Below are 111,688 nucleotides of genomic sequence, written 5' to 3'. Positions count from 1 at the left end.
GTCGACCACGGCGCCGCGGCGGCGCGCGGAGAACAGCCGGGCGTCCTCGCCGGACATGCCGATCGCATAGGGCCCGTGCTCGTTGATGAGGCCGACGAGCTCACGGCCCACCTGCCCCACGAGCACCATCCGCACGATCTGCATGGTCTCCTCGTCGGTCACGCGCAGACCGGCGCGGAAGGCGCTCTCGACGCCGACGCGCTCGAGCATCGAGTTGATCTGGGGGCCGCCGCCGTGGACGACGACCACGTGGATGCCGGCGTGGCGCATGAAGACCATGTCGGCCGCGAAGGCACGGCGCAGCTCGTCGTCGATCATGGCGTTGCCGCCGTACTTGACGACGACGATCTTGCCCATGAAGCGCTGCATCCAGGGCAGGGCCTCGATGAGGATCTCGGACTTCGCGCGTGCGTCCGCCTGCGCTGGCGTGAGGTCCCCCAGAGGGTTCTTGGAGTCCGCGAGCGGCGCGGCGGGGCCTGCGGTGCCGGCGCCGGTGGGAGCGGGGGGCGTCTCGGTCATGAGGAGTAGGCGCTGTTCTCTTCGACGTAGTCGTGGGTGAGGTCGTTGGTCCAGATGTCGGCATCGGCCTCCCCCGCTCCGAGGTCCACCTCGACGAGGGTCTCGCGCGGGGTCATGTCCACCAGGGAGCGGTCCTCGTGGGCGCCGCCCTCGCGGCACACCTGCACGCCGTTGACGTGCACGGACATTGCATCGGGGTCGAACGGCGCGACCTCCTCGGGCACGCAGCCCGCGGCCGAGACGATCCGCCCCCAGTTCGGGTCGTTGCCGAAGACCGCGGCCTTCACGAGGTTCGAGCGGGCGATCTCGCGGGCGACGGCGAGCGCGGCGTGCTCGCTGGTGGCGCCGGTGACGACCACGTGCACGTCGTGGCTCGCCCCCTCGGCGTCGGCGACGAGCATGCGGGCGAGGGCGGCCGACGCCTCCCGCAGGGACTCGGCGAGCTCGGCGGCGCCGACCTCGATGCCGCTCGCACCCGAGGCCAGCAGGATCACGGTGTCGTTCGTGGACATGCAGGCGTCCGAGTCGACCCGGTCGAAGGTGGTGCGGGTGGCCTCGCGCAGGGCGGAGTCGGCGACGTCGGCGGTCACGACCGCGTCCGTGGTGAGGACCACGAGCATCGTCGCGAGCTGCGGGGCGAGCATCCCCGCGCCCTTTGCCATGCCGCCGATGCGGGCGCCCGAGGGCGTCGTGACCTCGACGGTCTTCGGGACCGTGTCCGTGGTCATGATCGCGCGCGAGGCATCGGCCCCGGCGTCGGCCCCCGGGTCCAGGGCGTCGCGGGCGCTCATCGCGCCCCCGAGGACCGCGTCCATCGGCAGGCGCTCGCCGATCAGACCCGTCGAGCAGACCAGGACGTCCTGGGCGGAGATCTCGAGGAGCGCCCCGACGTGCTCCGCGGTGCGGTGGGTGTCGGCGAATCCCTCGGGGCCCGTGCAGGCGTTGGCGCCGCCCGAGTTCAGGATCACCGCGCGGGCACGGCCGTCGGCCACGGCCTGACGGGACCACTGGACGGGCGCGGCCTGGACGCGGTTGGAGGTGAAGACGGCGGCCGCGACGTCGAGCGGCCCCTCGTTGAGGACGAGGGCGAGATCGGCGGCGGCGGATTTCTTGATGCCGGCGGCGATCCCGGCGGCGAGGAATCCTTCGGGGAAGGTGACGGACATGGTGTGTCTCCCGTGGTGCATGAGAGGCGGACGATGACGGGGCGCCGAGTGGCGCGGGCGCTCAGGGCGCGAGGGCGGTGCGCGGCAGGCCCAGGGTCTCCGGGAGGTCGAGGGCGATGTTCATGGACTGCACGGCGGCGCCGGCGGTGCCCTTGACGAGGTTGTCGATCGCGGAGATCACCGTGACCTGCCCGCTTCGTCGGTCCACGGTCGCGCCGATGCGCACGGTGTTCGCCCCGACCACCTGCTGGGTGCTGGGGACGGCCCCGCCGGGGAGGACGTGCACGAACGGCTCGTCCGCGAAGTCCGCGCCGAGAGCGTCCAGGAGCGCCTGCTCGGTGACGCCGTCGCCCGCGGGCGCGGTCACGACGGCCAAGATGCCGCGCGTCATGGGCACGAGCACCGGGGTGAAGGTGAGGCGCGCGTCGGCGGTGCCGGAGGCGCGGCGCAGGTTCTGGAGGATCTCGGGGATGTGCCGGTGCGTGCCGCCGACGCCGTAGGCCGCGGCGCCGCCCGCGGCCTCCGCGAACAGCAGGTGCTGCTTGGGGCTGCGGCCCGCACCCGAGTAGCCGACCGGGAGGACGGCGCTCAGCGCGCGATGGTCGACGAGGCCCGCGCGCACGAGCGGCGCGAGGGCGAAGGTCACCGCGGTCGCGTTGCAGCCGGGGACGGCGATCTCGCGGGCGGTGCGCAGCAGGTCGCGCTGGCGGGAGGCGCCGTCGGCCGATCCCCCGGCGACCAGGGGCAGCTCGGGCATGCCGTAGGTCCAGGTCCCCGAGTGCTCGCCCGCGTAGTAGTCGGCCCAGTCCTGGGCGCTCTCGAGCCGGTGGTCCGCGCCGAGATCGACGACGAGCACCTCGGGATCGCTCGCGCGCAGCCGGGCGGCGATCTGCCCCGACTGGCCGTGCGGCAGGGCCAGCACGACCGCGTCGTGACCCGAGAGGTTCTCGACGGTGGTGTCGACGAGCTCGAGATCCTCGTCCAGATGCACATGGGGCGCGACCTCGCTGAGGTGCTTGCCGACGCTCGAGTGCGCGGTCACGGTGGTGACGTCGATCCGCGGATGGTCGGCGAGGATCCGCAGGGTCTCGCCGCCCGCGTATCCGGAGGCGCCGACGACCGCAGCGCGCAGGCGCGCAGGGGCGTGCGAGGGGTGCGGTGCGGGCGCGTCGGGGAGTCCGGAGGGCGTCATGCGCAGAACTATACAGGAGGATGCATAGTCACGCACATCTGGGCGAGGTCGAGGCGGCGTCGAGGTGGGGACGGGCGCGACACGACGTCACCGGAATCCCCGGAGCACTCGGAGCCCCCGACACGAGAAGCGGAGCGCGACCACGTGGTCGCGCTCCGCCTCCGTTCACCGCTCAGGGGAGTCCACCGAGCTGCCTCACCCTGTGCTCACGCCCTGAGCACGCCGCCCACGGCGCTCGCGACCGCCTGGACGCAGCGCTCGCGCGCCGCACCGATCTCCTTGGCCGACAGCGTGCCCTCCTGAGAGCGCAGGCGCACCGCGAAGGCGAGCGACTTCCTGCCCTCGCCGACCTGGTCGCCCGTGTACACGTCGAAGAGGTGCACGCTCTCGAGGACGTCGCCGATGCCGGCGATGATCGCGGCCTCCACGGCGCTCGCGGGAACGGAGTCCTCGACGACGAACGCGAAGTCCTCCTTCGCGAGCGGGTAGGTCGAGACCGGCTCCGCGGCCACCACCGCGGGGGCCGCCGCGATGACCTGCTCGAGGTCGAGCTCGAGCGCGCAGGTGCGCGCGGGCAGGTCGAAGGCCTTCACGACCTTCGGGTGCAGCTCGCCCGCGTACCCGACCACGGCGCCGTCGTCCGTGCGCAGCTCGGCGCAGCGGCCCGGATGGAAGGGCGCGTGCTCGCGGCCGCGCACCTCGAGCCGGGCGCCGACGGCCGCGGCCGCACGGTGGGCGAGGTCGATCGCATCGGCCCAGTCCCAGGGCCTGCCGCTCCCCCACCACGAGTCCGACCCGCTCGCCCCGCCGAGGATCGCGGCGAGGTGGCGCGCCTGCACGGGCATGGCGTCCCGCACGGCCTCGAGCTGCGCGTCCGTCGGGCGCTGCGCGGCCGGCAGCGGCGCGATCGGGCCCGATCCCGCCCGGGAGACGGCGTCGACCTCGAAGAGGGCGAGCGACTCCTGGCCGCGCCCCAGGTTCCGCCGTGCCACGGGAAGCAGGGTCTGCAGCAGCTCGGTGCGCAGCAGCGGCTCGTCGTCGGCCAGGGGGTTCAGCAGACGCACCGCGTCGCGGCGCGGGTCATCGGCCCCGTAGCCGAGCTCGTCGAACACGCTCTCCGGCACGAACGGGAAGGAGAGGGCCTCGGCGAGACCGACCTCGGCGAGCGCACGGGCCGCGAAGCGGCGGCTCTTCTGCGCGCGGGTGAGGCCTGCTCCGCCGGGCGCCTGAGGCAGCACCGAGGGGATCTGCTCGTACCCGAGCAGACGCGCGATCTCCTCGATGAGGTCCTCGCGGATCCTGAGGTCGGGGCGCCAGCTGGGCGGGGTGACGAGGAAGCTCGGCCCGCCGTCCGCCGCCCCCTCGGCGGAGCCGTCGCCCACCGGGCCGTCCTCGACCGTGCAGCCGATCTTCTCGAGCGCCTCGCGGACCTGCGCGCTCGTGTACTCGACGCCCACGAGCCGCGTGGGCGCGCCGACCTCGAGGACGATCGGGGCCGGCCGCTGCGCGGACTCCGCGCCGACGTCGGTGCGAGCGGCGGAGACCGTCCCGCCGCCGTGCTCGGCGAGCAGCTGCGCGGCCCGGGTGACGGCGATCGCGGGCAGCTGCGGATCCACGCCGCGCTCGAAGCGCTTGGATGCCTCGCTGGGCAGGCGGTGGCGGCGCGCGGAGCGTGCCACCGAGACCGGGTCGAAGCTCGCGGCCTCGAGGACGACGTCCGTGGTCGCGGCCGAGACCTCGGTCGAGGCCCCGCCCATGACGCCCGCGATGCCGATCGCGCGGTCGCCCGCGCCCGCATCGGCGATCACGAGGTCCTCGGGATCCAGCGCGCGGGGCTTGTCGTCCAGGGTCGCGAGCTCCTCCCCCGCGTGCGCGCGGCGCACCGTGACGGGTGCGACGAGCTCGGCCGCGTCGTAGGCGTGCAGGGGCTGGCCGAGATCGAGCATCACGTAGTTCGTGACGTCCACGATGAGCGAGATCGGGCGCATGCCCGCGAGCACCAGGCGCTGCTGCATCCAGCGCGGCGCGTGCGCCGTCGGGTCGATGCCCGTGACCTCCTGCGCGACGAAGCGGGTGCAGCCGGGACGGCCGTCGATCGGGGTCTCGTCGGCCAGGCGCACCTCGACGCCGGGCCCGTCGGCTGCGGGGACCTCGACCTCGAGGGCGGGATCGGTGAAGGCCTCGCCGGTGGCGTGGGCGTACTCGCGGGCGACGCCGCGCATCGAGAAGGCATAGCCGCGGTCGGGCGTCACGTTGATCTCGACGACCTCCTCGCCGAGGCCAAGCAGTGCGATCGCGTCGTCCCCGGGCTCGCCGGTGAGGCCGCGGGCGTGGCCGCGGCCCAGCACGATGATGCCGTCCTCGCCGTCGGGATCCGGGCCGAGGCCCAGCTCGTCGCCCGAGCAGATCATGCCGTCGGAGACGTGGCCGTAGGTCTTGCGGGCGGCGATCTCGAACGGCCCGGGCAGCACGGTGCCCGGCAGGGAGACGACCACCAGGTCGCCCTCGACGAAGTTGTGGGCGCCGCAGATGATGCCGCGGCTCGGGCGCTCCTCCCCGGGCTGCGGATCCTTCGGGTCGTCCTGCGCCTCGTTGTGCTCGGGGCCGACGTCGACACGGCACCAGTTGATGGTCTTGCCGTTCTTCTGGGGCTCCTTGACCAGGTCCAGGACGCGGCCGACGACGAGCGGGCCGGTGACCTGGGCGCCGAAGATCGCCTCCTCCTCGAGGCCGACGCGCGAGAGGTCGGTCGCGACCTGCAGGGCGCTCGTGCCCTCGGGGAGGTTCACGTGCTGGGCGAGCCAGGTGAGCGGAATGCGGGGCATCTCAGATCTCCGTCCCGTAGTGCTGGGAGAAGCGGACGTCGCCCTCCACGATGTCTCGCATGTCCGCGCCGTTGCGCAGCATGAGGATGCGCTCGATGCCGAGGCCGAAGGCGAAGCCCTGGTACTCCTCGGGATCCACTCCCGCGGAGCGCAGCACGTTCGGGTGGACCATGCCGCACCCGCCCATCTCGATCCAGCCGGTGCCGCCGCACACGCGGCACGCCGGGTCGGCGTCGTGATCGAGCCCCAGCCGCGCCTCGCAGCTGAAGCAGCGGAAGTCCATCTCCGCGCTGGGCTCGGTGAAGGGGAAGTGGTTCGGGCGCAGGCGGGTGATCGGGCGCCCGCCGAAGATCGCCGCGGCGAAGGCGTCGAGCGTGCCGACGAGGTTCGCCATGGTCAGGTCCCTGTCGATCGCGAGCCCCTCGACCTGGTTGAACATCGGCGAGTGGGTCGCGTCGAACTCGTCGGCCCGGTACACGGTGCCCGGGCACGCGATGTACAGCGGGGCGCCGCGCTCGAGCATGGCGCGGATCTGCACCGGGGAGGTCTGCGTGCGCAGCAGCAGGCCCGAGTCCTCGGGCGCGACGTACAGGGTGTCCTGGAGCGAGCGCGAGGGGTGGTCCGGGTCGGCGTTCAGGGCATCGAAGTTGAACCAGCCGGTCTCGATCTCCGGGCCCTCCGCGATCTCCCAGCCGATGCCGACGAAGAAGTCCTCGATCCGGTCCTGGAGGGTGCGCATGGGGTGGCGGGAGCCGCGCGGACGACGGTCCACGGGCACCGTGACGTCGACCGTCTCGCGCGCGAGCGCGGCCTCCTCCTCGGCCTCGGCGAGCTCGGTCTGTCGGGCCGCGAGCGCCTGCTGGACCCGCCCCTTCGACTGCCCGACGAGCTTGCCGGCGAAGGCCTTCTGGTCCTTGGGCAGGCCCCGGATCGAGGCGTTCGCGCGCGAGAGCACGCTCGCGTCGCCGACGTGGTCGATGCGGACCTGCTTGAGCTCGGCGGTGCCGCCCGCCGACGCGATCGCGGCGAGCGCGGCGTCGACGGCGGCGCCGATCGTCGGCTCGTCGATCGTGACGGCCGCGGAGTCGGGGCTGGGAGGTGTCTCGGACACGGGTATCGCTTTCGTCCGGTGGGCTGATGTGCGGATGGCGCGCCGCGGGGGATCGCCCGTCGGCCCCGCCGCACCGCGGACCATTCTAGGAGGGCGGCGCGCACCGCGCCGACCCGCCCGCCGGAGGCTCGCCGGGCGGGCCCGGCCGATAGGCTGGCCGGGAACCACCACCAGCGGAAGGAGCCCCACCATGCCCACGACCGTCAAGGGCGTCATCGCTCGCCATCCGAACGAGCCGGCGGAGCTCACCGACATCGAAATCCCCGACCCCGGGGTGCACGACGTCGTGGTCGACGTGGAGGCCTGCGGGGTCTGCCACACCGATCTCGCCTACCGCGACGGCGCGATCACGGATGACTTCCCGTTCCTGCTCGGCCATGAGGCCGCCGGGCGCGTCGCGGCGATCGGCGACGAGGTCACGCACGTGGCCGTCGGCGACTTCGTCGTCCTGAACTGGCGCGCGGTGTGCGGCGACTGCCGGGCCTGCCGCAAGGGCCGGCCGCAGTACTGCTTCGCGACCCACAACGCCTCGCAGAGGATGACGCTGAGGGACGGCACCGAGCTCGAGGCCGCGCTCGGCATCGGCGCCTTCACCGAGAAGACCCTCGTCCACGAGAAGCAGTGCACGAAGGTCTCCGAGGAGGCGCGGCCGGAGGTCGCGGGCCTGCTCGGATGCGGCGTGATGGCCGGGCTCGGCGCAGCCCTCAACACCGGCGACGTGCAGCGCGGCGAGACCGTGGCCGTCATCGGTCTGGGCGGCGTGGGCAGCGCCGCGATCGCCGGCGCCGTGCTCGCGGGGGCGACCACCGTGATCGGCCTCGACATCGTCGACGAGAAGCTGCAGGCCGCGTCGGACCTCGGCGCGACCCACACCATCAACACCAAGGACCTCGACCGGGACCAGATCGTGGAGAGGGTCCAGGATCTCACCGGCGGATTCGGCGCCGACGTGGTGATCGACGCCGTGGGCATCCCCTCGACCTACGAGACCGCGTTCTACGCGCGGGACCTCGCCGGCCGCGTCGTGCTCGTGGGCGTGCCCCATCCCGATGCGGAGCTCGCGATCCCGCTGGCCGACGTGTTCAGCCGCGGCGGCTCCCTGAAGTCCGCGTGGTACGGCGACTGCCTGCCCGAGCGCGACTTCCCCTACCTCACGGACCTCTACCTGCAGGGTCGCCTTCCGCTCGAGCGGTTCGTCACCGGCACCACCGACCTGGGCGGCGTCGAGGACGCACTGAACTCGCTGCATCGCGGCGACGTGCTGCGCACCGTGGTGGTGAACCGATGACGGCGCGGCTGGACCACACGACGACGTCGGGCACCTTCACCCTGGACGGCGAGACCTTCGACGTCGACAACAACGTGTGGGTCCTCGGAGACGAGGAGCAGTGCGTCGTCTTCGATGCCCCGCACGACGTCGAGGCGATCCGGGCGCTCGTCGGCGATCGCGAGTGCGTGGGCATCCTGCTGACCCACGCGCACGACGATCACGTGCGCTTCGCTCCCGAGCTGGCGACGGCGCTCGAGGCGCCCGTGCTGCTGAACCCGGCGGACGCCGAGGTCTGGAGGCTCACCCACGGCGACCTGCCCTGGGACGGGGACGTGGCCGACGGCGACGAGTTCACCGTCGCCGGTGCAGACATCGAGGCGATCTCCACCCCGGGCCACTCCCCCGGCTCCGTCTGCTACCGCGTCCCGGCGCTGGACTGCGTGCTGACCGGCGACACGCTCTTCCAGGGCGGCCCCGGCGCGACCGGCCGCTCCTTCAGCGACCGGCCCACGATCGAGGACTCGATCCGCGAGCGCCTGTTCACGCTGCCCCCGGAGACCATCGTGCACACGGGCCACGGCCCGGACACCACGATCGGCGCCGAGATCGAGGCCGCGCGGGGCGACTGGCTGTGAGATGACCGCATGGGCGACGAGGAGCGCATCGATGCGCGACATCGCGGCGAGCGGCGCGGCATGAGGGGCCGCCTGCTCGCCCCGCTCCTCGTCCGCCGTGCGCGGGCCTACGCGCGCGACTGCGTGGGATACCTCGTGCTGCCCGCAGCGATGCTCCCGATCGGGATTCCGCTCGCGACGCACATCGGGGACGCCGGCACCGCACGCGCCGTCGCCCTCGTCTCGAGCGCGATCCCGCCCGTGCTCGCGGCGCTCTGGGCGGCTCGCGCCGAGTCCGGCCCGCGAGCATCGACGTGGGGCAAGCGGCGCGAGGGACTGCGAGTCGAGATGCTGCCGGGTCGGCCCGAGGGTGCGAGATCCGGCGGAGCGGGCCCTGACAAGTCACGCGTTCCCTTCTCCCGCGCGTGCGTCCGGAATCTCGTGAAGATCGCGATCCCCTGGCAGCTGGGCCATGTGGTCGCCGTCGGCGCGGTCTACGGGGACTTCGACACCGGCGCCGCGGGGACGATGGTCGCCACGGTCCTGCTCTACGGCGTGGTCATCGTGCTCGTGGGCACCGTGATGCTCGGGTCCGGATGTGAGATCCACGACCGGATCGCTGCGACGCGGGTGGTCGGCGACCGCGGGTGAGGGGCAGATCGCGGAGCGGCGGCCCGTCTCGCACGGTTCCTCCCCAGCGTGCGTTCTCCACATACCGCGTCCTGCGGCGTCGGATGTCGGTGCGTCCTCGTAGAGTCGAAGAACAGCATCGGACAACGGCATCGGCTCCCGCCGACTGTCCGCCCGGTGGCCCAGATGACCAGCGATGACGCGGGCGGGAGGTGGCGCCGATGACGCACACGGCCACGCCCCTGCCGCAGCACGCGTCCCGTGCGGCGCACGCGCTCGCCCTCCTGGAATCCGCCGCGGGCCTCGTCGAGCGCGCCGAGGGGATCCTCTCTGCGCTCGACGCCGATCCGTCGGAGGCCGAAGGCCCGTTCACCGGTGATGTCTCCGCTTCCACCGGGACGTCGACCATCTCCCTCCCGGGCGCGCTGCTCGACGTGGTCGCGGTCAGCGAGCGGCTGCGCTCGCGCACCGATGCGGTGCAGATGCGCGCCTCCGTCGCGTTCCGCCATGCCCGCATCGCACAGCAGAGGAACGACGGCATCCCGCACGAGGCGATCGGCAAGGGGCTCTCGCACGAGCTCGCACTCTCCCGGCACGCCTCGCCTGCGCGCAAGGGCAACCAGCTCGCCCTGGACCGGGTGATCGTGGAGACGCTCCCGCGGACCATGGGGCTGCTCGCGCGAGGCGAGATCTCGCGCTGGTCGGCCGACGAGGTCGCCAAGGCCGTCCTCTGCCTCGACGACGAGGACCGTGCACGGGTCGACGCCTCCGTGGCCGAGCACCTGCCGGAGGTCTCCCCGCGCCGCGCGGGCGGGATGGCCAGGGCCCGCGCCGACGAGATCGACCAGCAGGCCGCGCTCGCCCGCAACGAGCGCGAGGTCGGTGAGCGGCACGTCTCGATCCGGCCTGTGTCCGACGCGGTGGTGCGCGTGAGCGCGCTTCTCCCGCTCGTCGAGGGCGTAGCCGTGTACAAGGCGCTCGACGACGCCGCCTCCAGCGCGCGGGCCTCCGGCGTCGAGGGCACGAGGGGCCAGCACATGGCCGATGCGCTCTTCCGACGGACCACGGGACTCGAGCGACCCGAGGACGTCGACGTGGAGATCCAGCTGCTGATAACCGACGAGTCGCTGCTCGCCGGCGGCGAGGACACCGCGTGGGTCGAAGGGCATCCCATGCCCGCGGCGATCGCCCGCCGGCTCGCGCTCGCGGCGCCGCAGGGGCCGGGAGACGAGAAGGATCCGGAGCCGCCCGACCAGCAGCTCCGCGCCGACCCGGCACGCTTCATCCGCCGCCTGTACACCGATCCTGTGTCAGGGCGTCTGCGGGACGCCGATGCGAGCCGACGGCGATTCACCGGCAACGAACGGCGTTTCGTGGAGATGGCCGATCAGCACTGCCGCACACCGTTCTGCGACGCCCGTGCCCGTCACATCGACCACGTCGTGCGATACGCCGACGGCGGTGAGACCGTCGTCGCGAACGGCGTCGCGCGCTGCGAAGGGTGCAACTACCTCATGGCGCTGCCCGGCTGGAGCGGAACGCTCGAGGACGCCGAGCAGTGCGGTTCAGGACCTCCGAACGCGCCGCCGGCCCGGGCACCGTCCCGCACCTACGAGATCACGACCCCGATGGGACGCAGCTATTCGAGCGCCGCTCCCCCGTTGCGCTGCGCCCTGCGCGGGGAAGGCGTCTCCCACAGGGGCGTCGACCAGTCTCGGGACGTCGACCCGCACCGAACCCCGCCCGCGGACGTGTTCATGCTCCCTGCCTTCGCTCCGGACGAGTTCCCGGTCGACGAGCAGGAGGGTGATGTCGAGCGGATGATCGGGCTGGATCCGATCAGCAGCGCGCGACTCGTCGAGTTCGCGGACCACATCGCCGGCACGGTCCACCCCTTCGAGGAGCACGGCGCCGTGGCGTAGTCGGGCGCTCAGCGTCGCCGCAGGGTCTCGAAGAGGCAGACGGTCGCAGCGATCGCGACGTTGAGGGACTCCGCGTCGCCCGCGAGCGGGATCCGCACGGCGAGGTCGGCCGTATCGAGCATCTCCTGCGGCAGACCGTGGGCCTCGTTGCCCATGATCCATGCCCCGCGCGTGGGGAGCTCCGTGGTGAAGAGGTCGTGATCGGCGTACCCGCTGGTCGCCAGCACGGAGATGCCCGCATCGTGCAGAGCGGGTGAGAGGTCCTCCGGGGCGATCCCGGCGACCACGGGCAGATGGAAGAGGCTGCCGGTCGCCGAGCGGACGACCTTCGGGGAGTACAGGTCCACGGTGCCGGTCGTGGCGAGCACCGCGCGCGCGCCCGAGGCGTCGGCCGCACGGATCAGGGTGCCCGCGTTCCCGGGGTCCTGGACGCCGTGGAGGACCAGCGCCGTGAGTGGCCCGTCGGGGAGGGTATCGAGCACCGCGTGGAGCGACGCCGAGGGGAGGTCGGCGACGGCGAGCACGCCCTGCGGGGCGGCCATGGATGCGGCGGCGCCGTCCTCCTCGCCGCGGGTCATCGCCCGCAGGATCGAAGGGTCGACGTCGCGGGGGCGGATCGCGTGCGCGTCCGCGAGCTCCAGGATGTCGGGATGCGCCGTGGCCCCGTCGGCGGTGACGTACAGCTCCCGCACGAGCGGGGCGGAATGCTGGAGGAGCGAGCGGACGGCCTGCGGGCCCTCGACGCGGAACCGCCCCTGCTTACGACGAGCAGAACGCCCGGACAGCGCGGCGATCCTCTTCACCCGATCTGATCTCGGGGAGGTGATCGCCCAGCTGTCCGGGCGTTCCGTGGTGCTCATCGTGCGAGCTGGCTGTCGAGGGTCAGGCCGCGGGGGCGTTGACGTCCTTCGGCAGGGCGCTCTTGGCGGTCTGCACGAGCGCGGCGAAGGCCGGCGCGTCGTTCACCGCGAGCTCGGCGAGCATGCGACGGTCGACCTCGACACCCGCGAGGCCGAGGCCCTGGATGAGGCGGTTGTAGGTCATGCCGTTCGCGCGCGCCGCAGCGTTGATGCGCTGGATCCACAGACGACGGAAGTCGCTCTTGCGGACCTTGCGGTCGCGGTAGTTGTAGGTCTGCGAGTGGAGCACCTGCTCCTTCGCCTTGCGGTACAGACGCGAGCGCTGCCCGCGGTAGCCGCTGGCCTGCTCGAGGATCTCCCGACGCTTCTTCTGGGCGTTGACCGCCCGCTTCACGCGTGCCACGTGATTCTCCTTCGCTGGTGTTCGAGTTCGATGGTGCGGGAACTCAGGAATCCCGCGAGGGGGCTCAGCGGCCCAGAAGCTTCTTCACGCGCTTGGCGTCGGACTTCGCGACGTTCGTGTCGCTGCCCAGACGGCGCTTGCGGGTGGAGCTCTTGTGCTCGAGCAGGTGGCGAGCGTTCGCCTTCTCGCGCATGAGCTTGCCGGAGCCGGTCACCCGGACGCGCTTCTTGGTGCCCGAGTGGGTCTTGTTCTTCGGCATCAGCCTGTTCTCCTTCTGAATGGGATCGTGGGCCCGCACGCGGGGTGCGGGCGAGCGATCAGGACTGGGGGTCCGGCGCGGAGTCCGGAGTGGCCGGCGCGGCGTCGGCGTCCGACGTCGTGGCAGCGGCCGAGGTGGCATCGGCGGCCGAGGTGTCGGCAGGAGCGGAGTTCGCGGCGGCGTTCTCCTTGTCCTTGGCCTTCTCGGCGTCGGTGCGGCGCTTGCGCGCCTCCGCACGGGCCTGGGTCTTCTTCTTCACCGGGCCGAGCACCATCACCATGGTGCGACCGTCCTGGCGAGGATGCGACTCGACGAAGCCGAAGTCGGCGACGTCCTCCGCCATCCGTCCCAGCAGCTGGATGCCGCGCTCGGGACGAGCCTGCTCGCGGCCGCGGAAGCGCACCATGACCTTGACCTTGTCACCGCCGGCGAGGAACTTCTCCACGTTGCGACGCTTGGTCTCGTAGTCGTGGGTATCGATCTTCAGACCCATACGAATCTCCTTCTGGAGCGTATTGGTCTGGTTCTTGCGGGACTCGCGTGCCTTCATGTTGGCTTCGTACTTGTACTTGCCATAGTCCATGAGACGGCACACGGGCGGATTCGCGCCCGGGGCGACCTCGACGAGATCGAGGTCGGCCTCCGCGGCGAGCCGCAGGGCGTCCTCGACACGCACGGTGCCGACCTGTTCGCCATTGGGTCCGACCAGCAGGACCTTCGGGACCCTGATCTGGCCATTGATGCGCTGTTCGCTGATGGGTGTCTCCTCACCTCGGTGTCCGACGACATGACGAAGGCCCCCACACGGATGTGGAGGCCTCGAGTGCACGCGCCGCACGGGCGCGCTGCCGACGCGGACGTCAGGCTGCGACACGACCCCGACGACTGCACGCCGCGAGGTGGGAGAGGCTCCACTTGCAAAGGGGAACGTCATGTTCCGGTCCCCTATGCTACCAGCAGGACGACGCCGCGCCCCGTGACATGCGTCGCCCCTCCCCTCGACCTCGTGAAGGACCCTGTGAACGACATGCCCGACCTCGGCACCCCCGCCAGCCCCGCCGACGACGCGGACTCCCCCGGCACCGCCGGCTCCCCCGAGGTTCCGCAGTCCTTCCGGCTCGAGGAGGCGCGCAGCCCCTCCGATCAGGGCGCGCACGACCACTCGGGGCACAGCCACCAGGACGCCGAGATCGGGATCGCGTCCGACGCCGCGCGCGACATCGCGGACGTCGCCGCCGTCGAGATCATCTCGAGCGCGGCAGTGCACCTGATGAGCGCGGCCGCCGTGAAGATCGGGCTCGCCGAGGACGAGACCACGGGCCACTACCAGGATCTCGACGAGGCGCGGAAGCTCATCGCATCCCTCGCCGGGCTCGTCACGGCCGCCTCCCCCGAGATCGGCAACGAGCATGCGCGCTCTCTGCGCGACGGCCTGCGCACCCTGCAGCTCGCCTTCGCGGAGGCCCTGCCGTTCCCCGACGAGCCGGGGCGGGCACCGGGCGAGAAGTGGACCGGCCGCGTCAGCTGATCCGTCAGCGGCGGGACGACCGACACGATCGTCCGGGCGTCGGGCCGGGCGCGCTCACCGTCCCAGCGTGAGCTTGAGCGAGCTCACGCGGTCCGCGACGAGCATCGAGGCGCCGAGGCGCTCGCCGAGCGCCCCGACGACCCTCTGCACGTCGGCCCCGTCGAGGCCCGGACGCAGGCGCACCAGCAGATCCACCTCGGCGCGCTCCCCGGGGCGCGGGTCGAGCGCGAGCACCTCGGTCAGGGTGCCGGCGATGCGCGCGAGCTCGGCGGCGACCTCGGGGTCCTCGTGCGGGGGCACCCAGTCCCGTCCCTGTGCGAGCGCCCACAGCACGGAGCGCTGCAGAAGCACCGGCCCGCACGCGTCGGCCGCGGGGTCCGCACCTGCCGCAGCCGGGCCCCCCGCCCCGCCGTCCGGCCCCTCGACCGCCTGCGCGGCGGGATTGAGCACGAGCTGGGTGATGCCCTCCTGCACGGCCGCCTGGGCGGCCTGCGCAGTGGGCGTGGGGACGGGCCGGGCGCGCTGCTGCCAACGCTGCAGCTGGGTGACCGAGGTGAACACGGGGAGGACACGGGAGCCGTCGGGCGCGGTGATGGAGACCATCGCCATGTCCGCCCCATTGTCGCCGGTCAGACCGTGGGCCGTCGTGCCCTCCTCGGTGGCGACGGCCATGATCGGCACGAGCACCCGGCTGCCGGCGAGCGCGGCGACAAGGTGCCGACGGGAGGGGTCTTGCCCTGCGGTGAGCGCATCGAGCGCCTCGGCGACGGGGCGCGGGGTGGTGCCGTCGTCCTCGGGGAAGGGGCTCGTGCTGTAGTCACGGCCCGCCCAGCTGGTGCCCGCGGTGTCGGTGAAGCGCGACTTCTCGCGGAAGTGGGCCGGCAGGGTGCGCCCGCCCACGGTGCTCTCCGGGTCGGGCACCTCTCCCGCGGGCGTCATGGGCGTCCCGCCACCTCGAGTGCCTCGGGCAGGGTGAACGCGCCGGCGTAGAGTGCCTTGCCGACGATCGCGCCCTCGACGCCCTCGGGCACGAGGGTCCGCAGTGCCGCGAGGTCGTCGAGCGAGGAGATGCCGCCGGAGGCCACGACCTGCGCGTCGGTGCTCTCGCACACGCGGCGCAGCAGGTCCACGTTGGGGCCGCTCATCATGCCGTCCTTCGTCACGTCGGTGATGACGTAGCGGGCGCAGCCGGCGGCGTCGAGGCGCTCGATCGCCTCCCAGAGGTCACCGCCCTCCTTGGTCCAGCCGCGCGCGGCGAGCGTCGAGCCGCGCACGTCGAGGCCCACGGCGATGCGGTCGCCGTGCTCGGCGATGACCTCGGCCGTCCACTCCGGGTTCTCGAGGGCGGCGGTGCCGAGGTTCACGCGGCGGCAGCCGGTCGCGAGCGCGGCCGTGAGGCTCGCGTCGTCGCGGATGCCGCCGGAGAGCTCGACCTGCAGATCGACGGCCGCGACGACCTCGGCGAGCAGGTTCGCGTTGCTGCCGCGCCCGAAGGCGGCGTCGAGGTCCACGAGATGCAGCCAGCTCGCCCCGCCCTCCTCGAAGGCGCGCGCCGCCTCGAGCGGCGAGCCGTAGCTGGTCTCGGTGCCGGCCTCGCCCTGGACGAGGCGCACGGCCTGGCCGTCCTGGACGTCGACGGCGGGCAGGAGTTCGAGAGCGGGGCTGGTCATGGGGTCCTCCGGGAGCGGACGGTGGGAGAGGTGAGAGGAAGGGCCGGCGGGAGCGCGGGTCAGGTCTGGATGCGCCAGATGCAGACGGCGACGCAGACGAGACCGAGCACGAGGAGCAGGATCCGCAGCCACCAGGGCTTGCCGGAGCGGTGGAAGGACCACGCCCCGCCGAGCAGCATCCCGCCGGCGAAGAGCATGACGAAGGCGAGGATCATGAGGCGGCCCCCGCATCGGCGTCCGCTTCGGCGTCGGCCGCACCCGCGTCGGCTTCGGCCGCGGCCGCCGGCCTCGTCGAGAGGCGCGGCAGTCCCGCGAGCCAGTTGCGCAGCAGACGCGTCCCGGCCCCGCCCGACTTCTCCGGGTGGAACTGGGTGGCGGTCAGCGCACCGTTCTCGACGGCGGCGACGAAGCGGTCGCCGCCGTGATCGGACCAGGTCACCAGCGGGTCGGGCAGGGGCGGCTGCGACTCGAACTCCCAGGCGCGGGCGGCGTAGGAGTGGACGAAGTAGAAGCGCTCGTCCTCGATGCCCGCGAACAGTCGACTGCCCTGGGGGGCCTCGACGGTGTTCCAGCCCATGTGCGGGACGACGTCGGCCTCGAGGCGGGTGATCTCGCCGGGCCACTGATCGAGGCCCGCCGCGCGCTCTCCGTGCTCGGTGCCGGCCGCGAACATGACCTGCAGGCCCACGCAGATGCCGAGCACCGGGAGCCCGCCGGCCAGACGCCGCTCGATGATGCGGTCGCCGCCCACGGCGCGGATCTGCGCGGCGGTCGCCGCGAAGGCTCCGACGCCGGGGACGACGAGTCCGTCGGCCCCGAGCGCCCTGTCGCGATCAGCGGTGAGCTCGACGTCCGCGCCGGCGGCCTCGAGGGCGCGCACGGCGGAGCGGACGTTCCCGCTGCCGTGGTCCAGGACGACCACGCGCGGCGCAGGGGCGTCGCTCTGCGGGGTGAGGCTGTTCTCGCTCCCGCTCATCGACCCTTGCGCCCCTTCGCGATCCAGGCGAGCGCCTCGTCACGGGTGAGGACGGCGGGGTCGTAGCCCTCGCCGAGGGTGGCGACGTCGGCCGAGCCGAGCATGAGCTGCTCGACGACCTCGTCCATCGCCCCCATGACGATCGCGGGCGAGACGTCGTCCCCGCGCTCCCCCGCCTTGTAGCGGGTCGCGGTCATGCGGTCGCCTTTGCGCCAGAACAGGACGACGCCGTTGCGCTGCAGGGCGGTCGAGGTGACGGCGGCGAGCTCGTGGGCGGCGTCCTCCTGGAGGGCGCCGACGGCGATGGCGCCCATGCCGGTGTCGTGGACGCGGGCGCCGGCGGGGATGTCGGCGCCGTCGGTGCGGGCCTCGCGGCCCAGGCGGATCGCGCCGGCGAGAGCCTTCGCGGAGGCGACGGAGGTGGCGACCACGGCGATCGCGGGCTCCTCGTCGTCCCCGCCGACGATGATGTCCTCGACGGTGAAGGGGGCGGACTCCTCCGCGGCGTCCTCGGCCTCGCCGCCGAGGTCGAGACCCTGGGTGAGGCGGGCGAACTCGGCGTCGATGTCGTCGTCGCCGCCGGAGGGGCGGGGCGGTTCTGCGGTGCTCACAGTGCTCCCTTCGTGGAGGGGATGTCGGCGACGCGCGGATCGGGGGCGCACGCGGCGCGCAGGGCCCGGGCGAGGGCCTTGAACTGGGCTTCGACGATGTGGTGCGGGTCCCGACCGGCGAGGACGCGCATGTGCAGGCAGATGGCCGCGTGGAAGGACAGCGACTCCAGGACGTGCCGGGTGAGCGACCCCGTGAAGTGCCCGCCGATGAGGTGCAGGGCCTGCGCCTCGCTCTCGCCGGTGTGCACGCAGTAGGGGCGGCCGGAGACGTCGACCACCGCGTGGGCGAGCGCCTCGTCCAGCGGGATGGTGGCCTCGCCGAAGCGGGTGATGCCGCGCTTGTCGCCGAGGGCCTCGCGCAGGCACTGGCCGAGCACGATCGCGGTGTCCTCCACCGTGTGGTGGACGTCGATGTCGGTGTCGCCGCTCGCGCGCACGGTGAGGTCGAAGCGCGCGTGGGTGCCCAGCGCCGTGAGCATGTGGTCGTAGAACGGCACGCTGGTGGAGACGTCCACCTGGCCCGTGCCGTCGAGGTCGAGGGAGACCTCGACGCTGGACTCGCGGGTGGTGCGCGAGATGCTCGCGGTGCGGTGCGCGCGGGGCTCGTCGGGAGTCTGTGTCATCGGGGGTCGGCCTCCTCGAGGGCGGTGCGGAAAGCGGCGTTGTCCTGGGGCGCGCCGACCGAGACCCGCATCCAGGGCTCGGGCCCGACCTCGCGGATGAGCACGCCGCGCTCGAGCAGAGCCTCCCACACGTCGTGGCGGCTCGCGGCCCGGTGCAGGAGCGGCTCGAAGTACACGAAGTTCGCGTCGGACGGGGCGACGACGTGACCGCGCTCGACGAGGTGGTCGAAGAGGGCGTCGCGCTCGGCGCGCAGCCGCTCGACCTGGCCCAGCAGCTCCTCGCGGTGCGCGAGGGCGGTGCGGGCGACGGCCTGGGTGACGGCCGAGAGGTGGTAGGGCAGGCGCACCACGCGCACGGCGTCGACGATCCGCGGATCCGCGACCAGATAGCCCAGACGGCCGCCGGCGAGCGCGAAGGCCTTGGACATGGTGCGCGTGACCACGAGATTCGGGAACTCGCCGAGCAGCTCGAGCGCGCTGGGCACGCCGTCGCGTCGGAACTCGCCGTAGGCCTCGTCGACGACGAGCATCCCCGAGCTGGGCAGCAGCGCCTCGGCGGCGGCGCGCACGACCTCCGGGTCGAGCGCCGTCCCCGTCGGGTTGTTCGGGCTGGTGAGGACGACGATGTGCGGACGGTGCGCGGAGATCGCCTCGCGCACGTCGTCCGCGCCGAGCGCGAAGTCCGGGGCGGGGCCGCGGTCGGCGACGACCCAGCGGGTGAAGGTGTCGCGCGCGTACTCGGGATACATCGAGTAGTGCGGGGCGAAGCCGAGGGCCGTGCGGCCGGGCCCGCCGAAGGCGAGCATCAGCTGGTGCATGACCTCGTTCGAGCCGTTCGCCGCCCAGACCTCCTCGACCGCGGGCGCGGGGATCCCGGACTCCGCGGCGAGGTACTCGGCGAGGTCTGCGCGCAGCGCCGTGAACTCGCGGTCGGGATAGCGGTTCAGGCCGGCCGACGCCTCCTGCACCGCGCGCCCCAGATCCGCGGCGAGCGCGGCGGAGGGGCCGAAGGGGCTCTCGTTGACGTTCAGCAGGTGCGGCACGTCGATCTGCGGGGCCCCGTACGGCTCGACGCCCGCGAGGTCCTCGCGGCGCGGCGGGATACCCGGGCGCACGGCCGGATCCGCGGGATCGGCGCCGGGCGCGGCGGGGTCGGGTCGGCTCGAGGTGGGCATGCCCCCATCGTAGAGGTCCGGACCTGGTGGGATCCGCGCCGCCCGGTGCGCGGAACCGGCCGTCGTCGGGCGTGGTCCGGCGCTCCGCTGCCGGGCGCTCCCGGACCGCGCTCACGTGCGTCCCGCCACGCTCCCAGCGCCCGACCACCCGCGGGTCGGTACCCTGGCGCGGTGCTTCGCTTCCTCGGTGCCCTGATCGGCGACGTCCTCGCCGTGGTCCTCTTCGTCGCGATCGGCCTGCTCCAGCACGGCTACGACATCTCGACGCAGAATCTCGTGCTGGTGGGCTGGCCCTTCGCGGCCGCCCTCCTCGTCGGCCATCTGGCCGCGCAGACCTGGCGCGCACCCTTCCGCATCTGGCCGCAGGGCGTGTTCGTGTGGGCGATCACGATCGTCGGCGCCATGGCGGTGCGCACCCTCATGCAGGCCGGCACCGAGGTGTCCTTCGTGATCGTCACCTCGATCGTCCTGGGCGTGCTCATGCTCGGCTGGCGCGCGGTCGCGACCTTCCTCACCCGCGGCGAGCGCAGGGTCGTCGAGGTCGTCGACGAGGCCGATCTCGAGACGGCGACCGGGTCCGCGGGCACCACCGGGCCCGAGGTCGAGAAGTCCCCCGAGGGCGGGACCGCCGCCGGAAAGGCCGACAACTCCTGAGGAACCGGGGTGAGCCCTGCCGGAAGCACTCCCCCGTCGGCGACCCCGACCCTCACTCGCCGAGCGCGAACCTCACGTCCACTGCGGTGCCGTGGGCCGGCAGGCCCTCGGAACGGGCGAGCGTGGTCGCCGCCTCCCGTGACGCGGCGAGCGCGTGCTCGTCGTACTCGACGACGTGGATGCCGCGCAGGAACGACTGCACGCCCAGTCCCCCGGCGAAGCGCGAGGTGCCGCCCGTGGGGAGCACGTGGTTGGAGCCGGCCGCGTAGTCGCCCAGGCTCACGGGGCTGAAGGGGCCGACGAACACCGCACCGGCGTTGGTGACGCGCGCAGCGACGCCGTCCGCGTCGGCCGTCTGGATCTCGAGGTGCTCCGCACCGTAGGCGTCGACGACCGCGAGTCCCTGCTCGATGTCGTCCACGAGGATCGCGCCGCTCTGGCGTCCGCGCAGCGCCTCCGTGATCCGCTCGTGGTGCTCGGCCGCGGGGACCTGGGCGTCCAGCTCCTCCTCGACGCGGCCGACGAGGGCCTCGTCGTCCGTGACCAGCACGGCGGCGGCCATCGGGTCGTGCTCGGCCTGGGAGATGAGGTCGGCGGCGACCAGGCGGGGCTCCGCGGCGGCGTCGGCGAGGATCGCGATCTCCGTCGGTCCGGCCTCCGCGTCGATCCCGACGATGCCGCGCACCAGGCGCTTCGCCGCGGCGACGTAGACGTTCCCGGGGCCGGTCACGAGGTCCACGCCCTCGAGCGCGCGGCCGTCGCCGAGGTCGTCGGCGCCGTGGGCGAGCAGGGCGATCGCCTGCGCGCCGCCCACGGCCAGCACCTCCTCGATGCCCAGCAGGGCGCAGGCAGCGAGGATCGTGGGGTGCGGCAGACCGCCGAACTCCTTCTGCGGCGGGGAGGCGAGCACGATCGTGCCGACGCCCGCGGTCTGCGCGGGCACGGCGTTCATCACCACGGAGCTGGGCAGCACGGCGCGGCCGCCGGGGACGTAGAGGCCCACGCGGCGCACGGGCACCCAGCGCTGGGTGACGCGTCCGCCGGGGATCACCTCGACGCTGTCGGGCTCGCGCACCTGGGCGGCGTCGACGGCGCGGACCCGTGCGATCGCGGTCTCCAGGGCCGAGCGCACCGACGGGTCGAGCTCGGCGAGCGCCCTCGCGATCTCCTCGGGCGGGACGCGCAGGTGCTCGGGGCGCACCCCGTCGAAGCGCTCGGAGGCCTCGAGGACGGCGGCCGCGCCGCGCGTCGCGACGTCCTCGATCACCGGGGCGACGGCCTCGGCCGCGGCGGCGACGTCGACCTCGGGACGGGGCAGGGAGGCGGCGAGCTCGGCGGGGCCGGGACGGGTCCCGCGCAGGTCGGTCACGGAGAGGAAGGACATGAGGGAAGTCTAGGAGGCCGCCCGCGGACCGGCCCCCTCGGCCCGACGCCTGGGACGCGCCGGGGGAGCCCTCGCGGTCGCGTCGCGGACAGGCTCGCGCGGCCCGGTCTTCCTGAGGACGCCGCGCGCGCCCTCGGATAGTCTTGACGTCGAGACATCACCACGACCCGAGGGAGCCCCACCGACCATGTCGCGGATCATCTACACCCACACCGACGAAGCACCGATGCTCGCCACCGTGTCGTTCCTGCCGATCCTGGAGGCGTTCTCGCGCACTGCCGGGATCGACGTGGAGACCCGGGACATCTCGCTCGCGGGCCGCATCGTCGCGGCCTTCTCCGATCTCCTGCCCGAGGACCAGCGCGAGGCCGATGCGCTCGCGGAGCTCGGCGAGCTCGCGAAGACGCCCGAGGCGAACATCATCAAGCTGCCGAACATCTCGGCCTCGGTCCCGCAGCTCAAGGCCGCGATCGCCGAGCTGCAGGCCGCCGGGATCGACCTTCCCGACTACCCCGAGTCCCCCTCGACCGACGCGGAGAAGGACGTGCGCGCCCGCTACGACGCCGTCAAGGGCTCGGCCGTGAACCCCGTGCTGCGCGAGGGCAACTCCGACCGCCGCGCACCCCAGGCGGTGAAGAACTTCGCGAAGAAGCACCCGCACCGCATGGGCGAATGGTCCGCCGACTCGAGGACCACCGTGGCGACCATGGACGCCGACGACTTCCGGGCCAACGAGCAGTCCGTGGTCCTGGAGAAGGACGACGAGCTCTCGATCGTCCACGTCGCCGCCGACGGCGCCGAGACCGTGCTGAAGCCCTCGATCCCCGTGCTCGAGGGCGAGGTCGTGGACTCGACCGTCATGAGCGCCCGCGCGCTGGACGCCTTCCTCGCGGCACAGGTCCAAGCGGCGAAGGAGCAGGGCGTCCTGTTCTCCGTGCACCTCAAGGCCACGATGATGAAGGTCTCCGACCCGATCCTCTTCGGCCACGCCGTGCGAGCCTTCTTCCCCGCCCTCTTCTCGGCCTACGGCGAGCAGCTCGCCGCGGCGGGCCTGTCCCCGAACAACGGCCTGGGCGGGATCCTCGCCGGGGCCGACGCCCTGGATCCCGAGGTCGCCGCGGGCGTGCGCGAAGAGATCACCAAGGGCCTCGCCGAGGGTCCGGCGATCGCCATGGTGAACTCCCACAAGGGCATCAGCAACCTGCACGTGCCCAGCGACGTCATCATCGACGCCTCGATGCCCGCGATGATCCGCACCTCCGGCCACATGTGGAACAAGGACGATGCGGAGCAGGACTCCCTGGCCGTCATCCCCGACTCCTCCTACGCGGGCGTCTACGCGGCGACCATCGAGGACTGCAAGGCGAACGGCGCCTTCGACCCGACCACCATGGGCACCGTCCCGAACGTCGGCCTGATGGCGCAGAAGGCCGAGGAGTACGGCAGCCACGACAAGACCTTCGAGATCGAGGCCGACGGCCGCGTCGAGGTGCGCGACTCCTCGGGCGCGGCGCTGATGGCCCAGCAGGTCGAGGCCGGCGACATCTTCCGCGCCTGCCAGGCCAAGGACGCCCCGATCCGCGACTGGGTGCAGCTCGCCGTGCGCCGCTCGCGCGAGTCCGGGATGCCCGCCGTGTTCTGGCTGGACGAGTCCCGCGCCCACGACCGCAACCTCATCGCCAAGGTCGAGGCCTACCTCGCCGAGGAGGACACCGAGGGCCTGGACATCCGGATCCTCTCCCCGATCGAGGCGACGAAGCACACCCTGGAGCGCGTGCGCCGCGGCGAGGACACGATCTCCGTGACCGGCAACGTGCTGCGCGACTACCTCACCGACCTCTTCCCGATCATGGAGCTGGGCACGAGCGCCAAGATGCTCTCGGTGGTCCCGCTGATGAACGGCGGCGGGCTGTTCGAGACGGGTGCGGGCGGCTCCGCCCCCAAGCACGTGCAGCAGCTGATCGAGGAGGACTACCTGCGCTGGGATTCCCTCGGGGAGTTCCTGGCCCTCGCCGAGTCCCTGCGTCACCTCGCGCGCACCGAGGACAACGAGCGCGCCCGCGTGATCGCCGACGCCCTGGACCGGGCGACGGAGACGCTGCTGAACAACGGCAAGTCCCCGCAGCGCAAGCTGGGAACGATCGACAACCGCGGCAGCCACTTCTACCTCGCCCTGTACTGGGCGCAGGAGCTGGCCGCGCAGACCGACGACGCGGAGCTCGCCTCCGCCTTCGCCCCCATCGCCCAGGAGTTCGCGGGCAAGGCGGAGGTCATCGACGGCGAGCTGCTCGCCGTGCAGGGCGAGCCGGCCGACATCGGCGGCTACTACCGGCCCGATGAGGCGAAGGCCGCGAGCGTCATGCGGCCCTCGACCACACTGAACGCGATCGTCGAGGAGATCAGCTCCGCGCTGTGACGCGCTGACGCGCTGAGGGCCGACCGCACCTCACGAGGGCGGTCGACCAGCGGAAGGGCCCGGATGCTTCGGCATCCGGGCCCTTCGTCGTCGGACCGCGGGGTCGTCGGACCGCGAGTGCCCGGCGCGCGCTCAGGCGCGGGACGTGCGCCCGAGCCGCTTCCAGAGGAGCGCCCACTGGCGAGGCGCGAGGTCCCGGGGACGGTCCCGGCGCGCGACGCCGGCCGCCCGCAGCGCATCGTCGATCCGACGTCGGCCCGACGCCCCGCGTGGGGGCAGAGTCCTCGGCAGGATCCGCTCGAGGGTTCCTCCCCCGCCCGCGAAGACACGGCGTGCGAAGCGTTCGTAGTCGGGGCGATCCCGGAGCGGGAGGAGGGGGCGCTCACGACGCTCGAGCACCAGGATCCCGCCGTCGACCGAGGGCACGGGGCGGAAGGCGCGTGCGGGCACGCGGCCCTCGAGCCTCGCGTGGATCCAGGGCGCGGCCTGCACGGTCATCAGGGTGGATCCGCCCACTCCGGCGCGCTTGCGGGCCACTTCCCACTGCGTGAGCAGGACGGCGCGATGCCAGGCGTGCTCCCGCAGCAGGCGCCGCAGGATGGGTGTGGTCAGGTGGAAGGGGATGTTGCCGACGATCGTCGTCGCATCGAGCGGATGGGCGAGCGCATCGCCGGAGATCACGCGGACACGGGGCAGGCCGCGGCGCAGTGCCCGGGCGCGGTGCTCGTCGATCTCGAGGGCCGTGAGCGGCACGCCCCGTGCGGCGAGCGTTCGGGTGAGGGCGCCGTCGCCGGCGCCGAGCTCGAGCACGCTCGTGCCGTCCCGGGGGACGAGGTCGGCGATCTGCTCGAGAGTGGGCCGGTGGACGAGGAAGTTCTGTCCGAGCTCATGGCGTCCGCCATGGAGGGAGCGTGGCATGGGTGGTCTCCGTGCTGTCGGGTCGGAGCACCCGGCATCTCACCCGTGCCGGCGGCAGGGGGAGGCGAGGTTCGCGCGTCCGGGTGCGAGGGCTCTCGACGGGACGGCGCGCATCATGCGACGGCGCGCCGTCAGGCGCGGCGGTCGCGGAAGGTGAGTGCGCGGTCCGCGAGGACCGCACGGAGAAGGGTTCCCATGAGTCGGACGCTATCGAGGGGACGGCGACGGCGTCGAACGAATTCTCCTCGCGCTCCGCCCGCGCCGAAAGGCCGCGGGAGCGGGGCGGGCCGCTCAGCCCAGGATCTGACGCACGAGGGCGAGGAGCGCGATCACGACGATGGTGCCGCGCAGCACCCATTCGGGAAGGCGCTTGGTGAGGTGGGAGCCGAAGTAGCCGCCGAGCAGGGCGCCGACCGCGATCGCGACCACGCCCTCCCACCGCACGTCGGCGCCGAAGGCGAAGTGGGCCACGAGGTAGACGAGCGCCGCCATCACGTTGACGAGCAGGCTGAACAGGTTCTTCACTGCGTTGACGCTCTTCATCGAGCGGCCGGTGAAGGCGCCGAGCAGGCCGAGGTAGAGGATGCCCTGCGCGGCCGTGAAGTAGCCCCCGTACATCGAGGCGGCGCCCATGGAGACCATGAGGCCCGGCGAGCGGTAGGCGGCCGCGCTGCTGCCGGCGTCCGGGTCCCCCTGGCCGCTCCCCCGCCGCGGGATCCAGGTGGCCAGGCGCTTCTGGAAGACCACGAGCAGCAGCGCGACCACGATGAGGATGGGGACGACGACCCTGAGCGCTCCGGGCGGTGAGACCAGCAGCAGGCAGGACCCGATGGTCGCGGTCACGACCACGATGGCGGCGAGCGGGCGCACGTCGCGCCATTCGGCGGAGATCTCGCGCCGGTAGCCGAAGAACGAGCCGACGGTCGAGAACACCATGCCCATGGTGTTCGTGCGCACGGCGGTGCCGGGGTCGAGGCCGAGAGCCAGCAGCACGGGGAGCGTGAGCAGCGATCCGCTGCCCACCGCGGAGTTGATCGCGCCCGCGAGGGCACCCATCACGAGCAGCACCACGAGCGACTGCGGATCCACGCGCCCTCTCCTCCCTCGCCGCCCCTCGTGCCCGAGGGGCGCATGCGTCGGACCGCTCGGCGGATGCGGCCCGACCTGCAACCCTAGACCCGGACGCGGGGCTGCTCGGCTGCGGCCTCACTCCTCGGAACGGGCCGCGCCCGGACAGGCCGCGAACCCCTCGAGCGCACGCGAGGCCCCGGGCATGCCGCCCGGGGCCTCGCACGCGACGTCGATCGTCCGACGCCGATCCGTGTCAGCCGAGTCCGTGTCAGCCGAGCGCCGCCACGGCGGCGTCGTAGTCGGGCTCCTCGGAGATCTCCGGGACCAGCTGGCTGTGCAGCACGGTGCCGTCGGCGTCGATCACCACGACCGCGCGGGCGAGGAGGCCCTGCAGGGGGCCGTCGGTCTGCGTGACCCCGAAGTCCTCCCCGAAGCTCGACCGGAAGGCGGAGCCGGTGACCACGTTCGTGAGCCCTTCCGCGCCGCAGAAGCGGGCCTGCGCGAAGGGGAGGTCCTTCGAGGCGCACACGACGACCGTGTTCTCCAGGCCGCTCGCGATCTCGTTGAAGCGGCGCACGCTCATCGCACAGGTGCCGGTGTCCAGGGACGGGAAGATGTTCAGCACGATCCGTCGGCCGGAGAAGTCGCCCGTGGCGACGGCACCGAGGTCCTGCCCGACGAGCTCGAACGCGGGGGCGGCGGAGCCGACGACGGGGAGCTCGCCGACGGTGGTGACGGGTGTGCCCTTGAAGGCGGTGGTGGCCATGTCATGCATCCTTCTGCTCGATGTGCGCTGGTCCTTCCATTGTGCCCCGTCGGCCCCGACTCATCCCTGCGAGGCGAAGGTCTCCCGCAGGCGCGCGGTCTGCTCGGCGACGTCGAAGTCGGCGGCGGGCCACTGCGGGTCGATCTCGCCCAGAGCCTGCAGCAGAAGCTGCTGCACGGCGATCCGGGCGTACCACTTGCGGTCCGCGGGCACCACGACCCATGGTGCGTGCGGGGTCGAGGTCGCGCTGAGAGCCTTCGAGTAGGCGTCCATGTAGGCGCTCCAGTACCCGCGCTCGTCGATGTCCCCGGGGTTGAACTTCCAGTGCTTGTCCGGGCGCTCGAGGCGCTCCATCAGCCGCTCGCCCTGCTCGGCGTACGAGAGGTGGAGCATGACCTTCACGATCGTGACCCCGGAGTCGGTGATCTCCTTCTCGAAGGCGTTGATCGCGGCGTAGCGCCGCTCGATCTCCTCGGCGTCGGCCCATCCGTGGACCCGATGGATGAGCACGTCCTCGTAGTGCGAACGGTCGAAGACGCCGATCTGGCCGGCCGCGGGCACGTGCGGGCGGATCCTCCACAGGAAGTCGTGCTGCTTCTCCTCCTCGGTGGGCGCCTTGAACGCGGTGATCGAGATGCCTTGCGGATCCACGGCGCCGACGACGTGCCGCATGATCCCGCCTTTGCCGGAGGTGTCCATGCCCTGGACGACCAGCAGCACGCTGCGTCCCCCGGATGCCGCCCCGTGGTGGGCTGCGAAGAGTCGCTCCTGCAGATCAGCAAGGGAGTCGTCGCAGGCCAGGAGGTGCTTCTCGCCCTTCTTCTTGCCGCCGTCGAAGCCCGGGGTCGCGTGCGGGTCGAACTCGTGGACGTCGCCCGCCCACCCCGGCGGGACCGTGAAGCCGCTCGGGACGTCGTCCGGCAGGGAGCCGGGTGAGAGGACGACGGGTCGGAGATCGCGCGAGGACTTCGACGCTGCGGCCTTCGCGGGCTCGGGGGACTTGGAGGTCTTCGACGTGGTGGACGCCTTGGGGGTCTTGGAGGGCTTCGTCGCCTTGGACGTCTTGGAGGACTTCGACGTCTTGGAGGTCTTCGCGGGCTCGCGGCTCGTCGTGGCCGTCGCCCCCGACGTCGCCGACTTCGCCGGCTTCGCCGACTTCGCGCTCCCGCCCTGCTTCGTGCTCTTCTTCGGACGGGGGCTCTGCTGCTTCTTCGCCTGTGCCATGCACGGAGCGTATCCGGATCCGCAGGGCGCGGGTCGCAGGTCGGACCGGACCCGAGGGGTTCCCCGAGGGCACCCTCAGCTCTAGCGTGGGGCACACGACGTATCCGTCCGGTCCGCCGAGGAACGAGGAGAGTCCCATGCACGACGCCCCGAACCAGCCAGTCCGGCCCGCGGTCTGGCCCGCCGCCGAAGGCACCGCCCCGGATCAGGAGGAGCTGCTCCGTCTGCACGGCTGGTGGCGCGCGGCGAACTACCTCTCCGTCGGTCAGATCTATCTGATGGACAATCCTCTGCTGCGCACGCCGCTCACGCGCGAGCACGTGAAGCCGCGCCTGCTCGGCCACTGGGGCACGACCCCCGGGCTCACGTTCCTGTACGCGCACATGAACCGGGCGATCCGCCAGCGCGATCTCGACGCGATGTACGTGACCGGTCCCGGTCACGGCGGGCCCGGCGTGGTCGCCGCCGGATACCTCGAGCACACGTACACGGAGACCTACCCCTCGGTCACCGAGGACGAGGCCGGCATGCGCCGCCTGTTCACCCAGTTCTCGTTCCCCGGTGGGATCCCGTCCCATGCGGCGCCGGAGACCCCGGGCTCGATCCACGAGGGCGGCGAGCTCGGCTACTCGCTCTCCCACGCCTACGGCGCCGTCCTCGACAACCCGGGGCTCCTCGCGTTCACCGTGGTCGGCGACGGGGAGGCCGAGACCGGACCGCTGGCCACGTCGTGGCACAGCAACAAGTTCACCCATCCCCTCACCGACGGCGTGGTGCTTCCCGTGCTCCACCTCAACGGGTACAAGATCGCGAACCCCACGGTGCTGGCGCGCATCGGCGACGACGAGCTCGCCGACCTCATGCGCGGGTACGGCCACGAGCCGCTGTTCTTCACCGGCGGCTTCGACGACGAGGACCCGCTCACGGCGCACAGGCGCTTCGCCGAGGTGCTCGACACGGCCCTGGACCGCATCGCGGAGATCAAGGCGAAGGCGGCCGAGGACGACGCCGCCGGACGGGAGCCCGAGCGGCCCACCTGGCCGATGATCGTCTTCCGCACGCCGAAGGGATGGACCGGGCCCGCGGAGATCGACGGCAAGAAGTCCGAGGGGTCGTGGCGGGCCCATCAGGTGCCGCTGGCCAACGCCCGCGACACCGACGAGCATCTCGCGGTCCTGGACTCGTGGCTGCGCTCCTACCGGCCCGAGGAGCTGTTCGACGACGAGGGGCGGCTGCGTGAGGAGTACGCGGAGACCGCTCCCGCCGGGCTCCGGCGGATGTCGGCGAACCCGGTGACCAACGGCGGCTCCGTGCTGCGGGCGCTGCGTCTGCCCGACTTCCGCGAGCATGCGGTCGACGTCCCGCGCCCCGGGGCCACGACCTCGGAGGCCACGCGCGTGCTGGGCGACTGGCTGAGGGACGTGATCGAGGCCAACCCCGACAACTTCCGCATCTTCGGACCCGACGAGACCGCGTCCAACCGTCTGCAGTCCGTCTACGAGGCCACGGACAAGCAGTGGAACGCTCAGTTCGTGCCGGACGACGACGAGGAGCACCTGGCGCCGCGCGGCCGCGTCATGGAGGTGCTCAGCGAGCACCAGTGCCAGGGCTGGCTCGAGGGCTACCTCCTCACCGGCAGGCACGGGCTGTTCAACTCCTACGAGGCCTTCATCCACATCGTCGACTCGATGGTGAACCAGCACGCGAAGTGGCTGAAGGTGACGAACGAGCTCGAGTGGCGTCGGCCGCTGGCCTCGCTCAACTACCTGCTGAGCTCCCACGTGTGGCGCCAGGATCACAACGGCTTCTCCCATCAGGACCCGGGATTCATCGACCACATGGTCAACAAGAAGGCCGAGATCGTGCGGGTCTACCTGCCGCCGGACGCCAACACGCTGCTGTCCACCTACGACCACTGCCTCCGCTCGCGCCAGTACGTGAACGTGGTCGTCGCGGGCAAGCAGCCGGGACCGCAGTGGCTGAGCATGGACGAGGCGATCGTCCACTGCACGCGCGGCCTGGGCATCTGGGAATGGGCAGGGACCGAGGTCGAGGGCGAGGAGCCCGACGTCGTGCTCGCCTGCGCCGGGGACATCCCGACGATCGAGGTGCTCGCGGCGGCGAAGATCCTCCGCGAGCAGATCCCCGACCTGCGCGTGCGGGTGGTCAACGTGGTGGACCTGATGCGCCTGCAGCACGAGTCGGAGCACCCGCACGGTCTCTCGGAGAAGGAGTTCGACGGGATCTTCGGCGAGTCGTCCCCCGTCGTCTTCGCCTACCACGGCTACCCGTGGCTGATACACCGTCTCGCCTACCGCCACGATCGCGCCTCACGGATCCACGCGCGCGGCTACAAGGATGAGGGCACGACCACGACGCCCTTCGACATGCTCATGCGCAACGACATGGACCGCTACCACCTGGTGATCGACACGATCGATCGCGTCGACGGCCTGGGGACCCGCTTCGCCGGTCTGCGCCAGCGGATGGTCGACTCCCGCATCCGCGCACGCGAGTACGCGTACACCCACGGCACGGACCAGCCCGAGGTCGCGGCGTGGCAGTGGGACGACAACGCCGACGAGTCCGAGCCGTCGAAGGGCACGGTCACGGCCGACACCGGCGGCGACAACGGCTGAGATCGCCGGTTCGCGTCCGGGGTCTGCCGGGCGGACGGAGGGCATCCGGCGCGCGGTGCGGGTGCGGGGCGCGCGAACACGCCCCGGGACCTCCGGCGCCCCGCGGCACGAGTGACCTGCCGGCGAATTCTCGGTGACGGATATGGCGCAGATCACAACGATCGGTACGGTCGAAGAACGCTCCCCGAGCGCGACGCCGTCGACCGGTTCGGTGCGACGTCGTTCGACATCCGCACGAGCGGACCGCACAGAAGGAGAACAGCATGACGTTCCAGGGCAGCATCACGGATCTCCAGACCGCCGAGGTCCTCGACTCCACGGGCGAGAAGGTGGGCAAGGTCGGGCAGGTGTATCTGACCAAGGACTCGCAGGACCCCTCGTGGGTCACCGTCAACATCGGTCTGTTCGGCTCGCGCGAGACGTTCATCCCGCTGGCCGACGCGAAGTACGCCGAGGGCGCCATTACCGTCCCCTACGAGAAGTCGTTCATCAAGGACGCGCCGAACATCGACGAGGACGGCGAGATCTCCCACCAGGAGGAGTCCGAGCTCTACCGCTACTACGGGGTGACCGATCCCGACGCCGCATCCGGCGATGACCGGGGCGGTGAGGATGACGCGCGCGGCCGCGGCACCGCGCAGGACCGCACGGGAACCGCGCAGCAGGACCCGGCCGTGCAGGGGCAGCAGGGCCGGCAGGGGCAGGACGCCGGGGCTCCTGCCGCCGATGATGGGACCGGCGCCGGTGCCGGAGTCGGCGCGGGTGCCGGAGTCGGCGCTGCGGGTCTCTCCGGGCGCGGGACCGAGGCCGACGCAGGGTCCGGGGACCGGGCTCTCGAGGACGAGCAGCGGCGAGCGGCCCAGGACGGAGCGGCGGCGAGCGGGGACTCCGGGACGACCGCGGGCACCGGCGCACCCGGCGCGGCCGACGGCCGGGCGGACGTGGACGGCAAGGAGTCCGTGACTCTCCACGAGGAGCGCCTGAACGTCGGCACCGAGAAGGTCGAGACCGGCCGCGTGCGCCTGCGCAAGTACACGGTCTCCGAGACCCAGCAGGTCGAGGTGCCCGTCGAGCGCGAGGAGGTCGTCGTCGAGCGGGTGCCCGCCGGCGAGGAGACCGGGGGCGAGATCGCCGACGGCGAGACCGAGGCCGAGGTGACCCTCACCGAGGAGCGACCAGTGGTGAACAAGGAGACCGTGGCGACCGAGCAGGTCAACATCGGCACCCGCACGGTGCAGGACACCGAGACGGTGAGCGGCGAGGTGGGCCGCGAGGAGGTCGACATCACCGACGCCGACGGCCGTCCCGTGACGGGCGAGGGCGAGGGCGACCGCGCCTGACCCTCGCCATCGGGCGACAGGACGAGGGCGGGCATCCGCGGTCGCGCAGGCCGCGGATGCCCGCCCTCCGCCGTGCGCGGCCGTCGTCGGCGAGGTGCCGGGGACTCATGGGCCGGACCCCGGGGCCTCGAGTCCGGAGTCTGGAGCATGGACGGGAGAGAGGGCAGAATCGGTGGCAGCAGCCGAGGCAGGAGGAGACATGTCCACGTCGAGCATCCGCAGGATCGTCCGCGTCAGCGGCAGCGTGCAGGGCGTCGGGTTCCGCTGGGCCGCCGCCGACCACGCCGAGGCGCTCGGCGTGAGCGGCACCGTGCGCAACCTGCTGGACGGCACCGTGGAGGCCGACGTCGAGGGCCCCGAGGACGCTGTCCTCCAGATGCTCGAGTGGCTCGAGGAGGGCCCGACGAGCGCTCGGGTGAGCGGGACCGAGGTGCGCGAGGAGCGGCCGCGAGGGACGTCGGGCTTCCGCATCGCGGGCTGAGCGCGACCGCGCGGGGTGAGCACCGCCGCGCGGCGCGATCACACGTGCGTCGGGGTCGTGCGCAGGTAGCGGGCGACGACCACGAGGGCGACGGCGAGGAGCACCACGGAGGCGATCATCAGCGCCTCCTGGCCGGCGAGATCGAGGATCCGCCCGCCGATGAGCGCGCCGAGCGCGATCGAGACGTTGAAGACGGCGCTGTTGAGCGCCGTGCCCTCCTCCACGACCTCGCGCCCCTCCGAGCTCACGAACGCCTGGACGGTCACCGAGGCCGCGCCCGCGAACAGGCCCCAGAGCGGCATCACGACGAACGCCGAGGCCGGGGACTTCACGACCAGCAGGAGCACCAGGATCGCGAGGGCGAGCCCCGCGGCGATCACCAGGACCCCGAGGGGCGCGCTGCGCCGCAGGACCGTCCCGACCGCGAAGTTCCCGATCATCCCGGCGACGCCGAACAGCAGCAGCATCCCGCCGATGCTCGTGAGGGGCACACCGGCCCGGGAGTGCAGGAGCGGGCTCACATAGCTGTAGGTGATGAACTGCGCCGTGATCATGAGCGCGGTGAGCACCAGGGCGTGGCGCACCCCGCGGTGGGCCGCCGCGCGGCCCATCATCCGCATCGAGACGGGGGTGCTCGTGCGCACCGGCGCGACCACGGCGGCGATGAGGACCGCCACGAGCAGCGCCGCGCAGCCGACGACCGCGAAGGCCGTGCGCCATCCGAGGTGCGTGCCGATCCACGAGGCCACCGGCACGCCGAGCACGAGTGCCGCACCGGCCCCGCTGAAGGCGATGGTCAGGGCTCGCGGAGCGCGGTGGGGAGGCATCTGGGCGACGGCGACGATCGCGAGGACCGCCCAGTACAGGCCGATCGAGACGCCCGCGAAGAGGCGTGCGAGCAGCAATACCGCGAACGTGGGGGCGATGACGCTCAGCACGCAGGAGACGACCACGCTGGCCAGGGCGAGCACGAGGACGAGCCGGCGGTCGAGCGATCCCGCGATCACCGGCGTGAAGATCGCGACGACGCCCGCGAGGACGCCGGGCACCGTCACCGCGAGACCCGCGACGCCCTCGCTCACGCCGAGGTCGGGCGCCATCACGCTGAGCACGCCGATGGGGAGCTCCTCGATCGTGATGAGGATGAAGATGCCCACTGCGAGAGCGATCGTCGCGGCCCACTGGCGTGCCGACGTCATCGGCCCCTCCTTCTCACGTCGCTGACCTGCGCCTCGGACGTGACGGCGCAGACCTCACCAGCCTACGGCCGTCGCGACGGCGCGCGATGACACGGCCGACGCCCCGTGGTGCCGGTAGTGTGAGCGCGCTACTGCCCATGAGCGAGAGGGACACCCATGGCCGGCGGACTCGCAGCACTCCTGGACGACGTCGCGGCGATGGCGAAGATGGCGGCCGCGAGCGCGGACGACGTCGCCGCGGCCTCCGCGCGCACGAGCGCCAAGGCCGTGGGGGTCGTCGTGGACGACGCCGCCGTCACCCCGCAGTACGTGCGCGGGCTGGAGCCCAGGCGCGAGCTGCCGATCGTCTGGCGCATCGCCCGCGGCTCCCTGGTCAACAAGCTGCTGATCATCCTGCCGATCGCCCTGCTGCTCTCCTGGCTCGCGCCCTGGGCGCTCACGCCGATCCTCATGCTCGGCGGCACGTTCCTGTGCTTCGAGGGCGCCGAGAAGATCTGGGAGCTCGTCCACCCGCACGGGCACGGCGGTGAGAGCGCACACGGGAGCGGATCCGACGATGCTCCCTCCTCCGAGCAGGGCGCCGACGCCGAGGACAAGGTCGTCAAGGGCGCCGTGCGCACGGATCTCATCCTCTCGGCCGAGATCATGGTGATCTCCCTGAACACCGTCGCCGACCAGCCGTTCCTGATGCGCACCGCGGTGCTGATCATCGTCGGTGTCGCCCTGACCGCCCTGGTCTACGGGGCCGTGGGACTGCTCGTGAAGATGGATGATGTGGGCCTGGCGATGGCACGGCGCGACTCCCCGGCCTCGCAGCGCATCGGGCGGGGCCTGGTCACGGCGATGCCGCACGTGATGACGGTGATCAGCTACGTGGGGATGGCCGCGATGCTCTGGGTGGGCGGGCACATCCTGCTCGAGGGCACGCACGAGCTCGGGGCCGCGGTCCCCTACGCCTGGGTGCACCACCTCGAGGAGCTCCTCGCGCAGGTGCCGGGCATCGGCGGCGCGGTCGGCTGGCTCGGCGCGACCCTGTGCTCGATGGTCCTCGGCCTGGTCGTCGGCGCCGTGGTGCTGCTCGTCGTCCAGGCCGTCGCCCGCCTGCGCGGGACACGCGGGCGGGCGGCCTGAGCTCCGACAGGCGTGAGGACCCAGGAGTGAGGACCCCGGCCCGAGGGCACGGGCACGTGAACGCGAGCGGCCCGTGGACCCCTGGGGTCCACGGGCCGCTCCGGTGCCCACGCTCTGTCGCCGTGGAGGCGGTCAGAGCCCCGCGACGGCCTCGGGGATCGGCGTCTCCCCGTCGTTGAACTGCACGAACCTGCCGAAGGTCTCGGGGCGGTCGATGACCGCGGCGATCACCTGCGCCACGTTCGCACGGCTGACCGTGCCGCTCTCTGCGGCCTCGACGTCGATCCGGCCGCTGGGCTCCTCCATGGTGAGGCCGCTCGGGCCGAGGATCGTCCAGTCCAGATCGGTGCCGCGCAGGTGCTCGTCGGCCGCGGCCTTGGACTCCGCGTAGGCGAAGAAGCCGTTGTCGGGATCGACCCCATGGTCCGGGCCGGCGCCGAAGTAGCTGACCATCACGTACCGGCGGGCGCCCGCACGGGCGGCGGCGTCCATCGAGGCGATCGCGCCGTCGCGGTCCACCGCGTACGTGCGCTCGGGATCCCCGCCGCCGGCGCCGGCCGTCCAGACGACGGCGTCGGAATCCGCGATGAGGTCCTTCCAGCCCTCCTCGTCCAGGCGCTGGATGTCGATGACGACGGCTCCCGCTCCGGTCGCCTCGATGTCGGCCACCTGGTCCGGGTTGCGGATGACCGCGCGCACCTCGTGCCCCGCCTCGACGAGCAGCGGCTCGGCGAGCAGCGCGACCTTGCCATGTCCTCCGATGAGTGTGATCTTCATGCGCCCCACACTCGCACCTGGCGGCCGTCGGGGGAAGCCCCGTGCGCTCGTGGCGGAACCCGTGAGCGCCGACGTGCCGCGTGTGACGCTTGCCACGAAGACGGGGACATGGAAGCGTGGGGCGCGCTCGGGACCCGTCCCTCTCGCGCGACCGGCTCGCCGGTCCGCGCACGGGCTCGCGCTCCCTCTCCCGCCCCAGGAGGCCCCGTGGAACCCCTCGCCCGTCGCTCTCTCCTCCGCGCATCCACCGGCGCCGCCGCCGGCGGTGCGGCATTCGCCCTCGGCGCGGGGTCCGCACGGGCCGGGGGCTCCGGAGCCCCCGCCGAAGTGGGCCCGGGCCGCCACGGCACGGGACACGGTCACGGGCACGGGCACGACACCGCTCCGGTGCGCGAGTTCCGGGCCCTGTGGATCGCCGCGGTCGACAACATCGACTGGCCCTCGAGAACAGGGCTGAGCGCGCACGAGCAGAAGCACGAGTACCTCGCCTGGCTCGATCTGGCCCAGGAGCTCGGCATGAACGCGGTCGTCTCCCAGGTGCGCCCCACGGCCGATGCCTTCTGGCCCTCGCCCTTCGAGCCCTGGTCGCAGTGGCTCACGGGCACCCAGGGCGAGGACCCCGGATTTGATCCGCTCGCCTTCCAGATCGACGCCGCCCACAGCCGGGGCCTCGAGTACCACGCCTGGTTCAACCCCTACCGGGTGTCGATGAACAGCGATGACCCCGCCGACCTCGTCGAGGACCATCCCGCGCGCACCCACGAGGACTGGTCCTTCGCCTACGGCGGCAAGCTGTACTACGACCCGGGCGTCCCCGCGGTCCGCGCCTTCGTGCAGGACGCAATGATGGACGCCGTCTCCCGCTACGACGTCGACGGCGTTCACTTCGACGACTACTTCTACCCCTACCCGGTCGAGGGCGAGGAGCTGCCGGACGCCGGGACCTTCGAGCGCCATGGCGACGGCTCCTCCACGATCGAGGACTGGCGGCGGGAGAACGTCGACCTGCTGGTGAGCGAGATGCACGAGAGGATCCGCGGCGAGAAGCCGCACGTGCGCTTCGGCATCAGCCCGTTCGGCATCTGGAGGAACTCCACGAGCGATCCCGCGGGGTCGGACACCGCGGGATCGGAGTCGTACGAGATCATCTCCGCCGACTCCCGGCGCTGGGTCCAGCAGGGCTGGGTCGACTACATCAACCCGCAGATCTACTGGCAGATCGGCCACGAGCTCGCCGACTACGACACCCTGGTGCGCTGGTGGGCGGACCTCGCGGAGGACTCCGACGTCGCGCTGTTCGTGGGCGAGGCGGCCTACAAAGCGGTGGACGGCACCTTCGAGAAGCCCGGCGAGCTCTCCGAGCACGTGGAGCTGGGCCGCGACCTGGGCTCCGTCCAGGGCTATGTCTGGTTCAGCGCGACGAGCATGCGCGATGACGAGACCGGAGCGGTCAAGCAGCTCGTGCGCGAGCGCTTCGCGCACCCGGCCATCGTCCCCGTCATCGAGAGCGTCGAGGGGACGGCGCCCGCCGCGCCCTACCTGCAGTCCGTGCGCGCCTCGCGCAAGGGTGTCACGCTGCGCTTCAGCGGAGAGGCGACCAGCTTCGCGATCTGGCGCCTGCGCTCACCGCACGTGACGAGCCGGGACCTCGCGGATGCACGGAACCTCGTCGCCGTGGTGCGGGCCGACGAGGACGAGAGCGCACAGCAGTACACGCACGCGGGCGCGGACGCACGCGGCTGGTACGCGGTGACGGCGCTCGACCGCACCTGGCGCCAGAGCGGTCCCTCGACGGTGCGGCGCCCGCGGGACTGACGCCCGCGCTGGCCGCGCAGCCCAGGACGGGCGCGTGCGCGATCAGGCCTGCGTCGCGGGCGTGACCGGCGGCTCGGCCGACCACGGGAAGACGATCCACTCGTCGGTGCGCCGCCACACGAAATCGGGGGCGACCACCGAGGCGGACTTCGCGTAGAGGACCGCACTGCGGGCATCCGCGCCCTGCTCGCGCAGGAGCTGGAGCACGAGGGCGAGGGTGCGCCCGGAATCCGCCACGTCGTCGACCACGAGCAGGCGCTTGCCCTGGATCGACTCGGTGTCGAGCATCGGGGCCAGCAGGACGGGATCCGGCAGGGTCTCGTGGACGTCGGTGTAGAACTCGACGTTGATCGCGTCGGCCAGCTTGAGGCCGAGCGCGTAGGAGAGCGAGCCGGCGGGCAGCAGGCCCCCGCGCGCGACTGCGATCACGATCTCGGGATCGAAGCCCGAGTCGGCGATGGTCTGCGCGAGCTCCCGGGACGCGGTCCCGAACAGCTCCCAGTCGAGGACCTCCTTCGTCACGAGATCGGAGGAATCGGCGTGGTAGGCCTGCGACATCTGGGCTCCTGGGACGGATCGAGCGGGGGTGCCCCGATGCTACCGCCCGCGCCGGGAGGGGCGAGCGCGGGGCCCCGCGCGACCGCCACAGAGCCCCACATATCTCAATGTTGTTTTCCGTGGGTTCATGTTCTAGTGTGTGGCTCATTCCCGGAAGCCGGCCCGCGCTCCCGGTGACCCGCCCTCCGACGACGCAGGTGATGTGATGTACGCCCAGGAGCGACAGCGCCAGGTCCTCGACGCGCTCGAGCAGTCCGGCCGCGTGACGGTCTCGGAGCTCGCCGAGCGCTTCGACGTGACCACCGAGACCGTGAGGCGAGACCTCGACGACCTCGAGCGGCGCGGTCTGCTGGCCCGCGTGCACGGCGGCGCGATCGCCCGCCGCACCCGCGACGCGGAGCCCGACCTCGACACGCGTCGGACCACGAACACCCAGGCCAAGCGACGGATCGCCGATGCGGCGCGGGCGCTGCTCCCCACGGATCCCGAGGCGTCCGTGCTGCTGGACGCCGGCACCACGACCCTCGCGCTGGTCCCCCATCTCGCCGAGCGCACCGGGCCCGTGCTCACCCACGCGCTCGACGTCGCGCAGGCGGCGCTCGGCCTCGCCGGCCCGACCGTCCACGTGCTGCCCGGGCGACTGCGCCCCGGCACCGGTGCGGGCGTCGGCGCGGAGACGGTGTCCGCCCTCGCGCGGCTGCGCCCCGAGGTCGCGTTCCTGGGATGCAACGGCTTCGACGGCACGGAGCTGTTCACCCCCGATCCCGAGGAGGGCGCGGTGAAGAGCGCCATCGTCGAGCGCTCGAGCCGGCGCGTGCTGCTGGCCGACTCCTCGAAGGCGCAGGTGCGCCAGCTCGTCGCCTTCGCCCGCACGGGCGACATCGACGCCCTGGTCACCGACGCGCACCTCCCGGAGGCGCTGCGCTCCGAGCTCGAGGACGCCGGCACCGAGGTGGTGGTCGCATGATCCGCACTCTCACCGCGAACCCGTCGCTGGACCGCACGGTCGTCCTCGGCGCTCCGCTCTCCGCGGGCGGCGTGCACCGCATCGTCCGGGAGGCCACGCAGGTCGGGGGCAAGGGCGTGAACGTCGCCCGCGCCCTGCACCTCGCCGGCGCCGAGGTCGAGGCGCTCGTGCCGGTCGGGGCCGAGGACCCCTACCGGGCTCTGCTCGAGGACGCCGATGCGCCGCTGCGCACCTCCCCCGTCGCCGGCGCCGTGCGCACGAATCTCACGGTGCTCTCCCCGCGTGAGAGCACGGCGAGCGAGAGCACGGGGAGCACCACGAGCAGGGGCAGCACCGGCAGCGTCGGCAGCACCGGGTCCGCCGAGCACCCCGACGCGATCGGCGACCCCTCCGGCACGGTGACCACGAAGCTCAACGAGCCGGGCGCGAGCATCTCCCCCGCCGAGCTGGCGGCCCTCGAATCCGCCCTGCTGACGGGGTCGGGCTCCGGCGGCCCCGGCAGCCCCGGCGGTCCGCACGGCCATGGCGCGTCCACGGACGAGCGGTCCCTCGCGCACACGGTGATGCTCTCGGGTTCCCTCGCCCCCGGCTTCCCCGAGGACTGGTACGCGCGGATGGTCCGGGCGCTGCACGAACGCGGGGACTGGGTGGGCGTCGACACCTCCGACGCCCCTCTGCGCGCCCTCGCCGCCGCCTGGGTCGAGGACCCGGTGTGCGCGCCGGATCTGCTCAAGCCCAATGCCTTCGAGCTCGCGCAGCTCACGGGCCTCGATGCCGCCGCCCTCGACGCCCTCGAGCGCGCGGGCACGGATCTGGATTCCGCCGAGCTGGGTCCCGTGGGAGAGGCCGCGCAGGACCTGAGGGCGCAGGGCGTCGCGGAGGTCCTGGTGACCCTCGGCGGTGCGGGTGCCCTGCTCGCGAGCGCTCAGGGCACCTGGTTCTGCCCCGCGGGCCCCACCCGCGTGGTCTCCACGGTGGGCGCGGGCGACTGCGCGACCGCCGGGTTCCTGCTCGCCCGCAGCCGCGGCGAGGACGCCCCCACGGCCCTCGCCCGCGCCGTCGCCTACGGCAGCGCGGCCGTCGCCCTGCCCGGCACCACCATCCCCCGCCCGGACCAGGTCGTCGCCCGGCCCGATGCCGTGCGGGCTCTCTGACCCGCACGACGTCACCGGACATCCGACCCGACGTCACGTCGGCCCAGCGCCGACGACCGATGACCCCCGCCCGGCTGGAGCCGGGCCCTCCGAAGAAGGAGCTGGCCATGTCAGAACCCCTCATGACCGCAGACCTCGTCCGCCTGGACGTCGAGCCGGCGGGAGACAAGTCCGCGGTGATCGGCCAGATGGCCGACCTGATCGCCGCGACCGGACGCTCGGACCGCGACGGGCTCGAAGCCGGGTTGCTGGCCCGCGAGGAGTCCTTCGCCACCGGCATGCCCGGCGGCTTCGCGATCCCCCACTGCCGCACGGAAGCCGTCCACGAGGCCGCTCTCGGCCTGCTGCGGCTCTCCGAGCCGGTCGACTTCGGATCCGCCGACGGGCCGGCCGATCTCGTGATCGGCATCTCGGCGCCCGCCGGGACGGACGACCAGCATCTGCGTCTGCTCGCGCAGCTCTCGCGCGCCCTCGTGCGCCCGGAGTTCCTCGCCTCGCTGCGCGCCGCCACGACGCCCCAGGAGGTGGCCGACCTGGTGATGGGGGTGATCGAGCCCGAGCCCGAAGCCGAGCCCGAACCCGCGCAGTCGTCGTCGGCCGCGGACGTCTCCCCCGCCCCCGCCCCGACGGACAGCACGGCGGCCGACGCACCGACGGACGGCGCCTCCGAGGACGCGCCCGCATCGGCCGAGGACTCCCCCGTGCTGCTCGCGATCACCTCGTGCCCGACCGGTATCGCCCACACCTACATGGCCGCCGAGTCCCTCGAGACGGCCGCCGCCGAGAAGGGCGTGCGCCTGCACGTGGAGACGCAGGGCTCGGGCGGCATCACGCCCTTCACGTCCGAGCAGATCGCGGAGGCCTCCGTGCTCATCGTCGCGGCCGACGTCAACATCTCCGGGCGAGAGCGCTTCGCCGGGATGCCCGTCATCGAGCACCCGGTCAAGCGCGCGATCTCCGACGGCCCCGAGATGGTCGACGAGGCCGTCGCGGCCGCCCGTGATCCCCGCGCGAGGAAGGTCTCCGCCGAGGCCGGTGCCGAGGGCGCGGGCACGGAGGGCTCCGGCGGCTCGGGGAGCACTGGGACGAGCTCCGCCGCCGCGGTCTCCTGGCCCAAGCGGATCCAGGCCGCCGTGATGACGGGCGTGTCGTACATGATCCCGTTCGTCGCCGCGGGCGGCCTGCTCATGGCCCTCGGCTTCCTGCTGGGCGGGTTCGACGTCTCCTACGTCGCGCAGGACGTCGCGACCGGGAACTCGCTGACGAACCTGCCCGGGCACCTGAGCTACGACGGCGCGAGCGGGCAGGAGACGACCTCGCGCGCCGGACTGCTGCTGTACCTGGGCGCCGTCGCCTTCGCGATCGGCAGCGCCGGGATGGGCTTCCTGGTCGCGGCGCTCTCGGGCTTCATCGCCTTCGGCCTCGCCGGACGCCCCGGCATCGCCCCCGGCTTCATCGGCGGGGCGATCTCGGTGACGGTCGGCGCGGGCTTCCTGGGGGGCCTGGTGACGGGGCTGCTGGCGGGGCTCATCGCCATGGGGCTCGCCTCGCTGCGCCCGCCGCGCTGGCTCGCCGGCCTGATGCCCGTCGTGATCATCCCGCTCGTGACCTCGGGGATCGTCGCCGGGGCCATGCTGCTCGTGCTCGGCCGCCCGCTGGCCTGGGTGATGGAGGCCCTGCAGAACGCGCTGACCGGCATGAGCGGCACGTCCGCGATTCTGCTGGGCGTGATCCTCGGGCTGATGATGTGCGTGGACCTGGGCGGCCCCATCAACAAGGCGGCCTACCTGTTCGCGACCGCGGGACTCTCCCAGGGGACCGAGGCGTCCTTCCACATCATGGCCGCGGTGATGGCCGCCGGGATGGTGCCGCCGCTGGCGATGGCGCTGTCCACGGCGGTGCGACGCTCGCTGTACACGCAGGTGGAGCGCGAGAACGGCACGACGGCCTGGCTGCTGGGCGCCTCCTTCATCTCCGAGGGCGCGATCCCCTTTGCGGCCGCCGACCCGCTGCGCGTGATCCCCTCGATGATGGCCGGCGGCGCAGTGACCGGCGCTCTCTCCATGGCGTTCGGAGTGGGCTCGCAGGCTCCCCACGGCGGCATCTTCGTGTTCTTCGCGATCAGCCCGGTGTGGGGGTACGTGCTCGCGATCGTGATCGGCACGCTCCTCGCGGCCGCGCTGGTCACGGTGCTGAAGGAGCAGCACGCGCGACGCGTCCGCCGCGAGGCCGCGACCGCCTGAGGCCGCGGCGCCCACGACCTCCGCTTGCCCGCGTCCGCGCCGGTCTACCCTGCGGGTGTGGACAGCGCGGACGCGCCCCTGCTGGGGCACATGGCCCCCTACGGCGCCCAGCACCTCACGATGCTCGCGGTCATCGCGGTGCTCTGCGTCGTCGCGGCGGTCGTCGTGCGGCGTCGGGCCGACGGCGAGCGCAGCGGAGTCCGTGGTCCGGACCGCACGGCCGACGGCGGGAGCGATCTCGTGGGTGCACCCGTTCTCGAGCGCCGGCTGCGGATCCTCGGCTGGGTGCTGCTGGCCAACTCGCTGCTCTGGACGCTGTGGGGCTTCATGCCGTGGGCGTGGGACATCGACGAGTCCCTGCCGCTGCACCTCTCCGACGTGCTGCGCTTCATCGGGCCGCTGGCCCTGATCACCCGCGCACGGCGCCTCGTGGTCATCACCTACTACTGGGGTCTCACCCTGAACATGCAGTCCGTGCTCACGCCGGACGTCAACTACTTCGTGTGGCCGCCGCTCGAGTTCGCCGAGTACTGGATCGCCCACGGCACGGGCGTGCTGATCCCCGTGATCCTGGTCTGGGGCCTGCGCAAGCGCCCCACCTGGCGAGGATTCGGGTTCGCCTACGCGGCGACGGCGCTGTGGGCACTGATCGCGATGATCGGCAACGCGCTCACCGGCGCGAACTACGGCTACCTGAGCCATGCGCCCGCGGGGCCGAGCCTGCTGGACGTGATGGGCCCCTGGCCCCGGTACCTCCTCGTCGAGGCGCTCGCGGTCGCGGTGGTCTGGGCCCTCCTCACCCTGCCCTGGGTGCTGCTGGACCGTCGGACGGGACGGTCGGCCGAGATCCGGGCCGGCGAGATCCGGGCCGACGGGAGCCGCAGCGACGACGCCCGGGCCGATGATCCGTCCGCCGGGCCGGGCGATCCGCCTCGGATCGATACAGTGCCAGGATGACTTCCCGCCGCCCCTCGCCACTCGGAGGCCGACGTCCCACCAAGGACGATCTCGCGCAGGTCTCCACCACGGACCCTCACGGCGTCGACGACATCCTGCCCGGCCCGGGCGGCCCGTCGCCGCTGCGCATGCTCATCGTCGGCATCAACCCCGGACTCTGGACCGCAGCGGTCAACGCCCCGTTCGCACGCCCCGGGAACAGGTTCTGGCCGTCCCTGCACCGCGCGGGCCTCACCGACCACCAGGTCGACTGCGCCGCCGGACTCACCGAGGAGGACGAGCAGCAGCTGCTCGGCCGGGGCATCGGCCTGACGAACCTCGTCGGCCGCGCCACGGTCCGCGCCGACCAGCTCGCGCGCGAGGAGCTGCACGAGGGCGGGAGACGGCTCGTCGAACGCGTGCGCGAGATGCGACCGCGCTCCGTCGCGATCGCCGGCATCACCGCCTACCGCACTGCCTTCCGCCTCCCCCGGGCGAAGCTCGGGCTCCAGGATCCGGCCGACGTCGAGGACTGGCCCGAGGACTCGCTGCTGTGGGTGGTGCCGCAGCCGAGCGGGCTGAACGCCCACGCGAACATCGACACCCTCGCCCGCGACTGGCGCGAGGTGTGGGACAGCACCCGCTGAGCGTGCGGGGGCGGCCCCTCCGCGCCCACCGCAGTTATGCTGACACCATGTCGAATAACGCGCCCTCGCCCTCCTCCCCTGCACAGTCCGCACCCACCGATCCCGTGCTGAACGCCCTGCGCCTGACCGCCGGCAGCAGCGCTCTGATCGCGATCGTGCAGACCCTGCTGGGCCTGGGCATCCTGGGCAGCGTCGGCGGCGTGTTCCCGCTCCACCAGACGCTCGGCTACGTGCTCTTCCTCGACACCCTGGCCGCCGCGGTCAGCGCCGTGCTGTGGTCGCGCCGCAGCGGCAACAAGGGGCTGATGATGCACGCGATCTCCGTCGCCGTGCTCGCCCTGATCCAGATCGGCATCGCCGAGATGGGCGTGGTCTGGCTGCACGTGGTCGTGGGACTTCTGATCCTCATCGCCGTGATCGCCCTGTTCACCCTGAGCATGCGCAGGGGCGGGGCCCCCCGTTCCGAGCGCCGCGGGACGCCGGCAGCACGCTGACGCCGGGCCGCCGAGCGTACTGTGGATCATGCCCGGTCGGGTGATCGGGCGCGAACGATCCGTACCGACGAGGAGGCCGTGATGCCCGAGGCATGGAGCGAGAAGCGCGAGCGTCAGTACCAGCACGTGAAGGACAGCGTCGAGGAGCAGGGCCGCTCCGAGGAGACCGCGGAGGAGATCGCCGCGCGCACCGTGAACAAGACCCGCGCCCAGGAGGGCGAGGCCGACGAGTCCTCGACGACCTCGACGAAGGACGAGTCCCCCTCCGAGCGCGGCGGGAAGCACTCCCACGAGGGACCGCAGGGACGCACTCGCGACCAGCTCTACGAGGACGCTCGGCGGCAGGACGTCGAGGGCAGGTCCTCGATGACCAAGGACGAGCTCGAGGACGCCGTCGAGGACCGCGACTGACGGACGCGTCCGCCCCCGGAGCCCCGCGCCGCGGACGTCGTCCCGGGGCGCGGGGCGGCGCCGCCCCGCGGCGTCGGCACGCCGTTCCGGAACATCCGGACATCTCAAGATCCCAGCGCACAGCGCCGTGGGCTCGCCGCCGCGCAGTTCGCGGGAACCGGTTGCGGCACCCTGCGCGCCGTGGAAAGGTGGCGGCACCCGCACGGCGCTGAAGCCGTCAGGCTCCGGGCGCCGTCACCGCCGATGCAGGAGGTACACGTGAAGCTTCCCTGGCTCAGGTCCGCACTGGAGAACGAGGGCCCCTACGTCTCCGTCCACCTCGACACCACGCGGCTGGATCCGCAGGCCGTCACCGAGATCGAGGCCCGCTGGGCCCGCATGCGCGACCAGCTCGCCGCGGCCGGGGCCCCGGCTCCACTGCTGGACCGGATCGGCGAGACCCTGCTGACCCCGTCGGCCATCGGTGGACGCCACGGACGCACCGTGATCGCCGCGGGCGACGAGATCGTCGTCGATCGGGTCCTGCCCGTGCCGCCCCTGCACGAGTCCGCGCACTTCGGCGACGAGCCCGAGCTGCTGCCGCTCCTCGAGCTCACGCCCTTCGCCGTCACCCAGCTCCTCATCGAGGTGGACCGCGCCGGCGCCGACCTGCGCCTGCGCGCGCCCGACGCCCCCTCCCTCAGCAAGCACGGCGAGGGCCTGGGCGAGGACGCGAGCGTCGACGGCGGCCACGACGAGCTGCACAAGGCGAGCCTCGGGGGCGGGGCCCAGCACGGCTGGCGCGCGAGCAACATCGAGGCCCGCGTCGAGGATTCCTGGGAGCGCAATGCCGAGGCCGTCGCACGGACCGTCGAGCGCATCGTGCGCGAGCAGCGGCCCGACATGGTGCTGCTGACCGGGGACGTGCGCTCGAGCGCTCTGCTGAAGGCGGAGCTCGGCCAGGAGGCCCTCGAGCGCCTGTACGAGGTGCCCGGCGGCACGCGCGGCAAGAGCCTGGACCGTCCTGCGTTCCGCGAGGAGGTCGTGCGCGTGACGCGAGACTTCATCGCCCGCCACGAGGAGGACCTGCTCGCGCGGTTCCGGGAGGCCAGCGGCCGTGACGGCGCCGCCGCCACCAGCGCCGACGACGTCGCCCAGGTGCTCGATCGCGGTCAGGTCGACGAGCTGCTGCTGGTCTCGGGACGCCCCTGCCCGGACGTCGAGCGCCTGCTGCTCAGCGCCATCCGCACCGACGCGGGCATCAGCGCGCTGCGCGAGGACACCGAGGGCTCCGACGTCCTCGTCGACGGGATCGGCGCGCTGCTGCGCTGGCACGACGAGGCGACGCCCGCCGCGAGCATCGGCAGCATGAGCGGCGATGCGCGGCGCGAGGGAGCGCACGAGTCGAGCCCGAGCTGAGCATCGCGGGCCGGGGCCGCGGGAGCCGCGGGCCCGCGGCTCCCGCGGCGGCTCATTCGGAGGCGGTGAGGTTCCGCTCGAGCGGACTGTAGTGCGCGCGCACGGCCTTCTCGTACGCGGCCGTGTCGCCCGCCTCGAGCGCATCGACGATCGCGTCGTGCGCCTCGATGGTGAGGCGGATGTCCGTGGCGGGAGGCACGTCCAGAAGCGGGAGCGCCGAGGTGTGCACCTGCCAGAACGCATCGCCCAGCTGCATCATCAGCTCGTTGCCGAGCTTCGAGAGCACGGCGGCGTGGAACGCCTGGTCCGCCTCGGCGAAGGAGCGGCCGGCGGCGTGCGCGGCCCGCATCCGCTCGACCTCGGCGCGCGCGGGCGCCAGGTCCTCCTCGTGCCACGCCTCGACGAGGCGCTGCCCGATCGAGAGGTCCAGGGCGATCCGCGCCTGGACGACCTCGCGCAGGGTGCGCAGGTCGTTGCCGTCGTTGAGGCGGGCGCGGAACAGCAGACCGTCCACGAGCGGCGCGAGCGACATCCTCCCCACGAACGTTCCGTGGCCGTGGCGCACCTCCACGATGTCCAGGGACGACAGGGTGCGCATCGCCTCGCGCACCGAGGAGCGCGCGACTCCCAGCTCCTCGACGAGCCGCGCCTCGGTGGGCATCGGATCCCCCGGATGGAGCCCTGAGCGCAGGATCAGATCCTTGATCCGGGCCACCACGTCCCCGCCCGCGTCGTTCCGGCGCATGCGCTCTCCTCCCTCACGAGGACCGCGCGATCGCGGTCCTGCATCCATGATGCGATCCGGGTCACGGTTCGGTAACCCGCTCCGATCCCCTGGCATCGGGGTCTAGAGTACCGCTAGAACATCGGACATCAGACGTCTGATAAAGATTCCGCTCGATGCGCGGGACGCCGGAGGCGAGGACGCAGCCGTCTGCACGCACCCGGAGCCCTGGGCCTCGGACCGATCCGGTCCGGCCGAGCACTCCCACCCGAAGGGACGCACCGATCATGACCACGAAGACCACCCGCCGCAGTCTGCTCAGGAGCACAGGGCTCCTCACCGCCGCCGCAGGCATCGTCGGCGCCGTCGCCGCCTGCGCCCCGCGCGACGGCGGCGACGCCTCCTCCGACGCCGGCGGGGCCGCGGCGACGCAGGCCGAGGGGGACGGCGCCATCTCCGCCGCCATCTCCTACGAGCTCGGCACCAACGGCTACGACCCCATGACCACGAGCGCCGCGCTCACGGTCGCCGTCAACTGGCACACGCTCGAGGGCCTCACCGAGCTCCACCCTGTGACCCGCAAGGTCTACGCGGCCCTCGCCTCCGACATCCCCTCGAGCGACGGCACCAGCGTCGACGTCGCCCTCCGGGACGGCGCGACCTTCCACGACGGCAGCGCGGTGACCCCCGAGGACGTCGTGTTCTCCTTCGAGCGCGTGCTCGACCCCGACAACGCCTCGCTGTACGCGAGCTTCATCGATTTCATCGAGAAGGTCGAGAAGAAGGACGACACCACGGTGACGTTCACCCTCGCCCACCCCGTCGCGATCCTCGCCGAGCGCCTGAGCGTCGTGAAGATCGTGCCGAAGGCCGCGGTCGAGAAGGACCCCAAGGCCTTCGACGCGAAGCCCGTCGGCTCCGGCCCCTACTCCATGACCGACAACGGGGCGGCCTCGAAGAAGGTCGGTTTCGAGCGCTTCGAGAAGTACAACGGCCCCCAGCCCGCGAAGGCCGCGAAGATGACCTGGCAGATCATCCCCGACGCCTCCACGCGCACCAACGCCATGCAGTCCAAGACCGCCCAGGCGATCGACTCCGTGCCCTACCTCTCGATCGACCAGCTCAAGGGCTCGGCGACCGTCGAGTCCCCGCTCGGGTTCGGGCTGCTGTTCGCGATGTTCAACAACAGCGAGGACAACCCCTTCCACGACCTCAAGAACCGGCAGGCCTTCCTGTACGCGGTCGACATGGAGAAGGTCATCGAGGACGGACTGTCCGGCCAGGCCGAGGCGGCCACCTGCTTCGTCCAGAAGGACCACCCGGACTACAAGCAGGCCTCCACGGTCTACTCGCTCGACCTCGACAAGGCGAAGTCCCTCTTCCAGGAGACCGGCCTCACGAGCTTCCGGCTGATGGCGACCGACCACGACTGGGTCAAGCAGTGCACCCCGATCATCCAGCAGTCGCTCGAGGCCGCCGGAGTGAAGGTCGAGTTCACCGAGAAGCAGTCCGCGGACGTCTACAACACGATCGACGGCAAGCCCGGCGCCTACGACGTGGTGATCGCCCCCGGCGATCCCTCCGTGTTCGGCAACGACCCCGATCTGCTGATGCGCTGGTGGTACTTCGCCGACACCTGGACCGACACGCGCATGCACTGGAAGGGCTCCGACGGGTACACCGAGGTCACCGGCCTGCTCAAGGAGGCCATGTCGGAGACCGACGCGGACAAGCAGAAGACACTCTGGCAGCAGACCTTCGACGCCATCTCGGAGGACGTCCCGCTCTACCCGCTCTTCCACCGCAACGCCCCCTCGGCCTGGGACCCGAGCACCCTCGTGGGCTTCGAGCCCACGTCGCTGACCGGCCTGAGCTTCGTCGGGGTCGGCAGCACCCAGTGACGCCCGCCGCGGTGCGCGACATGCTCGCGCACCGCGGCGCCGTCCGTCGGCCCGAGCCCCCACCGCCCCGCACCGCCCGTCCGCCCCGGCCCGCCTGGAGGGATCCGTGTCCTCACTCGTCCGTCTGATCGGCAGGCGACTCGTCTCGCTGCCGCTCATGATCCTCGGCGTCACCCTGCTGGTGTTCGTCGTGATGTCGTTCTCCCCGTCGGACCCGGCGCGCCTCGCGCTCGGCGAGTCCGCCTCACCCGCGGCCCTCGCCCAGTACCGCGAGGCGAACGGTCTGGACGACCCGCTGGTCGTCCGCTACCTGCGGTTCCTCGGCGGCATGCTCCACGGGGATCTCGGCACCACGAGCGGCAACACGCCCGTCACCGACGTGGTCGCCAAGGCCTTCCCCATCACGCTGCAGCTGACCTTCCTGGGCCTCGCCTTCGCGATCGTCCTGGCCGCGATCCTGGGCGTGCTCGCCGCGCTCTTCCGCGACCGGTGGCCCGACCAGCTCATCCGCGTGCTGTCCGTCGCCGCCCTCGCGACCCCGTCGTTCTGGCTCGCGATCCTCCTCATCCAATGGCTCGGCGAGGTCCCGGGCGGCTGGGGCGCCTTCCCCGCCCTGGTCAGCCAGTGGGTCGGTCCGCTCACGGACCCGATGACGTGGTCCCACAACGTCGCGCTCCCCGCGATCGCCCTGGGCGTTCCGGTCGCGGGCTCCCTCACCCGCGTGGTGCGCACGGCGATGGTCGAGGAGCTCGACCGCGACTACGTGCGCACGGCCGTCGGCGCCGGCGTCCCCTACCCGATCGTGGTCGCGCGCAACGTGCTGCGCAACGCGCTCATCACGCCGATCACCGTGCTGGGCCTGCGCGTGGGCTACCTGATGGGCGGTGCGGTGATCATCGAGATCATCTTCAACATCCAGGCGATGGGCCAGCTCATCCTCGACGGCGTGAAGCGCAACGACGTGTTCCTCGTCCAGGGAGTGACGCTCACCGTGGCGATTGCATTCATCGTCGTGAACATCCTCGTGGACCTGCTCTACGTCCTCGTCAACCCCCGGATCAGGAGCATCTGACATGCGCCGACGACTCGGCTCCCGCCTCGCCTCCGTCAGCGGCGCCCGCCCGGGCGCGCTGCGCTCGCTCCCCCTCCCCTCGAAGGTCGCCCTGGCTTTCCTGGTGCTGCTGATCCTGGCCGCCGCACTCGCCTCCGTGATCAGCCCCTTCGACCCGCTCGCGACCGGCTCCCCCGTGCAGCCTCCGAGCGCGGAGCACTGGATGGGCACCGACAGCGTGGGCCGGGACGTGTTCTCGCGACTCCTGCACGGCGCCCGCTCCTCGCTGCTGATCGGCCTGTGCGCCACCGCCGCCGCGCTCGTGGTCGCCGCCGTCCTGGGCTCCTTCGCCGCGACCGCGGCGAAGCTGCCCTCCGAGGTGCTCATGCGCATCCTCGACGTGGTCATGGCATTCCCGGGCATCGCGCTCGCGGCCGTCTTCGTGGCGGTCTTCGGCACCTCGCTGCCGGTGATCATCTTCGCGATCGCCTTCCTCTACGTGCCGCAGCTGGCGCGCGTCGTCCGTGCGAACGTGCTCGCCCAGTTCGGCGAGGACTACGTCGCGGCATCGCAGGTCATGGGGGCCTCGACGTCCTGGATCCTGTTCAAGCACGTGGCGCGCAACTGCCTCGCGCCGATCATGGTCTTCGCGACCGTGCTCGTGGCCGACGCGATCGTCTTCGAGGCCTCGCTCTCGTTCATCAACGCGGGCGTGCAGCCGCCGTCGCCCTCCTGGGGCAACATCATGAGCGAGGGCAAGGCGGTGCTCCTGGCGGGCTACTGGTGGCCGACGTTCTTCCCGGGCGTCGCCATCCTGCTCACCGTCCTCGCCCTGAACATCCTCTCCGAGGGCCTCACCGACACCTTCGCGAGCCCCCGCGTCAAGGCGTCGGTCGACGTCGACGCCGACGAGCGCGCGCAGGAGAAGATCGTGGGGGAGGCCGAGCGGAGCGCCGTGGTCGAGGAGGAGGAAGAAGAGGAGCAGGAGGTGCTCGGCGCGACCGGTGCCGACATGGCCCGCCAGGTCCTGCACGACTCGCTGCGCAGGCTCCGCGAGGCCGAACAGGCGCGGGGCGAGCGCCCGTCTCCCGCGACCGGCGCTCCGATCCTCGAGGTGCGGAACCTCCGCGTCGCCTTTCCCGAGGCGCACGGCGACGTCGACATCGTCGACGACGTCTCCTTCTCGGTGCGCCCCGGGGAGACCATGGGCCTCGTCGGCGAATCGGGGTCCGGCAAGTCCGTCACGAGCCTCGCGATCATGGGACTGCTCCCGCGCACGGCGCGGGTGAGCGGTGAGGTGCTCCTGGACGGCAAGAACGTCCTGGACCTGGGATCGAAGCAGCTCAACGCCCTGCGCGGCCACGACGTCGCGATGATCTACCAGGACGCGCTGAGCTCGCTGAACCCCTCGATGCTCATCCGCGCGCAGATGAAGCAGCTGACCTCCCGCGGCGGCACCCGCAGCGCCGAGGATCTGCTCGAGCTCGTCGGCCTCGATCCCGCGCGCACGCTCTCCTCCTACCCGCACGAGCTCTCGGGCGGGCAGCGCCAGCGCGTGCTGATCGCGATGGCGCTCACCCGCGACCCCCGCCTGGTGATCGCCGACGAGCCCACGACCGCCCTCGACGTGACCGTGCAGAGGCAGGTCGTGGAGCTGCTCGAACGGCTGCGCGAGGAACTGGGCTTCGCGATGGTCTTCGTCAGCCACGACCTCGCCCTGGTCTCCCAGCTCGCCCACCGAATCACCGTGATGTACGCGGGCCAGGTCGTGGAGCAGGGCAGCACCGCCCAGATCCTCACCGATCCCCGCCACGAGTACACGCGGGGCCTGCTGGGCTCCGTGCTCTCGATCGAGGCGCGGGCCGAGCGCCTGCTGCAGGTGCCCGGGACCGTGCCCTCGCCCCGCGAGTTCGCCGCCGGCGACCGCTTCGCCCCGCGCTCGCAGGACCCGTCGGCCCGCTCCGACGTGCGCCCGCGGCTCGTCGCGATCGACGAGCACGAGCACGCGGGCGCCTCCGTCGGGCCCCGGACGGGCGAGCACCTGGTGGCGACGATCGACCGGGTGCCCTCCGCGCTCTCCTTCGACGGCGCCCCGGATCCGTCCCCGCAGCGCACGGCGCCGACCACCGGCGGGACCCTTCGCCCCGCATCGCAGACCGACGACCGAGGAGTCCGCTCATGAGCGCCCAGGATGCCCGCCCCCGCGGCGCCGCCCGCGACGACCGGGGCGACGGCCCGGTGATCGAGCTGCGCGACGTGCACGTGGTGCACCGCCTGCGCACGGGATCGCTCCTGCACCCCGACACCATCCGCGCGGTCGACGGCATCAGCCTGAGCGTGGACCGCGGGCAGGTGCTCGGCATCGTCGGCGAGTCCGGCTCGGGCAAGTCGACCCTGGCGCGCGTGATGACCGGCCTGCAGAAGGTCACCAGCGGCGAGGTGCTCTTCCACGGCGCGGCGCTGGGACGCTCGCGCGCCGCGCGCCGGGAGCTCGGCCGCACCATCTCGGTGGTCTTCCAGGACCCGGCGACGGCGCTCAACCCGCGGCTCGTCGTCCGCGAGGCGCTCATGGACCCCCTGCGGGTCCATGGGATCGGCACCGAGAAGGAGCGGCTGGAGCGGGTGACCGAGCTCATCCACCAGGTCGGCCTGCCCGTCTCCGCGCTCGACGTGCTCCCCCGCCAGATCTCCGGCGGCCAGCGCCAGCGCGTCGCGATCGCACGCGCCCTCACCCTGCGACCGGACGTGATCGTGGCCGACGAGCCCACGAGCGCCCTGGACGTCTCGGTGCGGGCCCAGGTGCTCAACCTGCTCATGGACCTCAAGGCCGAGCTCGGCCTGGGGCTCGTCTTCATCTCCCACGACATCTCGACGGTCCGCTTCGTCTCCGACGAGATCCTGGTGATGAACCGCGGGCGCGCCGTCGAGCACGGCCCCGCCGCACAGGTCTTCGCCGACGCCGAGGACCCCTACACCCGCTCCCTGCTCGCCGCGGCCCCCACACTGCTCTGAGCACGGGATCATCGATACTGCACACGAACTTCTCGGAGGAGACACCATGACCACCACCGCACCCGAGACCACCGGCGGATCGCACGCGCTGCGGGGCGTCGTCCCGCCGCTCCTGACCCCGCTGACCCCTGAGGGCGACCTCGACCGGGCGAGCCTGAGCAGGCTCGTCGCCCGCCTCCTCGAGGCGGGGGTCGACGGCATCTTCGCGCTCGGCTCGAGCGGGGAGGTCGCGTATCACGACGACGCCATGCGCGACCGCGTGCTCGACGCCGTCGTGGGCGAGGTCGCCGGTCAGGTGCCCGTGCTCGCAGGGGTCATCGACATGCAGACGCATCGGGTGATCTCCCACGTGCGGGCCGCCGAGAAGCACGGCGTCGCGGGCATCGTCGCGACCGCGCCGTTCTACGCGATCACCGGGCCCGACGAGATCGGCGCCCACTTCCGGGCGATCGGCGCGGCCTCCTCCGTGCCGGTGTGGGCCTACGACATCCCCGTCTGCGTGCACGTCAAGCTCGCCCCCGCCCAGCTCATGGAGCTCGCGGCCGACGGCGCGATCGCCGGGGTCAAGGACTCCAGCGGCGACGACGTGTCCTTCCGCCGCCTGGCCACCCTGAACCGCGCGGCCGGCTCCCCGCTGACGCTGCTGACCGGCCACGAGGTCGTCGTCGACGGCGCCTACCTCTCCGGGGCCGACGGCTCGGTGCCGGGGCTCGGCAACGTCGATCCCGCCGGGTACGTGCGCATGGACCGCGCGGCGCGCGCGGGCGACTGGGACACGGTGCGCGCCGAGCAGGACCGCCTCGCGGCCCTGTTCGAGATCGTCTTCCAGCCCACCGACAAGGCCGGTCCGGCCGCCGGCGTGGGCGCCTTCAAGACGGCGCTGCGCGAGCTGGGCGTCCTCTCGACCAACACGATGTCGCTGCCCATGACCCCGATCGAGGGCGGGGCGGTCGACCGCATCCGCACCATCCTCGACCAGGCGGGACTGCTGGATGCCCGGCGCTGAGCACCGCGACCGCGAGGCGACGGACCGCGGATCGGACGCCGCCGCACCCGGCGCCGCTCCGCTCGCGGTGCTCGCCCTCGACATCGGCGGCACCAAGATCACGGCCGCACGGGTGAGGATCGCGCCGGACCGCTCCCGCGCCGAGGTGCTCGAGGAGACGACCGTCCCGACCCCCGCGCGCGAAGGGGCCAGGGCCGTGCTCGAGGCGGCCCTCGACGCCGGGTCGCGCATCGTCGGCGACGCGGACGGGGCAGGTGATGCGGGGGCGCGGATCTCGGCCGTCGGCATCTCCACGGCCGGGGTCGTGGACGTGGCGCGCGGGGAGATCACCCACGCGACGTCCTCGCTGCCGGGCTGGCCGGGGACGCGCGTGGCCGCCGCCTTCACCGAGCGCTTCGGCACCCCCGCGCGGGCGCTCAACGACGTCCACGCGCACGGGCTCGGCGAGGCCCTGTTCGGCACCGGACGGGACGCCTCCTCACTGCTGCTCGTGGCCGTGGGGACGGGCATCGGCGGCGCCCAGGTGGTCGACGGCCGGCCGGTCGTGGGCGTGCGCGGGGCCGCGGGGCACGTGGGCCACGTGACCGTCCCCGAGGCCGCGTCCGTCCCCTGCACGTGCGGTCGCGTCGGGCATCTCGAGGGGCTCGCCTCCGGGCCCGGGATCCTCGACCTCGCCCGGCGCCTCGGCGCGGACACGGCGCAGTGCGCCGACGGGCCCGCCCTGGCCGCCGCCGCACGCGACGCCGACGGCCCGGCACGCGAGGCCTACCGCCTGGCGGGCCTCGCCACGGGCCGCGTCATCGGCTCGCTCCTGAACGTGCTGGACGCCCAGACCGTCGCCCTCGCGGGCGGCGTCGTCGGCGCGAGCGAGGTCTGGGACGATGCCCTCAGGCAGGGCGTCGCGCGCGAGGCGATGGACGTCGTCTCCGCGACGCCCGTGGTCCCCGCGCAGGCCGGTGCGCGCGCGGCACTGCTCGGCGCCGCGGCCTGGGCGATCGCCTGACCCGGGCGCTGCCCGTCGCGCGCCCTTCCCGTCCGACCGCCCGTCTCCGACCCGCAGCCTCTGTCTCCCGCTCCCGCTCCCGCTCCCGGAAGGATCCCGCGATGCATCCCCTGGTCTCCGCCCTCGAGGGCCGTCTGATCGTGTCCTGCCAGGCCTACCCCGGGGAGCCGATGCGCGACCCCGGCACCATGGCGCAGGTCGCCGCCTCCGTCGAGCGCGGCGGCGCGGCCGCGGTGCGCGCCCAGGGCCTCGAGGACATCCGGCAGGTGAAGGGGGCCGTGGACGTCCCCGTGATCGGGATCTGGAAGGACGGCGGCGAGGGCGTCTTCATCACGCCCACCCTCGATCACTGCCTGGCCGTGATCGACGCCGGCGCGGACGTCCTGGCGCTCGACGGCACCTCGCGGCCCCGCCCCGACGGCCGCACCTTCGCCGAGACCGTCGCCGCCGTCCGCGAGCGCTTCTCGGGTCCGATCATGGCCGACTGCGACAGCCTCGAGTCGGCCCTCGCGGCGGCCGAGGCGGGAGCCGAGATCGTCGGCACCACCCTGGCCGGCTACACCGATGCTCGCCCCCGCACCGAGGGCCCCGACCTCGAGCTGCTGAGCGAGCTCGCAGGGGCCCTGCCTGCGACCTCCGTGCTCGTGGCCGAGGGCCGCGTGCACACGCCCGCGCAGGCCGCGGCCTGCGCCGATGCCGGTGCGTTCGCCGTGGTCGTGGGCACCGCGATCACGCACCCCACGACCCTCACCACCTGGTTCCGCGACGCGGTCGAGTCCTGAGATGGACCGGCAGGAGCCGGTGTCCCGGGACGTGCTCGCGGACCCCATGGCACCGTCCGACCGTCCCGAGATCGTCTGCATCTGCGGATCGACCCGGTTCGCCCGCGAGATGCAGGAAGCCACCCGCGACCTCACCCTCGCGGGAGCCATCGTCCTGGCCCCGGCAGTGTTCGCGCCGGACGAGGCTCAGGACATCGGCCGCGAGCAGAAGGCGGCCCTGGGCGCCCTGCATCTGCACAGGATCGACCTCGCCGACCGCGTGCTCGTGGTGAACCCCGACGGGTACCTCGGCGAGTCCACGCGCCGGGAGATCGCGCACGCCCGGGCGACGGACACGCCCGTCACGTTCACCGATCCGGTATAAGGACGGGACCCGCCGTCAGGGTTCGCGGCGGAGGCTCCGGGACGGTGCGTCCGCGCTCGGCTCCTCGTCCGAGGCCGCGTCCTGACCGTCGGCCCCGCCCGCAGTGCTCGCCGCCCAGCTGCCGAGCACGGCGAGCGCATCGGCCGCGCTCGAACCGGGTGCGGCCGTGTACACGTTCAGACGCAGTCCCGGGCTGGCGGGGATCTCGAAGGCCTCGTAGTCCAGGACCATCTCCCCCACCAGCGGGTGGCGCAGGTGCTTGGTGCCGGCGCGATGGAGCTTCACGTCCTGCTCGGCCCACAGCTCGCGGAAGCGGTCGGAGCGCGTGGAGAGCTCGCCGACGAGGTCCTGGAGGTCCTTGCTGAAGGGGTCGCGACCGGCCTCGGCGTGCAGGAAGGCGACCACGTCGCGCTGCGCGCCGGGGAAGTCGACGAAGAACTGCTGGGCGGAGGGCACCAGGAAGGCGAAGCGCGCCGTGTTCGGCTCGCTCATCGACTCGATCACCGGGCTGTACAGCGCCCTGCCCATCGCGTTCGCGGCGAGCACGTCGAAGCGGCCGTTGCGCACGAAGGCGGGCGCGGGGAGCATGTCGAGCATCCGGTGGACCGTCTCCGAGACCCGGACGGACGCCGCCCCGGACGGCCGCGGGGAGCGGCCCTCGGGCCGGCGGCGCGAGCCCGCGGCCCGCACCAGCCGCCGCAGGTGATCGGACTCGATGTCGTCGAGCAGCAGGGCGCGTGCGATGCCGCGCAGGACCTCCTCGGAGACGGAGCCGACCCGTCCGCGCTCCATGCGGGTGTAGTACTCGACGCTGATGCCGGCGAGCAGGGCGACCTCCTCGCGGCGCAGCCCCTCGACCCGGCGGTGGCTGCCGAAGGCGGGCAGGCCCGCGTCCTCGGGGCGCACGCGGGCGCGGCGCGAGGCGAGGAACTCCCGCAGTTCGGTGATCGGATCCATCCTCGAAGACTACGGGGGCACCGGCAGGGTGCCAGACCCTGCCGGTGCCCCCTTTGGGCCCGACCCTGCGGATGCCCTTCTCGGAGTCAGACGGAGACGTCGGCGGACGTCTCCCGCGCGGCCCGCCTGGCCGCCGCGCTGCGCCGCACCGCGGAGAGGATCGTCAGCGCGATCGCCCCGAGCAGCAGCGCGTAGATGAGCCAGACGATGGGCCCGTCCAGGAGCGCGAGGGGGTTCCCGTCCGAGCTCATGAGCGCATCGCGCAGGTTGGTCTCCGCGAGCGGTCCCAGCACCATGCCGATGATCAGCGGGGCCAGCGGGTAGTCGGCGAGCCTCATCAGGAAGCCGATGAGCCCGATCACCAGCAGGATCAGCAGGTCGGCGACCGACGGGCTGGACGCGTAGATGCCCAGCCCGCAGAACATCGCGATCCCCGCGTACAGGTACGGCTTGGGGATCAGCAGCAGCTTCGCCCAGAGCTGGGCGAAGGGCAGGTTGATCACCAGCAGCACGATCATCGCGAGGAAGAAGCTCGCCAGCAGTGTCCAGACCAGGTCCGCCGAGCGGTCGAACAGCAACGGCCCGGGCTGCAGACCGTACTGGCGGAACGCCGCGAGCATCATCGCCGCTGTCGCGGAGACCGGCAGGCCGAGGGCCAGCAGGGCGCCCATCGCCATGCCGGTGGTCGCGTTGCCCGCCGCCTCCGGTGCGGCCAGGCCCCGGATGGCGCCCTTGCCGAAGCGCGGGTTCCTGCGCCGCGAGTCCAGGCGCCGCTCGAGGCCGAAGGCGAGGAAGGTGGGCAGCTCCGATCCACCGGCCGGGACCACGCCGAAGGGCAGCCCGATGATCGTGCCGCGCGCCCAGGCGGGTGCCGCCTCCTTGAGCTCCGCACGGTTCAGCCACGGCCGGCCGGAGGCCTTCATGGGTGAGCGCGTGGGATCGAAGCGCTCGCGGCAGGCCACGTAGATGACCTCCGCGAGGGCGAGCATCCCCACGGTGACGGTGACCAGCGAGATCCCGTCGAACAGCAGCGGCGAGCCCGCGGTGAAGCGCGGGGCGCCGCTGACGCCGTCGATGCCGATCACCGAGATGCCGATGCCCAGCAGCAGGGCCAGCAGGCCCTTGACCGCGGAGTCGGCGAGCACCGAGCTGGTCGCGAAGAACGCGAACACGGCGAGGGCGAAGAACTCCGCGGGGCCGAAGCTCGTGGAGAAGGCCGCGAGCCACGGCGCGAAGAACACCACGAGCACCGAGGCCGCCATGCCGCCCACGAAGGCGCCGATCGCGGCGGTCGCGAGGGCCTGCGGCGCCCGGCCCGAGCGGGCCATCGTATGGCCCTCGAAGGTCGAGGCGATCGCCGAGGCCTGCCCGGGGGTGTTCATGAGGATCGCCATCGTCGAGTCCCCGAAGAGTCCCCCGAAGTAGATGCCGGAGAACATGATGAACGCCGCCGTCGGATCCAGGGCGAAGGTGACGGGCAGCAGCAGCGCGACCGCCATCGAGGACCCGAGTCCGGGCATGACGCCCACCGCGGTGCCCAGCAGGCACCCGATGAGCACCCACAGCAGGTTCGTCAGGGTGAGGGCGTCGCCGAGCCCTCCCAGCAGCATGCTGATCGAATCCATCTCAGAATCCCCCTCCCAGCAGGCCCGAGGGAAGCGCGAGCCCGAGCGCCATGTCGAAGCAGATGTAGGCGACGGAGGAGACCGCGAGCGCGATCACCACGTCCATGAGCGGGCGGCGGGACCCGAAGGACCGCGAGACGCACCAGAACAGCAGGCCGCCGCCGAGGATCCAGCCGAGGTAGGGCAGGGTCACCGCGAACACGGCGAAGCCGCCCACGGCCCAGGCGAAGGGGCCCCAGGCGATGCCGACGCGCCGGGTGACGGTGCCGGCGATGCCCTCGGTCTCGTCGCGTCCGGCGGGGCGGGTGCGGTCGGGTGCGAGCGGGCTGTGGCGGCGCAGGACGCTGACGACCTGCACGATCACGAGCACCGCGATGCTCCCGGCGAGGATCTCGGGGACGAAGCGCGGGCCGGGGAAGGACGTGCCCTCGGGCAGCTTCATGGTCACGATGCCCACGAGCAGGTAGATCGCGAAGGCGGCCATGACGATCGGGACGGACAGCTCGGCGAGGAGCCCGGTCTCCGGTTCGGCCGACGAGGCGCCGGGCTCGGTGTCCGGGGCGTCGGTGGTGTGCGGGGTGGTGGTCATACGCCGAGCTCCTCGTACAGCGAGCGGATCAGCTCGGCCTGCTCGTCCAGGTAGCGCTGGACCTCGTCGCGGTCCACGATGTTCTCCGCCCAGTGGTAGTGGCGGACGGATTCCTTCCAGTCCGGCGTCGCGATCGTCTCCTCGATGATCCCGAGCAGCTGGGAGATCTCGTCCTCGCTGATCCCGGCCGGGGCGTGCATGGAGCGCCAGTTGGTGAGGGTCACGTCGTAGCCGAGGTCGACGGTGGTGGGCAGGTCGATGCCCTCGATCGGCTTCTCGGCGACGACGGCGAGCGCCTTCAGCCTCCCGGACTCGATCATGTCGACCGAGTCGGGGTAGCCGCTCGAGGCGGCCTTCGCCGTGCCGTTCAGCAGCGCCTGGGTGGCCTCTCCCCCGCCGTCGGAGGAGATGTAGTTGACCTCGGAGCCCGTGACGCCGGCGGCGACGGCGAGCTGGGTGACCACGAGCTGGTCGAAGGAGCCGCCGCCCGTCCACGGGATGCCGCCCACGTCCTTCTTCCACGCCTCGACGAGGTCGTCGAGGCTCTCGAACTCGGAATCGCCGGGCACCACGATCACGTCGTTCTCCTCGACGACGACGCCGAGGTTGGTGACGTCGTCGAGCGTGGTCGAGGACCCGTACTGGATGGTCGCCGCGAGCAGGCCGGTGCCGCCGATCATGAGGGTCTCGGCGTGGCCGCGCTGGCCGGCGAGGCTGGACAGCGCGATCGTTCCGCCCGCTCCGGGGATGTTCACGACCTGCGTGTTGTTCACGATGCCTCCGGCCCGCTGGGCCTGCTGCATCGAGCGCGCGGCGGTGTCCCATCCGCCGCCGGCGGCGGCGGGGGCGATGATCGTGAGGGCCGAGCGGAGATCCTCACCGCCGGAGGCGGAGGCGATCGACCCGTAGGTGGCGGTGCCGATGGCGCCTGCGGCGACGACGCCGCCCAGCACCTTCAGGGCCGTGCGCCGCGGCGGGGCCGATCCCGAGTCCGGTGGTGATGCCGGCGGGTGGCCGTTCGGTGGTTCTTCGGGGGGCATGGGACTCCTGGGACGGGGCATCGCGCCACCGTGAGGAGGTGCGCGGCGGCGATGCCGAGCGGGCCCGGTCCGGACCGCACGGGGTCCGCGCCGGAGAGGGAGGAGCCGACACCCTAGCGCGGCACGGCACTGCTCCGCGCGTCCTGCCCGCGTGGCGGGAGCTCGCCCGGACTCGCGCGCGGCCGCACCATGGCCCCCACGCGCCCGCACCATGCGCTTTTACCTGAAGCGGCGATTCTTTACGGACATGACCTGGGCCGACGCCGCCGGGAGCGCGCCACGTCACGTGCTGGGCCCCGGATCCTTGGCGCGACGACCAGACTTCGTTCCCTCAACATTCAGGTCACGCGCAGGTAACGGCGTGTCGTGTGAGCCACCCGGCATTCAAGGTCAAAGCTCTGCCAACTCTTCTTCACCGGCCTTGAGGCGCGCCCCTGCCCCGCCCGTACGGTGGCCGACGCAGATGCACCCCGGTTCGCTTGCAACCCCGGCGGTTCGGCAGCTGCTCCAGGACTTCCCCCTTATCGACGACTCTCGAAGGAGCCATCTCCCATGTCGACCCATGAGAGCACCTCGACGCTCAACGCATACCTCCGCCGCGGCGCCATCGCGATCGCCGGCGGCGCCCTCGTCGCCACCGGCATGATGGCGACCAGCACCACCGACGCCCACGCCGACCAGTGGGACACCGTCGCGCAGTGCGAGTCCGGCGGCAACTGGTCCACCAACACCGGCAACGGCTTCAAGGGCGGACTGCAGTTCACCGATTCCACCTGGAAGGCATACGGCGGAACCGGCAGCCCGCAGAACGCCTCCAAGGCGCAGCAGAAGGCCGTCGCCGAGCGCGTGCTCGCCGGCCAGGGCAAGGGCGCATGGCCCGTCTGCGGCAAGGGCCTCTCCGGCTCGGGCGACTCCGACGCCTCCATCCCCAGCGGCTCCTCGAGCTCGAGCCAGAAGAGCACCTCGTCGGACTCCTCGTCCTCGAACTCCTCGAGCTCCTCCAAGAGCACGGGCTCGAAGCAGTCCAGCAAGCCCCAGGGCGACTGGAGCTGCGACGGCGACGGCATCGCGAACAACTGCACGGAGAACGGCTTCACCAAGAAGACCGAGAAGAAGCAGAGCACCTCGCAGTCCACCTCCAGCACCAAGAAGTCCAGCGAGAAGCAGGGCGACTGGAGCTGCGACGGCGACGGCATCGCCGACAACTGCACCGAGAACGGCTTCACCAAGGAGACCGCGAAGAAGAGCACCTCGCAGTCCTCCTCCTCGAACTCCTCGGCCCCCGGCATCTCCGTGGCGGGCACCCTGGACGTCGACGGCAAGATGGGCCCGAAGACCGTCTCGGCCCTGCAGGACTGGCTGAACATCGACCAGACCGGCAAGATGGACGCCCAGACCGTCAAGGCCGTCCAGGCCTGGACCGGCAACACCCAGGACGGCGACCTCGGCTCGTCGACCGTCAAGGGCATCGAGCACCAGGTCGGCGCCACCCAGAACGGCGGCGACCAGCTCGACTCGGGCAGCGTCAAGACCCTGCAGGCGTTCCTGAACCTGTACTGATCCGGACTCGGGAGTCCCTCCCGCACTCCGCGGATCCGAAGACCGCGGCGGCGAAGCACTCGTGCCTCGCCGCCGCGGTCTTCTGCGCTTCCCGCACTCCCGGCCCCTCTCTCCTCCTCCCCCGTCCGTCGGCCCCTCCCATCCGGGGCTGGGCGGGCACTGAACACTCCACGAACACGGCCCCAGGGTTCGACCTGTACCGTCGCCCGGGCCGTCCACCCCAGGAGGATCCATGACCACCATCAGGACCACCGCCCGGCGCGCCCTCGGCGCCGTCTCCCTCACCGCCGTCCTCGCCCTCGCCGCCTGCGGCGGCGGGCAGGGAGCCGACCAGTCCGGCTCCGGTCAGCAGCAGGGCTCCCAGCAGTCCGCGAGCGACGGAGGCCAGCAGGGCCTCCAGTCCCAGCAGGGAGAGCAGGGCAAGCCCGACCTCTCCGGCGTCCCCGATCCCGTCGCCGAGGTCAACGGCACGAAGATCAGCAAGGACGAGTTCAGCCAGGCCTACGAGTCCCAGTACCAGCAGGCCACGATGTCCCAGCAGTCCGGCGGGCAGGCGCCCGACGAGGACTCGCTCAAGAAGCAGGTCGCGGACCAGCTCGTGGACAACCAGCTGCTCACCCAGGCCGCCGGCAAGGCCGGCATCAAGGCCGGCGACGACGACATCGACAAGACCCTGGACACCATCGCCCAGCAGAACGGCATGAAGTCGGGCGACGAGGTCGTCAAGGCGCTCGAGCAGCAGGGGTCGAGCGAGAAGCAGGTCCGCCAGGACGCCGCCTCCCAGTTCGAGCTCACCGAGTACATCGACAAGAAGGCGAAGATCTCCGATCCCAGCGAGAAGGAGCTCAAGCAGCAGTACGCGCAGCTGAAGAAGCAGTACGAGCAGGCCGGCCAGGCCCAGAGCCAGAGCGGCGGGTCCTCCGGCGCGAGCGACAGCGGAGGCTCCACCCAGGTGCCCGCCTACAAGGACGTCAAGGACCAGCTCGCCCAGCAGGCGAAGACCCAGCAGGAAGGCGAAGCGGCCACGAAGATCGCCCAGGACCTGCGCAAGGACGCGGACGTGACCATCAACCTCTGACGTCGGGCCTCCCGACACCTCTCCGGTGCGCCGGCGGCGGATGCTCCAGGGCATCCCCGCCGGCGCTCCGCGTCTCCGGGGCGCCGCGTCTCCCGAGCGCCGCATCCCCAGGCATCGCATCTCCCGAGCATCGGAGCAAAGCGCGGCAACAAGGTTGCCGCGCGTGCCGAGCCGTCCACAATCGGAGGACAGGCGCAGCGGACCCCGGTCCCCGCCGATCACCACGGCGAAGCAGTGAGCAGCGAAGTCACGCGTGCTCCCTCCCCCTTCTGCCTCTCAAGGATGAGACACGGAGATGCACATGAGCACGATCCAGGCTCCCGACGTCGCGTCGGCCCCGGCACCCCATCGGGTTCGCCCCTTCGGATGGCGCGACAAGTTCGGGTACATGTTCGGCGACTTCGGGAACGACTTCACGTTCCTGCTGCAGTCCTCGTTCTTCCTGATCTTCTACACGAACGTCATGGGCATCAACCCGGCCCACGTGGGCACCCTGCTGTTCGCCGCCCGCATCGTCGACGCCTTCACCGACGTGGGCGCGGGACGCCTGATCGACGTGCTGAAGCCCCGCCGGTCGGGCCGCTTCAAGCCCTGGCTGCTGCGGATCATGATCCCCGTCGCGGTGATGGCCGTGCTGATGTTCAGCCCGTTCCTGCAGGACGGCGCCTACGGGGCGCGCCTCGCCTGGATGATCGTCACCTACATGCTGTGGGGCTCGGTCTTCTACACGCTGATCAACATCCCCTACGGCTCGATGGCCTCGGTCATCTCGAACAAGGTGGGCGAGCGCTCGTCGCTGTCCGTGTTCCGCTCGCTCGGCGGCACCCTCGCGAACCTCGCGGTCTCCGTGGTGCTCCCCCTGGTCGTCTACGTGCAGATCGACGGCCGGTCCGAGCTCTCCGGCACCCGCATGATGCTCGCGGCGCTGGCCTGCGCGATCCTCGCGGTCGTCTGCTACGTGCTCTGCTACGTCAACGTCGAGGAGCGCATCGAGACCCCGCCGAAGCCCAAGGCCGAGCGCATGGGCTTCGGGGCCATGATGGGCACGCTCCTCACGAACCGTGCGCTGACCGGCATCGTCGTGGGCGCGCTGCTCATGCTCATCGGCCAGATGTCCCTGATGGCGCTGCTGCCGTACGTCTACAACGACTTCTACAACCACGGCACGCTGCTCTCGCTCGTGAACCTCGTGGGCCTGATCCCGACCCTGCTGCTCGTCCCCTTCGCGACCGCGCTGGGCAAGCGGTTCGGCAAGAAGGAGTTCGGCATCTTCGGCATGGGACTCGCGTTCGTCGCCGCCCTGATCCTGTGCGTGATCCGCACCGACAGCCCGATCGTCTTCATGATCGGCTACATGCTGATGATGCTCGGCATCGGCTGCATCAACCTGCTGATCTGGGCGTTCATCACCGATGTGATCGACTTCCAGGAGATCCGCACCGGCGAGCGGAACGACGCGACCGTGTACTCGATCTACTCGTGGGCCCGTAAGCTCGGCCAGGCCTTCGCCGGCGGACTCGCCGGCTGGGCCCTGGCCTGGATCGGCTACGAAGAAGGAGGCGTCCAGCAGACCGAGGGCGTGCTCAGCGGGGTCTACAGCCTGACCACCCTGCTGCCGGGCCTGCTCTTCGCAGCCACCGCCCTCGTCTTCGCCTTCTGGTACCCGCTGTCGAAGAAGCGCGTGAACGAGAACGTCGCCGCCCTGGAGGCCAAGCACGAGGCCGAGGGCACGCAGGCCTGATCCGACCGTCGGCGGCTCCTCGCGAGGGGTCGCCGGCGCCGCTCCAGCGGTGCCCACGGGCGCCGCCCCACTCCACCCGGCCCGCCGGGCCAACCGTCACCCACCGCAGACAGGAGACACCATGTCGGAGAAGAACGTACGACTCGGCATCATCGGACTCGGGGCCCAGGGCGGCATGTACGCCGGGCTCCTGGCCGACGGGAAGATCGAGGGCATGTCCCTCGGCGCGATCGCCGACACGGACCCGGCCAAGAAGGATCTCGCCGCGCAGAAGCACGCGGGCGTCCCCTTCTACGACGACTACATCGCGATGCTCGACTCCGGGTACGTCGACGCGGTGGTCACCACGGTCCCCCACTACCTGCACCCGGAGATGACGATCACCGCGATCGGCAAGGGCATCCACACCCTCACGGAGAAGCCGGCCGGCGTGTACACGAAGCAGGTCGAGGAGATGAACGCGTTCGCGGCCTCCCATCCGGAGACCACCTTCGCGATCATGTTCAACCAGCGCACCAACCCCGTGTACACCGACCTCAAGGCGCTCATCGATTCCGGCGAGCTCGGACGGCTGCGCCACACCTCCTGGATCATCACCACCTGGTGGCGCCCCCAGGCCTACTACGACCAGTCCGCATGGCGCGCCACCTGGGGCGGCGAGGGCGGCGGCGTCCTCGTGAACCAGGCCCCCCACCAGCTGGACCTCTGGCAGTGGCTGTGCGGCGTCCCGCAGAAGGTGTTCGCGAAGCTCGCCTTCGGCTTCCAGCGCGACATCGCGACCGAGGACGAGGTGAACGCCGTCGTCGACTTCGGCGACGGGGCGACCGGCAGCTTCATCACCTCGACGAACGACATCATCGGCACCGACCGCCTCGAGATGCTGTTCGACAAGGGGAAGATCGTCGTGGACGCCTCCAAGAAGGTGACGATCACCCGCCTGAAGCAGGACGAGCGCTCGCTGTCCGACGGCATGTCCGCCGAGGACGTGGGCAAGCTGTTCATGGGCAAGATCGACACCGCCGACCTCTACGAGACCGAGGTCAAGGAGTACGAGTCGGCCTGGGGCCAGCAGCACATCAGCGTCCTGACCAACTTCGCGGCACACATCAACGACGGCACCCCGCTGATCGCCGACGGCGCCGAGGGCATCAACGGCGTCCGCCTCGCCTCCGGCATGCAGCTCTCGGCGTGGACCGGCCGCGAGATCGACCTCGTGGAGTACCCGGCCGACGACTACCTCACCGAGCTCAACGCCCGCATCGAGGCCGAAGGCGAATTCCCGACGCGCTCCTGAGCCACGATCCGGGCGCCGTCGCCGTTCTTCGCGGCGCCCGGGTCCCTCCCTCGCGGCCCTGGCGCCGCCTGCACCCACCACCACCGGATTTCGAAGGAGAAGACCACCATGCCCGTCCTCGGACTGCAGCTGATGATGCTCAAGGACCAGATCAACGAGAAGGGGATGTACGAGGTGCTGCGCAGCGTGCGCGACCTCGACATCGACGCCGTCGAGGTCTCCCAGGTCGAGATGACCGACGAGCTCATCGACGACCTCGTGCGCGGCAAGGAGGACTTCGGGGTCGAGACCGCCGCCATGAGCGCCTCGATCGCGCCCGGCGGCAACGGCTTCGCCCTCGAGGCCGAGTTCGACCGCGCCGTGGAGGCGTGCAGGCGCACGGGCTCGCGCTTCCTGCGCATCGGCATGATGCCGTTCTCCGCGATGGTCTCGAAGGAGGCCTGTGAGGCGTGGGCCGCCGAGGTCGAGCCCTACGCCGCCCGCCTCGCGGAGCAGGGCGTGACGCTCTGCTACCACAACCACCACGTGGACCTCATCCAGTTCGACGGCGAGCGCATCTTCGACATCGTGCGCCGGGTCGCGCCGTCGCTGCTGTTCGAGGTGGACCTGCACTGGGTCCAGCGCGGCGGCATGGCCCCGCTGGACATGCTCGAGGCCTACGCCGGCGCCTGCAAGCTGATCCACGTCAAGGACTTCCGCATCGCGCCGCTGAGCAAGGAGCTGTACGAGCAGTTCTCCACGGACAAGATCTCGATGAAGGAGTTCCAGGAGCACTTCCTGAACCTCGCCCAGTTCGCGGAGGTGGGTCAGGGCAACATGAACTGGCCCGATCTGCTGCCCGCCGCCGAGAAGGCCGGGGCCGAGTACTTCCTCATCGAGCAGGACGACACCTACGGTCGCGACCCGATCGACGCGATCCGCGACTCCCGCGAGTACCTGCGCTCGATCGGCTACTGACGCCGCGCTCCCGCCGGGGCCCCGACATCGACCCGCGGGTCGATGTCGGGGCCCCTTCGTATACTCTCCGACGTGACCGCGATCACGCCCCCTGGTGCCGCCTCGACCCCCACCCCGACCGACGATGCGCGCACGGCCGCCCGCTGGGCCTCCGTGCTCGATCTGGCGCGCGGACGCTCGGCGGAGCTCGGCGTCGAGGACCTCGCCGAGCAGGCCGGCTACAGCCCCTTCCACTTCTCGCGGCTGTTCACCACGCGCTACCGCGTCTCCCCCGGCCGCTACCTCACCGCGTTGCGGATCGACGCGGCCAAACGGATGCTCCTGGCCGACGAGACGCTCCCCGTGGTCGACGTGGCCACGGAGGTCGGCTTCGACTCCCTCTCGAGCTTCTCCCGCCGCTTCCGGGCGGGCGTCGGCCTGCCGCCGGCGTCGCTGCGGCGCCTCGCGGACCAGGTCGCGGGCCGCCCCGTGCGCCCCTTCACGATCACGGGCGACGGGGCGGGCGCGATCGCCGTCGGACTCGATCTGCCCGCGGGCTTCAGCCCGCGCGGGGACCCCTCGGTGTGGGTGGGCTGGTATCCGCACCCCGCGCCGATCGGGCTCCCGCGCGCCGGGATGCTGCTGCGCGGGCGCCTCGACGCGCGTCTTCCGCTCTGCCCGGGCGCGCCGTTCCTGCTCGGCTTCGCGGTGCCGGCGCACGCGAGCGTCGAGGAGCAGCTGGTGCCCGCCGCCCCCGTCGTCGCCGTGCACCCTGCGCCGCTCCTGGCGGCGGGCGCCGTCACGCTGCGCTTCGGCCCGCAGGACGGGTCGAGCCCGGTTCCGCTGCTCTCGGCGCTGCCCTCGCTCCGCCGCTCGTGAGCGCGGGGCCGGTCAGCCCCGGCGCCACCGGACGCCGCGCGCCCGCTCGTCGGCCGCAGGCCCGGCGGAGCGGCCGGTCTCCGCGACCGATCGCAGCCACGTCTCGAGCTCCGGGGCGAGGTCCTGGACGGCCAGGCCCGGCGCGGACGCCGCAGGAGTCTCCCGCCCGGCGGCCGCGAGCGCGCTGCGAGCGGCCTGCGCGGCGCGGCGCCGCTGACCCCCGGCGTGATGGACCCGGGCGCGCACGAGCTCGCGTCGGAAATCCTGGATCGGCACGCTGGACCCCATGCTCTCGGAGGCGCGCAGAAGGGAGCGCGCCTCACGCAGCGCGGCACGCGTGCCGCGCTGGGCGAGCAGGTCTGCGAGCTCCACGTGCGCGAGCTGGCTGGTGCCCTGCAGAGGCGGGTTCTCCGCGAGCAGGGTGCGCAGCAGGCGCTCGGCCTCCTCGGGATCGTCCTCGTGCAGGGAGCCTGCGAGGTGCTCCATCGCCGCCCAGCGCTCCGAGTCGGGCTCACCCTGCGCGATGGCCCGCCGCCAGAGCTCGCGAGCGGGCGCCCGCAGGCCCTCCCGCTCGAGGTGCACACCCTGGATCCGCAGGTACTGGGCGCGGTTGTGGGGCCTGGCCCTGCCCAGTCGCAGCTCGAACTGCTCGGCGTCCTCGGTCGTCCATGTGGTGCTGCGGAACCAGTCGGCCATGGACCGGACGATACCGGCACCGCGCAGGAACGGACATACCGCGCCGCGCGGCGGCATCTAGCGTGGTGAGCGCACCGGTCGCCCCGGCAGGGCGCTCGCGCAGGGGACGGCCCCGTCCCGTGCCAATCGGACGAAGGAGCAGACCATGACCCGCAGCATCGGAAGCACCACCTGGCTCGACGTCAGCGTCCACGACGTCGACGCCGCGAAGACCTTCTACTCCGGCCTGTTCGGCTGGGAGTTCGAGGACATGGGCGAGGACTTCAACCACTACCACCTGATCCGCAACGACGGCGCCCTCGTCGGCGGGCTCATGGACGTCACCGGCATGACCTGCCCGGCGGGCGACCCGCTGCCCGCCGCCTGGAGCGTGTATCTCCTCGTCGACGACATCGACTCCCGCGCCCGCAGGGTCACCGAGAACGACGGGGTCATCGTCGCCGGCCCCCACCCCGTGGGCGATCAGGGAAGCATGGTGGTGGTCCTCGACTCGACGCAGGCGGGCGTCGGCCTCTGGCAGGCGGGCACGCTCGAGGGCTTCGACTTCACCGGCTCGCCGGGATCGCCCGTGTGGTTCGAGCTGATGACGCACGACTTCGACGGCGCCTGCGCGTTCTACCGCAGCGTGGTCGACGCAGACCTGGTCCCGATGAGCGAGCCGATGGACGACGACGGTTTCCGGTACGTCACCAACGGCCCGGAGGGGAAGAACGGGTGGGGCATCTGCGACGCCACGGGCGTGATGCCGAAGGAGGCGACCGGCTGGCGGATCTACCTCGGGGTCGAGGCGGCCGACGCCGCGGTCGCCCGGGTGCAGGAGCTCGGCGGGAGCCTGCTCGACGGCCCCGTCGACTCCCCGTTCGGCCGCATCGCGACCGTCGCCGACCCGGCCGGCGCGACCTTCCAGATCAGCGCGATGGGCGAGGCCGTCCCCGAGGGCTGAGAGCGAGCAGGCCGCACGCCCGCACTCCGGGTCAGGCCCGGCCCATCTCCTGGGCGAGGCGCTGGAGGCGGGCGATGCGCTGCTCCGTGGGCGGATGGGTCGAGAACAGCTGGCCCATGCCGCCGCCGCGGAAGGGGTTCGCGATCATCATGTGCGCGGCGTCCTGCAGCTCCTGCTCCTGCGGGAGCGGGTGCGCGGCGACGCCGCCGGAGATCTTCTGCAGCGCGGAGGCGAGGGCGAGCGGATCGCCGGTGAGCTCGGCGCCGTCGTGGTCCGCCGAGTACTCACGCGTGCGGGAGATCGCGAGCTGGATGAGCGTCGCGGCGAGCGGGGCGAGGATCATCGCGAGCAGCGCGCCGATGATGCCGCCGCCCTGACGATCGCGCCCGCCGCCGAACCAGAGGGCCATCTGCGCGAGCGAGGTGATCACGCCCGCGACGCCCGCGGCGACGGAGCTGGTGAGGATGTCGCGGTTGTACACGTGCATGAGCTCGTGGCCGAGCACGCCGCGCAGCTCGCGCTCGTCGAGCAGCTGCAGGATGCCCTCGGTGCAGCACACGGCCGCGCGCTTCGGGCTGCGCCCGGTCGCGAAGGCGTTGGGCTGCTGCGTGGGAGAGATGTACAGGCGCGGCATGGGCTGTCCGGCCTGGTCCGCGAGGTCCTGCACGATGCGGTGCAGCCCGGGCGCCTCCTGCGGCGAGACCTCGCGGGCGCGCATCGAGCGGATCGCGATGGTGTCGGAGTTCCAGAAGCTGATGAACGTGCCGACCAGACCGATCAGCGCGAAGATCCAGATGAAGTTCCCGCCGAGCATGTAGCCGACGGCCAGCAGCACGCCCCAGAGCACGCCGAACAGCAGCGCTGTCTTCACGATGTTCATGACGCTGCGTCCCACGGCTTCTCCTTCGTCGGCCTCGAGAGGTGTGCTGGGCTGAGGTGCTGTCCGGCCCCGCCACACTATGTGCGTCCCCTGGAGGCACGGCGGGGGTCTGCTGGAGGAACGCTCCACGCCGGCCCCGCGTTCCCCGTCCGCGCCGTGATGCGGGCGACATCACGCCCCGTAAGCTGTGGCTCGACCCCGTGCCGCTCCCCGACCAGTGCTCCCTGGAGGCCCCATGCCCACCGCCGTGCTCGGCATCGATTCCTCGACCCAGGCGACCAAGGCCGTCCTCGTCGACGCGGAGAGCGGCGAGGTCCTCGCCGAGCAGCGCGCGCCCCATCCCGGCGGCACCGAGGTCGATCCCCGCGCGTGGATCGACGCCCTCGGGACGGCCTGCGAGGGCCTCCTCGAGCGGGCCGACGCCGTCTCCGTGGGCGGCCAGCAGCACGGCATGGTGCTGCTCGACGGGGACGGGGAGGTGGTGCGTCCGGCGCTGCTGTGGAACGACACCCGCTCCGCCCCGCAGGCCGCCGCGCTCATCGAGGACATCGGGGGCGCCGCAGCGACCGTCGACCGCATCGGGTCCCTGCCCGTCGCCTCCCTCACCGCGACCAAGCTGCGCTGGATCGCCGAGAACGAGCCCGAGTCCCTGGACCGGGCCGAGCGCGTGCTCCTGCCCCACGACTTCGTCTCCCGCCATCTCTCCGCAGGCGGCGATGCCTTCTTCACCGACCGCGGGGACGCCTCGGGGACCGGCTACTACTCGACCCGCGAGGAGGGCTGGGACCACGAGCTCCTGCGCCTGGCGACCGGCGGGCGCGACCTCGCGCTCCCCGAGCTGCCGGCCGCGCCCCAGCAGGTCATGGCGCGCACCGCCTCCGGCGCCGCGATCGCCGCGGGCACCGGCGACAACATGGCCGCGGCCCTCGGGCTCTCGCTCGGCCCCGGCGACGTCTCGGTCTCGATCGGCACCTCGGGCGTGTGCGCGATGGTGAGCGATGCGCGCCCCGCGGACGCCTCCGGCACCGTCACGGGCTTCGCCGACGCCACCGGGCGCTTCCTGCCGATGGCCACCACGATCAACGCGGCCCGCATCCTCGACTTCGCGCGCGAGCTGCTGCAGGTGGACTTCGCGGGACTCGCGGACCTGGCACTCGCCTCGGAGCCCGGGGCGGACGGCGTCACCCTGCTGCCGTACTTCGACGGCGAGCGCACGCCCAATCGGCCGACGGCCCGCGCCACCCTCCAGGGCATGTCGACCGCGACCACGCGCGGCGACATCGCCCGCGCCGCGGTCGAGGGCCTGCTGTGCTCCCTGGCCGACGGGATCTCGGCGCTCGAGGACCTCCTGGGCGACTCGCTGCCGGGCGGCCGGGCGCGCAGGATCGTGCTGATCGGCGGCGCCGCGCAGAACGAGGCGGTGCGCCGCCTCGCGCCGGCGGTCTTCGGCCGCGAGGTGACGATCGCCCCGGAGGGCGAGTACGTCGCGCTGGGCGCCGCCCGGCAGGCGGCCTGGGCGCTCACGGGCGACGACGAGCCCCCGGCCTGGGAGATCGCCGGCGGGCGCACTCTCACGGCAGAGCCCACGCCTCAGGTCATGGACGCCTACCGGCAGCTCAAGGAGCGCACCTCCGAGTGGACGTGACGGGGCCTGCTCCCCGGGATCTCCCACCCGGCGCCGGGTCGCGCCCATAGACTCCTCGCACCGTCCGTGCGATGAGTCGTCGAAGGAGACACCATGCCGTTCCGCAGCCCCCGCCCCGACGTCGAGATCCCCGATCTGACGCTGTACGACCTGCTGTTCACCTCCCTCTCCCCGGAGGACCTGGAGAAGGTCGCCGTCGTCGACGGCGCCTCGGGGGCCGAGACCACCTACGGCGCCCTGCGGGACCAGGTCGACGCGATCGCCGGCGCGCTCGCTGCGCGCGGCGTGGGCGTGGGGGACGTCGTGGCCCTGCACTCCCCGAACTCCCCCGCCTTCGTCGCCGTCTTCCACGGGATCCTGCGCGCGGGCGCCACGGCGACCACGGTGAACGCGCTGGCCACGGGGCACGAGGTCGCCGTCCAGCTCGAGGACTCGGGGGCGGGGACCCTGCTGACCGTCTCCCCGCTGCTGTCCGCAGCGGCGGAGGGCGCCGCCGCGGCGGGCATCCCCTCCGACCGCCTGATCGTGCTCGACGGCGCCGAGGGCCATGACTCGCTCGCCGACCTGCTCGCCTCCGGCGCCCCCGCGCCCGAGGTGTCCGTGGACCCCTCGACGCATCTCGCGGTGCTCCCCTTCTCCTCGGGCACGACGGGGCGGCCCAAGGGCGTGATGCTCACCCACCGCAACCTCGTCGCCAACGTCGCCCAGTCGGCCGACCTCGTGGGGGTCGGGCCCGACGACCGCGTGCTGGCCGTGCTGCCCTTCTTCCACATCTACGGGATGACGGTGCTCCTGGATCTCGCCCTCCTGCAGCGCGCGACCCTGGTGACGATGCCGCGCTTCGACCTGCCGGAGTTCCTGCGGATCGTGCAGGACCAGCGCTGCACGTTCGTGTTCATCGCCCCGCCGATCGCGGTGGCCCTGGCCAAGCATCCGCTCGTCGACGAGTTCGACCTCTCGGCCGTCACCGCCGTGTTCTCCGGCGCCGCGCCGCTGGACGGGGAGGTCGGCGGCGCCGTCGCCCGCCGCCTGGGCTGCTCTGTGCGCCAGGGGTACGGGATGACCGAGATGAGCCCCGTCTCGCAGCTGATCCCCGCCGGGAGGGACGACCTGCCGCTCAGCAGCGTCGGGATCACCGTCCCCAACATGGAGTGCATGCTGCAGGACCCGGCCACCCGCGAGGAGATCCCGGTGCCCTCCACCGGTGTCAGCGAGCCCGGGGAGCTGTGCTGCAAGGGGCCCAACGTCATGATCGGGTACCTCAACAACGAGCAGGCCACGTCGCTCACCATCGACGAGGACGGCTGGCTGCACACGGGCGACATCGCGACCGTGAGCGCCGAGGGCGTGGTCTCCCTCATCGACCGGCTCAAGGAGCTCATCAAGTACAAGGGCTACCAGGTCGCGCCGGCCGAGCTCGAGGCGACCCTGCTCGCCCACCCGCAGATCGCCGACGCCGCCGTCGTCGGCGGTCGGGACGAGGCAGGCGAGGAGATCCCCAAGGCCTTCGTCGTCCTCCAGGAGGGCGCCGAGCTCACGGAGCAGGACGTCATGGACTTCGTCGCGGGGCGCGTCGCGCCCTACAAGAAGGTCCGGCAGGTCGTGATGATCGATGCGATCCCGAAGTCCTCGAGCGGCAAGATCCTGCGCCGGAACCTGCGGGGCGCCTGAGCTCGAGCCGGGAGGGCCGCGGCGGCTCGGGATCAGGCCGGGCCGACGACCCCGAGCACCACGAGGGCGAATCCCAGGATCTGCAGGCTCCCGCGGACGGCCTGCAGGATCTCCCAGCGCCTGCGCATGGCCTCGAAGCCATCGGGGGCCTCGTTCGTCGCGATCCTGCCCGTGCGCACGTTGATCGGCACGTTGCCCAGGATCGTCACGACGAGGGCGAGCGCGAGCACGCCGCTCGCGGCGACGAGCAGGGCGCCTCCCTCGCGCGCCGCGAGCAGCCCGGTGAGGATCGGAGCGAGGGTCATGCCCACGGGCATGACCCTCCCGAACGTGCGCAGCAGCCCCTTCTCGAGGATCACGCGGCTCTCGAGCGGCAGACGCCGTGCGACCGGGTGCACGAGCACCACCGAGGAGAACTCCGCACAGCCCACGAACCCGGTCACGAGGACGGTCGCCTCGCTCAGCACGGCAGTCACTTCGCACCCCCAATGTCTACGTTGTTCACATCCGGGAAGCTACACTTCCGATGTGAACAACGTCAACACCCGCCCCTACCACCACGGCCGCCTCCACGACGCCCTCGTGGAGGAGTCGCTCGCACTCCTGCGGGAGAAGGGCCCGGACGCCGTCACCCTGCGTGAGGCGGCACGGCGCGCAGGGGTCACCCCGTCTGCCGCGTACCGGCACTTCACCAGCAGGGACGCGCTCATGGAGGCCGTCGGCGACGAGGTGCTGCGAGCGCTCCAGCACGCGCTCGCGGAGGCGGTCGACGAACTGGCGGGCGACGCGCCCCCGCGCGACCGCCTGCGCGCGGCCGGCCGCGCCTATGTGCGCTTCGCGCTGCGCGAGTCCTCCCGCTTCCGCATGCTCGCCTCGATGACCCGGGACACGGGCGCCGCCGCGCGTCGGAGGGACCCGGCGCCCGACCCGTTCCTCCTCCTGCGCGACCTGGTGCGCGAGGCCTCCGACGAGCCGGCGGAGGAGCAGGCGGAAGCGGAGCAGTCGGACGCACAACCGGGGAGCGCATCCGTCGACGACCTCGCGGTCGCCCTGTGGTCCAGCGTCCACGGGCTCTCGGTCCTGCTGACCTCCGGGGCCCTGCGCGGACTCCCCCCTGACCGCCAGGACCACCTGATCGATTCCACCGTGGAGCGGGCGGTCGGCATGGTGCCGTGACGAGCCCCGCTGCGACTCGGAGAGTCACGGCGGCGGCGAGGATCTCGACTCACTCGACGAGCTTGCCCTCCGAGGAGTCGTCGGACGGGGCCTCGACCAGATCGCGCAGGTCCTCGGGCACCTCGGGCAGCGGCTCGAACACCACGCCGTCGTCGGGGCTCCACACCATGTTCCCGCGCAGCTGCGGATCCTGGTCCGGGAAGTCCGCGCGGTTGTGGCAGCCGCGGGTCTCGCGCCTCTCGATCGCGGACTCTAGGGTCGCGCGGGCGGCGAGCAGGGAGCCGAGCAGGTCGAAGGCGTGGGCGAGGTCGTCGAAGCCGGCGATGTCGGGATGCGCGGTGACCTCGAGGGCCCGCGTCTCGAGCTCCTGGATCTGATCGAGTCCCTCGCGCAGCCCGTCCTCGGTGCGCACCACGCCCGCATGCGCGCTCATCACGTCGCGCACCTCGCGCTGCAGGCGCCGCGGCACCTCGATGCCGTCTCCGGTGAGGAAGGCGCGGATCTCCTCGTGGGCGATCTCGACGGCCCGCGGATCGCGCTCGATGCGCGTGCGCTTCCGGGCGTACCGGGCGGCCTCGGCGCCGGTGATCCTCCCGTAGACGAGCAGCTCGATGAGGGAGTTCCCGCCCAGGCGGTTCGCGCCGTGCAGCCCCGAGGAGGCCTCCCCGATCGCGTACAGCCCGTCGACCCCGGTGCCGTGGTCCTCGGGGCGCACCCGGACCCCGCCCATCGAGTAGTGGGCGGTGGGCGCGACCTCGATGGGGGTGGTGGTGATGTCGAGCATCTGCAGGTCGATGAGGGTCCGGTAGACGCGCGGGAGCCTCTCGAGGATCTGCTCGCGCGGCAGGTGCGAGACGTCCAGGAGCACGCCGCCGTTCTCCGTGCCCCGGCCCTCGGCGATCTCGGTGAAGTTCGCCAGCGCGACCCGGTCGCGGGTGGACAGCTCCTTCCGCTCCGGGTCGTAGCGCTCCATGAAGCGCTCGCCGCGGGCGTTGCGCAGCACCCCGCCCTCGCCGCGCGCCGCCTCGGAGACGAGGGTGCCCGCGGCGTCCTCCGGCGCCAGCAGACCAGAGGGGTGGAACTGCACCAGCTCGGCGTCGCGGATGCGGGCGCCGGCGAGCGCGGCCAGGCGGAAGGAGTCCCCGGTGTTCTCGTCGCGCCGCGAGGAGGTGTACCGCCAGATGCGGGTGTGGCCGCCGGCGGCGAGGATCACGGCGTCGGCGTCGATCTGCACCTCCTGGCCGGTGACGATGTCGAAGCCGTAGGCGCCGAACACGGCGCCGTGCGCGACCAGCAGCCGGGTGATGTAGACGGTGTCGATGATCGGCACGTCGAGCTCGCGGGCGCGGCGCATGAGCGTGCGCTGGATCTCGAGGCCCGTGTAGTCGCCGGCGTAGCAGGTGCGGCGATAGGTGTGGGCGCCGAAGAAGCGCTGGGAGAGCCGGCCGTCGGCCTCGCGGGCGAAGGGCATGCCCCAGCGCTCGAGGTCCTCGATGCCGCGGGCGGCGCTGCGGGTGACGGTCTCGACGATCTCGGGGTCGGCGAGGAAGTAGGACTCGCGCAGGGTGTCGGCGGCGTGCTGGCGCCAGGAGTCCTCGGGGTCCATGGTGCCCAGCGCCGCGTTGATGCCGCCGGCGGCGAGGGTCGTATGCGCGTCGTGGGTGCGCCGCTTGCCGACGGCGAGGACCTCGACGCCGCGCTCGGCGAGCTCGATGGAGGCGCGCAGGCCTGCGCCGCCGGTGCCGATCACGAGGACCGAGGTCGAGAGCAGCCGGGTGGGAGGTGCCGTGGGGTTCGCGCTCTGCGCCTGGTCGTCGGGGGTGGTCGCGTCATCGCTCATGCGGCCGACGCTACGGACGCTGCTTCCATAGCGCTAATGCAACTCCTGCGTGCCTTCGATACGCGAATCGCATATACCGTGGGCACCATGAGGATCGATCACCTGCAGGCCTTCGATGCCGCCGCGAGGCTGGGCACCTTCACGCACGCTGCCGAGGAGCTCTTCCTCACCCAGCCCTCGTTCTCCCGGAAGATCGCGGGGCTCGAGGCCGAGCTGGGCGCCCCGCTCTTCGATCGCGGCCGCGGGGGCGCCGCGCTCACCGCGGCGGGCGAGGCGCTGCTGCCGATCGCCCGGCGGATCCTGGCCGACGAGCGCTCCGCCCGTCGGACCCTCGACGAGCTCGCCGGCCTGCGCCGCGGGCTCGTGCGCATCGGCGCCCCGCCCACACTGTGCGTCTCGCTCGTGGCGGACGTGCTCGCCGCCTTCCACGCACGCCATCCCGAGATCGAGCTGCATGTGCTCGAGGCCGGCGCGCACACCCTCGCCGAGGCCCTCGAGGCGGGCGACCTCGACCTCGCCCTCACCGTGACCCGCGAGGACCGACCGGGTACCGACGAGGCGCGGCTGGTCCCGCTGCTGCGCGAGGAGCTCGTGGTGGTCGCGACCGCGCAGCGCCCGCACGACGGGACGACGCTGCCGGACGAGGTCACCCTCGCCGAGCTCGCCGCGCTCCCCCAGGTCGCCTTCAACCGCTCCTACGAGCTGCGGGCCTCGACCGACGCGGCCTTCGCCGCCCACGGCCTCACCCCGCGGATCGCCGTCGAGGGCGCGGAGATGGACGCCGTGCTGCGCTTCGTCGAGCGCGGGATCGGCGTCGCCGTCGTGCCCGCGATGGTGGTGCGCGGGCGCGCGGGCCTGCGCTCGGCACGGCTGGTCCGCCCGGCGCTCGAGCGTACGGTCAACCTTGCGCTGCGTCGTGACGCGCAGGCGAGCGCGGCGGCCGCGGCGATGCACGAGATGGTGCTCGCGAGCGTCCCCGCGATGGCAGGGCCCGGGGTCGTGCCGCTGCTGTCCTGACGCTCCGTCGGCCCGTCGGAGGCGGCTTCTCGCCTGCTTCTCGACCGCCTCTCTCCCCGCCTCGCGCCCGCTTCTCGCCCGCTTCTCGCGGCGCGAGAACCCGCGTTGCCGGTCGGCCCGCTCGCTTGGTCTGCTGAGAGCGTGACCTGAGTCGCAGGCCACGAGGAGCCCGCCCGTCGACCGGTCGATCACACCGCACCCGACCTCCGGACTCCGCCCCGAGAACGACTCGATGAGGAGACGCCATGAACAGCACCGGATCCCAGGAACTCTCGACCGTGGAGAAGGCCCGCGCGAAGGCCCCGGAGGGGCGGAAGGTCGCGGTCGTGACCGGCTCGGCCCGCGGCATCGGCGAGGGCATCGCGCAGCGTCTCGGGCGCGACGGCCTGCACGTCGTCGTCGCCGACCTGCCGAGCATGCAGGAGGGCATCGACGCGACCGTCGCCGCGATCACCGAGGCCGGCGGCACCGCGACCGGCGCCACCGTGGACGTCAGCGACGAGGACTCGGTGGCCGCGCTCGTGCAGACCGCGGTCTCCGCCGGCGGCCACCTCGACGTGTTCGTCGCCAACGCCGGCATCGCGCAGGTCAAGGAGCTTCTGGACTACGACGCCGCGGACTTCCAGAAGATCCTCGACGTGAACATCACGGGAGTGTTCAACTCCTACCGCCAGGCGGCGAAGCAGATGGTCGCCCAGGGCCACGGCGGCAAGATCATCGGCGCCGCCTCGATCGTGGCCTTCCGCCCCTTCGCCTTCCTCGGACCCTACTCGCTGACCAAGTGGGCCGTGCGCGGCCTCACCCAGGCGGCGGCCATGGAGTGGGCCGAGCACGGCATCACCGTGAACGCCTACGGCCCCGGCATCGTGGGCACCGCCATGTGGGACCTCATCGACGAGAAGCTCGCCGCGAAGAACGGGCAGAAGCGCGGCGAGGCGCTCGCGGAGAACGCGGAGTCCATCCATCTGGGGCGCGTCTCGGAGCCCGACGACATCGCGCGCCTGGTCTCCTACCTCTCCGGCGAGGACTCGGACTACGTCACCGGTCAGACGATCCTGGTCGACGGCGGCATCCAGTTCAGCTGAGCACGTCCGACGTCTGGGGCGCAGACCCCCCCTTGACCATGTGGTGACCACACGGTCTGGGGTGAGGGGACCGAGCCGGAAGCCGGCCCCCTCACCCCAGGAGGAAGCACCATGCGGTCCCTGCACAGCCACCTCGTCCCCGTCCTCGGCATCATCCGCGAGAACCGGCGCGCCTACCTGCTGCTGAATCTCCTGGCCTACGGCCTCGTGCTCGCCGGCATGGCGGCCGGCGCGCTCTTCCCCGGGCTGAACGCCTCGAGCCTGGCCGACATGGACTCCAACGGATCGACGGCCCTCGCGAGCTCGCTGATGGCCACACCCCTGCTGTTCGCCCTGGTCATCTTCGCGATCAACGTGGGGACGGTGGTCGTCGCCTCGATCTCCCTGCCCTCCCTGATCGTGCCCTTCGCGGGCATCGCGATCTTCGCCGTGCGCGCGCTGACCATCGGCACCTCCCTCGCCCCCGTCGACCCCACCGTGCGCACGACTCTCGTGCCGCACTCGCTGACACTGCTCCTCGAGGTGCAGGCCTACGTGCTGGTCATGCTGGGCGCGTTCGTGCTGGGCAGGGCATGGCTGCGCCCCGCGAGCGTCGGGGCCGAGCGCCGGCGCGACGGCTACCAGCGCGGGCTGCGCACCCTCGGCGTGCTCCTGCTCCCGGCGCTCGTCCTGCTCGTGATCGGAGCCCTCTACGAGGCGTTCTCTCTCGCCTACCTGGTCCCGCTGATGCTGGGTCGGTGATGACGGCGGATGACCTCGACGGTGCTCAGCGCCGCGGAGCCTCACCCTGCTGCACGAGCGCTCCGGTGTTCTGCGCGGTGCGGACCACGGCCACGCTGAACTCGAGGCCCAGGCGCATGAGGATGATCGCGATGACCGAGGGGATCCACCCCAGCACGATCGCGAGGATCAGCGGCCACGGCGTGAACGACGAGTCGCTGTAGTAGTTCGCGCTGGCGAAGCCGAAGCCGAGCACGATCGCGGAGACGATGTTCCACAGCCACAGCAGCGCCGCGACCACCCATGCGATCACGTAGAGGAACGACGAGAAGCCGACGGTGATGAAGTGCTGGAAGCGGAAGTCGAACATGGCGCGGAAGAATCCGGCGCCCTCTGCATGCGGTCGGGCCTGGGACGGTCCTGCACCGAAACCGCCGGGGTGCGGAGCCGACGGCTGAGGGCCGGGTCCCGCAGGAACCGAGGCGGACTGAGAAGCCGCACTGTACGGGTCTCCGTGGGGAGCGGACTGGGCGGACGGGCCGGGCTGGCCTGGCTGCGTGGGCCAACTGGGCTGGCCGGGCTGGCCGGGCTGACCCGGCTGCGCGGGCTGGCCGGAGGCGGTCCAGGAGCCCTCGTCGGAGGCCGACGGGGAACCTGAGGAGGAGGAGAACGGAGGCTGCTGGGACACGTGAGACCTGCTCTCTGACGGGAGGGAAATGGGGGTGCGGCGGGTGCCATGGAGGTCCCGCACCGGACCTGCCGCGTCCCGCCCCACCGGCGGGGCCCGTCGGCAGGGCCCGTGTTCGCGCAGGCTATCCGAGGTCACCGACATCGCACAGGTCCCGACCGGGGAGCGGGCGACGGCGCGACGCCGATGGGCGAGCAGCCGACGGGCCCGCGCCCCGGGATCTCGCCCGGGGCACGGGCCCGTCGACTGCTCGGGTCAGCGGCTCACGTCGGTCGTGTCCGTCGTCCTCGTCCTCAGACCTCGCCCTTCTTCAGGGCGTCGGCGAGGTACTCGGCCTGGCGGATCGCGAGCGCGACGATCGTGAGCGTCGGGTTCGCCGCCGCGCCGCTCGTGAACTGCGAGCCGTCGGAGATGAACAGGTTCGGCACGTCGTGCGCCCTGCCCCACTTGTCCACGACGCCGTCCTCGGGGCGCTCGCTCATGCGGCAGGTGCCGAGGTTGTGCGTCGAGGGGTAGGGCGGGGTGCGGTGGCTGGAGACGGCGCCCACCGCGTCGTAGAGCTTCTGCGACGTGGAGTAGGCGTGCTCGCGCATGGCCAGGTCGTTGGCGTGGTCGTCGTAGCGGACGTCCGCGACGGGCAGGCCGTGCTGGTCGGTGACCGTCGAGTTCAGCGTGATCGCGTTGGACTCCTGGGGCATGTCCTCCCCCACGATCCAGCAGCCGGCGGTGTTCTCGTACCCGTCCAGCAGCGCGGTGAACTCCGGCCCCCAGGCGCCCGGCTCCACGAAGCTCGCCATGAAGGCGGGCCCCAGGGAGATCGTCTCGATGTAGTAGCCGCCCGCGAAGCCGCGGGCGGGATTGTGCACCGACTGGTCGGCGACGAGCCCGGCCATGGTCTCCCCGCGGTACATGTGCACGGGCTTGTCGAACTGCGCGTACACGCTGCCCGTGAGGTGGCGCATGTAGTTGCGGCCCACCTGTCCCGAGGAGTTCGCGAGCCCGTCGGGGAACATCGAGGACGAGCTCATGTGCAGCAGGCGCGGGGTCTCGATCGAGTTGCCCGCCACGCACACCACGGAGGCGCACTGGCGGTGCAGCTTGCCCTCGGAGTCGAGGTAGAGCACCGCGTCCACGCGTCCGCTGCGGTCGTGGAGGATCTGCGCGACGTGCGAGTCGGGCCGCAGGTCGAGCTTCCCGGTCTCCAGGGCCCGCGGGATCTCCCGCACCATCGTCGACCACTTCGAGCGGTTCTTGTCGCCCTGGAAGTTGAAGCCGTCCTGGACGGAGGCGGGGCGTCCGTCGTACGGCTCGGCGTTGGTGCCGTAGGGGCCGGTAGCGTAGTGCTTCATGCCGAGCTTCTCGGCGCCGGCGGCGAGCACCTTGTAGTTGTTGTTCGCGGGCAGCGCCTTGCGTCCGCCGCGGTGGGTGGAGCCGATCGCGTCCTCGGCCCGCGTGTAGTACGGCTCGAGCTCCTCGAGGGTGATCGGCCAGTCCAGCAGGTTCGCCCCGTCGATGCGGCCGTAGGTGCTGCGGGGCGAGAACTCGTGGGCCTTGAAGCGCGGGGTCGCACCCGACCAGTGGGTGGTGGTGCCGCCGACGGCCTTGACGATCCAGGCGGGGAGGTTCGGGAAGTCCGTCGCCACCCGCCAGGAGCCCGAGGTGGTGCGGGTGTCGGTCCAGGCCATCTGGTTGAAGGCCTCCCACTCGAGGTTCATGTAGTCCTCGTTGCGCAGGTAGGGGCCGGCCTCCAGGAGCACGCACTCGATGCCCTGCTTGGTGAGCTCGTAGGCGAGGGTGCCGCCGCCGGCGCCGGAGCCGACGATGACGACGGGCTTCGCGTCGTGGTCGATGCTGGTCATCAGTTCTTCCTCCCGGATCCCACGCGCGTCGAGCGCGCCTTGCTCTGTCCTGCGGGCACGGCAGCGCCGCGCGTGCTGCGGGTGGACGCCGCCGTCGGCAGATCGGAGACGACCTCCTGCAGCGGCTCGCCGTCGTACTCCTCGATGCGCGGGTCGGGCAGCCAGTCGAGGTCGTCGAAGCCGCGGTCGATGTACCCGCCCTTCTCGAACGAGGGCCCCTCGTACCCGACGGCCTCCCAGAGCTCCTCGTCCTCGTAGAGGTTCACGACGACGGTCTGGCGGATGAAGCCGAAGAACGTCGTGTGCTGGATGCGCAGCAGGATCAGGTAGGCCTGCTCCTGGGGCAGCTCGTGGAAGCGCCCGTCGGCCAGGCCCTGCAGGGAGTCCAGGCCCTGGGCGACCTTCGCCCGCAGCCACGCGCTCTCCTCGGCCTGGGAGAGGACCGTGTCGGCGACCCGTTCGTACGCCGAGTCGGGCACCGTCTTCTGGTGGGGGAAGGCGGCCTTGATGAGGGCGACGAGCGTGCGATGGGCCTCCGCGGTCCCTTCGACGTCGTTGACCGCTTCGCCGCAGTCCGATGTGCTCATGACGTGTCCTTCCTCCGGCGTCGTCGCCGGTGATCGTCGGTGATCCGAGACACACACTAGGAAGGCGGCGGGAGCCCGGGCCACGGGCGTTCTCGTCGGGCGAGAACGGGGGCCGACGGGCGGGTCGCGTCGGGGCCGGATCGTCGGGCGTGAGCGGCGGGGCCCGCCGTCAGCCCTGGTGCCCGCCCAGGCGGTAGGCGCGGCCCGCCCGGGAGGCGCAGGCGCGCACGCGGTCCTCGATGTGGCGCGTGCGGCCCTCGTAGGCGCGCACCGGGGCCGAGACGGCGACCGTGCCGATGAGCATGCCGTCGTCGGCCTTGAAGGACGCGGCCAGGCAGTCGGTGCCGCTCTGGAACTCCTGGTGCTCCCAGGCGACGCCGCGCTCGGAGATCTCGTCGAGCTGGCGGCGCAGGACCTCGGGATCGGTGAGGGTGCGGTCGGTGTGCGCCATGAGGGTGCGGCCGGCGAGGTAGTCGTCGCGCTCCTCGATGCTGAGGGCCGCGAGCCCCACCTTGCCGAAGGCGGTCGCGTGAGGGCTCTCGTGGAATCCGAAGCCCATGGGGCTCAGGCGCGGGGACTGCGGGGAGTCCGCCACGAACACGACCACGAAGTCGGTGCCGCGGTGGATCGCGAGGTAGGAGGCCATCCCGAGATCGCGGTGCATCGCGCAGACCTCGTTGCGCACCGCGCGCGGGATCCCGAGGTCCTCGTGGAGGCCGACGGCGAGCCGGTGCAGCTGGTAGCCGAGGGCGAAGCGCTTCTCGTCCTTCAGGTGCACCAGGTAGCCGGCGCGGATGAGCTCCTGGGCGAGGCGGTACACGGTGGGCAGGGGGATGCCCGTGGCATCCGCGATCGCGCGCGCCGTGCTGCTGCCATGGGCCGCCACGGCCTCGAGCACCGCGAACGCACGGGGGATCTGACCTGCGGGAGCGTCCTCGTGGTGGTCCAGCGAGACGTCCTCGCCCAGCCGCTCCGGAGCCTCGCCCCGACCTTCCGGGGCCTCGTCGCCCCGCTTCTGGTTGAACACCGTCGTCACCCGCTCATCCTCTCAGGTCCGCATCCCGGTGTCATACCGAGAGCACCGGCAACGCCCTCGTGCAGGCACCTCCGAGAGCCGCTTGCCGAGTGTCCGCCCAGGCCTCGCCCTGCCTGAACGGAGGCGGCGGAAGCATGCCGATCTGGGGCGTTCACGACGGGCGAGCCCTGCGGTCAGGACGCAGCGCATCACGTCACATGGGTCCGACTCTTCTCGAATGTCGCCGTCTCGGGTTATCTTCCTGCCATCGAGGGTCGGAGGGAGCCCTGGACGCCGCGCCCGATGGTGGGTGCCGCACAACATCCCGCTTCACCGTTTTCCCTGTCCCACCTGCATCACCCCCTTTTCCTGCTGCCCATTTCCTGGGAGGTCCTGTGTCCAGAATCCAGCGACTGACGGCGCCGGTGGTCGCCGTCCTGATCGCACTGCTCGCGTCCGTCGCCCTCGCCCCCGCGGCGAGCGCGAGCACGCACCCGATCGACATCACCAGCTACAAGGTCTCCGACCAGGTGATCACTTCGAGCTACTGCCGCAAGGTCACCGTCACCATGACCACCAAGAAGCAGAAGGACTACAAGGAGTCCTGGATCGACGTCGACATCACGCGCGGTCGCGACCTCGTCAGTTGGGCGTCGTCCTCCAACGGCAAGACCCTCAGTCGTCCGCAGATCTGCCCGTGGCTCGACGGCCTGGGCAAGTACACGGTGGGTCCGGCCGACGTCGACGCGGGATACACCAAGCGCGACACGTGGGGCACGTACACCGACTACAGGTACTACACCGACCACACCAAGAAGTCCTTCTACGTGCGGGCGAAGTCGAAGGCCTCGCTCAGCTCGAGCCGCAAGGGCCGCACCGTCACCCTCTCGGCCAAGGCCACGAGCCTCAACCTCGACTGGGACGAGTACCGCGCCTACAACCCCTCGAGCGCGACGCTGCAGGTGAAGTCCGGGAAGACCTGGAAGACGGTGAAGAAGGTCAAGCTCTCGAAGGGGAAGGCGACCGTGAAGGTCACCTCGAGCGCGAAGAAGCAGTACCGCTTCACCTACCCCAAGACGTCCACCCGCACCGGGGCGACCTCGAACACCGTCACGCGCTGAGCCGTCACGCCCTGACGAGACGGCGGATCTCCACTCCCATGGAGCCGGCCGACGCCTGTCGGCGGGGAACCGCGCTTCTCGCCCTGCAAGAAGCGCGGTTCCCCGTCGGCCGTTCGGGCATCATGCTGGGATATGAGCGGCCCGTGCCCGGGCCGCACCCGATCGAGCGGAAGGACCCGTCATGATCCTCATCAACGTCAAGTTCCCGGTGAAGCCCGAGTACGCCGATCAGTGGCCCGAGATCTCGAGCGAGTTCACCGAGGCGACGCTCGCCGAGGAGGGCAACAAGTGGTTCGAGTGGTCCCGCAGCGTGAAGGACCCGAACACCTACGTGCTCATCGAGGCCTTCACCGATGAGGGCGCGGGGCCGCACGTGAACTCCCCGCACTTCAAGAAGATGCAGGGCGACTTCCCGCAGTACCTCAGCGCGACCCCGCAGATCGTCTCCCAGCAGGTCGACGTCGAGGACTGGGGCCCGATGGGCGAGCTGCAGGTCGACTGATACGACGTCCCGTGCTCAGTGCCCGCCGCGGCGCCCGAGGGTCGTGACCGGCTCGGCGCCGGGGCGGGCCCACTGCGGCACGGGGCGACTGTTCTCTCCCCAGGTCGGGGTGCCGTTCTCGTCGCTGCGCCAGCTCCAGCAGGCGGGGTTCTGCTCGGGCCAGCCCTCGGGGCTGTCCTCCCAGTCCTCGCGCCGTCCCCAGACGGTCATGTCGAGCAGCCCCATGGTGGGGTTCGCCCGTTCGACGCCGCGGCCCGTCGTCCGATAGGTGAGGAACACGCGGTCGCCCTCGCGCACGAAGCTCGCGAGGTATCCCATGTCGCCGCCGATCGGTGCGGGCGCCTCCCGCACCGAGTACCAGGGCACGGTGTCGTAGCCCATGAACTCGATGAACGGGGCGACCTCGTCCCAGGCGCCCACGGTGAGGATCGCGAGGGAGACGCCGTTCTGGTGCAGGTAGGTCGCGTCCTGCAGGTGCCAGGCGCAGACCGTGCAGCCCTCGCACTGCCCCTGGTGCGGGGCGCCGTCGTGCCACATGTGCTGGTACACGACGAGCCGATCGCGGCCCTCGAAGAGGTCGAGGAAGGGCACCGGCCCGTCGGCCCCGACCACGGGCGTGGTGCCGTCGACCTCGACCATCGGGAGGCGCCGACGCGCCGCAGCGATCGCGTCGCCCTCGTGGGTGTGCGCCTTCTCCCGCACCAGCAGCTCGTCGCGCTGGGCCTGCCAGGTGTCCATGTCGACGACCGGCGGCAGTGCGCGCCCCGTCGCCGTGCTGCTGCTCTCCGCTGTGCTGCTCATCCTCGAGCCTCCTTCGCAGGACGTCGCGGACAGGGGCGCCGAGTGCCGGTCGCCGGCCGTGCGTGACGTCGCCGGCCCCTCCTCGCGGGGCCGGATATGCGCCAGACCCTACGCCGACGCCCGCGCGGGGGAATGTCCGATCCTGCGGCGGTCCCGGAGCATGCCCCAGGACCGCCATGGGCCGTGACATCGGACGACGACCCCCTCCCCCGGGTGCCCCCTCAGATCCGCCCGAGCGATTCGATGTCCTCGAGGAAGTCCTCGACGACCTCGGGGCTGACCGTCGGCCGGATGGAGCCGAGCGCGCGGAGGCAGTCCTCGGTCGACGGGCCCGAGGTGGCTCGCTCTCCCCCGTCGACGGCCCGCTCGAAGGCGCCCTGCGCGGCGCGGCGCACGGCGTGCTCGATGTCGGCCGGGGTGAGGCCGTCGCTCGCCTCGACCAGGGCGGAGATGTCGACGTCGGCGAGGACTTCGCGCGGGACGTAGCCGCGCCAGATCGCCTCCCGGGCCTCCGCATCGGGCAGGCCGATGGGCAGCACGTAGTCGAAGCGGCCGTGGCGCAGCAGCGCCGAGTCCAGGGAGCGGATGAAGTTCGTCGCGCAGATCAGCAGCCGGTCGTTCTGCTCTCGCACGTCCGGGATGATCTTCAGCAGCTCGTTCGTGACGCCCTGCAGCGGCGAGGGCGGGTCGCCCTTGCGGTGCGAGGCGATCTCCTCGACCTCGTCGATGAAGACGACGGCCTTCTCGAGGCCGGCGATCCGCGAGAACGTCTCCCGCAGCGCGGCGGCGAGGCCCGCCGGGTCCCCGCCGAGCCGGGAGGGGAACACTTCGACGAAGGGCCATTGCAGGCGCGAGGCGACGGCCTTCGCGAAGGTGGTCTTGCCGGTCCCGGGCGGCCCGAAGAGGACGACGGCGCGCGGCGGGACGACCCCGAAGCGCTCGGCGACCTCGGGCTCGGAGAGGGGCATCACCAGGCGCTTCTCGAGCAGGTCCTTCTCGCGGACCATGCCGCCCACGGAGTCCCAGCGGTCGCGCGGCAGCAGCCGCCCGCCGAGCTCGCGGAGCAGGGCGAGATCGCGCCCCTGGACGGGGATGCGGCGCTCGGCGTAGCGCAGCTCGTGCTGGAGGGCGAAGCCGTTGTCCGTGAAGGCCTGCAGGGTGCGGGCCTCGCCCGCGGGCACGAGACTGCACAGAGTGCCGATGCCCTGGTCGGCCAGGCGCCGCTCGAGGGCGTCGAGCAGTCGGCCGCCGAGCGCGGGATCCTCATCGCCGGGGCGCACGCCCAGGTAGACGATCCAGCCCTGCTCGTGGGCGGCGCGGCCGACGGCGGCGCCGATCAGCTGCTCCTCGTCCTCGCCGACGGCGACCACCGCGACGTCGGCCTGGCACGAGGCGAGGACCTCGGAGAGCCCGTAGACGGGCTCCTCCTGGGGCGGGACGGTCTCCTCCCAGAGGGCGACGATCCGCCCCAGGTCCTCGCTGCGGAAATCTCGGATCGATGTCCTCGCCATCGTCGCCTCCTCGGTCCGGGTCACCGGGTTCCACGGATCATCGAGGGTGACATGCGTCACCTCTCGGTGGGGGAACCGTAGCGGACCTCGGCCGCGGGGCCAACCCTCCGGCTGATCGTGCCGGGCGGCTCAGCGCTCCCAGGCGGTGCCGGGCGGTGCGTCGAGCGGAGTCGGCACGTACTCGAGGAGCTGGAGGCCACCCTCGAAGGTGCGGGCCTCGACGAGTTCGAGCGCCACGTCCTGGTACCGCTCCCAGATCCTCTCGAGCCCTGTGCGTCCGGTGATGACGGGGAACAGGACCACTCGGAAGCGGTCCACCACTCCGGCGCGCAGCAGGGAGCAGCCCAGGTCGATGCTGCCCATGGTGACCAGGGGCTTGGAGGAGGTGCGCTTGAGCTCGCGCACCGCCTCGACGGCGTCGGTGCTGATCAGTCGCGTGCCCGCCCAGGCGAGAGGCGGCGTGAGCGTCGCGGAGAAGACGATCTGGTCGGCGTCGGCGAGCTGGGCGAAGCTCGCCTTCTCCTCCTCGGAGACGTCGATCTGCTGGGCCTGCTGGGACATCTGCTCCATCACCCGATAGGTGTTCGCGCCCATGAGGGCGAGGGAGTCGGGCTGCTGGGCGAGCCAGTCGAGGTATTCGGGGCTCTCGAGCCCCCACCACCCGGGCCAGCCGTCACCTGCGGCACAGCCGTCGAGGGAGAGGATCAGGTCCACGGTGAGCGTCTGCTCTGTGCTCGTGGACTGCGTGTCGGGACCGTTCATGGCAGTGTCCTCGATTCGACGCGCGAGGGTGTCGGCGTGGAGCGCGCGTGCTGGGAACCTACTCCTGCACGCCCTCCACCGCATCTGCGGCGTCGGAGTCCCGCATCGTGTCCCGTCGGCCCCAGCGCTGATCCCCGAGGATCACGAGGCGCAGGCACAGCGCCCCAGCGAGCACGCCGCCCAGCAGGTCGCTCGCCCAGTGCCAGCCCAGCAGCATCGAGGTGACCACGGAGTTCAGCGAGACGAGGACGACGCCGATGCGCACGAGGCGCAGCGTCCGCGGCGTGGCGCGCGAGTAGCGGGCGATGAGGTAGGCGGCGGCGCCGTAGAGGAGCACCGCCTCCGCGGCGTGCCCCGAGGGGAAGCTGATGCCCTTCTCGCCGAACTCCTGGATGCCTCCGGCCAGCAGGTCCGCGTCGTCGAGGGTCGGCGAGGGGCGGGCGATGAGCAGCTTGAGGCCGCCGATGCCCACGAGGAACGCGAGCTCCGCGGCGAGCCCGACGAGCGGGGGCCGCCAGGAGCGCCGGCGCACCGCGAGCACGATCGCCACCGCGGTGAGGACGGGGAGGCACACGGCCTGCCCGGCGATCCGGTCCAGCACGCCCTGGACGAAGGGCAGCAGCTGCGGCGCCACGTGGTAGAGCCAGTGCCGGTCGAGCCGGCCGTCGATGCCCTGGAGCGGGCCGGCCGCCCCGATCGTCGTCGCGACGAGGAGGACGGCGAGCACGGGGATCGAGGTCAGTCGCGACCACAGTCGCAGTGCGCGACCCGCGCCGGGGGTCTTCTCGCGCACGGTCCCGGCCGCCCCGAGGCGCTCTGCGAGGCGGTCCTCGGGAGTCGTGCGTGCGTCGGAGACCATCGCAGCTCAGAGTATGGGCCCCGCCGCCCGCGCGCACTCCCCCGGCGCCCCGATGTCGCGGGAGGCACAGGAACGCGGAGACGGATCCTCTACCGTGTGCGCATGATCCGCCGACTCCTCGCCCGCGCCTTCTGGGCCATCAGCCGCTGGCGCCTCGTGGCCCGGCCGGCGCCCTCGCGCCCGACGATCCTGCTCGGCGCCCCGCACACCTCCAACTGGGACTTCGTGCTCATGCTCGCGATCGCCTGGCGTCTGGGCATCGAGGTGCACTGGCTGGGCAAGCACACGCTGTTCCGCTCCTGGCGGGGACCGCTCATGCGAGCGCTCGGCGGGATCCCCGTGGACCGCTCCGACCCTCGGAGCGTGGTCGCCGAAGTCGTCGAGAGGGTCCACGGCGGCTCCGTGTTCGGCCTGGTCATCACCCCCGACGGCACTCGCGGCGGGAACACGCACTGGAAGTCGGGGTTCTACCGGATCGCGCGGCGCACGGGGATGCCGGTGACGCTCGGCTTCGTGGATCGCACGACGATGACGGCGGGGCTCGGGCCAACACTCGATCTCACGGGTGATGTCGCCGCGGACATGGACGTGATCAGGGAGTTCTACACCGACAAGGCGGGAGTCCGGCCCGAGCGCCGCGTCGAGCCGCGGCTCGCGGAGGAGAGCGAGGGACTCGACGGGGACGCGCCCCGTGGATGATCTGCAGGTCCCGCCGGGGCCCGGTGCCCCACGAGGGCTCGTGGTGCCCGCCTCCGAGCTCGTCGAGCTCTTCTCCCACGCCTCCGGCCCGGGCGGGCAGGGCGTCAACACCGCCGACTCCCGCGTGCAGCTGAGCATCGACCTCGCCACGACCACTGCGCTCGACGCCGCGCAGCGCGAGCGCGCACTGGAGCACCTCGCGCCCCGGCTCGCCGGCACGGTGCTCACGGTCGTCGCCGCGGAGCACCGTGCGCAGCGCCGCAACCGCGTCGCCGCCCGGGAGCGCCTCTCCCAGCTGCTGCGCGAGGCCGTGGCCCCTCCGGTCCCCCGTCGGCCGACCCGTCGCACCCGCGGCTCCCAGCGTCGACGGCTCGAGACGAAGAGGCAGCGCTCGCAGACCAAGGCGACGCGCCGACGGCCGGAGCGGGAGTAGCCCGTACCGGACCACGGCAAGGCCGCCCGCCGTGCCGTTTGGCCTGCCGCGCCCTGCTCGCCCATGATGTCCGCATGGACGCGGACCACTCCACCGAGAGCGAGCGATTCTGGGAGGCGCACTACGCCGAGCGCGGTGCTCCCACGAACGCCCCATCCCCCAGCCCGATGCTGGTCGACCTGATCGGCGAGTTCGCGCGCCACCCCGGCACGGCGCTCGAGCTCGGGGCCGGACAGGGCGGGGACGCCCTCTGGCTCGCCCGAGGGGGATGGACCGTCACCGCGGCCGACGCCTCGGCCACCGCCGCACGACGCATCGCCGAGACCGCCCGCGCGGAGGAGCTCACCGACCGCGTGACCGCCGTCCAGGCGGATCTCGCCCAGGACATCCCCCACGGATCGTTCGATCTGGTCTTCGCCTGCTACTTCCAGTCACCGGTGGAGATCGACCGGGACGCGATCATCGCCAAGGCCTCCCGACAGGTCGCCCCGGGCGGGATGCTGCTCGTCATCGACCACGCCTCGGTCGCGCCCTGGTCCTGGGACCAGGACATACAGTTCCCCGCGCCCGAGCAGACGCTCGAGGCCTTCGCGCTCACCGGGGAATGGGACCGCCTCGTCGTCGAGCCCCGACGACGCACCGCGACCGCACCCGACGGCGCGAGCACCGCCGAGGTCACCGACAACGTCCTCGTGGTCCGGCGGGGTCTCTAGGCGCCCTCCGGCGGTTCCGTGACCGTCTGCCCGACCGTCTCGTGAGCCCGGTCCGCGCCGCGGGCGCGATAGTGCAGGTGCACCGCACCGCTGGCGAACGCCTCCTCATGGACGCGCTCGAGATCGAGACGGACCCCGTCGGGCAGCGCCCGCAGGCCTCCGCCCACGATCATCGGGACCACGAACAGGTGGAAGTCCGTGACCATGCCGGCGCGGATCGCGTCGGCCGCCGTCGTCGGTCCGAAGATCTCGACCTGCCCGGAAGACTCGTTCACGATCTGCTGCAGGCCCGCGAGGTCCAGGTGCCGGATCAGTCGGGCGCGCGCCGGATCGACACGGCTCTCGTCGAGCGTCGAGGACGCGACGATGCGCTCGAGGCGCTGCCAGCGACGCGCGAACTCGCGCTCGGCCCCGCTCCACTCCTCGCCGTCGGGCCCGGTCTCCGGGTCGACCTCCCAGTACTCCATGAGCTCGAAGGTGCGCCGGCCCATGATCTCGGTGCTCACCTCGGCCAGGCGCTCGACGTGGACGGCGAACACGTCGTCGCCGGGCGCTGACCACTGGAAGTCTCCGTCGGCGTCGGCCGCATAGCCGTCGAGCGACATCGTCGCGGTATAGGTGAGTGTCCCCATGATGAGCGCCTCTCCGCGGTGCGCCGTCGGCGCCGCCCGCGCTGCGGATCGTCCTCGATCGCCACTCGGCGCCTTCGCCCGAGGGTGCACGGAGTCTACGCGGGGGCTAACCCCCGTGACCCGCGGACGCGCGGTGCGTACCGTTCCGGGCATGAGATCCCTCTTCGGCTCCGTGCGCTCCCTCGGCTTCCGTCGCGGCCCCCGCCGTCTGCTCGCGGGCATCGCGGGCGGCATCGCCGCGAGGACCGGTCTGAACGTGTGGCTGGTGCGGCTGCTGCTGCTCATCGCATTCCTGCTCCCGTTCGTCGGCTTCGCGGCGTACGTCGTCGCCTGGCTGCTGCTCCCCTGGCAGGACGACTCGATCCCGCTCGAGCGCCTGCTCGCGCGCGGGTGAGTCGTTCTCCGGGGGCGGCTGCTGCCCACACGACAGGAGCTGGTCGCCCCGCCTGTGCGACGCTGGCGGCATGACGGACCCTGCGGAGGAGCTCGTGCTCGTGGTCGACGGGGCGAACGTCGTCGGCTCGGTGCCCGACGGGTGGTGGCGCGATCGCGCCGGAGCCGCCGTCCGCCTGCGGGACAGCCTCGAAGGGCTTGAGATCCCCGGCGAAGGGCACGAGATCCCCGCCGATCCGGCCGGGACGCTGCGCCCGCTCGTCGCACTCGTCGTCGAGGGGAAGGCGCGGGACATCCCCGAGTTCGGCGCGGTGCGCGTGGTGCGCGCTCCCGCATCCGGGGACGACGAGATCGTCGCCGAGGTCCGGCGTCGGATCGCGGACGGCTCCACGGTCCTCGCGGTCACCAACGACCGCGAGCTGCGCGCGCGGATCGAGGCGGCCGGCGGCGAGGTGCGGCGCGTCGGCTGGTTGCGTCGACTGATCGATGGCAGGGACCAGAACCCTCGACGTTAGGAAGCGCTCGGGCCGCCCGCGAGCGGTTGCGGCGAGTCGTCGCTCGCCCCACACACCCTGTAGTCGCGCCGGATGCCCTCGGTCGCCCGGCCCCATGCACTCGACGTGACCCGCGCCTGGTGCGCGGCGAAGGACTCCCGGTCGACGAAGGTCTCGGCGACGGTCCAGACCAGCGGATCCTCTGTCGGGTCCACATGGAAGGCGAGGCAGGCGGGCTCCGCACGCGTGAGCTCGACGTGCCGCACAAGGTGGCGGCGGACCAGATCCGCCTCCCGGTCGTCAGCGCACACAAGAGTTCCGCGCAGCTCGACACGGCCCGGAGCCGACGCGCGCCGCGTCTCCGCGCCGCGCCGGACCGCCGTGAGCCACGCACGCAGGAGCGCGCGCACCGCATCGGGCTGGTCGAGATGGACGTTGTGCCCTGCGCCGTCGAGCGCGGCGAAGGTCGCGCGGGGGAAGCGGCGCGCGAGCGCGTCCTGGTCCTCGAAGCCGACCACGTCGTCCTGCCTGCCGGCGACGACGAGGACGGGCAGGTCGCGGATCGCGGGGTCCGCCTCGAGCGCCGCGTCGGGAAGGGAGGGCAGCTCGTAGAGCTCCCCCAGGCGGCGCATCGCCTCGACGTCGGCGCCGCGGATGCCGGGGAGCGCCGTCTCGCGGAAGCGCTCCCAGTTCTCCCTGCTGAGGACGACGGCCATCTCTGCGTAGGTCTCAGCGTCGGGCGGATCGAGCGCGGCGAGCAGGCCGGGCTCCTCCGCGAGGACGGTCCGCGCGGGTAGCGTGCGGTGCTCGCGCACGGGGTCGACGACGGGAGCGAGCAGCGCCATGCCGAGGCACTGGCCGCTGCGGCGCGCGACGAGGTCACGGGCGAGGAGCCCGCCCAGGGAGTTCCCGACGACGGCGAACGGCCGCGTGCCGAGCAGGTCCTCGACGATCTCGTCGAGCCGATCGGCGAGGTCCGGCAGTCCTCCGCGGCCGGCGAGCGGCGGGGTGCCGCCGAATCCCGGGAGGTCGGGATAGAAGCGCTCCCAGGCTCCGTCGGCGGCGAAGACGTCGTCGAGGTCGAGCAGGAGCCGATGGTCGAGGCCGTTGCCGTGGACGAACAGCACGGGCGTGCCGGAGCCGCGTCGGACGAGGTGGGGCTGGACTGTCACGGTGCGAGAGTAGCGAACGGCCCGGTCACGGCGGGGATCAGCGCAGTCCGAACGCTCCTGCCGTGACGTCGACCCACTGCGCGAGCATCTCGTCGCCGTGCGGCGCGATATCGGCCCCGAGCTGCCCGAAGAGCTGCGCGGAGATCAGCCCGACCAGGCCCGTCCATGCCAGGACGCTCGCCGCGACGAGCTCCGGCGACGCATCCACCCCGAGCTCAGCCGCTCCCGCCGCGAGCACCGCGGAGTACGCCTCCCCCGGAGCGCTCGCCAGGACGGAGCCCCGGCCGCCTGAGTATCCCCCCTGCTGCGCCGACGGACCGCACGCGCTCTCGCCTGCCGCCAGGATCTCCATGAACCTCGCCATCACGCGCGTGCCCGGTCCTGTGGTCCGCTCCGCCGGCGCCGCGTACCCGGGAACGGGTGTTCCGTAGACGAGCGCCCACCGCTGGGGCTGCTCGATCGCCCACCTCTGCATGGCCCCGGCGAGCGCCGCGAGAGCAGCCTTCCCTGCGCCCCCTTCCGTCGAGGCATCCGCGAGGGCCGCGTCCACACGGTCCGCGAGGTCCGTGAAGGCGTCCTCCAGCAGGAGCGTGAGCAGGTCGTCACGGCTGGAGACGTGGCGGTAGATGGCCGACGAGGCGACATCGAGCCCGCGCGCGATCTCGCGGACGGAGAGCCCGGCGGGCCCGTCCTTCTCCAGCAGCTCCCCGCCCACGCGGAGGATGCCCTCGCGCATCTCGGCGCGCGCCTGGGCGTGGCTGCGGCGCGGTCGCGCGCGCTTCGCGCTCGTCGCACTCGTCGGCTTCTCCATGCCGGTCAGTCTGGCACCGCACGCCCGTAGAGGCAATTCTGTGAGCACTGCTCTTGTTTTTTCGCGCGCGCCGGGCTAGCGTCGTCCCCGTCAGATAGCGAGCAGTGCTCACAGAAAGAGTCCCCTCATGCGATACCTCATCACCGGAGCCGGCCAGATCGGCACCCAGCTGGCCCGCGACCTCCTCGCCGCCGGCCACGACGTGACGGTGCTGCGGCGCGGCACCGACGTGGAGCCCGGCGCCCGCCTGGTGCGCGGCGACGCCGGAGATCCGGCCACGCTCCGCTCCGCCCTGACGGATGCGGACGGCGCCACCGCCGATGCGATCCTCCACTGCATCCACTCGAGCTACGACGCCTCCGCATGGCGCCGGGACCTGCCCCAGCGCGAGCGCGCGGTCATGGACGCGGCGGCCGACGCGGGCATCCCCATCGTCTTCCCGGAGTCCGTCTACGCCTTCGGCGAAGGGGCAGCGGATCTCCACGAAGGCGCACCCCTCACGCCCGCCTCGCCGCTCGGCGAGGTCCGCGCGGAGCTGCTGCGCACCCGGGCCGCACACCCGGCCACGACGCTCTCCGTGGTCGCGGCCGACCTCCTCGGGCCGACGGCAGTGCCCGAGACCTCGGTCTTCCTGCAGCTCGTGCTCCAGCCCGCCGCCTCCGGCAAGCGCGCCTGGGTGCTCGGGGATCCGTCCGTGCCGCGCACCCTCACGTCCATCCCGGACATGACGGCCGCGATGGCCTTCGCCGCCCAGCACGCCGACGAGCTCGCACCGCACGGCGACGCGATCCTCATGGCACCCTCGCCGGAACCGCTGAGCCAGCGCGAGCTGGCCGAGCGCACGGCGGCGCTGGTCGGCGAGCGCCCGCACGGGGCCACGGGCATCCCCTCGCCGCTGCTGCGCGCGATCGGCCTCTTCTCCCCCACGTTCCGCGAGCTCACGCACCAGCTCTACCTGTGGCGTCGCCGCGCCGTGATCCACCCGGGCACGCTGACCAGGGACTACGGGCTGCAGCCGACCGACCTGGACCGGATCATCCTCTCGTCGCTGCAGCGATGACCCTCGGCGGCGGGCGGACGTCGCCCGCCGCCGTCAGGCCTCGCCGCCTGGATCAGTCCCCTCGCCCGATCCGTCGCGGGACGCATGCCGGTCCGGCCGGCCAGGCCGGGCGACCCGGGCAGGCCGAGCGATCCCGTCGAGGAGGAACGTCGTGCGCCGGTCGTAGCTGGGACGCGGCGGCCTGCCGCGCTCCTCGAGCACGAGCGCCGTCTCGATCGCGAGGGCATGGAAGTCCTCCGGCTCGAACGTCCCGGCGAGGAACCCGGACGCGACGCCCTGCTCGACGAGCTCCTCGTGGAAGCACTCCCCCTGGCCGCACAGTTCCATGAGCCCGCGGGAGCCCGGCACCTGCCGCAGGATCACGCCGTTCACGGCCGGCTGCCGGTACTGCAGATCGCGCAGTGCTGCGACGTACCAGCGGATCCGTTCACCGATGTCGACGACCGCCCGAGCCCGCTCGATGACGCCGAGCAGCTCCTGCGCGGCGACGTCGTCGATGACGGCGTCGATCAGGCCCGCCCGACCGCCGAACCTGTTGAACACGGTCGCCTTGCTCACGTGGGCGGCGGCGGCGACGTCCTCGAGAGGGGCCGACAGGCCTCGCTCCCGGAAGATCTCCACCGCTGCGGTGCGGATGCGGTCGTGGTTGCGGCGCGCATCCGCGCGCAACGGGGCGGGGTCCAGGGTCTCCATCTCGTCTCCTCCGTCCTTCGTCACTCCCGATGCCGGAAGAACTTGACCTGTCCGGTCAACTTCGTCGAGGATCGTACTCCACAGGAAGTTGACCACCCGAGTCAACTTGTCCCCTCCTTCCGGGAGGAGGACACACCCCGATGGAAGGACGACCGACGTGATCATCGCGACCGGAGCAACAGGCACCCTCAACGGCGCCACTGTCGAACGGCTCCTCGAGAAGCTTCCCGCCGAGCAGATCGGCGTGAGCGTGCGGGACCCCGCACGCGCGGCCCACCTCGAGCGCCGCGGCGTGCGCGTCCGCCAGGGGACGTACGACGATCCCGACGCCCTGCGCCACTCCTTCGAGGGTGCGGACCAGGTGCTCCTGGTCTCCTCGAGCGATCTGACGGCCGACGTCCTCGCCCAGCACCGCCGCGCCATCGACGCGGCCGTCGATGCGGGAGCCCGGCGGATCCTCTACACGAGCGCCTTCGGCGCCGGCTTCGACACCCCCTACCCGCCGCTGGCGCTCCACGCCGCCACGGAGCAGCACCTCGCGGAATCGGGTGTCGCGTGGACCTCGCTGCGCAACGGCTTCTACGGCGATCTCGACCAGCTCCTCGGACCGTGGCGGAGCACGCGCACGATCGCCCGGCCGGCCGACGGCCCGTTCGCCTGGGTGGACCGACGCGACGCCGGTGAGGCGGCTGCGGCGATCCTCGTCGGCGACGGCGGCTTCGACGGCGTCGTGGACCTCGTCCCGGACCGTCCCGTGATGCTCGCGGACTTCGCCGCGGCGGCGTCCGATGTCACGGGCGAGCCCGTCCAGCGCGTCGTCGTCGATGACGAGGAATGGGTCGCCGGCGAGGTCGACGCCGGTGTCCCGGAAGCCGCCGCGCGGTTCAGCCTGTCGATGTTCCGGGCCACCCGAGAGGGGCATTTCTCGGGCTCCGACCCGACCCTCGCCCGCCTGCTGGGCAGGGCGCCGCGCACTCCTGCCGACATGCTGGCGGACCACCTCGCCGCGTGAGAACGACAGGGCCCCGGGTCCGCCAGGGTCCGGGACCACCAGACCCGGATCCGCTCGGGGCCGGGTCCGCTCGGGACTCCGCCGACGTCGGGCAGGGCGCGGCGGCGTCCTGATCGGCGACGCGCGCAGGGCGCTCAGTTCCAGAGCGTGAGCTTCTCGGGATTCATCATCAGCCGGACCTCGCTCACGGCCCCGTCGACGACCTCGAGCGTGACCACTCCGAAGATCCGCGCCTCGTCCCAGAGCGCGAACCCGAGGCCGTCGGGCGTGTCCTGCTCGAGGACTGTCGCCCCCGGGTTCTTGGTGAGCGCTCCGAACAGGAACCGTGCGACCCGATCAGGTCCGAGGACGGGCCTGCGCGCAGCCGTCACCCGGCCGCCGCCGTCGGAGCGCAGCACGACGTCGGGGTCGAGCACGGCCACCAGCCCGGCGAGATCGCCACTGCGCGCGGCGGCGGCGAAGGCCCGCACGATGTCGTCGTGCTCGCTGCGGCTCGCACGTCGGCCGCGATCCGCCTGGACCCTTCGCCGGGCCGAGGCGGCCAGCTGACGGCACGCGGCGGGGGTGCGTCCGACGGTCTCCGCGACCTCGGCGAAGGGAACGGCGAACACGTCGCGCAGCACGAACGCGACCCGTTCGGCGGGCGTCATCGACTCCAGGACCACGAGCAGAGCGGTGCTCACCGAGTCGTCGAGGGTCACCCGGTCCAGCGGGTCCTCCGTCGCCGTCCCGGCCGGGAACGCGAGGGCGGGCACGGGTTCGGGCAGCCAGGGGCCCACGTAGTTCTCGTGGCGGCGGCGCGCCGAGCCCAGGACGTTGAGGCAGATCCGACCGGCGGCGCGCGTCAGCCACGCCCTCGGCACCCGGATGGCCGCACGCTCCTCCTCGGGCAACCGGTACCAGCGGATGTAGGTCTCCTGCACGGCGTCCTCGGCCTCGGCGACCGTGCCGAGCATCCGGAACGCGAGGGACAGGAGGTGGCGCCTCTCCCCCAGCGCCTCGGCATCCGGGCCCTCGGCATCCGGACGCTGGGGATCCGGATCCCGGGCGTCGGCGCACCCGGTATCGGGGTCGTGACCGTGCGATCCCGGCCGGGCTGGGTGCTGATCGTCCTCGAACGGCTTCATGGCATGCTCCCTTCGCACCACAGGACCGAGCAGGAGGTCGGGGTGTGAGCCGCGGCGACCGTCCGCGGACGGTCCCGTCCGCGCGCAGTCCGCCGTCGTCGGCGGGGCACTGCCTCACATCACCGCTCCGTGTCCGGTCATAGGGGTATGACGCGAAGACTACTCAGCACACCGCGGGCACGATCCCGCCGGCATGACCGAGCAGCCCCGTCCACGGGGGCCATGAAGGAGGCAGTCAGATGAAGATCGTCGTCGCCGGAGCGACTGGCGCACTGGGTCGCCACGTCGTCGCCGCGGTGCGGGATGCTGGCTGCGAGCCCGTTCCCCTGAGCCGCAGCACGGGCACCGACCTCGTCACGGGCGCGGGCCTCGTCGAGGCCCTGCAGGGCGCCTCGGCCGTCATCGACGCCTCGGCCACCAGCAGCACCTCGACCTCTGCCAGCGTCGACTTCTTCACCACCGTGACCGACAACCTGCTGACCGCCGAGCGCGCCGCGGGCGTGCCCCACCACGTCGCGATCTCGATCATCGGGGCGGCGCAGGTGCGTGCGAACTACTACGCGGGCAAGGCGGCCCAGGAGGATCTGCTCCGGGAGCGCGACGGCGGATGGTCGCTGCTCCGCACGACCCAGTTCCACGACTTCGCGCAGCAGCTGATCGGCCATGGCGCGGTGGGACCCTTGCAGGTGGTGCCAACGATGCGCTCGCAGCCGATCGCCACGAGCGAGGTCGCCTCCGAGCTCGTCGCGATCGCGACCGGCGCGCCGCAGGGGGTCGTGCCGGATCTCGCGGGGCCGAGGGAGGAGAACATGGCGGACCTGGTGCGGCGGCTGCTCGCGTCCGAGGGGCGCCGACGCCCTGTCCTCCAGATCCCTCTGCCCGGCGCATGGGGTCGCGGGATGCGCGACGGGTCGCTGCTCCCGACGCCGGGGACTCGGCGCGGTGAGATGACCTTCGCGCAGTGGCTCGCCCTCCGTCAGAGCTGATCGCTTTCTCTCCCCGGAGTGTCCGGAGGGTTCTGCACGCGGTAGGGGCGGGGGCGGATCCGCCCGTGCCCCTGCCCTGCCGCCTGTTCAGCCTCCGGAGCGGGGATGGCGCAGATGCGCGCGCTCGGCGAGCTCCTGTTCGCTCACGAACGTCATCATCTCCTCGCCGGGGGCGCAGACCATCACGGCGATGAACGTGGTCGGGGCCTCGGCGAGGTGGTTCGCGGCCTGGTAGTGGATGAGGTCGCCACCGGGCTCCCAGAAGGCCTCGCCGGTGCGGATGATGCGCTCCGGCTCTCCCTCGAGCTCGAAGACGAGCTCGCCCTCGAGGAGGTAGCCGAAGACGGGGCCGGAATGACGGTGCGGCGGCGAACCGGGCGATCCCGGCTCCAGCGTCATGCTCACGGTCATCACGTGGGCCGGTCCGACGCCGCCGGCGACGCGGGCCTGGTCCAGCAGTCGGATGTCCGGGGTGGGTGCGTCCATGGTGCTCTCCTCTCGGGACGGCCGCTCCGTCCCCTGCCCCTACGACCGGGAACGAGCCGCCTGTGTGAGGCGGCGCCGCGACGGGCCGACGCGGGCCGGCATCCGTCCTCACATCGCGAGCCGCCGCGCGGTCCTGGGGGTGAGCCGCGCATCCGTCGCAATGCTCGGGCCGGCCCGCCGGCCCTCAACGCATCGAGAGGATTCCCCGTGAACGTCGTCATCCGCCTGGCTCTGGCGATCCTGTTCCTCGACGAGCTCGTCGTCGGGGGATCGAACGCGCTGGTGCCCGCGAGCTTCTACCGGCACTTCCCGACCGTGGACCTGACGCCCCCGTTCAGCGAGCACTATGCGCGAGACTTCGGCGGCGCCACGCTGGGGATCGGCCTCGGGTCGTCCCGGAGGGCGCCGAGAACTTCGCGTTCCTCGGGCAGTTCGCGGAGACCGGCCGCGACACGATCTTCACCACCGAGTACTCGGTGCGCACCGGCATGGAGGCCGTCTACGAGCTCCTCGACGTGGGGCGCGGCGTGCCGGAGACCTGGGGCTCCACGTACGACGTGCGCGACCTCCTCGAGGCCTCGGCGCGCATGCGCGACGGCAAGAAGGTGGAGATCCCCGGCCCGGCCGCGCTGCGCAGCTACCTGCGCGACAGGCTCGAGCACGGAGAGATCGGTCAGCTCCTCGAGGAGCACGGCCTGATCTGAGCCTCGTGCCCGCCCACCCGGAGTGTGCCTCGGCCCGGCCCCGAGGCGCGCCCAGGGGTTGGTCGGCAGAATGTCGGTGCCGCGTGCTCAAGGCCTGAGAAGGGGGACCGCCGCACGGATAGGTGACTCTTCTGGCGTGGCCGATGGGCGGCCCAGAAGGATGCGCACCATGTCCGCTGGTGGTCACCTTCGCTCGACAGCCCGGACCCACGCCCATGCTGCGGGTACGCCACCGCTCGCAGTGCCGGCCGACCGGCGATGGTGGGATCTGCCGCGCCGGGTGCCAGGTCGGGGCACCGCAGTCACCGTCCGGACCGAGGCCCGCTATCGAGTCTGGGCGCTCGGAGAGTGCGCATCATGGGAGTGAGCGATGCTTGCGAGTTCGGCGCGCGTGCGGGCGCCGTATTTCCGCAGCAGGTTGGCCACGTGGTATTTCACCGTGTTGGCCGTGATCCCGAGCTGGTCGCCGATGCGCTGGTTCGAGATCCCGGTCGCGACCAGGCGCAGCACCTGCTTCTCGCGGTCGGTGAGCTCCTCGGCGCCCTCCACGGTGAGCGCTGCGCTGGGTGGGTCCAGTGGAATCTCGATCCGCAGCGTCGTCCCCCAGCCCGGGGTCGTCTCCACGTCCATTGTTCCGTCGAGCGCCACCACTCGCTCCACGATCGGACGCAAGGAGTCGTCGTGCGCCGTCACCGCGGTTCCCCCGTCGTCACGGACCTCCATCAGCAGGTGGCGGCCATCGCAGTCCCAGCCGATCCGGGCGCGTGCGGCGTCCGCGCGGTCCATGAGCGAGAGCATTGCTGTGCGGGAGATGGCGCGGGCCTCCCGAGCGACCGGGCCCGGCAGCGCCCGCCCTCGCGCAGGAGGCTCGGCGAACTGGACGTGCAGCGGCCCGGAGCGGATCAGAGGACGCAGTTCGGTGCGCAGGCGCGAGAATGCCTCGGCTACCGGCTCGAGCACGCTCTCCTGCTGCGCATGGACCGAACGAGCACGGATGAGCGCGGAGGAGGCGATCTCCGTGGCCTCCCTGCGCGCGGCCGCATCCGCGAGTCGGCCGGAGCGGAGCACGGCAAGGATCGATTCGAGGGTGATCGCATGCTGATCGGCCTGCTCGGTCAGGGCACGGTCCCGCGACAGGGAGCGGGCACGTTCCAGCGGGGTCGGGAGGTCGCTCACTCCCCTACTCTAACTCGATCCGGGAGGCCCACCCGATCGAAGGGGGCGCCCCGCTCATCGGGCAGCAGTGGACCGCCGCGGACCGGCCCAAGATGGTCGACATGGAAGAACGAGGTATCCAGGATTCGCTGACGCGGATCGTCAACGAGATCGAGGGGGCAGCTGCCCTTCCCGACGCGCCCGCGCTCGCGGCCGCCGTCGAGCTGACAGCGGACGCCCGGCGAGTCTTCGTCCACGGGGCTGGACGGTCCGGGCTCGCGCTGCAGATGACGGCCATGCGCCTCATGCACCTCGGGCTGCAGGTCCACGTCGTCGGTGAGACGACGACCCCTGCGATCGGAGAGGGCGACCTGCTCCTGACCGCCAGCGGTTCCGGCACGACCTCGGGGGTGGTGAGCGCGGCTGAGACGGCGCGATCCGTCGGTGCCCGCGTCATCGGGATCACGACCGACCCCGAGTCACCGCTTGCTCAGCTGTCCCACGCCGTCCTGGTCATCCGGGCGGCGACGAAGACGGACCGGTCCGAACAGCAGTCGGCCCAGTACGCCGGCAGCCTCTTCGAGCAGCTCCTCGTCCTCGTCGGCGACGCTCTCTTCGACGTCCTGTGGCAGAAGAGCGGACAGAGCGCGGATGCACTCTGGCCCCGTCATGCCAACCTCGAATGACCTTTCTTCCCCGTTCCACCATCGACACCACCACAAGAAAGAGACACCCTGACATGCGACTGCAGTTCGCCATGGACACCCTGACCACCGAGTCCGCCCTCGACCTGGCCGCGAAGGCCGCCCCCTACGTCGACATCCTCGAGCTCGGCACCCCTCTGATCAAGAGCGAGGGCCTCGCGGCGATCACGGCGGTCAAGGCCGCCCACCCCGACAAGACCGTCTTCGCCGATCTCAAGACCATGGATGCCGGCGAGCTGGAAGCTGACATCACCTTCGCTGCCGGAGCGGATCTGGTCACCGTGCTCGGCGTCGCCGGTGACAGCACGATCGCCGGAGCGGTCGCCGCGGCGACCAAGCACGGCAAGGGCGTCGTCGTCGATCTGATCGGCGTGTCCGACAAGGCCGCACGGGCCCGGGAGGTCGTCGCCCTCGGCGCCGTCTTCGTGGAGATGCACGCCGGCCTCGACGAGCAGGCGGAGGACGGCTACAGCCTCGACGCCCTGCTCGCCGCCGGCGAGGCCGCCGAGGTCCCGTTCTCCGTCGCCGGCGGCGTCAGTGCGGACTCTGTCGAGGCCGTCCAGCAGGCGGGAGCAGACGTGGCCGTCGCGGGCAGCGCCATCTACAGCGCATCGGACGTCGCCGCCGCGGCCGCCGCCATCCGCTCCGCCATCCGGTGACCATCGCCCACCGCATCCCGTGGTGAGGGGCAGGTGACGGCACGCCCGGACCCTGTCCCCTCCCACCGGATGCGGTGGACTGATGCCGCAGTCGATCCCCGCGTGGCGCAGAGCGCCACGTGATCCTCCTCGCCGCAGGGCGTGCCCGGCCGGCGCCGGGCGGCGCCGCGGCGCATCCCGACGGCCCCGCCGTGGGCGATGTCGCTGCGGCCCCCTCGGACCTTCTCCGCGCCGGCCCCCGTGGTGGACCGGCGCTCGTCCGCGTGACACCCCCGCTGGAGCTCCCCGCCAGGACCGGCGCCGGTGACACCGGTCCCTCCGCGATGTGCGCGGCCCGGCGGCCCTGGCACAAGTGATCGTCCCCCTCGCCCTGCGAGGCGATCCGGATCGAGAGGTGAGGGGCGTCAGGAGCGTCGCAGCGACCTGCCCCCGTCTCCCCCGATCACGCCCCTGCGCACTCGTCACCGCCGCTGAGCTCCGGCATGCCGGCCCCACCTTCCCCGGACCCGCGCCCGGGCATCGTCCGGGACGGGATCGGCGAAGGATCCGTGCACAGAACCGGCCCGCGACCGCCGCTGGAGCGACGATCGCGGGCCGGGTGCATGACGGCCCGGGATCAGGCGGGGATCATGCCGTGGGGATCGATGATGAACTTCTCCGAGACACCGGTGTCGAACGTCGCGTAGGCGTCGGGGGCCTCGTCGAGGCTGATGACCTTGGTGTTGAGCATGTCGCTGAGGTAGGGCATGCGGTCCCAGAGGATCGACATCATCAGCTCACGGTTGTAGTGCATGATCGGGGCCTGGCCGCCGGAGATCCGAGGAGACTTGATCCACGCCTTGCCGAAGTCGATCGGGTAGGTGCCCTCCTGCTCGGCCTTGGAGGAGGCCAGCGGGTCGGGGCCGTAGACGCCGACGATGCCGGTGGCGCCGCCTGCGCGGGTGGCGTCGATGACCTGGTTGATGGCGTGGGCGGGGTTCATGTCATCGGCTTCGCGGCCGATCCCGTGGGCTTCGTTGCCGACGTAGTCGACGGCGCAGTCCACCATGGGCTCGCCGAGGATGGCCTCGATCTGATCGGTCAGCGGCACGTCCTGGTTCAGGTCGATGGTCTCGCAGCCGTTGTTCTTCATCAGGTCCAGCCGGTCCTGGTGGTAGTCACCGACGATGATGCAGGAAGCGCCCAGGAGACGGGCCGCCGCGGCGCCGCAGCGTCCCACAGGTCCGGCGCCGGCGATGTAGACGGTGGAGCCGGGCTTGGCCCCGGCCTCCATGAGGCCGTGGAACGCGGTGGGCAGGATGTCCGAGAGAAGGGCGAGGTCACGGATCTTCTCCATGGCCTGGTCCTTGTCCGGGAAGCGGAGCAGCTGGAAGTCGGCGTAGGGGACGAACAGGTACTCCGCCTGCCCACCCTGGAAATCGCCCAGGTTGAACCCGTAGGCGCCGCAGGACACGTCGGGGTTCACGGTCTCGCACGCCTCGGTGTGGCGGGCACGACAGTTGCGGCATCGGCCGCAGGCGACGTTGAAGGGAACCGAGACCAGGTCGCCTTCGGAGAGGAACTCGACGTCGGGGCCGATCTCGACGACCTCGCCGGTCATCTCGTGCCCCATCACCATGCCCTGGGGGACGGGGAAGGAACCGCGGTAGATGTGCAGGTCGGAGCCGCAGATGTTGGTGGCGACGATCTTGAGGATGACGCCGTGCGGGGCGCTCTTGCCGTTCGGCATCTCGAGCTTCGGGAAGTCGAGGGTCTCGACGCGCATGTCCTTGACGTTCTGGAACACGACGGCGCGGTTGCTGCTTGCCATGACGATCTCCTCCAGTTGTGGATGGCCCGGTCGCGGAAGTGCCACGGTCATTTGGATGCCCGTCGCCCGCGGCCTCGGCTCTCTTCGAGCATAGGCCAGAAGGAACCTCGTGCTCCACCGAGGTGCCCGCCGCGGCTGCGGCGACAGGCGCCACGGGCAGGTGGACCGTGGAGGACGGGGCCATGCTCCGACCGATCGGTGGAACGCGTCGCTAGTGTCGCCGGCATGGTCGAAGCACGCAGGTCCGCGCCGTCGGACTCCACACCTGTTCAGCCCGACGTGCAGGTTCTCGGCGCTCGCGAGCACAACCTCCAGGACATCGACCTGACGGTGCCTCGCGACGCGCTGGTGGTGTTCACCGGGGTCTCGGGCTCGGGGAAGTCCTCCCTGGCCTTCGGAACCCTGTTCGCGGAGTCCCAGCGCCGCTACCTCGAGTCCGTCGCTCCCTACGCCCGTCGCCTGATCGACCAGGCCGACGTCCCGGACGTCGACTCCATCACGGGCATGCCGCCGGCCGTCGCTCTTCAGCAGCAGCGCGGGGGCCGCAGCGCGCGGTCCTCGGTGGGCAGCATCACCACGCTCTCCTCGCTGGTGCGCATGCTCTATTCCCGGGCCGGCCACTACCCCGACGATCAGCCGATGCTCTACGCCGAGGACTTCTCCGCCAACACGGTGCAGGGCGCATGCCCGGAGTGCCACGGCATCGGCCGGGTGTACGAGGTCACCGAGGACACGATGGTGCCGGACCCTTCACTGACGATCCGCGAGCGGGCCATCGCCTCCTGGCCGACGGCCTGGCACGGTCATCAGCTGCGCGATGTCCTCGTCGCGCTCGGCTACGACGTCGATGTGCCCTGGAAGGATCTGCCGAAGGAGGATCGGGACTGGATCCTCTACACGGACGAGACGCCGTATGTCCCGGTCCATTCGCGGCTGACTCTCGCCGAGGCTCGGGCCGCGACCGCGGCGGGCGTCGAACCGAGCTACTCGGGCACCTTCGTCGGCGCGCGTCGGTACGTGCTCGACACGTTCGCGAACACCAAGAGCGAGTCGATGAAGCGACGCGTGGCGGAGTTCCTCTCGGTCGCTCCCTGCCCTGCCTGCCATGGGAAGCGGCTGAAGCCGGAGGCTCTGTCCGTGACGTTCGAGGGTCTCGACGTCGCAGATCTCTCCGCGCTGCCGCTCGCGGAGCTCTCCACGCTGATCGACCAGGCGGTCGAACGGGCCACCGGCGCTCTCGACCGGGCCGAATCGTCGGGCAGCACCGGTGGCCAGGCTGACCGACGCGACGCCGGGCAGCGGGCCGACTCCGCAGGATCAGCCCCCGCGGGCGCCGACGACGTGAGCGCGGCGCCCGACCGCTCGGTCGAGAAGCTGGCCGCGACAGCGCGATTGGGCGCGGAACTCGTCAACAGATCGCGGCCGATCATCGATCTGGGTCTGGGGTACCTGTCCTTGGGCCGCACCACTCCCACCCTCTCCGGCGGGGAGCTGCAGCGCCTGCGACTCGCGACCCAGCTGACCTCTGAGCTGTTCGGTGTGGTCTATGTGCTCGATGAGCCGTCCGCGGGTCTTCATCCGCAGGACGTCAGCGCTCTGCTCGGCATCCTCGACGGGCTCAAGCGCCGGGGCAACAGCCTGTTCGTGGTGGAGCATTCGGTGGATGTGATGCGGCACGCCGACTGGCTGGTCGACATCGGGCCCGGCGCGGGTGAGCGCGGCGGCCGCGTCGTCTACAGCGGGCCCTACGAAGGGCTCGCCGAGGTGGAGGAGTCCGTCACCCGCGGCTATGTCTTCGGGGGCAGCGGCCTGCCCCGCCGGACGCCTCGCGAACCGCAGGGATGGCTGAGGCTCGAGCACGTCACGCGCAACAACCTGCGCGACGTGTCGATCTCCTTCCCGTTCGGGGTGTTCACGGCCGTCACCGGAGTGTCGGGATCAGGCAAGTCCAGCCTGGTCAGCCAGGCACTGCCCGCGCTGCTCGACGAACGGCAGGGACGAGCTGACCAGGCGGAGGATGCTGACGCCGCCGAAGGGGACGAGCTCCTGCTGTCGGACGAGCCCGACGAGCTCGAGGGGGAGATCCGCGGCGACGTCGACGGGGTGCGCCGCGTCGTGAGCATCGACCAGAAGCCCATCGGCCGCACCCCGCGCTCGAACGTCGCCACCTACACCGGCCTGTTCGACCACGTGAGGCGGAGATTCGCCGAGACGCCCGAGGCTCGCGCTCGCGGGTACAAAGCGGGCAGGTTCTCCTTCAACGTCACCGGCGGTCGCTGCCCTACCTGCAAGGGCGAAGGATCCGTCATGGTGGAGCTGCTCTTCCTCCCCTCGGTCTACACCGAGTGCCCCGACTGCCACGGAACCCGCTACCAGTCCAGCACGTTGGAGATCGCCTGGCGTGGCCGTAACATCGCGGAGATCCTCGCCATGAGCGTCGAGGAGGCCCACGACTTCTTCCACCGCGAGTTCGACATCATGCGGTCGCTCACGGCACTGGTCGACGTCGGCCTCGGATATCTCCGTCTCGGACAGCCGGCCACCGAGTTGTCCGGAGGTGAGGCGCAGCGGGTGAAGCTCGCCTCCGAGCTCCAACGATCCCAGCGCGGGGACACCCTCTACGTCCTGGACGAGCCGACGTCCGGGCTGCACAGCGCCGATTCCGATCGGCTCGTGACGCATCTCCAGATCCTCGTGGACGCAGGCAACACCGTCGTCGCGGTCGAGCTCGACATGCCCATCGTCGCCGTGGCCGACCACGTCATCGACCTCGGGCCCGGGGCGGGGGACGATGGCGGCACGGTGGTCGCCTCAGGCACGCCCGCGCAGGTCGCCTCGTCCGGAGCCGGTGCGTCGGCACCGTACCTCGAGGCCGCGCTCCGGGAGGCCGCCTCCTCCCGGACGTGAGTGTCGTACGGCTGCGACGAGGGCGATGACCTCGTCGCAGGGGGCGCATCGGACGAGCAGGCTGCGTCACCTGATCGGTGACCCTCGCCGTGTGCCTTCCCCGCGCGGTCAGCAGGCGCTCCGCCCTGTCTGCGGATGAGGTCGGGAACCGGTGACCCTCGAACGACGCTGACCGGACGTCCTGCGGCGGCGTCGACGTCCTCGTGCCCCCGGCATCCCGGCGTCCCGGCGTCCCGGCGTCCCGGATGAGATGGCCACGTGCGCCCTGTCCCTGACGTACGAGGTCTACACTGGCTAAGGGGCAGGCACTCACATTCGGCCAGGCCCCGGCGAAGAAGGCCCACCGTCGATGGCGGAACGTCAGCGACGACCTCCCGGCCGAAGCTTCTTCTCCGTCCCCCAGGACCCGGCCCGAGAATCGGCAGCCACCACCTGCCGGGACCTCGATGAGCGCAACGACGACTGCACCCGAGTCGTCCTGCACCCGAACCACGCTGCCCGGTACGGACAGCGTGCGGCTCGCCCCCACAGGCAAGCCGTCATCTCTCGCAGAACGGAGCAGAACATGGCAGACGAATTGCATGGCAAGCGGATCGCGATCCTGGCCGCCGACGGCGTCGAGCGCGTGGAGCTCGAGCAGCCGCGACAGGCTCTTCAGGACGCCGGGGCCACGACCGTGCTGCTCTCGCTGCACGAGGGCGAGATCAAGGCACGCGAGAACGACCTGGACGAGGCCGGGACATTCTCGGTCGATGCCCTGGTGAAGTCCGCCTCGGCCGACGAGTACGACGCCCTGCTGCTTCCCGGCGGCACGGTCAACCCCGATCAGCTGCGCGTGGACACCGACGCCGTCGGATTCGTGCGCGACATCATGGTCGCCGACAAGCCGGTCGCCGCGATCTGCCACGGACCGTGGACGCTGATCGAGGCCGGTGTCGCGAAGGGTCGGACGCTGACCTCGTACCCGAGCATCCGCACCGACCTGCGCAATGCCGGAGCGAACGTCGTCGACGAAGAGGTGGCGCGCGACGGGAACCTGATCACCAGCCGCTCGCCCGAGGATCTCCCGGCCTTCAACGCCGCGATGGTCGAGCTGTTCAGCCAGGACAAGTGAGGAAACCATGATCAACACTGCATTGTCAGTCATCGTTCACGCCAAGCCGGGGAAGGAGCAGGACGTCGCGGACTTCCTCCGCAGCGCCCGCCCCATCGTCGAGCAGGAGGAGGGTACGCGAGCCTGGTTCGCCCTGCAGTTCGACGAATCCACCTTCGGGATCTTCGACGTGTTCCCCGACGACGAGGCCCGCCAGACCCACCTCTCCGGTGGCGTCGGCCAGGCACTCGCTGCACAGGGAGCTGATCTGTTCAGCACCGAGCCGAGCATCCAGAACGTCGACGTGATCGCGTACAAGCTGCCCGGCGAGACCGCCTAGAGGAACAGCTTCGATCGCCTCGGCGGCCAGGAACCGCGGGGTTCTCCCACGACGATCAGCGTTCCGCTGACACAGGGTTGCTATGTAGGGCTTCCTGTCAAGTGGGCAGGGTGAAGCGGGGGTGTCCACCGGCCGGTGGGTGCCCCCGCTTCGGCGTTCGCGGGGTGCGCCTGGGGATGTCGCGTGTCAGTTCGACGCGTGGTCAGCCTGATATGCGCGGGTTGGTTACCGCATGACGCTGTTTCGGTAGGAGGAGCGGAGTTTGTCCGAGATCCAGCGTCGCCCGTGCGGTCTGGTCACAGCCCTTTCTCCGGTCTCCTCCTCACGCTGCGTCCCCAGGCGCTCGGGATCGCCCATGAACGCGGTCTCTACGGGCTATGCCTCCATCGTCGCCGGTGACCAGCACCAGGAGGCCAGCTCTCGGGAGGTGAACTCGCTGTCCTCGGCGAGCTCGAGGATCGCGGCGTCGAGCCGGTCACGCGTGCTGGACGGTGTCGTCGCAGTCATCGAACGTCATCAGCGTTCCGACGCCGGCACCACCCAGTTGGTCACGTCGTATGCCCCGAAGCCAGGCCCTGTGCTCCTTGCCCCCGTTTGTCTTCCCGGCGAACACATACCCGTTGCGCAGGGCGAGCTTTCCCAGACGCTGACGGGCACTCATCAGGTCACGTCGGGCATCGTCACGGCAGCGGACGAGGTCACGGGCTGCTTCTGGCTTCGCCTGGCGATCCGGACCGGCACGATGGCTCCGGCACGATCCAGACGAGCCAGCAGCATTGCATCGTTGCGGTCGCTCTTGACCCCGGTCCCCGGGCGGGTGGATCAACTTCGAGGGTGCCGCGACTTGCACCCGATGCCCCGCCTCGTGAAGAGTGCGGGCCAGACCGAACCCGGGACTGCTGCACGGTCAGGTGACAGTTATCGTGTCAGGCCGCTAGGTACGAGGCCGACTTCATGATGGTCTCGTATTCGATGGGGGTCAATCGGCCCAGTCGGGCTTGCCGGCGACGGCGGTGGTAGGTGCGCTCGATCCAGGTGATGATCGCGATCCGGAGCTCCTCTCGCGTCCGCCATCGCTTGCGGTCCAGGACGTTCTTCTGCAGCAGGGCAAAGAATGACTCCATTGCGGCGTTGTCTCCGGCAGCACCGACTTTCCCCATCGATCCGATGAGGTGATGACGGTTCAGGGCATGCACGAAGCTCCGCGCTCGAAACTGGGATCCGCGGTCCGAGTGCACGATGCAACCCGCTGCGCTATCGCGTCGGGACATCGCATTCTCCGGGGCGTTCACCGCGAGACGGGCCTTCATCCGGTCGCTGATGGAGTAGCCCGAGATCCGACCGGAGAACACATCCTTGATCGCGCAGAGGTAGAGCTTGCCCTCGCCGGTCCAGTGCGCGGTGATATCGGTCAGCCAGACCTCGTCGACGTCGTCGGCAGTGAAATCCCGTTTCACGAGGTCATCGTGCACGGGAGGCCCGGGACGCTTGCCGTTCTTCCCTCGCTTCTTGCCGAAGGTGGACCACCACTGGTTGTCCCGGCATATCCTCCACGCGGTCCGCTCACACATCGCCACGCCCGCGGCGCGAGCTTCCTCGACAAGGAATCTCGATCCGAACTCGGGATCGTCTCGGTGAGCATTGAACAGGGCGTTCGCGCGATATGCCTCGTCCAGCTCGCCGGCGGTGACCTGCTGGGAACACCACCGGCAGTAGGGCTGCCGGGAGAGCTTCAGGACCCGCAGGGACACCGCGACGGGGATCCCATCAGCGGCGAGCTCACTCACGAGGGGGTGGAGCCTTTTGACCGCAGGTTCGCCTGGGAGAGGTAGGCGGCAGCGCGGCGAAGGACCTCGTTCTCCTGTTCGAGGAGGCGCACCCGGCGCTTGAGCTCTCTCGTCTCGGCAGCATGCTCCCGGGCCCTGCCATGCCCGTTGCCCTCGTCAATGTCGGCTTGGTGGATCCACTTGTGGAGCGTCATCTCGTGGACGCCGGAGTCCTTCGCGATCTGCGCGAGAGTGACACCGTCCTCACGGGACCGGGCCACCCGCACGACATCCTCACGGAACTCTCGGGGGTAGGGATCCAGCATGGCGCACATCCTTCCAGGCCACCCCTCAGGGAAGCCAGATCACGTGTCACCTATCCGTGCAGCAGTCCCAACGAGCCCGGTGAACCTCGATGCTGCTGAAGCAACCGAGTTTTGAATCATACTGATTCTTGAGTCAACACACCTGCCGAGAGATCGCGCGTCGAACGGCTCGAACCCACCCCGAAACAGGCCAGCCGACGCGGTTTGCCCGCTCCGCCCACGCACCGCAAAAGCAAGACTCGGCCCCTGCAGAAGCTCCGCAGGAGCCGATCAAAGTCACAGGTCAGCAGGGAAAACGCGTTCCAGCAGATGTTGAATCGAAACTCGCCCGCCGAGCAAGATCCGAAGCTGCGAATATAAAATTCCTGGTCAGAAGCCCACTTTAGACATTGAATCTAAATTCAACCGCGTTCCGGCAGGCAGGGCCATCTGCGGTCATCCGACGTCGACCATGGGGATGGGCCTGAACGTCGGCGGAGGATCGGATCGCAGCCGGCCGTACGTGTCGACGTCGACTCTCTGACCGTCGACGAGGAACTTCCCGCGCTCTGTCCCTTCCTTGAGGAATCCCGCGGCCCTCGCCACACGGCCCGATTCCGGGTTGTTCACGCGATGC

Annotated in this window: 108 protein-coding genes and 1 pseudogene (2 of these 109 cut by a window edge); 57 read left to right on the top strand and 52 right to left on the bottom strand. The window is 71.8% G+C overall.

The genetic code is table 11. The features are described 5' to 3' along the window. The 5 genes from argB to pheS form a co-directional block, all read right to left on the bottom strand. Positions 1-519, bottom strand: partial view of an acetylglutamate kinase gene (argB, locus tag M4486_RS01085; RefSeq protein ID WP_249479155.1) — the 5' portion only. 477 nt of this gene lie to the left of the window's left edge; only the first 519 of its 996 coding nucleotides appear in the window; it begins with the start codon at positions 517-519; its stop codon lies off the left edge, out of view. Next, the gene (gene argJ, locus M4486_RS01080) at positions 516-1,685 is read right to left on the bottom strand and encodes a bifunctional glutamate N-acetyltransferase/amino-acid acetyltransferase ArgJ (protein WP_249479154.1); all 1,170 of its coding nucleotides are present in this window, start codon (positions 1,683-1,685) and stop codon (positions 516-518) included. Before argJ ends, argB begins: the two co-directional genes overlap by 4 nt. 61 nt (positions 1,686-1,746) lie before the next feature. Beyond that, entirely contained in the window at positions 1,747-2,877 is a 1,131-nt protein-coding gene (gene argC, locus M4486_RS01075) for an N-acetyl-gamma-glutamyl-phosphate reductase (RefSeq protein ID WP_249479153.1), read from the bottom strand. A gap of 206 nt (positions 2,878-3,083) precedes the next feature. Continuing rightward, positions 3,084-5,702: a phenylalanine--tRNA ligase subunit beta gene (pheT, locus tag M4486_RS01070; protein WP_249479152.1), complete on the bottom strand. Its 2,619-nt coding sequence runs from the start codon at positions 5,700-5,702 to the stop codon at positions 3,084-3,086. A gap of 1 nt (position 5,703) precedes the next feature. Next, on the bottom strand, positions 5,704-6,813 hold the full coding sequence (gene pheS / locus M4486_RS01065; RefSeq protein ID WP_249479151.1) for a phenylalanine--tRNA ligase subunit alpha: 1,110 nt from the start codon (positions 6,811-6,813) through the stop codon (positions 5,704-5,706). Between the two features lie 190 nt (positions 6,814-7,003). Here pheS and M4486_RS01060 point away from each other — a divergent pair, with 190 nt between their 5' ends. From M4486_RS01060 to M4486_RS01045, 4 genes are all read left to right on the top strand, one after another. Next, positions 7,004-8,101 carry an S-(hydroxymethyl)mycothiol dehydrogenase gene (locus M4486_RS01060; RefSeq protein ID WP_249479150.1) on the top strand — a complete coding sequence of 366 codons (1,098 nt, stop codon included), beginning with the start codon at positions 7,004-7,006 and terminating at the stop codon, positions 8,099-8,101. After that, positions 8,098-8,718 carry an MBL fold metallo-hydrolase gene (locus M4486_RS01055; RefSeq protein ID WP_249479149.1) on the top strand — a complete coding sequence of 207 codons (621 nt, stop codon included), beginning with the start codon at positions 8,098-8,100 and terminating at the stop codon, positions 8,716-8,718. The genes M4486_RS01060 and M4486_RS01055 overlap by 4 nt, the downstream gene beginning before the upstream one ends. 9 nt (positions 8,719-8,727) lie before the next feature. Continuing rightward, entirely contained in the window at positions 8,728-9,348 is a 621-nt protein-coding gene (locus M4486_RS01050; protein ID WP_249479148.1) for an RDD family protein, read from the top strand. A 200-nt stretch (positions 9,349-9,548) separates the two neighbouring features. Further along, entirely contained in the window at positions 9,549-11,249 is a 1,701-nt protein-coding gene (locus M4486_RS01045) for an HNH endonuclease (RefSeq protein WP_249479147.1), read from the top strand. A gap of 8 nt (positions 11,250-11,257) precedes the next feature. On the opposite strand, the gene M4486_RS01040 is transcribed toward M4486_RS01045, so the two are convergent. From M4486_RS01040 to infC, 4 genes are all read right to left on the bottom strand, one after another. Then, positions 11,258-12,109, bottom strand: a complete 852-nt coding sequence (locus M4486_RS01040; protein ID WP_249479146.1) for a TrmH family RNA methyltransferase — start codon at positions 12,107-12,109, stop codon at positions 11,258-11,260. A 22-nt stretch (positions 12,110-12,131) separates the two neighbouring features. Beyond that, positions 12,132-12,512, bottom strand: a complete 381-nt coding sequence (gene rplT, locus M4486_RS01035) for a 50S ribosomal protein L20 (protein WP_152351946.1) — start codon at positions 12,510-12,512, stop codon at positions 12,132-12,134. A 64-nt stretch (positions 12,513-12,576) separates the two neighbouring features. Then, the gene (gene rpmI / locus M4486_RS01030) at positions 12,577-12,771 is read right to left on the bottom strand and encodes a 50S ribosomal protein L35 (protein WP_152351945.1); all 195 of its coding nucleotides are present in this window, start codon (positions 12,769-12,771) and stop codon (positions 12,577-12,579) included. A 58-nt stretch (positions 12,772-12,829) separates the two neighbouring features. Further along, complete coding sequence (gene infC / locus M4486_RS01025; protein WP_249481188.1) at positions 12,830-13,600, bottom strand: translation initiation factor IF-3; 771 nt, start codon at positions 13,598-13,600, stop codon at positions 12,830-12,832. A gap of 360 nt (positions 13,601-13,960) precedes the next feature. On the opposite strand from infC, the gene M4486_RS01020 reads away from it, so the two are divergent. Further along, a complete protein-coding gene (locus tag M4486_RS01020; protein ID WP_152352029.1) occupies positions 13,961-14,299 on the top strand; it encodes a DUF1844 domain-containing protein in 339 nt (112 codons plus the stop codon). A gap of 54 nt (positions 14,300-14,353) precedes the next feature. Here M4486_RS01020 and M4486_RS01015 read toward each other — a convergent pair whose 3' ends face one another. The 7 genes from M4486_RS01015 to M4486_RS00985 are packed head-to-tail and all read right to left on the bottom strand — an operon-like array spanning position 14,354 to position 19,354. Continuing rightward, complete coding sequence (locus M4486_RS01015; RefSeq protein ID WP_249479145.1) at positions 14,354-15,238, bottom strand: SseB family protein; 885 nt, start codon at positions 15,236-15,238, stop codon at positions 14,354-14,356. Further along, entirely contained in the window at positions 15,235-15,969 is a 735-nt protein-coding gene (gene priA / locus M4486_RS01010) for a bifunctional 1-(5-phosphoribosyl)-5-((5-phosphoribosylamino)methylideneamino)imidazole-4-carboxamide isomerase/phosphoribosylanthranilate isomerase PriA (protein WP_249479144.1), read from the bottom strand. The genes M4486_RS01015 and priA overlap by 4 nt, the downstream gene beginning before the upstream one ends. 59 nt (positions 15,970-16,028) lie before the next feature. Then, positions 16,029-16,184 carry a hypothetical protein gene (locus M4486_RS01005; RefSeq protein ID WP_193636179.1) on the bottom strand — a complete coding sequence of 52 codons (156 nt, stop codon included), beginning with the start codon at positions 16,182-16,184 and terminating at the stop codon, positions 16,029-16,031. After that, on the bottom strand, positions 16,181-16,945 hold the full coding sequence (gene hisH, locus M4486_RS01000) for an imidazole glycerol phosphate synthase subunit HisH (RefSeq protein WP_249479143.1): 765 nt from the start codon (positions 16,943-16,945) through the stop codon (positions 16,181-16,183). Before hisH ends, M4486_RS01005 begins: the two co-directional genes overlap by 4 nt. Beyond that, a complete protein-coding gene (locus tag M4486_RS00995) occupies positions 16,942-17,556 on the bottom strand; it encodes a hypothetical protein (RefSeq protein WP_249479142.1) in 615 nt (204 codons plus the stop codon). Before M4486_RS00995 ends, hisH begins: the two co-directional genes overlap by 4 nt. Then, positions 17,553-18,179 carry an imidazoleglycerol-phosphate dehydratase HisB gene (gene hisB / locus M4486_RS00990; protein WP_249479141.1) on the bottom strand — a complete coding sequence of 209 codons (627 nt, stop codon included), beginning with the start codon at positions 18,177-18,179 and terminating at the stop codon, positions 17,553-17,555. Before hisB ends, M4486_RS00995 begins: the two co-directional genes overlap by 4 nt. Continuing rightward, complete coding sequence (locus M4486_RS00985; protein ID WP_249479140.1) at positions 18,176-19,354, bottom strand: histidinol-phosphate transaminase; 1,179 nt, start codon at positions 19,352-19,354, stop codon at positions 18,176-18,178. Before M4486_RS00985 ends, hisB begins: the two co-directional genes overlap by 4 nt. A 171-nt stretch (positions 19,355-19,525) precedes the next feature. On the opposite strand from M4486_RS00985, the gene M4486_RS00980 reads away from it, so the two are divergent. After that, positions 19,526-20,008: a DUF3054 domain-containing protein gene (locus M4486_RS00980; protein ID WP_249479139.1), complete on the top strand. Its 483-nt coding sequence runs from the start codon at positions 19,526-19,528 to the stop codon at positions 20,006-20,008. A 52-nt stretch (positions 20,009-20,060) separates the two neighbouring features. On the opposite strand, the gene hisD is transcribed toward M4486_RS00980, so the two are convergent. Then, positions 20,061-21,392 carry a histidinol dehydrogenase gene (gene hisD, locus M4486_RS00975; protein WP_249479138.1) on the bottom strand — a complete coding sequence of 444 codons (1,332 nt, stop codon included), beginning with the start codon at positions 21,390-21,392 and terminating at the stop codon, positions 20,061-20,063. Between the two features lie 187 nt (positions 21,393-21,579). Between hisD and M4486_RS00970 the strand changes: the two genes are divergently transcribed. Then, positions 21,580-23,808, top strand: coding sequence for an NADP-dependent isocitrate dehydrogenase (locus tag M4486_RS00970; RefSeq protein ID WP_249479137.1), 2,229 nt, complete (start codon positions 21,580-21,582; stop codon positions 23,806-23,808). Positions 23,809-23,940: 132 nt separating this feature from the next. Here the strand turns inward: M4486_RS00970 and erm are convergent, their stop codons facing one another. The 4 genes from erm to M4486_RS00950 all read right to left on the bottom strand — a co-directional run bounded on the left by erm (position 23,941) and on the right by M4486_RS00950 (position 27,787). Continuing rightward, positions 23,941-24,726, bottom strand: coding sequence for a 23S ribosomal RNA methyltransferase Erm (gene erm / locus M4486_RS00965; RefSeq protein ID WP_249479136.1), 786 nt, complete (start codon positions 24,724-24,726; stop codon positions 23,941-23,943). Positions 24,727-25,017: 291 nt separating this feature from the next. Next, positions 25,018-25,815 (bottom strand): sulfite exporter TauE/SafE family protein, encoded by a 798-nt coding sequence (locus tag M4486_RS00960; RefSeq protein ID WP_249479135.1) that lies wholly within the window; start codon positions 25,813-25,815, stop codon positions 25,018-25,020. A 250-nt stretch (positions 25,816-26,065) separates the two neighbouring features. After that, a complete protein-coding gene (tpx, locus tag M4486_RS00955; RefSeq protein ID WP_249479134.1) occupies positions 26,066-26,563 on the bottom strand; it encodes a thiol peroxidase in 498 nt (165 codons plus the stop codon). A 60-nt stretch (positions 26,564-26,623) separates the two neighbouring features. Continuing rightward, a complete protein-coding gene (locus M4486_RS00950; RefSeq protein WP_429798314.1) occupies positions 26,624-27,787 on the bottom strand; it encodes a polyphosphate kinase 2 family protein in 1,164 nt (387 codons plus the stop codon). 137 nt (positions 27,788-27,924) lie between these two features. On the opposite strand from M4486_RS00950, the gene M4486_RS00945 reads away from it, so the two are divergent. The 3 genes from M4486_RS00945 (at position 27,925) to M4486_RS00935 (ending at position 32,247) form a co-directional block, all read left to right on the top strand. Further along, positions 27,925-30,426 carry a phosphoketolase family protein gene (locus M4486_RS00945; RefSeq protein ID WP_249479133.1) on the top strand — a complete coding sequence of 834 codons (2,502 nt, stop codon included), beginning with the start codon at positions 27,925-27,927 and terminating at the stop codon, positions 30,424-30,426. A gap of 263 nt (positions 30,427-30,689) precedes the next feature. Next, a complete protein-coding gene (locus tag M4486_RS00940; protein WP_249479132.1) occupies positions 30,690-31,766 on the top strand; it encodes a DUF2382 domain-containing protein in 1,077 nt (358 codons plus the stop codon). Between the two features lie 199 nt (positions 31,767-31,965). Beyond that, on the top strand, positions 31,966-32,247 hold the full coding sequence (locus M4486_RS00935; RefSeq protein ID WP_249479131.1) for an acylphosphatase: 282 nt from the start codon (positions 31,966-31,968) through the stop codon (positions 32,245-32,247). Between the two features lie 38 nt (positions 32,248-32,285). Here M4486_RS00935 and M4486_RS00930 read toward each other — a convergent pair whose 3' ends face one another. Beyond that, the gene (locus M4486_RS00930) at positions 32,286-33,446 is read right to left on the bottom strand and encodes an MFS transporter (RefSeq protein WP_249479130.1); all 1,161 of its coding nucleotides are present in this window, start codon (positions 33,444-33,446) and stop codon (positions 32,286-32,288) included. Positions 33,447-33,602: 156 nt separating this feature from the next. Between M4486_RS00930 and M4486_RS00925 the strand changes: the two genes are divergently transcribed. After that, on the top strand, positions 33,603-34,577 hold the full coding sequence (locus M4486_RS00925; protein ID WP_249479129.1) for a DUF808 domain-containing protein: 975 nt from the start codon (positions 33,603-33,605) through the stop codon (positions 34,575-34,577). Between the two features lie 132 nt (positions 34,578-34,709). On the opposite strand, the gene M4486_RS00920 is transcribed toward M4486_RS00925, so the two are convergent. Then, positions 34,710-35,354, bottom strand: coding sequence for an SDR family oxidoreductase (locus tag M4486_RS00920; protein WP_249479128.1), 645 nt, complete (start codon positions 35,352-35,354; stop codon positions 34,710-34,712). Between the two features lie 207 nt (positions 35,355-35,561). On the opposite strand from M4486_RS00920, the gene M4486_RS00915 reads away from it, so the two are divergent. Beyond that, complete coding sequence (locus M4486_RS00915) at positions 35,562-37,169, top strand: glycoside hydrolase family 10-like protein (protein WP_249479127.1); 1,608 nt, start codon at positions 35,562-35,564, stop codon at positions 37,167-37,169. A gap of 42 nt (positions 37,170-37,211) precedes the next feature. Here M4486_RS00915 and M4486_RS00910 read toward each other — a convergent pair whose 3' ends face one another. Then, positions 37,212-37,727 (bottom strand): phosphoribosyltransferase, encoded by a 516-nt coding sequence (locus tag M4486_RS00910; RefSeq protein WP_200501749.1) that lies wholly within the window; start codon positions 37,725-37,727, stop codon positions 37,212-37,214. A 205-nt stretch (positions 37,728-37,932) separates the two neighbouring features. On the opposite strand from M4486_RS00910, the gene M4486_RS00905 reads away from it, so the two are divergent. The 8 genes from M4486_RS00905 (at position 37,933) to M4486_RS00870 (ending at position 45,977) form a co-directional block, all read left to right on the top strand. Beyond that, positions 37,933-38,694 carry a DeoR/GlpR family DNA-binding transcription regulator gene (locus M4486_RS00905; protein WP_249479126.1) on the top strand — a complete coding sequence of 254 codons (762 nt, stop codon included), beginning with the start codon at positions 37,933-37,935 and terminating at the stop codon, positions 38,692-38,694. Further along, the gene (locus M4486_RS00900) at positions 38,691-39,848 is read left to right on the top strand and encodes a 1-phosphofructokinase family hexose kinase (RefSeq protein WP_249479125.1); all 1,158 of its coding nucleotides are present in this window, start codon (positions 38,691-38,693) and stop codon (positions 39,846-39,848) included. Before M4486_RS00905 ends, M4486_RS00900 begins: the two co-directional genes overlap by 4 nt. Before the next feature lie 107 nt (positions 39,849-39,955). Then, positions 39,956-42,091 carry a PTS fructose transporter subunit IIABC gene (locus M4486_RS00895; RefSeq protein WP_249479124.1) on the top strand — a complete coding sequence of 712 codons (2,136 nt, stop codon included), beginning with the start codon at positions 39,956-39,958 and terminating at the stop codon, positions 42,089-42,091. A 57-nt stretch (positions 42,092-42,148) separates the two neighbouring features. Beyond that, complete coding sequence (locus M4486_RS00890; RefSeq protein ID WP_249479123.1) at positions 42,149-43,048, top strand: YwaF family protein; 900 nt, start codon at positions 42,149-42,151, stop codon at positions 43,046-43,048. After that, a complete protein-coding gene (locus M4486_RS00885; RefSeq protein ID WP_249479122.1) occupies positions 43,045-43,674 on the top strand; it encodes a mismatch-specific DNA-glycosylase in 630 nt (209 codons plus the stop codon). The genes M4486_RS00890 and M4486_RS00885 overlap by 4 nt, the downstream gene beginning before the upstream one ends. A 47-nt stretch (positions 43,675-43,721) precedes the next feature. After that, the gene (locus M4486_RS00880; RefSeq protein WP_249479121.1) at positions 43,722-44,168 is read left to right on the top strand and encodes a hypothetical protein; all 447 of its coding nucleotides are present in this window, start codon (positions 43,722-43,724) and stop codon (positions 44,166-44,168) included. An 81-nt stretch (positions 44,169-44,249) separates the two neighbouring features. Further along, positions 44,250-44,579 (top strand): plasmid stabilization protein, encoded by a 330-nt coding sequence (locus M4486_RS00875; protein WP_249479120.1) that lies wholly within the window; start codon positions 44,250-44,252, stop codon positions 44,577-44,579. A 258-nt stretch (positions 44,580-44,837) separates the two neighbouring features. Then, positions 44,838-45,977: a baeRF2 domain-containing protein gene (locus M4486_RS00870; protein WP_249479119.1), complete on the top strand. Its 1,140-nt coding sequence runs from the start codon at positions 44,838-44,840 to the stop codon at positions 45,975-45,977. Between the two features lie 52 nt (positions 45,978-46,029). Here the strand turns inward: M4486_RS00870 and M4486_RS00865 are convergent, their stop codons facing one another. After that, positions 46,030-46,722 (bottom strand): FadR/GntR family transcriptional regulator, encoded by a 693-nt coding sequence (locus M4486_RS00865; protein WP_249479118.1) that lies wholly within the window; start codon positions 46,720-46,722, stop codon positions 46,030-46,032. A 266-nt stretch (positions 46,723-46,988) separates the two neighbouring features. On the opposite strand from M4486_RS00865, the gene M4486_RS00860 reads away from it, so the two are divergent. From M4486_RS00860 to M4486_RS00825, 8 genes are all read left to right on the top strand, one after another. After that, positions 46,989-48,602: an ABC transporter substrate-binding protein gene (locus M4486_RS00860; RefSeq protein ID WP_249479117.1), complete on the top strand. Its 1,614-nt coding sequence runs from the start codon at positions 46,989-46,991 to the stop codon at positions 48,600-48,602. A gap of 106 nt (positions 48,603-48,708) precedes the next feature. Then, positions 48,709-49,674, top strand: coding sequence for an ABC transporter permease (locus M4486_RS00855; RefSeq protein ID WP_249479116.1), 966 nt, complete (start codon positions 48,709-48,711; stop codon positions 49,672-49,674). Between the two features lies 1 nt (position 49,675). Further along, a complete protein-coding gene (locus tag M4486_RS00850) occupies positions 49,676-51,835 on the top strand; it encodes a dipeptide/oligopeptide/nickel ABC transporter permease/ATP-binding protein (RefSeq protein WP_249479115.1) in 2,160 nt (719 codons plus the stop codon). Further along, positions 51,832-52,665: an ABC transporter ATP-binding protein gene (locus tag M4486_RS00845; RefSeq protein WP_249479114.1), complete on the top strand. Its 834-nt coding sequence runs from the start codon at positions 51,832-51,834 to the stop codon at positions 52,663-52,665. The genes M4486_RS00850 and M4486_RS00845 overlap by 4 nt, the downstream gene beginning before the upstream one ends. A gap of 46 nt (positions 52,666-52,711) precedes the next feature. Further along, positions 52,712-53,671, top strand: a complete 960-nt coding sequence (locus M4486_RS00840) for a dihydrodipicolinate synthase family protein (protein ID WP_249479113.1) — start codon at positions 52,712-52,714, stop codon at positions 53,669-53,671. Then, positions 53,658-54,674 (top strand): ROK family protein, encoded by a 1,017-nt coding sequence (locus tag M4486_RS00835; RefSeq protein ID WP_249479112.1) that lies wholly within the window; start codon positions 53,658-53,660, stop codon positions 54,672-54,674. The genes M4486_RS00840 and M4486_RS00835 overlap by 14 nt, the downstream gene beginning before the upstream one ends. A gap of 101 nt (positions 54,675-54,775) precedes the next feature. Further along, positions 54,776-55,456 carry an N-acetylmannosamine-6-phosphate 2-epimerase gene (locus M4486_RS00830; protein ID WP_249479111.1) on the top strand — a complete coding sequence of 227 codons (681 nt, stop codon included), beginning with the start codon at positions 54,776-54,778 and terminating at the stop codon, positions 55,454-55,456. Position 55,457: 1 nt separating this feature from the next. After that, positions 55,458-55,820 carry a hypothetical protein gene (locus M4486_RS00825; protein ID WP_346731760.1) on the top strand — a complete coding sequence of 121 codons (363 nt, stop codon included), beginning with the start codon at positions 55,458-55,460 and terminating at the stop codon, positions 55,818-55,820. A gap of 15 nt (positions 55,821-55,835) precedes the next feature. On the opposite strand, the gene M4486_RS00820 is transcribed toward M4486_RS00825, so the two are convergent. The 4 genes from M4486_RS00820 to M4486_RS00805 all read right to left on the bottom strand — a co-directional run bounded on the left by M4486_RS00820 (position 55,836) and on the right by M4486_RS00805 (position 60,031). Continuing rightward, positions 55,836-56,777 (bottom strand): helix-turn-helix transcriptional regulator, encoded by a 942-nt coding sequence (locus M4486_RS00820; RefSeq protein ID WP_249479110.1) that lies wholly within the window; start codon positions 56,775-56,777, stop codon positions 55,836-55,838. A gap of 86 nt (positions 56,778-56,863) precedes the next feature. Beyond that, on the bottom strand, positions 56,864-58,402 hold the full coding sequence (locus tag M4486_RS00815) for a tripartite tricarboxylate transporter permease (protein WP_249479109.1): 1,539 nt from the start codon (positions 58,400-58,402) through the stop codon (positions 56,864-56,866). Position 58,403: 1 nt separating this feature from the next. After that, positions 58,404-58,991: a tripartite tricarboxylate transporter TctB family protein gene (locus M4486_RS00810; protein WP_249479108.1), complete on the bottom strand. Its 588-nt coding sequence runs from the start codon at positions 58,989-58,991 to the stop codon at positions 58,404-58,406. Continuing rightward, positions 58,988-60,031, bottom strand: a complete 1,044-nt coding sequence (locus M4486_RS00805; RefSeq protein WP_249479107.1) for a tripartite tricarboxylate transporter substrate binding protein — start codon at positions 60,029-60,031, stop codon at positions 58,988-58,990. The genes M4486_RS00810 and M4486_RS00805 overlap by 4 nt, the downstream gene beginning before the upstream one ends. 552 nt (positions 60,032-60,583) lie before the next feature. Here M4486_RS00805 and M4486_RS19780 point away from each other — a divergent pair. The 6 genes from M4486_RS19780 to M4486_RS00775 all read left to right on the top strand — a co-directional run bounded on the left by M4486_RS19780 (position 60,584) and on the right by M4486_RS00775 (position 67,519). Next, positions 60,584-61,591: a transglycosylase family protein gene (locus M4486_RS19780; protein ID WP_283257951.1), complete on the top strand. Its 1,008-nt coding sequence runs from the start codon at positions 60,584-60,586 to the stop codon at positions 61,589-61,591. Positions 61,592-61,823: 232 nt separating this feature from the next. Then, positions 61,824-62,669, top strand: a complete 846-nt coding sequence (locus tag M4486_RS00795) for a SurA N-terminal domain-containing protein (RefSeq protein ID WP_249479106.1) — start codon at positions 61,824-61,826, stop codon at positions 62,667-62,669. Positions 62,670-62,970: 301 nt separating this feature from the next. Continuing rightward, positions 62,971-64,410 (top strand): MFS transporter, encoded by a 1,440-nt coding sequence (locus M4486_RS00790; protein WP_249479105.1) that lies wholly within the window; start codon positions 62,971-62,973, stop codon positions 64,408-64,410. A gap of 121 nt (positions 64,411-64,531) precedes the next feature. Further along, complete coding sequence (locus M4486_RS00785) at positions 64,532-65,704, top strand: Gfo/Idh/MocA family protein (protein WP_249479104.1); 1,173 nt, start codon at positions 64,532-64,534, stop codon at positions 65,702-65,704. A gap of 108 nt (positions 65,705-65,812) precedes the next feature. Then, the gene (locus M4486_RS00780) at positions 65,813-66,661 is read left to right on the top strand and encodes a sugar phosphate isomerase/epimerase family protein (protein WP_249479103.1); all 849 of its coding nucleotides are present in this window, start codon (positions 65,813-65,815) and stop codon (positions 66,659-66,661) included. A gap of 72 nt (positions 66,662-66,733) precedes the next feature. Continuing rightward, positions 66,734-67,519 carry a helix-turn-helix transcriptional regulator gene (locus M4486_RS00775; RefSeq protein ID WP_249479102.1) on the top strand — a complete coding sequence of 262 codons (786 nt, stop codon included), beginning with the start codon at positions 66,734-66,736 and terminating at the stop codon, positions 67,517-67,519. Positions 67,520-67,531: 12 nt separating this feature from the next. On the opposite strand, the gene M4486_RS00770 is transcribed toward M4486_RS00775, so the two are convergent. Next, positions 67,532-68,215, bottom strand: coding sequence for a hypothetical protein (locus tag M4486_RS00770; protein WP_249479101.1), 684 nt, complete (start codon positions 68,213-68,215; stop codon positions 67,532-67,534). A 145-nt stretch (positions 68,216-68,360) separates the two neighbouring features. Between M4486_RS00770 and M4486_RS00765 the strand changes: the two genes are divergently transcribed. Next, a complete protein-coding gene (locus M4486_RS00765) occupies positions 68,361-69,158 on the top strand; it encodes a VOC family protein (RefSeq protein ID WP_249479100.1) in 798 nt (265 codons plus the stop codon). 31 nt (positions 69,159-69,189) lie between these two features. Here M4486_RS00765 and htpX read toward each other — a convergent pair whose 3' ends face one another. Next, on the bottom strand, positions 69,190-70,053 hold the full coding sequence (gene htpX / locus M4486_RS00760) for a zinc metalloprotease HtpX (protein ID WP_429798313.1): 864 nt from the start codon (positions 70,051-70,053) through the stop codon (positions 69,190-69,192). Between the two features lie 220 nt (positions 70,054-70,273). On the opposite strand from htpX, the gene xylB reads away from it, so the two are divergent. Both xylB and M4486_RS00750 read left to right on the top strand, forming a co-directional pair. Further along, positions 70,274-71,683 (top strand): xylulokinase, encoded by a 1,410-nt coding sequence (xylB, locus tag M4486_RS00755; protein WP_249479099.1) that lies wholly within the window; start codon positions 70,274-70,276, stop codon positions 71,681-71,683. 93 nt (positions 71,684-71,776) lie between these two features. Then, entirely contained in the window at positions 71,777-73,354 is a 1,578-nt protein-coding gene (locus M4486_RS00750; protein WP_249479098.1) for an AMP-binding protein, read from the top strand. 32 nt (positions 73,355-73,386) lie between these two features. Here M4486_RS00750 and M4486_RS00745 read toward each other — a convergent pair whose 3' ends face one another. Then, positions 73,387-73,830, bottom strand: a complete 444-nt coding sequence (locus M4486_RS00745; protein ID WP_249479097.1) for an anthrone oxygenase family protein — start codon at positions 73,828-73,830, stop codon at positions 73,387-73,389. Positions 73,831-73,882: 52 nt separating this feature from the next. Between M4486_RS00745 and M4486_RS00740 the strand changes: the two genes are divergently transcribed. Further along, complete coding sequence (locus M4486_RS00740) at positions 73,883-74,530, top strand: TetR/AcrR family transcriptional regulator (protein WP_249479096.1); 648 nt, start codon at positions 73,883-73,885, stop codon at positions 74,528-74,530. A gap of 49 nt (positions 74,531-74,579) precedes the next feature. Here the strand turns inward: M4486_RS00740 and M4486_RS00735 are convergent, their stop codons facing one another. Next, on the bottom strand, positions 74,580-76,370 hold the full coding sequence (locus M4486_RS00735; protein WP_249479095.1) for an L-aspartate oxidase: 1,791 nt from the start codon (positions 76,368-76,370) through the stop codon (positions 74,580-74,582). 87 nt (positions 76,371-76,457) lie between these two features. Between M4486_RS00735 and M4486_RS00730 the strand changes: the two genes are divergently transcribed. The 3 genes from M4486_RS00730 to M4486_RS00720 all read left to right on the top strand — a co-directional run bounded on the left by M4486_RS00730 (position 76,458) and on the right by M4486_RS00720 (position 79,213). Then, positions 76,458-77,387 carry a LysR family transcriptional regulator gene (locus M4486_RS00730; RefSeq protein WP_249479094.1) on the top strand — a complete coding sequence of 310 codons (930 nt, stop codon included), beginning with the start codon at positions 76,458-76,460 and terminating at the stop codon, positions 77,385-77,387. A 245-nt stretch (positions 77,388-77,632) separates the two neighbouring features. Further along, the gene (locus M4486_RS00725; RefSeq protein WP_249479093.1) at positions 77,633-78,472 is read left to right on the top strand and encodes an SDR family oxidoreductase; all 840 of its coding nucleotides are present in this window, start codon (positions 77,633-77,635) and stop codon (positions 78,470-78,472) included. Between the two features lie 111 nt (positions 78,473-78,583). Then, on the top strand, positions 78,584-79,213 hold the full coding sequence (locus tag M4486_RS00720; protein ID WP_249479092.1) for a stage II sporulation protein M: 630 nt from the start codon (positions 78,584-78,586) through the stop codon (positions 79,211-79,213). A 25-nt stretch (positions 79,214-79,238) separates the two neighbouring features. Here M4486_RS00720 and M4486_RS00715 read toward each other — a convergent pair whose 3' ends face one another. The 4 genes from M4486_RS00715 to M4486_RS00700 all read right to left on the bottom strand — a co-directional run bounded on the left by M4486_RS00715 (position 79,239) and on the right by M4486_RS00700 (position 83,362). Beyond that, positions 79,239-79,562: a DUF4282 domain-containing protein gene (locus M4486_RS00715; protein WP_249479091.1), complete on the bottom strand. Its 324-nt coding sequence runs from the start codon at positions 79,560-79,562 to the stop codon at positions 79,239-79,241. Between the two features lie 611 nt (positions 79,563-80,173). Beyond that, a complete protein-coding gene (locus M4486_RS00710) occupies positions 80,174-81,739 on the bottom strand; it encodes a GMC family oxidoreductase (protein ID WP_249479090.1) in 1,566 nt (521 codons plus the stop codon). Next, positions 81,739-82,326, bottom strand: coding sequence for a hypothetical protein (locus M4486_RS00705; RefSeq protein WP_152351889.1), 588 nt, complete (start codon positions 82,324-82,326; stop codon positions 81,739-81,741). Before M4486_RS00705 ends, M4486_RS00710 begins: the two co-directional genes overlap by 1 nt. Before the next feature lie 169 nt (positions 82,327-82,495). After that, the gene (locus M4486_RS00700; protein ID WP_249479089.1) at positions 82,496-83,362 is read right to left on the bottom strand and encodes an IclR family transcriptional regulator; all 867 of its coding nucleotides are present in this window, start codon (positions 83,360-83,362) and stop codon (positions 82,496-82,498) included. Between the two features lie 374 nt (positions 83,363-83,736). Here M4486_RS00700 and M4486_RS00695 point away from each other — a divergent pair, with 374 nt between their 5' ends. After that, positions 83,737-84,462, top strand: a complete 726-nt coding sequence (locus tag M4486_RS00695; RefSeq protein WP_249479088.1) for a hypothetical protein — start codon at positions 83,737-83,739, stop codon at positions 84,460-84,462. A 181-nt stretch (positions 84,463-84,643) separates the two neighbouring features. Further along, entirely contained in the window at positions 84,644-84,964 is a 321-nt protein-coding gene (locus tag M4486_RS00690; RefSeq protein ID WP_249479087.1) for a putative quinol monooxygenase, read from the top strand. Positions 84,965-84,979: 15 nt separating this feature from the next. Here the strand turns inward: M4486_RS00690 and M4486_RS00685 are convergent, their stop codons facing one another. The 4 genes from M4486_RS00685 to M4486_RS00670 all read right to left on the bottom strand — a co-directional run bounded on the left by M4486_RS00685 (position 84,980) and on the right by M4486_RS00670 (position 88,897). After that, positions 84,980-85,765: a DUF899 family protein gene (locus tag M4486_RS00685; RefSeq protein WP_249479086.1), complete on the bottom strand. Its 786-nt coding sequence runs from the start codon at positions 85,763-85,765 to the stop codon at positions 84,980-84,982. Positions 85,766-85,986: 221 nt separating this feature from the next. Further along, complete coding sequence (locus M4486_RS00680) at positions 85,987-87,276, bottom strand: ATP-binding protein (RefSeq protein ID WP_249479085.1); 1,290 nt, start codon at positions 87,274-87,276, stop codon at positions 85,987-85,989. A 129-nt stretch (positions 87,277-87,405) separates the two neighbouring features. Beyond that, positions 87,406-88,038 (bottom strand): dihydrofolate reductase family protein, encoded by a 633-nt coding sequence (locus M4486_RS00675; protein ID WP_249479084.1) that lies wholly within the window; start codon positions 88,036-88,038, stop codon positions 87,406-87,408. A gap of 58 nt (positions 88,039-88,096) precedes the next feature. Then, a complete protein-coding gene (locus M4486_RS00670) occupies positions 88,097-88,897 on the bottom strand; it encodes a phosphatase PAP2 family protein (RefSeq protein ID WP_249479083.1) in 801 nt (266 codons plus the stop codon). Between the two features lie 102 nt (positions 88,898-88,999). On the opposite strand from M4486_RS00670, the gene M4486_RS00665 reads away from it, so the two are divergent. The 3 genes from M4486_RS00665 (at position 89,000) to M4486_RS00655 (ending at position 90,742) form a co-directional block, all read left to right on the top strand. Next, entirely contained in the window at positions 89,000-89,596 is a 597-nt protein-coding gene (locus M4486_RS00665; protein WP_249479082.1) for a 1-acyl-sn-glycerol-3-phosphate acyltransferase, read from the top strand. Then, complete coding sequence (arfB, locus tag M4486_RS00660) at positions 89,589-90,029, top strand: alternative ribosome rescue aminoacyl-tRNA hydrolase ArfB (RefSeq protein WP_249479081.1); 441 nt, start codon at positions 89,589-89,591, stop codon at positions 90,027-90,029. Before M4486_RS00665 ends, arfB begins: the two co-directional genes overlap by 8 nt. Positions 90,030-90,103: 74 nt before the next feature. After that, complete coding sequence (locus tag M4486_RS00655; RefSeq protein WP_249479080.1) at positions 90,104-90,742, top strand: class I SAM-dependent methyltransferase; 639 nt, start codon at positions 90,104-90,106, stop codon at positions 90,740-90,742. Here M4486_RS00655 and M4486_RS00650 read toward each other — a convergent pair. After that, entirely contained in the window at positions 90,739-91,374 is a 636-nt protein-coding gene (locus M4486_RS00650) for a dihydrofolate reductase family protein (RefSeq protein WP_249479079.1), read from the bottom strand. The two genes, M4486_RS00655 and M4486_RS00650, sit on opposite strands and share 4 nt — an antisense overlap. Before the next feature lie 151 nt (positions 91,375-91,525). Between M4486_RS00650 and M4486_RS00645 the strand changes: the two genes are divergently transcribed. Further along, positions 91,526-91,768: a PspC domain-containing protein gene (locus M4486_RS00645; RefSeq protein ID WP_249479078.1), complete on the top strand. Its 243-nt coding sequence runs from the start codon at positions 91,526-91,528 to the stop codon at positions 91,766-91,768. Positions 91,769-91,838: 70 nt separating this feature from the next. Then, positions 91,839-92,282: a hypothetical protein gene (locus tag M4486_RS00640; protein WP_249479077.1), complete on the top strand. Its 444-nt coding sequence runs from the start codon at positions 91,839-91,841 to the stop codon at positions 92,280-92,282. On the opposite strand, the gene M4486_RS00635 is transcribed toward M4486_RS00640, so the two are convergent. Together M4486_RS00635 and M4486_RS00630 are read right to left on the bottom strand one after the other, a co-directional pair. Next, the gene (locus tag M4486_RS00635; protein WP_249479076.1) at positions 92,279-93,433 is read right to left on the bottom strand and encodes an alpha/beta fold hydrolase; all 1,155 of its coding nucleotides are present in this window, start codon (positions 93,431-93,433) and stop codon (positions 92,279-92,281) included. The two genes, M4486_RS00640 and M4486_RS00635, sit on opposite strands and share 4 nt — an antisense overlap. Positions 93,434-93,470: 37 nt before the next feature. Beyond that, a complete protein-coding gene (locus M4486_RS00630) occupies positions 93,471-94,244 on the bottom strand; it encodes a TetR/AcrR family transcriptional regulator (RefSeq protein WP_249479075.1) in 774 nt (257 codons plus the stop codon). 127 nt (positions 94,245-94,371) lie between these two features. Between M4486_RS00630 and M4486_RS00625 the strand changes: the two genes are divergently transcribed. Further along, positions 94,372-95,304 carry an NAD-dependent epimerase/dehydratase family protein gene (locus tag M4486_RS00625; RefSeq protein ID WP_249479074.1) on the top strand — a complete coding sequence of 311 codons (933 nt, stop codon included), beginning with the start codon at positions 94,372-94,374 and terminating at the stop codon, positions 95,302-95,304. Between the two features lie 33 nt (positions 95,305-95,337). On the opposite strand, the gene M4486_RS00620 is transcribed toward M4486_RS00625, so the two are convergent. Next, positions 95,338-95,997, bottom strand: a complete 660-nt coding sequence (locus M4486_RS00620; protein WP_249479073.1) for a TetR/AcrR family transcriptional regulator — start codon at positions 95,995-95,997, stop codon at positions 95,338-95,340. Between the two features lie 157 nt (positions 95,998-96,154). On the opposite strand from M4486_RS00620, the gene M4486_RS00615 reads away from it, so the two are divergent. Next, entirely contained in the window at positions 96,155-97,009 is an 855-nt protein-coding gene (locus M4486_RS00615; RefSeq protein WP_249479072.1) for an SDR family oxidoreductase, read from the top strand. Positions 97,010-97,143: 134 nt separating this feature from the next. Here M4486_RS00615 and sigJ read toward each other — a convergent pair whose 3' ends face one another. Continuing rightward, entirely contained in the window at positions 97,144-98,136 is a 993-nt protein-coding gene (sigJ, locus tag M4486_RS00610; protein WP_283257950.1) for an RNA polymerase sigma factor SigJ, read from the bottom strand. Between the two features lie 239 nt (positions 98,137-98,375). Here sigJ and M4486_RS00605 point away from each other — a divergent pair, with 239 nt between their 5' ends. Then, entirely contained in the window at positions 98,376-99,122 is a 747-nt protein-coding gene (locus M4486_RS00605) for an SDR family oxidoreductase (RefSeq protein ID WP_249479071.1), read from the top strand. Positions 99,123-99,209: 87 nt separating this feature from the next. Here M4486_RS00605 and M4486_RS00600 read toward each other — a convergent pair whose 3' ends face one another. Beyond that, positions 99,210-99,608 (bottom strand): cupin domain-containing protein, encoded by a 399-nt coding sequence (locus M4486_RS00600; RefSeq protein WP_249479070.1) that lies wholly within the window; start codon positions 99,606-99,608, stop codon positions 99,210-99,212. Positions 99,609-99,973: 365 nt separating this feature from the next. Here M4486_RS00600 and M4486_RS00595 point away from each other — a divergent pair. Next, a pseudogene (locus M4486_RS00595) lies at positions 99,974-100,312 on the top strand (oleate hydratase); the annotation flags it as partial. Between the two features lie 324 nt (positions 100,313-100,636). On the opposite strand, the gene M4486_RS00590 reads toward M4486_RS00595, so the two are convergent. Further along, positions 100,637-101,488 carry a helix-turn-helix transcriptional regulator gene (locus M4486_RS00590; protein WP_249479069.1) on the bottom strand — a complete coding sequence of 284 codons (852 nt, stop codon included), beginning with the start codon at positions 101,486-101,488 and terminating at the stop codon, positions 100,637-100,639. A gap of 92 nt (positions 101,489-101,580) precedes the next feature. On the opposite strand from M4486_RS00590, the gene hxlB reads away from it, so the two are divergent. Together hxlB and hxlA are read left to right on the top strand one after the other, a co-directional pair. Continuing rightward, positions 101,581-102,153, top strand: a complete 573-nt coding sequence (hxlB, locus tag M4486_RS00585; RefSeq protein ID WP_152351859.1) for a 6-phospho-3-hexuloisomerase — start codon at positions 101,581-101,583, stop codon at positions 102,151-102,153. Positions 102,154-102,206: 53 nt separating this feature from the next. Beyond that, complete coding sequence (gene hxlA, locus M4486_RS00580; protein WP_249479068.1) at positions 102,207-102,830, top strand: 3-hexulose-6-phosphate synthase; 624 nt, start codon at positions 102,207-102,209, stop codon at positions 102,828-102,830. Between the two features lie 616 nt (positions 102,831-103,446). On the opposite strand, the gene M4486_RS00575 is transcribed toward hxlA, so the two are convergent. Continuing rightward, positions 103,447-104,640 (bottom strand): alcohol dehydrogenase catalytic domain-containing protein, encoded by a 1,194-nt coding sequence (locus M4486_RS00575; RefSeq protein ID WP_249479067.1) that lies wholly within the window; start codon positions 104,638-104,640, stop codon positions 103,447-103,449. A gap of 225 nt (positions 104,641-104,865) precedes the next feature. Between M4486_RS00575 and M4486_RS00570 the strand changes: the two genes are divergently transcribed. The 3 genes from M4486_RS00570 (at position 104,866) to M4486_RS00560 (ending at position 108,980) form a co-directional block, all read left to right on the top strand. Next, positions 104,866-107,547: an excinuclease ABC subunit UvrA gene (locus M4486_RS00570; protein ID WP_249479066.1), complete on the top strand. Its 2,682-nt coding sequence runs from the start codon at positions 104,866-104,868 to the stop codon at positions 107,545-107,547. A 565-nt stretch (positions 107,548-108,112) separates the two neighbouring features. Further along, positions 108,113-108,661 carry a type 1 glutamine amidotransferase domain-containing protein gene (locus M4486_RS00565; RefSeq protein WP_062949524.1) on the top strand — a complete coding sequence of 183 codons (549 nt, stop codon included), beginning with the start codon at positions 108,113-108,115 and terminating at the stop codon, positions 108,659-108,661. A gap of 7 nt (positions 108,662-108,668) precedes the next feature. Continuing rightward, positions 108,669-108,980 (top strand): putative quinol monooxygenase, encoded by a 312-nt coding sequence (locus tag M4486_RS00560; RefSeq protein WP_228357725.1) that lies wholly within the window; start codon positions 108,669-108,671, stop codon positions 108,978-108,980. Positions 108,981-109,355: 375 nt separating this feature from the next. Here M4486_RS00560 and M4486_RS19775 read toward each other — a convergent pair whose 3' ends face one another. The 3 genes from M4486_RS19775 to M4486_RS00550 all read right to left on the bottom strand — a co-directional run. Next, positions 109,356-109,487: a hypothetical protein gene (locus M4486_RS19775; protein ID WP_264674020.1), complete on the bottom strand. Its 132-nt coding sequence runs from the start codon at positions 109,485-109,487 to the stop codon at positions 109,356-109,358. Between the two features lie 419 nt (positions 109,488-109,906). Further along, positions 109,907-111,072, bottom strand: a protein-coding gene (locus tag M4486_RS00555; protein WP_249479065.1) for an IS3 family transposase whose coding sequence is annotated in 2 segments (ribosomal slippage) — positions 109,907-110,797 and positions 110,800-111,072 — 1,164 coding nt in all. Because the reading frame shifts where the segments join, the coding sequence is not laid out codon by codon here. Between the two features lie 435 nt (positions 111,073-111,507). Next, positions 111,508-111,688 carry the end of a GNAT family N-acetyltransferase gene (locus M4486_RS00550; protein WP_249479064.1) on the bottom strand. The gene runs 311 nt beyond the window's last position, so 181 of the gene's 492 nt are visible here — the last part of the coding sequence; its start codon lies beyond the right edge, outside the window — the gene reads right to left on this strand; its stop codon occupies positions 111,508-111,510.

The organism is Brachybacterium kimchii, from assembly GCF_023373525.1.
GTDB classification, from domain to species: Bacteria; Actinomycetota; Actinomycetes; order Actinomycetales; family Dermabacteraceae; genus Brachybacterium; species Brachybacterium kimchii.
This window is presented reverse-complemented; position numbering and strand designations above follow the sequence as displayed.

Bases quoted from the DNA above. Each gene is read 5' to 3' on its own strand.
- argJ (WP_249479154.1), bottom strand. From the start codon at position 1,685: ATGTCCGTCACCTTCCCCGAAGGATTCCTCGCCGCCGGGATCGCCGCC.
- argC (WP_249479153.1), bottom strand. From the start codon at position 2,877: ATGACGCCCTCCGGACTCCCCGACGCGCCCGCACCGCACCCCTCGCAC.
- pheT (WP_249479152.1), bottom strand. From the start codon at position 5,702: ATGCCCCGCATTCCGCTCACCTGGCTCGCCCAGCACGTGAACCTCCCC.
- M4486_RS01060 (WP_249479150.1), top strand. From the start codon at position 7,004: ATGCCCACGACCGTCAAGGGCGTCATCGCTCGCCATCCGAACGAGCCG.
- M4486_RS01055 (WP_249479149.1), top strand. From the start codon at position 8,098: ATGACGGCGCGGCTGGACCACACGACGACGTCGGGCACCTTCACCCTG.
- M4486_RS01050 (WP_249479148.1), top strand. From the start codon at position 8,728: ATGGGCGACGAGGAGCGCATCGATGCGCGACATCGCGGCGAGCGGCGC.
- M4486_RS01045 (WP_249479147.1), top strand. From the start codon at position 9,549: ATGACGCACACGGCCACGCCCCTGCCGCAGCACGCGTCCCGTGCGGCG.
- M4486_RS01040 (WP_249479146.1), bottom strand. From the start codon at position 12,109: ATGAGCACCACGGAACGCCCGGACAGCTGGGCGATCACCTCCCCGAGA.
- rpmI (WP_152351945.1), bottom strand. From the start codon at position 12,771: ATGCCGAAGAACAAGACCCACTCGGGCACCAAGAAGCGCGTCCGGGTG.
- M4486_RS01015 (WP_249479145.1), bottom strand. From the start codon at position 15,238: ATGACGCCCGCGGGAGAGGTGCCCGACCCGGAGAGCACCGTGGGCGGG.
- priA (WP_249479144.1), bottom strand. From the start codon at position 15,969: ATGACCAGCCCCGCTCTCGAACTCCTGCCCGCCGTCGACGTCCAGGAC.
- M4486_RS01005 (WP_193636179.1), bottom strand. From the start codon at position 16,184: ATGATCCTCGCCTTCGTCATGCTCTTCGCCGGCGGGATGCTGCTCGGC.
- hisH (WP_249479143.1), bottom strand. From the start codon at position 16,945: ATGAGCGGGAGCGAGAACAGCCTCACCCCGCAGAGCGACGCCCCTGCG.
- hisB (WP_249479141.1), bottom strand. From the start codon at position 18,179: ATGACACAGACTCCCGACGAGCCCCGCGCGCACCGCACCGCGAGCATC.
- M4486_RS00985 (WP_249479140.1), bottom strand. From the start codon at position 19,354: ATGCCCACCTCGAGCCGACCCGACCCCGCCGCGCCCGGCGCCGATCCC.
- hisD (WP_249479138.1), bottom strand. From the start codon at position 21,392: ATGTCCTTCCTCTCCGTGACCGACCTGCGCGGGACCCGTCCCGGCCCC.
- M4486_RS00970 (WP_249479137.1), top strand. From the start codon at position 21,580: ATGTCGCGGATCATCTACACCCACACCGACGAAGCACCGATGCTCGCC.
- erm (WP_249479136.1), bottom strand. From the start codon at position 24,726: ATGCCACGCTCCCTCCATGGCGGACGCCATGAGCTCGGACAGAACTTC.
- tpx (WP_249479134.1), bottom strand. From the start codon at position 26,563: ATGGCCACCACCGCCTTCAAGGGCACACCCGTCACCACCGTCGGCGAG.
- M4486_RS00950 (WP_429798314.1), bottom strand. From the start codon at position 27,787: ATGGCACAGGCGAAGAAGCAGCAGAGCCCCCGTCCGAAGAAGAGCACG.
- M4486_RS00945 (WP_249479133.1), top strand. From the start codon at position 27,925: ATGCACGACGCCCCGAACCAGCCAGTCCGGCCCGCGGTCTGGCCCGCC.
- M4486_RS00940 (WP_249479132.1), top strand. From the start codon at position 30,690: ATGACGTTCCAGGGCAGCATCACGGATCTCCAGACCGCCGAGGTCCTC.
- M4486_RS00935 (WP_249479131.1), top strand. From the start codon at position 31,966: ATGTCCACGTCGAGCATCCGCAGGATCGTCCGCGTCAGCGGCAGCGTG.
- M4486_RS00930 (WP_249479130.1), bottom strand. From the start codon at position 33,446: ATGACGTCGGCACGCCAGTGGGCCGCGACGATCGCTCTCGCAGTGGGC.
- M4486_RS00925 (WP_249479129.1), top strand. From the start codon at position 33,603: ATGGCCGGCGGACTCGCAGCACTCCTGGACGACGTCGCGGCGATGGCG.
- M4486_RS00920 (WP_249479128.1), bottom strand. From the start codon at position 35,354: ATGAAGATCACACTCATCGGAGGACATGGCAAGGTCGCGCTGCTCGCC.
- M4486_RS00910 (WP_200501749.1), bottom strand. From the start codon at position 37,727: ATGTCGCAGGCCTACCACGCCGATTCCTCCGATCTCGTGACGAAGGAG.
- M4486_RS00905 (WP_249479126.1), top strand. From the start codon at position 37,933: ATGTACGCCCAGGAGCGACAGCGCCAGGTCCTCGACGCGCTCGAGCAG.
- M4486_RS00900 (WP_249479125.1), top strand. From the start codon at position 38,691: ATGATCCGCACTCTCACCGCGAACCCGTCGCTGGACCGCACGGTCGTC.
- M4486_RS00895 (WP_249479124.1), top strand. From the start codon at position 39,956: ATGTCAGAACCCCTCATGACCGCAGACCTCGTCCGCCTGGACGTCGAG.
- M4486_RS00885 (WP_249479122.1), top strand. From the start codon at position 43,045: ATGACTTCCCGCCGCCCCTCGCCACTCGGAGGCCGACGTCCCACCAAG.
- M4486_RS00880 (WP_249479121.1), top strand. From the start codon at position 43,722: ATGTCGAATAACGCGCCCTCGCCCTCCTCCCCTGCACAGTCCGCACCC.
- M4486_RS00875 (WP_249479120.1), top strand. From the start codon at position 44,250: ATGCCCGAGGCATGGAGCGAGAAGCGCGAGCGTCAGTACCAGCACGTG.
- M4486_RS00865 (WP_249479118.1), bottom strand. From the start codon at position 46,722: ATGCGCCGGAACGACGCGGGCGGGGACGTGGTGGCCCGGATCAAGGAT.
- M4486_RS00860 (WP_249479117.1), top strand. From the start codon at position 46,989: ATGACCACGAAGACCACCCGCCGCAGTCTGCTCAGGAGCACAGGGCTC.
- M4486_RS00850 (WP_249479115.1), top strand. From the start codon at position 49,676: ATGCGCCGACGACTCGGCTCCCGCCTCGCCTCCGTCAGCGGCGCCCGC.
- M4486_RS00845 (WP_249479114.1), top strand. From the start codon at position 51,832: ATGAGCGCCCAGGATGCCCGCCCCCGCGGCGCCGCCCGCGACGACCGG.
- M4486_RS00840 (WP_249479113.1), top strand. From the start codon at position 52,712: ATGACCACCACCGCACCCGAGACCACCGGCGGATCGCACGCGCTGCGG.
- M4486_RS00835 (WP_249479112.1), top strand. From the start codon at position 53,658: ATGCCCGGCGCTGAGCACCGCGACCGCGAGGCGACGGACCGCGGATCG.
- M4486_RS00830 (WP_249479111.1), top strand. From the start codon at position 54,776: ATGCATCCCCTGGTCTCCGCCCTCGAGGGCCGTCTGATCGTGTCCTGC.
- M4486_RS00825 (WP_346731760.1), top strand. From the start codon at position 55,458: ATGGACCGGCAGGAGCCGGTGTCCCGGGACGTGCTCGCGGACCCCATG.
- M4486_RS00820 (WP_249479110.1), bottom strand. From the start codon at position 56,777: ATGGATCCGATCACCGAACTGCGGGAGTTCCTCGCCTCGCGCCGCGCC.
- M4486_RS00815 (WP_249479109.1), bottom strand. From the start codon at position 58,402: ATGGATTCGATCAGCATGCTGCTGGGAGGGCTCGGCGACGCCCTCACC.
- M4486_RS00810 (WP_249479108.1), bottom strand. From the start codon at position 58,991: ATGACCACCACCCCGCACACCACCGACGCCCCGGACACCGAGCCCGGC.
- M4486_RS00805 (WP_249479107.1), bottom strand. From the start codon at position 60,031: ATGCCCCCCGAAGAACCACCGAACGGCCACCCGCCGGCATCACCACCG.
- M4486_RS19780 (WP_283257951.1), top strand. From the start codon at position 60,584: ATGTCGACCCATGAGAGCACCTCGACGCTCAACGCATACCTCCGCCGC.
- M4486_RS00795 (WP_249479106.1), top strand. From the start codon at position 61,824: ATGACCACCATCAGGACCACCGCCCGGCGCGCCCTCGGCGCCGTCTCC.
- M4486_RS00790 (WP_249479105.1), top strand. From the start codon at position 62,971: ATGAGCACGATCCAGGCTCCCGACGTCGCGTCGGCCCCGGCACCCCAT.
- M4486_RS00785 (WP_249479104.1), top strand. From the start codon at position 64,532: ATGTCGGAGAAGAACGTACGACTCGGCATCATCGGACTCGGGGCCCAG.
- M4486_RS00780 (WP_249479103.1), top strand. From the start codon at position 65,813: ATGCCCGTCCTCGGACTGCAGCTGATGATGCTCAAGGACCAGATCAAC.
- M4486_RS00770 (WP_249479101.1), bottom strand. From the start codon at position 68,215: ATGGCCGACTGGTTCCGCAGCACCACATGGACGACCGAGGACGCCGAG.
- M4486_RS00765 (WP_249479100.1), top strand. From the start codon at position 68,361: ATGACCCGCAGCATCGGAAGCACCACCTGGCTCGACGTCAGCGTCCAC.
- xylB (WP_249479099.1), top strand. From the start codon at position 70,274: ATGCCCACCGCCGTGCTCGGCATCGATTCCTCGACCCAGGCGACCAAG.
- M4486_RS00750 (WP_249479098.1), top strand. From the start codon at position 71,777: ATGCCGTTCCGCAGCCCCCGCCCCGACGTCGAGATCCCCGATCTGACG.
- M4486_RS00735 (WP_249479095.1), bottom strand. From the start codon at position 76,370: ATGAGCGATGACGCGACCACCCCCGACGACCAGGCGCAGAGCGCGAAC.
- M4486_RS00730 (WP_249479094.1), top strand. From the start codon at position 76,458: ATGAGGATCGATCACCTGCAGGCCTTCGATGCCGCCGCGAGGCTGGGC.
- M4486_RS00725 (WP_249479093.1), top strand. From the start codon at position 77,633: ATGAACAGCACCGGATCCCAGGAACTCTCGACCGTGGAGAAGGCCCGC.
- M4486_RS00720 (WP_249479092.1), top strand. From the start codon at position 78,584: ATGCGGTCCCTGCACAGCCACCTCGTCCCCGTCCTCGGCATCATCCGC.
- M4486_RS00715 (WP_249479091.1), bottom strand. From the start codon at position 79,562: ATGTTCGACTTCCGCTTCCAGCACTTCATCACCGTCGGCTTCTCGTCG.
- M4486_RS00710 (WP_249479090.1), bottom strand. From the start codon at position 81,739: ATGACCAGCATCGACCACGACGCGAAGCCCGTCGTCATCGTCGGCTCC.
- M4486_RS00705 (WP_152351889.1), bottom strand. From the start codon at position 82,326: ATGAGCACATCGGACTGCGGCGAAGCGGTCAACGACGTCGAAGGGACC.
- M4486_RS00690 (WP_249479087.1), top strand. From the start codon at position 84,644: ATGATCCTCATCAACGTCAAGTTCCCGGTGAAGCCCGAGTACGCCGAT.
- M4486_RS00685 (WP_249479086.1), bottom strand. From the start codon at position 85,765: ATGAGCAGCACAGCGGAGAGCAGCAGCACGGCGACGGGGCGCGCACTG.
- M4486_RS00680 (WP_249479085.1), bottom strand. From the start codon at position 87,276: ATGGCGAGGACATCGATCCGAGATTTCCGCAGCGAGGACCTGGGGCGG.
- M4486_RS00675 (WP_249479084.1), bottom strand. From the start codon at position 88,038: ATGAACGGTCCCGACACGCAGTCCACGAGCACAGAGCAGACGCTCACC.
- M4486_RS00670 (WP_249479083.1), bottom strand. From the start codon at position 88,897: ATGGTCTCCGACGCACGCACGACTCCCGAGGACCGCCTCGCAGAGCGC.
- M4486_RS00665 (WP_249479082.1), top strand. From the start codon at position 89,000: ATGATCCGCCGACTCCTCGCCCGCGCCTTCTGGGCCATCAGCCGCTGG.
- M4486_RS00655 (WP_249479080.1), top strand. From the start codon at position 90,104: ATGGACGCGGACCACTCCACCGAGAGCGAGCGATTCTGGGAGGCGCAC.
- M4486_RS00650 (WP_249479079.1), bottom strand. From the start codon at position 91,374: ATGGGGACACTCACCTATACCGCGACGATGTCGCTCGACGGCTATGCG.
- M4486_RS00645 (WP_249479078.1), top strand. From the start codon at position 91,526: ATGAGATCCCTCTTCGGCTCCGTGCGCTCCCTCGGCTTCCGTCGCGGC.
- M4486_RS00640 (WP_249479077.1), top strand. From the start codon at position 91,839: ATGACGGACCCTGCGGAGGAGCTCGTGCTCGTGGTCGACGGGGCGAAC.
- M4486_RS00630 (WP_249479075.1), bottom strand. From the start codon at position 94,244: ATGGAGAAGCCGACGAGTGCGACGAGCGCGAAGCGCGCGCGACCGCGC.
- M4486_RS00625 (WP_249479074.1), top strand. From the start codon at position 94,372: ATGCGATACCTCATCACCGGAGCCGGCCAGATCGGCACCCAGCTGGCC.
- M4486_RS00620 (WP_249479073.1), bottom strand. From the start codon at position 95,997: ATGGAGACCCTGGACCCCGCCCCGTTGCGCGCGGATGCGCGCCGCAAC.
- sigJ (WP_283257950.1), bottom strand. From the start codon at position 98,136: ATGAAGCCGTTCGAGGACGATCAGCACCCAGCCCGGCCGGGATCGCAC.
- M4486_RS00605 (WP_249479071.1), top strand. From the start codon at position 98,376: ATGAAGATCGTCGTCGCCGGAGCGACTGGCGCACTGGGTCGCCACGTC.
- M4486_RS00600 (WP_249479070.1), bottom strand. From the start codon at position 99,608: ATGGACGCACCCACCCCGGACATCCGACTGCTGGACCAGGCCCGCGTC.
- hxlB (WP_152351859.1), top strand. From the start codon at position 101,581: ATGGTCGACATGGAAGAACGAGGTATCCAGGATTCGCTGACGCGGATC.
- hxlA (WP_249479068.1), top strand. From the start codon at position 102,207: ATGCGACTGCAGTTCGCCATGGACACCCTGACCACCGAGTCCGCCCTC.
- M4486_RS00575 (WP_249479067.1), bottom strand. From the start codon at position 104,640: ATGGCAAGCAGCAACCGCGCCGTCGTGTTCCAGAACGTCAAGGACATG.
- M4486_RS00570 (WP_249479066.1), top strand. From the start codon at position 104,866: ATGGTCGAAGCACGCAGGTCCGCGCCGTCGGACTCCACACCTGTTCAG.
- M4486_RS00565 (WP_062949524.1), top strand. From the start codon at position 108,113: ATGGCAGACGAATTGCATGGCAAGCGGATCGCGATCCTGGCCGCCGAC.
- M4486_RS00560 (WP_228357725.1), top strand. From the start codon at position 108,669: ATGATCAACACTGCATTGTCAGTCATCGTTCACGCCAAGCCGGGGAAG.
- M4486_RS19775 (WP_264674020.1), bottom strand. From the start codon at position 109,487: ATGACTGCGACGACACCGTCCAGCACGCGTGACCGGCTCGACGCCGCG.